Source organism: Promicromonospora sukumoe (assembly GCF_014137995.1).
GTDB lineage: Bacteria > Actinomycetota > Actinomycetes > Actinomycetales > Cellulomonadaceae > Promicromonospora > Promicromonospora sukumoe.
This window is the reverse complement of sequence record NZ_JACGWV010000002.1, coordinates 800,678-913,226: the sequence shown is the minus strand read 5'-3', so window position 1 is coordinate 913,226 and position 112,549 is coordinate 800,678. Positions and strand designations below refer to the sequence as shown.

Genomic DNA, 112,549 nt, shown 5'->3' with positions numbered 1-112,549 from the left:
CTGACGACCTCGGCCAGATCCTGCAGGGGGCCGCCGAGATACCGCGGCTGTCGCCGCTGGGCTGGTTCCTGATCTTCAACGAGGTCAAGGGCAAGTACGTCAACCGGCTGCGGGTCAACCGGGCGCTGTCCGAGCACCCGCAGGTCGCCGACGAGCAGATCACCGCGCCGGTGTTCGTGTGCGGACTGCCGCGCACCGCCACCACGCTGGCCCACCGGGTCCTGGCACAGTCGCCGGACCATCGCGGCCCGCTGACCTGGGAGCTGCACCACACGACCCTGCACGACCCGCACACGGCACAGCGGGTGATCAAGCAGCTCGAGCAGGCCCTGTCCCTGATGGAGCTGGTCGCTCCCGGCCTGCAGCAGAAGCACCCGACCTACATCGACCGGCCGGAGGAGTCGGTGCTGTTCTTCGCGCACGGGCCCCAGTGGCCGCTGCAGCGCGGACCGATGTCGTCCTACAGCGCCTGGCTCGCCGACAAGCACGACGTGCGGTCACAGTACGAGTACCTGAAGCTCGGGCTGCAGGTGCTCCAGCACGGCCGGGAGCCCAAGCGGTGGGTGCTGAAGTACCCGGGGCACCTGGGCGACATGGACACCATCCGGCAGGTGTTCCCCGACGCGACGTTCGTGTGGACCCACCGCGACCCGGTCACGGTCATCGGTTCGTTCGCCAGTCTCCTGGAGACCCTGCAGGCCATGTGTCAGCGCGAGACCGACCCCGCAGAGATCGGACGAGCCGCGCTGGATCACCTGGTCGCCCAGGTCGAGCGTGGCCTGGCTGCGCGGACGAATATGCCGCTGTCCTCGATCGTGGACGTGCCGTACCACAACCTGTCCGCCGACCCGGTCACGGTGGTACCCCAGGTGTACGCGGCGATCGGGGCACGGTGGACCACCCACGACCAGGAACACCTGGCCGAGGTGATCGCCAAGCCGAAGGGTGCCCCGTCCCACCAGTACGACCTGTCCCGCTACGTCGACCGCGCCGAGGCCGATGCGGCCTTCGCTCAGTACAACCGCATGCTGGACCGCCTCGACCTGCGCGACGCCACCCCGGCCGTCGAGCTGTGACAGGCCGCCGACGATCTCGGTGGCGTGTCGGAGTTACCGCAACCTGACCGACCACAGAGGGACCGAGTCGCACGGATGACGCACCGCCACTCATGGGAGGAACTGCCACCGCGCTCCGCTATGCCGTCGAAGCGGAGCGCGGGCCAGTGCTGCGTGCTGAGGCTCCGTCGGCGGGGCGTAACTCGACCTTCGCCGCGTTCCTGCACACGGCCGGCGGGTCGGTGCTCATCAAGGGTGTTCCCGACTATGAGCGGCTGGTGTCGGCGCATGAGCACGAGATCCAGGTCAACTCTCTGACGAGTCCAGGGAGGGGATGGGCGCGATGACAGTTCCGGTACAGGCACACGGACCGGCAATCATTCTCGGTGTAGCGCCATCCCTACGTGAGTACCTCAGCGAGGTCAACCTTCTTGCGTAGCTTGGCGATCGGCCCGCCCCAGGTGCTGGTCCGGAAGGCCCACTGCCCTGCGACCACGCTGGGAGACACGCCGAGTGTGTCGGCGAGCGAGCGGATCGCCTCTGCCGTCGTTGCCGCGGAGAGGATGGCCTGGTAGTCCGGTGGAATCAGGTGGTCTTCAGCAAACGCGTTTGCGGCGGTCTCCTGCGAGTCCGCATCGTCGTTTGCCTTGAAGCCGTCATCTATAAAAGTGCTTCTCTTGGGGTGAAGAAGTACGTGAGCAATTTCGTGCAGAATCGTAAACCAGAGCCCGTCGAAAGACTTGTATCGACTGGTTACCGCGATCATTGGCGTTCCGTGTATCCATCGTGAAACGCCGCTGATCCGCGTGTTCGGGATCTCTGGCACAAACACGAGAACCACACCCGCGTCAAGCAGAAGGCTCTGCGTTTCTTTGAATGCTTTTCCTGCGTCATGGACAGTGAGCCGGGGAATCGTTGCAGCAGCGGCTCGCAGCCTTGCCGGATCATACATTTGCGTGTCGGCAATCAGGTCAGCCGCGTGCAGCTCGGACAGCCGCAGCCAGAGCGCTGTTAAGTTCGGATCGATGGCATGGACTTGGCTTCTCTTGTAGGACGCTTGTGGCTCGAGCCAGGTTTTCGTGTACGCGCTCGGCGACGCGACTGAGAAGAAGGCGAGAAGTTTTGCTACGAGTTCAGCGCCTGAGTCTTCAGGATCAATCACGTTTCGGTCGATGAGAACTCGGCGAGGAAAAGCCTTCGCCCAGTCGGCGAAACCTTCGAGAGCGTTGCGCTTTTCGTGTCGTGCTTCTTGTGCCTGATGCGCCGCTTCTAGCCGCAGCCAGGTTTCGGCAGATGTTCCAAGTACCTGCTCGAGGGTGACTGCAACATCGGGCGAAACCGGGGCCGTTCCCTTGATGACGAGATTGATGTGCTTCGGGCTCAACCCAGTGCGCGCAGCTAGTTGCGCTTGGCTGATAGAGCGTGCGTCGAGCTCTCGTTGCAGCAAGCGACCAGGGCGAGGCGGGAAATCGAAGTGGGCATCGGTGGCGGTGTACGTAGTCATGAGGTCTCGATCAGCCCTTGAGTCGGAGGATCGACTGGCCCTGAATGAGGAGATCTTGGACAAGGAGCGCTTGGGACAGGGCGTGATCTGGCAACGACGCCCGGTTCGCAAGGACGTACGGCGCACCATCGGGGCTGAGCGGTCGTGCGTGCATGTCAACCTCCTCGATCGAAAGGGTCAGGTTTCCGGCGTCGACGTCGATTTGGACGCTTTGGAATGTGGCTAGGTGCTCGAGCCGGGGGGCCTGGGAGACGACGTGTAGCAGGTCCTCTGCTGCGTCGGCGTGCGCGCCGAGGGTAGCGCTGAGGCGCGCTCCGGTGAGACACCAGCCCTCGAGCCGAGGGTCTGACCACCCTAGCTGCAAGACTTTACCTCTTTGGTAAATGGTACTTGTGGTACGGTGGGCTTTACCCGACAGGTACATGCTACCTGCGTCCGATCTGGGATGCGGGAGCGACACGCTACAAGGAAGGAGGGCCAGATGGCCCCCTCAACTCCGACGCCCCTGCAGGTCGTCATCGATGACAAGACGTTCACCGTGCACGACGAGGACCAGGAAGCTTCTGCGCTCCTGCGACTCGCTGGCCGAGACCCGAAGACCTTCGACCTCTTCCTCGTGAAGAAGAACGGTGTCGAGGACCGGATCGGTGACGGTCAGATCGTCAACCTCAAGGACGGCGCGCGGTTCGCCTCTCGCGAGAAGGTCCGATTCACCATCGATGGCGAATCCCATAGCTCATATGACGACGACCAGAGCGCGGCCGCCCTACTTCGTCTCGCAGGCGTGGACCCCGCCAGCTACGACCTCGCACGCATCCGGCCATCTGGCGACACCGAACTGTTCCGCGACGATCAGCTCGTCAAGATCAAGTCCGGTGACGAGTTCGTCACCGCCAAGCACGTTGGCGGTGTCGCTTGAGCGGCACTGTCGTCCTGACCGGGGCGGCCCAGCAGTTCGTCGATGACATGACTGCTGTGGGCGCCCCGGCGCGGGCCGACGGCCACCGGATTCTCTACGATGTGATGGCTGTCCACGGCGCGCTTGCGGGGCAGGTTGTGACCACCGGTGTGAGCGTGTCCGAGGTGCAGAGCTGGCCTGCCGTCCCGCCGCACTGGATCCACCTACCTGATTCGGTCACGTTCACCCTGACGAACATGGACGACACTGACTGCCCGCCCGGATGGAAGCGACACTCCCGCGAGTTCAACTACACCGACACGTCTGTGCCGCCGGCCCTCGCGTGGCTGAGGCACGTGCGGGGTTTTGTCTCCACGGCGATCCCGACGGCAGCCTGACATGCGGTACTCCGTGGCCATGACGGGCGAGGTCGAAGCGACCATGCGGGATCACCTCCTCCGCGACGACGGGCAGGAAGACGTGCTCATCGCAACCTACGCCCGTTCTACCGGCAATGAGCGTACGACGGCCCTCATCAAGTCGGTGATCTTCCCCCGAGAGGGCGAGCGGCACGTGCACGGCAACGCGTCCTTCACCAGCGGATACGTTCTACGCGCATCGACGCAGGCGCGTGCGCTTGGCCACGGAGTCGTGCTCCTTCATTCCCACCCACGAGGCCGCGGCTGGCAACAGCTCAGCAACATGGACAAGGAAACTGAGTCTGAGTACGAGCGCGTCGCACGCGGGATCACGAAGATGCCCCTCCTCGGCATGACGCTTGGCGGACGTGACATCTCCTGGTCGGCCCGCTTCTGGTTTGACCGAAGTGGACCCACATGGGCGGAGTCAGTGCGATCGGTCTCGCCGAAGCTCGCCGTCACCTGGAATGACGAGCTTCGTCGCATCCCCCGGGTGACACGTTCACAGCAGCGCACGGTCTCATCGTGGGGCGAGCGCACGCAGGCTTCGATCTCTCGCCTGCGTGTCCTGGTCGTCGGCAGCGGCAGCGTCGGTCTCGACGTCGCGCAGCGCCTCGCCGCAACGGGCCTAGCGACGGTAGGCGTGATGGACTACGACGCGGTAGAGACGGTGAATCTGGATCGCATGATCGGCGCGACCCGTCTCGACGCCGCACTCGGACGGTCCAAGGTCAAAGTCGCTGCGCGTCTTATGAAGTCGTCCGCGACTGCGGAGTCGTTTCAGGTTCGACTCCACGAGCTCAGCATCACCGACCCCGTCGGGCTAAGCGCTGCACTCGACTACGACGTCATCTTCTCTTGCGTTGATGGACCCTGGCCGCGCGCAGTGCTTAACGCGATCGCCTATGCGGATCTCATCCCGGTCATCGATGGTGGGATCGCACTCGATACTTTCCCCGACGGGCGGATGCGCAACGGGATCTGGCGCGCACACACCCTGGTGCCCGGCAGCCCTTGCATGGTCTGCCTTGGACAGCTAGTCATGGGCGACATTTCCTTGGATAAGGGAGGGCTGCTCGACGACCCGGAGTACATCGCTGGAGCTCATCGAGATGCGCCTTCCCGGCAGAACGTCGCCGCGCTCTCCGCGAGCGTCAGCGGCGCCTTGCTGGCGCAGTTTGTGAGCCTGACCGCCCACCCGGGCGGCCGTGGCATCCCGGCACCACTGCGCTACATCCTGTCCACTCACTCTCTCGAGCACTCCAGCGCGAAGTCCGGCCTGCACTGTCCTTACGAGAACGCGACAGCCTCCGGCGACGCCCGCACCCCGATCGCTGAGCATCGTGAAGACTGGCGCACGGTCGTCCACGAGCGCGCGACCAAGAGGAGTCCGTTCCGGCTGCGTGCCCTTGCCGCGGCCGAGGATTTCCTGCAGCACACAGCTTCCAGAATCATCCCCGTGGCGCCGAGAGGTTAGGCAGCCCAACTGTCCGAGCGATCGACGATCTGGCGGCGGATCCACTGCCAGGGCGGGTGTCCCGTCCATTCGGGGATGCCTTCATGAAGTGGCCTCGCCTCTTCGGCTGTCTGGCATATCGGCCGTCGGGCTGTGGTCGTCGTGCGACCCAAGTGAATCCCCGGGTATCCGACAGACCGCCGGTGCTCAACCAGGGGGGTAACGCGTAGCGTCCCGCCAGCAGCGTAGGTCTAGCGGGAGTCCCAATCCATCCTGATTCATTGCTCGGGTCCACTTCGTGCGGGAGATTTGTGTCGTGACTGACAGCTTGCGAGCGATCTACGCCACCAGTGGCATCTTGTGCGTCCTGGCGGCCATCGTCTCCGGCGGCGTGAAGGCGGCGGGTTGGGAACTGCCCGTCATCGAGACCGTCTGGGTCCGGGTCACGCTCGCCTTCTTCGGCGCATCATTGCTGCTCGTGGGTGCCTTTTACCCAGCTGTCCTCGCCCGACTCGCGCGGCCCAAGATGAGCACATATGTCGTTACGACGCGCACAAGCTCCATCACTTCGACATCTGGCTCCCTGGCGAATCCGAGGGTCAAGTCCAGCACGTGGGGCGGGGACAAGATTGAGATTTCAGCCGCGAGGTACGAGAGGTCCGGGGACGGTACTTCGTACACCTTTTTCGACAGCGACGGTCATCCCGTACGAGAGATTTGGCGGTCAGAAGTCGCGAAGATCGAACGCCGCGACGACTGATACGTCGCGATGCTCCACGCTCGCGTACCTACTCCCGTGGATAGACGGAGCCCTAGTTAGTACGGTGGAGCCCGCCGGCTGACTTCTGCCGTCCTCGGCTGCCAGGATGCTGCCGTGGATGACGTGTTGGCCTCCTACTGCGCCTGCGAGTCGACCTCGTCTGGAACCGAGCGGCGTTCAGTCGTTTGGAGCAGGCGATGCGGATGGCCTGTGAGCAGTACGAGGGGCATGAGGATCTGCCGCGTACTACCAGGACTGCCTGGAACGGCTTCGGGACCTGGCGGACTGGTTCTTCCGAGGCGAGCACGCCTACCAGGAGTCGCACGAGTGGCGTGACATCTAGCGTCCTCGCCCAAGAGCTCGCGTCGACGGGGAGTGGCCCCAGGTCCTGGGTACGGTGGCGCGATGAGTACAGCGCGAGCGGAGCGCTTCAGCGCCGTCGTCCGGATCGACGGGCGCGGTCGCACCCATGTGCCTGTGCCGTTCGAGCCGGACAAGACCTGGGGTACCAAGCCGCGCCACCACGTCACGGGCACCTTGAACGGGGTGGGTCTGCGCGGCGTCGTCGAGCGGACGCCGGACGGCGCGATGCTCGTCCTGGGGCCCGCATGGTGCCAGGACGGGCGACTGGCGACGGGCGATCAGGTCGAGATGGTCCTGACCCCCGAGGGGCCCCAGCGCGCTGACCTGCCCGCGGATGTCGCAGCCGCCCTGGACGCAGCCCCCGACGCGGGTGCCTTCTTCGACTCGCTCGCCCAGTTCTACCGCAAGGCCTACCTGCGCTGGATCGAGGCCACCAAGCGACGCCCCGAGCAGCGCCCGGTGCGGATCGCAGAGGTCGTTCGTCTGCTCCAGGACGGCCAGAGGGAACGCCCGAGCGGATGAGCCGCCGATGACCAGGATCGGGGACAGGTTCAAGAAGTGGGTGTGGCCCAGACCGGTGGTCAGCCCTTCGCGTCGCGGACGTCGGTCCCGAGCTCGGCGAAGGCCTTGAAGTCCCGCATGTGCTGCACCGACTGCTTGCGGAAGGCCCCGCGCATCAAAGGCCCCACCAACCGCATCAGCACCGAGTCGAACCGGTACTCGTTCTCGCTCACCCAGAGCGTCGTCCCCGGACCTGCCTCCGTGAGCCGCTCCCGCGCGGCGTTCCACATGCCCTCGGCGACGATCTCGCGCTCGTAGTGCACGACGGCGTCCCGCGGGATTCCGTGCAGGTCCGCCGGCTCCCGGCGGGTGATGGTCTCGACGGCCTCCATCGTCTGCTGCCCCATCTGCATCACGACGCGCGACCGGGCCCCGACCTCTCCGTGCATCCCGTTCAGGGGCTCGTGCAGCACGACGCCGCGCAGCCACTTCTGCAGGTGAGCGGGGTCGGCGAGCAGCTCGACCGCCCGCTCGCGCGGCAGGGCGATCTCCATCGAGACGGTGTACTTCATAGCGATCGCTCCAGTTCTGCGGTGGGGGGCGGTCAGTCGGGCGCGATGTACCCGGTGATCTCCCGGCCACGCCCGGTGTGGGTCGCGCTCGGCGCCAGCGCCTCGTTCTCGGTCCAGTCGAGCGGGATCTCCGTCACGTCCGCGCGGTCGAACTCGATGACCGTGCCGTTGTCCAGGGCGCTGTACTGCGACCGGTAGGGGTCGTCCACGACACCGGTCAGCCGGTCGCCGTCCTGCAGGGTGACGCGCAGGTAGGGCGTGTCGGACCAGCCTGTCTCGGCGCTCCCGTTCTCGGAGACCTGGACCCGGACGACGTTGCCCACCGTGACGAGCTGCCGGATCTCGGGGTGCAGCTGCCCGCCGGACCAGTCGTAGACGTCCTCTGACCTCGGGCGGAACAGCTGATAGCCACCATTCATGCGCTCAGGCTAGCGAGCGAGGCGCCGTGTCAGCAGGTCGCGTCATCACGTCGTGTTGCCTGGCTCCGTGTCCATTCCGTTACTCTTGGGCTCGCCATGACCCTGACACGTGCCGCCCGCTCGCTCCTCGCCGAACCCCGGCGAGAGACCAAGCGTGTCCTGACGGTCATGTTCCTGCTGCTCACCACCCTCGGTGTACAGCTGCTGTGCGGCGTCCACCTCGACGAGGCCGGACACGCCCACCCGGCGACCGCCGTCGGGCAGTACGCGGCCTCTGCCGTGCTGACTGCCGAAGGCGAAGGGGCGAGCGACCACCACGGCGAGACCGGCGCCCACTGCTCCGACAACCGGACGGCGACGGCCCGGTACGACCGGACCGTGTCGCCCTCCGCGGAGCTGGCCACCGCGCCGGAGCTCGCCGAGCAGTGGCTGGTGCCCGACGTCGCGCACGCCCAGCCCACGGTCTCCACCGACGTGGCCGAAGCGGCCGCGCCGTGCCTGCACGCGCTCGGGATCTCCCGGACGTAGACCACCACATCCCGTCGACACCACCCCTCAGGGGTGTCGGCCGGTTCTGCGCGCCCCGAACCCGGGACGCGTGTGGTTCTACTCCGATCCGAAAGGTCCCAGCTTTCATGGAGCCCAGCTTCACCCCCGAATCCACTGTTCGCGGTCGTGGCCGTCACCGGGCGGTCCGCCCCGACCTGGCCGACGTCGCCCGAGCCGCCACCGAGCAGGTCACCTCGCTCGCCGGACGCACCGCCGTCGCGGCCGCGGCCGGTTCCGGCGTGCTGTTCTCGCTGGTCGCAGCCCCCGCCCAGGCGGCACCCGCGCCCGCGTCCGTCAGCGGGTCCGTGGCCGGCTCGTCCGTCCAGGGTGCCCTCAACACGGCCGACCTCAACGCCCTCGCGGCCCAGGCCAAGGAGTCCGTCGCCGCCGCGCCGGTCGTGACCGTGGCCAACGACGCCGAGCTGACGGTCGAGAAGGCCGCCGTCTCGGTGGTCTCAGCGGCGGAGAACGACGAGTACCAGGCGGAGCTCGCCGCCGAGGCGGAGGCTGAGGCAGCCGCCGAAGCCGAGGCCGCCGCGGCAGAGGCTGCCGAGGAGGCCCAGGCCGCGCTCGACATCCCGGCCTCGGCGTCCGGCTCCGCCGTGGTGTCCGTCGGGATGCGGTACCTCGGCGTGCCCTACCTGTGGGGCGGCTCGACGCCCGCCGGGATGGACTGTTCCGGGTTCACGTCCTACGTGTACGCCCAGGTCGGCGTGAACCTGCCCCGCACCTCGTCCGAGCAGCGGTACGCGGGCCCGGAGGTCTCCTGGTCCGAGGCGCAGCCGGGTGACCTGATCTGGACACCCGGGCACATCGCGATCTACGCCGGCGACGGCATGCAGATCGAGGCGCCGGTGCCGGGCAAGACGGTCCGCTACACGGAGATCTGGCAGTCCAACCCGACGTTCATCCGCGTGCTCTGACGCGCTCCGCGTGAGGGGCGGGCTCAGGCCCGCCCCTCACACCCCCGCCTTCGACCCCGCTTATCCCCAGGAGCAACACCCATGGCAACACCCACGCGAGCACGCCCCGGGCGGGGCCGGCACAGCAAGGGCCGGCACTCCGCGCCGTCGTCGGGCAGCGCGCTGTCCGTGGTCACGGGGCGGTGGCCGTTCAAGCTCGGGGTGGGGGTCGCTCTCGTCGCCACGATGTCGGTCACGGTGGCGACCGCGGGCGGGCCAGGAGACGACGCGGGCGACCTGGCGGGCGCCGCCGTCGCGCTCACCGGCCCGTCGTCCGGCGCGGTCGACGCGGCGCGCGACCGGGACGGCGCCGCATCCCGCAGCCAGGAGCGTGCACCCCGTGGAACGGCCGACGCCGGCATCACCGTTCCCCAGGACGCGACGATGTCCGGCGGGGAGAGCGAGGCCGTCGACGTCGAGGCGCCGCCCGTCCTCCCGGGCTGCGACGGCGAGGCCACCGGTGCGGGGGTCAACGGCAACCTGCCCGCCGACGAGCTGTGCGACCTCTGGGACGGCTACCCGCCGATCCGGGCCGACGCCGCCGTCGCCCTCGCCCGCCTGAACCAGGCCTACACCGAGCAGTTCGGCGAAGCGCTCTGCCTCACCGACGGCTACCGCAGCTACGAGCAGCAGGTCACCGCGAAGGCGCAGAAGCCGACGCTGACGGCCACACCGGGCAAGTCGAACCACGGCTGGGGCGTCGCAGTGGACATCTGCGCCGACGGCTACGCCGGCGAGCGCTGGGACTGGCTCAAGGCGAACGGTCCGCAGTACGGCTGGGACAACCCGCAATGGGCGCTGGCCGGCGGCGTCGGCCCGTACGAGCCGTGGCACTGGGAGTTCACGGCGGCGTGACGCGAACCGCTCCGGCTGACGCCGCTCCGATTGACGCCGCCAGTAGTGAACGTAGGTGTAGTCGCACTCTGAGCGCTCAGAGTGCGACTACACCTACGTTCACTACTGGCGGCGTGACGCCACGGTCCGCGCGGCGCGTGCACGTGCGGACGAGGCATGTCCGACGACGGCGCCTGCCAGACTGCCGTGATGTCGTTCAGCAAGATCTCGCTGGAGGGCCGGCTGACGGTGATCGCCAGCCCGCGCCCGCCGTCGGACGACGGCTTCTGCTCGGACCGGCTCCAGGTGCTGCACTGGCGCGTCGACGAACCTTTCGGTGACGACGGAATCCACCTCCACCGGGCGAGCGACGAGGTCTACGTCGTCCTGGAGGGCGCCATCGACCTGGACGTCGACGGGTCGCGGATCACGGTGGCGGCGGGTGAGGCCGCCACCGTGGGCGCGGGCGTCCCCCATGCTCTGGTCGCTGTGCAGTACCCCGCGCGGGGGCTGACGATCCGCGGTCCCGCGATCGACGACAAGGTCGTCATCGGCGGGGAGAGCTTGTGACACGGGCAATGACCGTCCGGGACCTCGACTTCCATCCCGACGAGAACGACGTCCGGTGCTATCGCGTGCCGGACGCCGGTCTCCTCGTGAACGACTCCAGCAGCTACGTGCGCCAGAGCCTGGAGCCAGCGACCTTCGGAGACACGGACGAGATGCTCGTTCTTCGACACTTCGCTTTCGCCGACGAGTGGTTCAAGATCAACGCGACCTATGACCTCTCCGGCAATCTGATGGAGACAACGTCGCCCGACGGAGTTTCGTTCGCGCTCAACTGCGATATCTCGACTCCGATGGTTCGTGTCGGGGACGACGTCTCGGCGGTCGACCTCTTCCTCGATGTGCTGGTCTCCCTGGACGGTACCTACAGGGTCGTCGACGAGGACGAGTTCGCGCAGGCGTCGTCGGCCGGCGTCATCTCGACGGCGGAAGCACATGCCGCGGAAGAGGGCCTCGCGCGGCTCCTGGACTGGATTCGGACGGGTCGGCTTCGCGAACTTCTCGACGAGGTGTCGTCCGCACCGGTCGAGACGGCGCCGGCACCACTGCCCTTCGAACGAGTGCCGTTGAGCGAGGTCCCGTCGGTGTCTCCCAGGACTCGCCGGACCTGGCTGGCCGACGACTGACACCGCAGATGTGGAGGTTTGCCGATCTGCCGCCTACCTGCGTGAACGTGGTCGGCAGGTACCCGGCGCTCTTGTGAAAGAGCTCTGACTACGCGGCCCTCGCAGCCAGACGGCCCGCTAGCGTCACGCGGGACATGGACCGTCCGGCGAAAGGGATCCGATGAAGGCCGACCACTACGACGAGTTCGCGGCGAGCTACGACACCGAGAACTCCGGCAGCCTGCTCAACGCCTGGTACGAACGGCCGGCCATGCTCCGGCTCGCGGGCGACGTGCGCGGCCGCAAGATCCTGGACGCCGGCTGCGGCTCCGGGCCGCTGTCCGTCGAGCTGCGTGACCGCGGTGCCCACATGAGCGGGTTCGACGGCAGCCCCGCGATGGTTGAGCTCGCCCGCGGCAAGCTCGGAGACGACGTGCCGCTGGTCGTCGCGGACCTCGCCCAGCCGCTGCCCTACGCGGACGACTCCTTCGACGACGTCGTCGCCTCCCTCGTGCTGCACTACCTCGAGGACTGGGAGCCGCCGCTGGCCGAGCTGCACCGAGTGCTCAAGCCCGGCGGCCGCCTCATCGTGTCGGTCAACCACCCGCTCGCACGCCCGTTCCTCTTCCCGGACGAGGGCTACTTCGGCACCCGGCAGTTCACGGACGAGTTCGAGTTCGCGGGCCAGCCCGGGACGCTGACGTTCTGGCACCGCCCGTTGCACGCGATGTCCGACGCCTTCGCCGCCACCGGATTCAGCATCACGTCCATGGCCGAGCCCGCGCCGTCCCCGGACACGCCGACCGAGCTCCTCCCGCCGCGCATCGCGAGCGGGGAGCGGAGCGCCTTCGTGTCGTTCCTCTTCTTCGTCCTTGAGGCTCGATAGGCCACGCGTCCGGTGACCACGCCCTGAGGGCATGTGACCCGTGCGGGCGGCGCTACCGAATCTCGCCGAACTCCTCCACGTCCTTGATCACCGCCGTGCAAGCCTCGTCGGTGTCGCGATAGAAGGGGGAGAAGTTAAACGGCCCTTCTTCGATCTGATATTCGAGGTCGGTCCAACCGCCCGTCCAGGCCGTGATCGCGAGCACGTCGTCCGACTGTCGCCTGTGCACGACGAATCCGACGGACTCCGGAACCTGAATGCTTGAGCGGTCCGGCGTGATCTGTCGGGGCCACGCCTCTGCGTCGCGCCAGGTCAGCGGGCTCACCGTCGCCCAGCGTCCCCACTCGTTCATGACCGGCCGCAGCCGGTCGGCAAGAACATCCAGGTCGATGACGCGTTCCACGGCGTACATCCTGCCCCGCTGCCGTCCCCGTACTGTCCGACGGCCGACGCCGCGGACGAGGTGCAGGACGCCGCGCGGACGCTGGTCGACGAGGCGCTCGCCTGACGTGTCAGACGTACAGGTCACCCCGGTGACCTGTACGTCTGACACGTTCCGGCTCTAGTCCGTCGCGGCGGCCTTTCGGCGCCGCCGCGCCCCCGCCGACCGCGGCGGCGTCTGCCGCATGTGGTCCCGCGCGCGGCCGAGGATGTCCGCGAGCGTCTCGACGTCGGCGCGTGACAGCGGGGCGAACAGCAGGTCGTCGAGCGTGGCGACGTGCCCCGGGAAGACGTCCGCGAGGACGGCCCGCCCCTCGTCGGTGATGGTGACGGTGACGCCGCGCTCGTCGTCGGACGACTGCGACCGGGTGACGAGGCCCCGCTTCTCCAGCGTCTGGGCCTGGTAGGTGAGCCCGCTGCGGCTGTAGACGACGCCGTCGGCCAGGTCGGTCATCCGCCGGCTGCCCGTCGGGGAGTCCCCGAGGGTCGCCAGGAGCTGGAACTGCACGTAGCTGAGGTCCCCGGCGTCCCGCAGCTGCTGCTCGACCGAGTGCTTGAGCAGGCTGCTCGCCTCGATCAGGGCGAAGTAGGCGCCGAGCTGCGTGGCGTCCAGGGGCGGGGGAGTCGAGGTCACGTCGCCAGCCTAGCCAGCCCCCAAGATGCTTCCAACTCGAAACACTTGCTTCCAGTTCGAAGCAGTGTTAGCGTCCTCTCCAGTTGCTTCGAATCCGAAGCACTTGACGAGGAGAGCGACATGATGAAGGCAGTGCGGTTCCACGAGACGGGCGGCGCCGAGGTCCTGCGGTACGAGGGCGTCGAGGTGCCCGAGCCCGGTGCCGGCGAGGTGCGTGTCCAGGTCGCCGGCTCGGCGTTCAACCCGGCCGACGGCGGCATGCGCGGCGGGTTCCTGCCGATCCCGGTGACCCTGCCGCACGTCCCGGGCTACGACGTCTCCGGCACGGTCGACGCGCTCGGCGACGGGGTGGACGGCCTCACCGTGGGCCAGGCCGTGGTTGGGTTCCTCCCGATGACGGCCGACGGCTCGGCGGCGCAGTACGTGATCGCCCCGGCGGACGCGCTGGTGGCTGCCCCGACGCGCATCCCGCTCGCCGACGCCGCCGGGCTGCCGTCGGTCGGCCTCACCGCCTCGCAGGCGCTGTTCGAGGCTGGCGGGCTCCAGGCCGGCCAGCGCGTGCTGATCAACGGGGCGGGCGGCCCGGTGGGCGGCTACGCCGTGCAGCTCGCCAAGCGTGCCGGCGCGTACGTCGTCGCGACGGCGAGCCCCCGCAGCGAGCAGGCCGTCAAGGCGGCGGGTGCGGACGAGGTCATAGACCACACGACCACCCCGGTGCTCGACGCGGTGACCGAGCCCGTCGACGTGTTGCTCAACCTCGCCCCGATCGACGCCGAGGGCTTCGCCGCCCTGGCCACCCGGGTCCGCGACGGCGGCGTCGTCGTCTCGACCACGCCGAGGGTGCAGACCCCCGGCGACGAGGCGCGCGGCGTGCGCGCGGCCACGGTCTACGTCCACCCCGACGCCGACGTGCTCGCGGGCCTGGTCGCGCTGGTCGACAGCGGCGACCTGCGCGTGGAGATCGCCCGGCGCGTCCCGCTGAGCGAGCTGCCCGCGCTCCACGAGCAGGCCGACGCCGGGCAGGTGCACGGCAAGGTCGTGGTCGTCCCGCCCGCCGTCTGACGGCGGTCCCCGCCCACCGTCTGGCGGTGCGATACCGGAGCGAGTCGCCACCGCTCGCGCCGGGCCGCCGTCGGCGCAACGATGATCAGCGTGACCGGAAACGTCTCGGCGTGGCCCTCGGCGGCATGGTGGCGTCCGGCGGTGAGATGGGCGGCCGTGCTGGCGCCGCTGATCGTCTGCGCGATCCTGTACACGGTGCGCGACCAGGTCACCGCCGCCGCCTCCGTGCTGGTCCTCGTGCTCCCGGTGGTGGCCGCGGCAGCCACGGGCGACCGGCCGGCCGCGCTCCTCGCCGCCTTCTCGGGCGGGGTCTGGTTCGGCTTCTTCCTCACCGAGCCGTACCTGCGCTTCGTCATCTCGAACGCCGAGGACATCGAGGCGACGGCCCTGCTCGTCGTGATCAGCCTCGCGGTGACCGAGCTCGCCCTGTGGGGCTACCGGCAGCAGGGCCGGGAGGCGCGGCGCTCGGGCTACCTCGCCGGTGTGCTCGGCGCCGCGCGCGCGGTGGCCGACGGCAACGTGCCCGCGAAGACCGTGGTCGACGTCGTGGCACGCGAGATCACCGAGGTGCTGGAGGCCGAGGACTGCCTGTACGTCGCGGGGCCGGTGGGGGACGTGCGGTTCGCCGTCCTCGACCACGACGGCGTGCTGACCCGCAACGGCCGCCCCGTCGACGTCGACCGCGTCGGGCTGCCGGTCGACGAGTACGTCGCGATCCCGGTCCGCCGGAGCACGGGCGTCGTCGGCTACTTCCGGGTCTCCGCGGTGTCGCACGCGGTCTTCCCGTCGCTGGAGCAGCGGCGGTTCGCCGTGCTCATGGCCCACCAGGTCGCCGCGCTGGGGGACGAAGGGACGGGCGCCCGCTAGGCGGCCGGGCGGGAGACCCCACCCGGCCGCCGAGGTGCGAACGACTCAGGCGTTGCGGTCGCTGACCCGCAGCGTGCCGTTGACGCTGTCCGGGAAGAAGCCGCCCTCGGTCACCTGGGCCGGGTTCAGGTAGACGATGTTGAGCACCTGCCCCGGCGTCCGGCTGTAGGCGACGCCGTTGACGTCAGCCGGTACGAGGTTCGCGTCGCCGCGCTTGACGATCCCCTGGTCGAGGTCGGTCCTGCCGTCCAGGCTGTCCCGCGCCGTCGAGATCGCCTCGGCCTCCTTCGCGAGGCCCTTCTCGAACAGCGCGCTGCGCACGACCCCCGCGTGGTACGCCTCGACGGCCAGGATGCCCGCGGCCGCCTCCAGGTACGTCTTGTTGGTGATCAGGGGCGAGGCGCCCTTGTACGCGGTGACGCCGACGTCCTCGAAGATGTAGGCGCCCAGCAGGAAGCTGTCCTCGTCGGCGAACGGGTCGAAGGTCTGGCCGGCGCCGATCAGCCCCGCGGCCTGTGCCGCGGCGGTGAAGCTGTGCTTCAGGTCGATGTTGGGCTGCGCGGTCTTGGAGCTGCCGAGCGCCGTCCGCAGGAACCGGACGTGCGCCAGCTCGTCCCCGGCGATCTCCTCGGCGTACTGGCGGATCCGCTTCGACTTGAACGGCACCTTCGAACCGCCGGTGACCCTGCCGATCGTTCCCTGTCCTCCGGTGAGCGAGCCGTTGATGCCCTGGCCCGTGGCGGCAAAGGAGTAGAACTGTGCCTCCAGGTATTCGAGCTGGAGTGCGAAGTTCAGGATCGCGTCGTCGCTGATCTGGTCTTCCTCGGTCGCCGCCGCGCGAGACGGGTTCTGCGCGAGGAGGGTGGCGCCGCCGATCACGCCGAGGCCGCCCACCCCCGCCGCCCGCAGGAAGTTGCGGCGGTCGGTCTGGCTCTTCGTGCTGCGGCCGATCATCTCGGCCACCATCTTCTTGCCGAACATCGTGTGTACCCCTTCACTGTGGTGGATGGGTCGTCACACACCCGGAGAAACGGCGACAAAGAAAATCCCGTGACTTCTTTGTCGTGTTTTCTGTGAGCTTGATTTTTCCGATACCCCCAGGGGTGCGTGGTGGGTTCGGCGCGCGGATGGTTTCGGATTGGTCACTTCGCGAATTCTTTTTTCGCCATTAATATGACCGTTTCCCGGTGTTTTCTGGCGAAAACACGACCCCATCCGGGATCGGTTCGGCACCGAACCCCCTGCGCAGGACTCGACGCGCGCTGCGTGGAGATCAGGTGTATAGGGCCCGGAAGGACGTGGACCAGATGGCGATCGCGGTGCATGCACCCAGTGGAGGCTTCGTCCTGCCCATCAGGAGACAAAAGGCATGGGTGAGGCAGACTAGGGCAGTGGCTTCACCACCAACCCGCACCTCCTCGCACAATGCCGTCAACGCACTCCTCGTCGCGTGCGCAGACGGGGACCCGGCATCATTCACGCCCGTGTACGACGCGCTGAGCCCGGTGGCCTACGGCGCCTCCCTCGGCGTCCTGCGCGATCCCGACCACGCGGCCGAGGTGACCCAGGAGGTGATGGTGGAGGTGTGGCAGACCGCCGCGCGGTTCGACCCCTCCCGCGGCTCCGCCCGTACCTGGGTGGCGACGCTGGCGCGCCGTCGCGCGGTGGACCGGGTCCGCTCGGAGCAGTCCCGCCGGGACCGCGACCAGCGGGACACGGACCTGCGCACCAACGAGGCGCAGCGGGACACCGTCGTCGAGGACGTCGAGCGCCGGCTGGAGGGCTCCGCGGTGCGCCGCTGCATCGAGGGGCTCACGCCGACGCAGCGTGAGGCGGTGGTGGTCGCGTACTACGGCGGCCTCACCTACCGCGAGGTCGCCGAGCAGCTCGACAAGGCCCTGCCCACGGTCAAGAGCCGCATCCGCGACGGGCTCAACCGGCTGCGCGACTGCCTGGGGGTGCGCCATGTCTGACGGGAACACCGGCCGGACGAGCAGCTTCCCGGGGAGCACGCGTTCCGACGTCTGGGACCTGCTGCCCGGGTACGCCCTGGACGCTCTCGACGACCCCGAGCAGCGGGCGGCCGAGCGGCTCCTCGTGTCGGACGCCGAAGCGCGCCGGGCGCTCGACGAGTACTTCGACGTGGTCGCCGCGTTCGTGGTCGAGGCCGAGCCGCCCGCCGCGCTGCGCGCGAGCGTGCTCGCCCGGGTGCGGCGCACCCCGCAGCAGGGCGCTCCGGTTCGGCCCGACGCCGGCACCGCGCCCGACGCCGGCCCCCGGGCCGACGCCCGCGTCATCGAGATCTTCTCCCGACGTCGTCGCCGGAAGTGGGGCCTCGCCGCCGTGTCCGTCGCTGCCGCCGCGGCCATCGCGGTGCCGACCACCGTGGCGGTCCAGGTGACGGCGGAGCGCGACGAGCTGCGCCAGCAGAGCGACATCGTGTCGCAGATGCTCGTGGACCCGGACGCCTCGGTGCTCCACGGCCCCGTCGAGGGCGGGGGCGAGGCGTCGATGGTGGTGGCCGACGGCGACATGTACTTCCGCGCCGACGACCTGCCGGAGCCCGCCTCCGGCCAGGGTTACCAGCTCTGGGTGGTCGGCGGCGACGGCAGCGTCTCCTCCGCGGGCATGCTCTCCCTGCGGGACGGGCAGGCCACCTCGCTGGTGCGCGGGTCCGAGGGCGTGGGCCTGGCCGTGTCGGTCGAGCCCGACTCGGGTTCGCGACAGCCGACGACGGAGCCCGTCGTGGTCCTCGGCACCTGACCGGCGTCGTCCACCGGCCGTCGAGCAGGAACGACCTGAGGCACCCGCCGTCCGGCGGGTGCCTCAGGTCGTTCTGACCGGTCGGCCAACGGCCGGCCGGCTCACCGCTCGGCCGTTGCCCCCACCGGCGGCAGGACGCGGTGCGAGAGCGCCCGCACCGAGGGCAGCCGGCGGCCGTGGCGCACGACCGCGCCGACCGCCGCGACCCGGCGTCGCACGCCCCACCAGGTGACCAGCGCGAGCGACTCCGAGACGATCGACCCGCTCATCTTCGACTCGCCGTGGACGCGTTCCACGAAGGTGATGGGCACCTCGACCACGCGGAGCTCCCGCTCCAGCGCCCGCCAGAGCAGGTCCACCTGGAAGCAGTAGCCCTGCGACGCGACGTGCGCCAGGTCGACCCGGCGCAGCGCGGCGGCGCTGAACACCCGGTAGCCGCCGGTCGCGTCCCGGACGTCGATCCCGAGCGCGAGGCGCGTGTAGAGGTTCCCTCCCCGGCTGAGCAGCTCGCGCCGCCGCGACCAGTTCACGACGCTGCCCCCGGGCACCCACCGCGAGCCGAGCACGAGGTCGTGGTCCACGAGCTGCGCGAGCAGCAGCGGGAGCTGTTCCGGCTGGTGCGAGCCGTCGGCGTCCATCTCCACGAGCGCCTCGTAGCCGCGCTCCAGGCCCCAGGCGAACCCGGCGAGATAGGCCCCGCCGAGACCGTCCTTCACGGCGCGGTGCAGCACGTGCACCTCGGGGTGCCGCAGCGCGAGCTCGTCGGCGAGGTCACCCGTGCCGTCCGGCGAGGCGTCGTCGACGACGAGGACGTCCACCGCGTCGTTCGCGGCGAGGATGCGGCCGACCATAGGCTCGAGGTTCTCGACCTCGTTGTACGTCGGGATGATGACCAGGGTGTCGTGCATGGTGCGTCCTTTCGTCAGGAGGTCGTGCGGTCGCGCAGCTCGGCGAACACGACGAGGTTGTCGACGTAGTGGCCGCTGCCGGAGTCGAAGTCGCCGGCGCAGGTGACCAGCCGCAGCTCGGGTGCCGGGACGTTGCTGTACACGTCGGCGGTCGGGAAGGCCGACTTGGCCGACTGGGTCGACCGGGTCGTCTCGAAGGTGAGCACCTCGCCGTCGGACATCTCGACCAGGACCTCCGCCCCGGGGTCGAGCTCGTCCAGCCGCACGAAGACGGCGGGGGCGGTCCGGGAGTCCACGTGCCCGGCCACGATGGCCGGCCCGACGTCGCCGGGCTCCACGCCGTCGGCGTACCAGCCGGCCAGGTCGTAGTCGACGGGCGCCTCAAGTCGGCCGTCCTGCCCGATCCCCAGGTTCTCGAAGCCGGCGTCGACGTCGATGGACGGGATGCTGATGCGGACCGGCTCGGCGGTCTCGGCGCCGTCCGAGGCCTTCGGGGCGGCGGGGTCCTGCATCGCCCCGGCGGCGAACGAGTCGTCCGGGGCGTCCGACGCCTGCGGCTCGCCCCCGTGGCCGCCGGCGTGCTGGTCCGAGCCCGCGCAGCCGCCGAGCAGCAGCGCGGCCGCCAGGCCCGCGGCCGCGAGCCGCGCTCCGGCGAGACGCGCGCCCGTCCGGGCGGTCACGACGACGCTCCCGGCAGCGGGGCGCAGCCGCCCAGCGTGTCGGTCGTCAGCATGGCCGACGCCAGCACCACCCACGCCTGCCCGTAGTAGGTCGGGTGCTCCGTGGCCAGCGCGGCCGCACCGTCCAGGTCGTCCCTGCCCGCCTGCTCCTCGCCGACGGCGGCGGCCGCCGCCGCACGGGCGGTCAGGCTCAGCGGCGACCGGTCCTCGGTCAGCGGCCCGCCGCCCAGGTCGAGCCGCGCCGCGGGCTCGTCGAGGCGTTCCAGCGCCGCGTACGTCTGGCCGGCGAGCTGCACGTCGCCCGCCGTGCAGGACTCCGCGTAGCGCAGCGCCAGCCGGGGCGCGTCGTACCCGTACTGCACCGGGTCACCGCCGCCGAGCGGGCCCGGCATGGCCTCGACCAGGCCGTCCTCGTGGACCTGCGCCCAGTCCGGCGGCAGGGCCGTGGCGTCGAGCAGCTCGGTGGTCACCGCGGCGCTCCCTTCGTTCAGCTCGGCCCACCGCTCGTCCCCGGTGGCCTCGCCGAGCAGGTCGAAGGCCGCCGGCGACGCGTAGCTCGGGTTGTAGGCGTACGGCTCGGTCTCGGCCGCCCAGAGCCCGGGCAGCAGGATGCGGCCGAGCGAGGTCTCGACGGTCAGCCGGTCGGTGATGACGTCCGCGAGGTCGGTGCCGTCCGCGCGCAGGTCGTCCCGGTCGAACCGGTCCCCGGCGAGCACGAGCGCCCGCGCGGCGTCGAGGTCGGCGTCCGACGCGGGCTCGTCGTCGACGACCTCGCCGTCGGCCCAGCGCCAGGACAGGAGGCCGTCGTCCCGGACGAGCTCCGCGGTGGTCCAGTCCCAGATCGCGTCGAACGACTCCTCGTCGTCGGCGGCCACGGCGGCGAGCAGCCCGTAGGCCTGCCCCTCGCTCACCGTGTCGCCGCCCTCGTCGCGGCGCACCACGCGGCCGTCGTCGTCCACCCAGCCGTCGAGGAACGCGGCGGCCTGCTCGGGGACGTCGAGGTCGGCCAGCGCGGTGGTGCCGGACGACAGCATCGAGGGAGCGGACCCGGACGGCGCGGCCTGCTCGGCGTGGTCGTGCGTCTCGCCCCCGCCGACGGCGAGCACGGCGGCGCCCCCGGCCACGACGACGGCGCCCACGGCGGCCACGGCGACCTTCGCGGGCCGCATCAGGTCATCACCGGTCCGGGGACGGTGCGCACCCAGGACGCGAACGGCAGCGCGGCGAGGGAGTCGCCGGTCAGGAAGCCGCCGCCGGTGTCGACGCCGCCCTCGGGCACGTCACCCACCGACGAGCTGTCCAGCACGGGCTGGACGGTGAGCCCGCCGTCCGCGGTGTCCAGCACGAACAGGGTGGTCACGCTGCCGGGCCGCACGGTGACGTCGGCGGTGTCCCGCACGTCGCCGCCGGTGAGCTCCAGCGACCAGTCCCCGGCGTCGATCTCGGCGTACCGGGTGGCGGAGCCCGCCTGCGCGCCCTCGACGATCGCCTGGCCCGTGCTGGTCATGACGTCCACCTCGGGCGTGGTGGTCGAGGCCTGGATGAGCCGGATGCGGGCCTTGTCGGCGCCCGGCTCGGTCAGGTCGTCGGCGAACGTCCGCACCTTGAGGTCGTCGCTCGACCCGTAGGCGGCCACCGTCGTGGCCTCCTTCGCGGAGATGCGCACCGTCTCGGAGATCACCGGCACGCTGGAGCTCGACGCACCGGCGGGCACCATGCTCACGGTGTAGCTCCCCGTCGGGAGGGACTCGTAGCCGGAGACGTCCCCGTAGCCCACGCCGTCGAGCTCGAAAACGGTGGACCCGCCGCTGAGCGCCGACACGCTGACGTCCACGGACTTGGTGTCGGGCGAGAGGTGCCCGAGGCGCAGCCAGCCGCTGCCCTTCGGCGCGGCGACGGCCCCGGTGGACGTCACCTCGGCAGACGTGGCCCCGGCAGGCGTCGCGGCGCCCGGGGACGCGGCCGTCGCGACGGCGGCCGTGCCCGGCAGCAGCGCGAGGGCCGCCACGGCAGCGGTCACCCCGATACGGGAGGTGCGGGAGTGCTTCATGATGCGTTCCTTTCCGTGGGGTCCTGCAGGTTGGTGAGCGGGTAGCGCAGCACCACGGCGTCGCCGCTGACGCGGACGTCCTGGGGTGCGTAGGCCCCGGACAGCGAGGCCACGAGGGCGCTCGCGTCCGTGCTCGGTGCGCCGTCCACGACGGCGGGCCCGCCGTCGATCCGGGAGATCGACACCTGGCGCAGCGCCTGGCCCTCCTCGCCGTCGACGACGGGGAAGCCCGACACGGTCGCGCCGCCCGCCCCGGCGAGCGCGCCCAGCACCGACACGACGGGGGCGGTGACCTGCCCGTCGCGCAGCAGGTCGCGGTCGGTGTCGGCGAGCCGCAGCCCCGGGTTGGCGGCGAGCTGCTCGCCGAGCTCGGCGCGTACCGCGGCCGCCTGGTCCTGGGCGTCGCCGCCGGCGTCGCTCCCGGAGGCGACGACGCGGCGTACCTCGACGGCCTGGGCGCCCTCGCCGAACGACGCGACGACGACGGAGTTGTCGATCGCCTGCTGCACCTCGGGGAACGCGCCGGGGAAGGTGCGCATCGAGTCGGTGGTGACCACGTAGTCGGCGTCACGCCAGCCGTTGGGCGACTCCGCACGCACCGCGGGGTCGGTGTCGAGCTTGTAGTACCAGATCACGTTGTCGCGGTCCCAGCCGGCGCGGACCAGGTCGACCCACATGGCGTCGTCGACGATCAGCCGCTGGTCGCGGGAGGCGTTCTCCGCGAGCCAGGTCTGCGCGGAGCGCAGCGGCCGGTCCAGGTCGGCCAGCAGGAAGCCGCGCAGCTGGGTGGTCCACAGCGGCACCGCGGCCACCGCGCCGATCGCGCCGATCGCGGCGACCGCCACGACGCCCGTCGCGAGCGCGCGGCGGGGCCTGCCCTGGCGCACCGCACCCGAGCGCGCCGCACGCCGGCGGCCGAACACCCGGACCGCGGCGTCCACGACACCGGCGATCAGCAGCGCCGCGAACGGTAGCAGCGCGATCACGTACGGGACCGGCAGGTAGCCGCCGGGCCGGAGCATGAACAGCACCAGGCCGAGCACGAGCACCCCGTACGGCCGCAGGCGCGGCAGGGCGAGCGCCGCGACGGCGGCGAGCAGCCCCAGCACGATGACCACCTGGTCGAGCTGCCACCACAGGCCGAGGGTGCGGTTCAGGAGCGAGTCGGGATCGGTCAGGGAGCCGCTGCCCTCGCGGGACCCGAGCTGGAACGTGATCCCGTCCATCAGGCTCACGCGGCCGGCCCCGCTGAACAGCTCGCCCTTGACCGCGGCGAGCAGCAGGTAGCTGCCGCCGATGAGGACCAGGACGGTCGTGGCCACCGACAGCGTGTACCGGCGGGTCTCCCGGTGCGCGGAGCGCACCATCACCCAGACCAGCACGGGCAGGGCCAGCAGGAACGTCTCCTTGGTCAGCACGGCGACGCCGAACGCGACCGCCGACCCCGCGAACGCGGCGAGCTGCCCCCTGCGGTTGGTCGCGAGCAGGAAGGCCGCCAGCAGCCACGGCACGGCGATGTTGTCGAGGTAGACCGTGCGGTGGAACTGCACCGCCAGCGGGGACAGGACGAAGATCAGCCCGGCGGCCGACGCCACGCCGCGAGACAGCCCCACGCGACGGGCGAGCACCCACAGCAGCACCGTGGCGATCAGGGTCGCGACGATCACCGCCTCGCGCGCGGCCAGCACCGCGACGTCCCAGCGCGCGAAGGCGCCGGTGAGCTGGGTGTACCCGGCGATCTGCAGCCAGCCGAGCGGCGGGTGGTCGTACCAGTAGGTGTAGTGCGCGAGCTCGCCGAGGTGCGCCACCGCCCACGCCTGCGCGGTGTAGGTGCCTTCGTCGTCGATGCGCTGCGGGGACCCGCCGATGTTGACGAGGTTCACGACGGCGCCGACGACCAGCACGGGCGCGAGCCAGAGCAGCGAACGGGCGTGCCGGCGGGTCCACTCGGTCAGGCGCCGCGCGGGGCGGGACGCCGTCGTCGGGCCGGAGACGGGGGAGGGCCTGGTGATGGCCGGCGCGCTCATGCCGCCGCCTTCCGGACCACGGCGGTCTCGGCCGCCAGGTCGGGGAGCGGCGCGGACTCGGCGGTGCGGTGCGCCCCGGTGTGCTCGGTCTTCTCCCAGCCGCGCTCGCCGCGGGTCTCCCGGACCACGGCCCGGATGGCGGCGAGCGCGAGGAACACCTGGAAGGGGATGGTCCCGAGGATCAGCCGGACGTAGTCCCGGGCCCGGACCTTCGCGCCGTACAGGCGGCCGAACTCGTCGAGCCCCGCCACCTCGACCGCGACCGTGACCAGGGTGGGCGCGAGCGGCACGAAGGTCAGCAGTGCCACGGCGGTGGGCACCTTCGCGAACAGGATTAGGCACACCGAGAGCGGGATGAGCAGCCCCGTGGCGGCCTGCAGGAACGGCATGGCGAGCAGGTACCGGGCGAAGGCGCGCTGCGACCGCGTGGGCAGTGCGCGCCACTCGCCCTTGCGCAGCACCTGGAGGAACCCCTGGTTCCAGCGGGTGCGCTGCTTGTACAGGGAGGCGAGCGACCCCGGGGTCTCCTCGCGGGTCACGTACTGCGGGCTGTAGGCGACCGCGACCTCCGCGCCCTGGCTGGAGAGCCGCACGCCCAGCTCGCAGTCCTCCGCGAGGCAGTCGGCGTCCCACCCGTCGTTACGTATCAGGGCCTCGCGACGGATGAACACGGTGTTGCCGCCCAGCGGGATGAACCTGGCACCGGCGTGGAAGTGCAGCCGCGAGCGGAACCAGAAGTAGTACTCCAGCACGTTGCGCAGCGCCCACCAGCTCGTGTGGAAGTTCATCAGCTGCACGCCGCCCTGGACCACGAGCGCGCCGGTCTCGGTGAACCGGGAGTCGATGTGCCGCAGCAGGTCGGGGTGCACCTCGTCCTCGGCGTCGAACACGCCCACGACGTCGCCGGTCGCGTACGGGAGCGCCCGGTTGAGTGCCTTGGGCTTGTTCTTCGGGACGCTGTCGTCGACGACGACCTCGATGCGGTCGGGGTGCCGCTCGGCGGCCGCGCGGCACACGGCCTCGGTCCCCGGGTCGTCGTGCCCGACGATCGCGATGATCTGCACGTGCGGGTGCGTCTGGGTCGCGAGCGTGTCGAGCGTGCGGCCCATCACCTCCTCCTCGTGCCGCCCGGGGACCAGCAGGGTGAAGGTGTTCCGCGGCGGGTGCGGGTCCCGCGAGAACCCGGTGCTCTCCAGGGTCCCCTTGGACCGCCAGGCGTAGAGCATCCACCACAGGGTGGTGACCGCCACCGCGGTGAGGGCCAGGGCGAGCAGCACCAGCGCGGTGTACCCGGCCAGGGCGACCCAGTCCAGGTCGCCGGCGCCGCGGGCGACGTCGGCCAGGTTCGGGTCGACGACGCCGCGGTTGGGCACGTCGGCGGGCGCGGGCGCCCGCTCGGGCTCGGGGGTCAGGAGCGGGCCGGGGACGGCGCCGGCCGCCAGGGCGAGGAGCGGCGTCCTCATGCCGTGCCTCCCTTCGCCGGGGAGAAGACGAGGAACCGGTAGGCCACGTACCGGAAGGCGGTGCCGAGCGCGAAGCCCACGCCGTTGCCCGCGATGTTGTCGGCCAGGGTGGACCGGAAGCCGAGCACGTAGTGCGAGACGAAGAGGCAGCCCGCGGCGATCAGCAGCCCGCCGGCGTTCGCCAGCACGAAGAGGACCAGCTCGGTGGCCGCCGCGGGGCGGCGGGTGCTGCGGAAGGTGAGGTACCGGTGCCCCAGCCAGGCGACGGCTGTCGCGACCGTGACCGAGACGACCTTGGCCCAGATGACCTGGTCCGTCATCACGCCGGCACGCAGCGCGTTGTAGGTGCCCACGTCGACGACGAACGCCACGAGGCCCACGCCCCCGAAGGCGATGAGCTGCGGGACGGCCGAGCGCACGGCCGAGAGGAGTTGTCCGAGATGACCGCGAGATGCCGTTGCGGAAAGGGTCATGCTGGGCGTTCGGAGGCATCCGCGCTCCGGATGGCGCTCCGGACGCCGCCGGCGCACTCCTTCACATGACGTTCATCCGGGCTAAATCGGCAAAACCCCGCCCGACCAGTACAGATGCACCGGTCGGGCGGGGTTTCGCTCGGAATGTGGGCTGCGTCACTCTTCGGGGTCTGCCCCTCAGCGCACCATGCTGTTGTCGTGCACGGCCGCCAGCCGGGACTTCACGCTGAGCAGCGTCTCGATGATGAGGTCCTCGCGCCCGTCGCCCAGCCGGCTGATCGGCACCGCGACGCTCATCGCGTCCACGGCGTGGTGGCCGAAGGGGAGCGCGACGCCGAAGCAGCGCACGCCCATGCACGACTCCTCGCTCTCCGTGGCGTAGCCCTGGTAGGCCGCGCGGTCGATGATCTCCAGCACGGCCTCCTTCTTGGTGGTCGTCTTGGCCGTGATCGCGGCGATCGACTCGGGCACCAGGTCGCGGCGGGACTCGGCCGGCATCTCGGCGAGCAGGGCGCGTCCCAGCGACGTGGCGTACGCCGGAAGCCTGCGCCCGACGGCGGAGTGCATGCGCAGCGGGTGCACCGACTCCCGCTTGGCGGTGTAGATGACGTCGGCGCCGTCGAGGCGGCCGAGGTGCACCGTCTCCTCGGTGGCGGCGGCCACCTCGTCGAGCACGGACGCCGCGCGGGCCAGCACCGGGTCGCCGTCGAGGTAGGCCGAGCTGACCACGAGCGAGTGGATGCCGAGCTGGTAGACGCTCCCCGTGGGGTCGGTCTGCAGCCAGCCGCGGTCGGTCATGGTGCGCAGCAGCGCGTGCAGGCTGCTCTTGGGGATGTTCAGGCGCGTCGAGAGCTGCAGCTGAGTTCCGGGGCCGTGCGCGGCGATGTCGTCCAGCAGGTCCAGGGCACGGGCAGCGGACTTGACCGGCCCGGCGTCGGGGCCGCCGTTCGACTCCCTCTTGAACTCCTTCTGAAGCTGCATGAACTCTCCTCTGGTCCTACTGCGGTGCACCGGGCCCTCCCCGGGGGTGAATACGACAGTACCGCGAGTTCGCATACATGGACAGGTTTCCGCCCCTTGACCCGTGAGCCGGATCGCGTCTATCTTCAGACCAGTTCACATAGACGAACGCAGTTCACAGACGAACGCAGTTCGCAGACCGACGAGGGGCAACTACGTGATCCAGGTTCGATACTCGACATCTCCGTCCAGCGCGGAGACGGCCACCACAGCGGACCTGCGGGAGAACTTCCTCGTCCCCGACCTCTTCGTGAGCGGCGAGGTCAACGGCACCTACACCCACGACGACCGGCTGCTCATCGGCGGGGCCGTCCCCGGCGCCGGCGAGCTCGGCCTGCCGGCCTGGTCGGACGTGCTGGGCACGCAGTCCCACCTCGAGGGCCGCGAGCTCGGCATCATCAACGTCGGGGCCCCCGGCCACGTCGTCGTCGACGACGAGAAGTTCGAGCTCGAGCACCTCGACGGTCTCTTCGTCGGCCGGGGGAGCGAGGTCACCTTCGGCGGCGCCGACGCCGCCTACTACTTCGTGTCCGCCCCGGCGCACGCGACCTACCCGACCGCGGCGCTGCGCCACAGCGAGGTGGAGCCGGTCGCGCTGGGCTCGGCCGAGGCCGCCAACGAGCGCAACCTCTTCCGCTACGTCTGGGGCCAGGACGTCAAGACCTCGCAGCTCCAGTTCGGCGTCACGGTCATCGCCAGCGGCTCGGTCTGGAACACCTTTCCGCCGCACCTGCACGACCGCCGCACCGAGATCTACTGCTACGTGGACCTCGACGAGCAGGACCGCGTCTTCCACTTCATGGGCGAGCCCGGCGCCACCCGCCACCTCGTGCTCCGCAACCGCGAGGCCGTCATCTCCCCGCCCTGGTCGATCCACTCCGGCGCGGGCACCGGCTCGTACGCCTTCATCTGGGCGATGGCCGGCGAGAACAACGTCTACACCGACCTGAGCCCCGTGGCGCTGGAGGAGCTGTGACGTCCCCCTTCGACCTGCACGGCAGGTGCGCGGTGGTGACCGGCGCCGGGCGCGGCCTGGGCCAGGCGGTCGCCGTCGGCCTCGCGAGCGCGGGCGCGGACGTCGTCCTGCTCGGCCGGCCCGGCCGCCAGGACGCGACCCGCGACCTGGTCGCCGAGACGGGCGTCAAGGCCGAGGTCGTCGACCTCGACGTGAGCGACCTCGACGCCGTCGAGCAGGTCACCGCCGAGCTGAACGCCACCCGGCAGATCGACGTCGTGGTCAACAACGCGGGGATCATCGACCGCGAGGACTCCGTCGACGTGAGCCGCGACTCCTGGCAGCGCGTGCTCGACGTCAACCTCAACGGGCTGTTCTTCCTGACCCAGCAGCTCGGCCGCCCGATGGTCGAGCGCGGCCACGGCAAGATCGTCAGCATCGCCAGCCTGCTGTCCTTCCAGGGCGGCCTGCGGGTGGTGTCGTACGCCGCGAGCAAGCACGGCGTGGCCGGGATGACCAAGGCGCTGGCCAACGAGTGGGGGCCGCACGGCGTCCAGGTCAACGCCATCGCGCCGGGCTACATGGCCACGGACAACACCACGGCGCTCCGCGACGACGCGGACCGCTCCCGCTCCATCCTCGAACGCATCCCGGCCGGCCGCTGGGGCACCGCCGAGGACATCGCCGGCTCGGCCGTGTTCCTCAGCTCCCCGGCCGCCGACTACGTCAACGGCCACGTGCTGGTCGTCGACGGCGGCTGGATGGCCCGCTGATCTGACCCGTACCCCACAAGTCCCACCGCCGGACACCGGCAACGAACGAAATCGAGGATCGACAATGAAGTTCACCTCTCGACACACGGCCGCCGTCGTCGGCGTCACCCTGGTGGCTGCCGCCCTCACGGGCTGTACCGAAACCGCTGCCGGAGGCGGCGGCGAGACCGCCGCGGCCGAAGGCTGCGACCCCGCGGACGTGACCCTGGTGGGCCAGGTCCGCAACGAGTCCAACCCCTACGAGGCCTCGTGGCTCGACGGCGGCGACGCCTTCGCCGAGCAGGTCGGCCTCACGCAGGAGCGGCTCACGTACGACGGCGACTCGACCCGCCAGCAGGAGCAGATCAGCCAGCTCCTCGCCGGCGACACCGACTGCCTGGTCATGAACATCCTGCCCAACGGCGATTCGGACACCCCGCCGATCGTCGAGGGCGCCGAGGCGGCGGGCGCGTACCTCGTCACCCAGTGGAACAAGCCGGCCGACCTCAACGTCACCGACTACGACTACTGGCTGTCCCACCTCACCTACAACGGCGTGGAGTCGGGCAAGCAGATCGGCGACGCGCTCTCGGAGGCCATCGGCGGCTCCGGCGGGATCGTGGCCCTCCAGGGCATCCTGGACACCGGCGCGGCCAAGGACCGGTTCGCCGGGCTCGAGGAGTCGCTGGCCGCCAACCCGGACGTCGAGCTGCTCGACGACCAGACCGCCAACTTCTCCCGCGCCGAGGCGCTGGAGGTGACCAAGACGCTGCTCACCAAGCACGGTGACGACGTCAAGGGCATCTGGGCCGCGAACGACGACATGGCGCTCGGCGCGCTGGAGGCGCTCCAGCAGGCCGGCCGCGACGACGTGGCCGTGGTCGGCATCGACGCCGTGCCCGACGCGCTCACCGCGATCGAGGACGGCACCATGACGGCGACCGTCTCCAGCGACGGCCCGTGGCAGGGCGGCATCGGCCTGGCCATCGGCTACTGCGTGGCCACCGGCGAGCTCGCCGCCGAGGACATCGCCGACGAGGACCGCGCCTGGTACGCGGAGCAGTTCCTCATCGAGCAGGACAACGTCGCCGACTTCGTCTCCCCGGAGACCGACGAGGCCGACTTCGCCTGCGACAACCTCTTCAGCCGCTCGCAGGGCGCGATGTCGTGACCATGACGACATCCCCCGCCGAAGCCGACACCGACGTCGTGCACGCGCAGCGCCCCCGGCCTCGGCGGGGGGTGTCCCTCATGGACGCGGGTCCACCGATCGCGCTCGTCGTGCTCTTCGGTGTCTTCGCGGCCATGAGCCCCGGCTTCCGGACGTTCTCGAACGTGCAGAACGTGCTGGACGCCGCGGCCGTCCTCGCGGTCGTGACCTGCGGCATCAGCTTCGTGCTGATGATGGGGTCCATCGACCTGTCCGCGCCCGGCATCATGGGCGCCTCCGCGATCACGGTCGCCCTGCTGGTCGCCAACAACCGCAACGACAACGACCTCGGCCTGGTCGGCGTCCTCGTCGCCGTGCTCGTCGCGGCAGCGCTCGGCTGTCTCAGCGGGCTGGCCCTCGTGGTGCTCAAGGTGCCCTCGTTCATGGCCACCCTCGGCGTCTCCGCCGTCGGCCTGGGCGTGGCCACCCTCATGTTCGCGGGCGTTCAGCCCAACATCTCCGACGCGATGCTGGAGGGCTGGGCCGTCGAGCGGTTCCTCGGGCTGGCCCGTCTCACCTGGATCGCCCTGGCCTGCGTGATCGCGGCCTGGCTGGTCCAGCGCTACACCCGCCTGGGCCGGTACGCGTTCGCGATCGGCGGCGCCGAGGAGGTGCTCGCCCTGTCCGGGGTGCGGGTCGCGCCCTACAAGGTGGCGGTCTTCACGATGGCCGGCGCGTTCTACGGGCTGGCCGGCGTGATGGTCACCAGCCAGCTCAGCGCCGGCCTGGTCCAGGCCGGCCGGGGCTACGACTTCTCGGCCATCACGGCCGCCGTCGTCGGCGGCACCCTGCTCATCGGCGGCCGGGGCGGCATCCTGCAGTCCACGGTCGGCGTCCTGCTGGTGACCGTGCTGACCAACGGCCTGGTCCAGGTCGGCGTCAGCCCGTACTGGCAGGGCGGGGTCCAGGGCCTCATCGTCGTCGCGGCCGTCGCGGCCGCCGTCATCCCACAGCGTCGTAGGAACCAGGTGACCAAGTGACAACCGACCTGCAGATCGACCCCGGGCCGCGCGCGCCGGGGTCCCCGGCCGCCCTCGAGGTACGCGGCCTGGTCAAGCACTACCCGGGCGTCAAGGCGCTCGACGGCGTCGACCTGGTCGTGCGCCAGCACGAGGTGCTCGGCCTGGCCGGCGAGAACGGCGCCGGCAAGTCCACGCTGCTCAAGGCGCTGGTCGGCCTGGTGCGGCCCGACGCCGGCGAGATCTGGGTGCGCGGTGAGAAGGTCAAGCTGCGGAGCATCATGGACGCCGCCGACCACGGCATCGGCATGGTGTTCCAGGAGCAGTCGCTCGTGCCCAACCTGACCGCCGCCGAGAACATCGTGCTCGGCAGCGAGGGCCCGGGCGTGCGCCGCGGCGTCTACCGCTGGCGCACCATGCGCAAGCTCGCGCAGGAGCAGCTCGACAAGATCGGGTCGCACATCGACCCGCTCGCCCGCACCGACACCCTGAGCTTCGCCGACCGGCAGATGGTCGAGATCGCCAAGGTGCTCCGCATCGAGGAGCGCACGTCCCACCCGCCGGTGATCATCCTCGACGAGCCCACCTCGGTGCTGGAGTCCAAGGAGATCGACACCCTGTTCACCCAGGTGCGCCGGCTGCGCGAGTTCGCGTCCGTCGTCTTCGTCTCGCACCGGCTCGACGAGGTGCTCGACGTCTGCGACCGGGTCGCCGTGCTCCGCGGCGGGCAGTCGGTGGGCGAGGTGCCCGCCGAGGGCGCCGCGCCGGCCGAGCTGCACCGCATGATGATCGGCTCGACCGGGGCCGACGACCACTACCACGACGGCGCCGCCGAGCGGTCCGACGAGCCCCGCCGGCCCCGCCTCGAGGTGCGCGGCCTGTCCGGCAAGACCTTCCGCGACGTGGACCTCGACGTGCACGCCGGGGAGATCGTCGGCATCGTCGGCGTGCACGGCTCCGGCCGCGAGGACGTGTGCCGGGCGCTGTTCGGCGCCGAGCCCACGACGGCGGGCGAGGTGGTGCTCGACGGCAAGAAGCTCGAGCTGTCCGGCACCCGCGCGGCCTGCGCCGCCGGCGTCGGCTACGTGCCGGCCGAGCGCAAGACCGAGGGCATGGTCGGGCCGATGTCGGTGGCCGACAACATGACGCTGACCAAGCAGCAGGCCCGCTGCAGCGGCCCCGTCGTGCGCCCGCGCAAGCAGGCGTCGCTGGTGGACGGGTGGATCGAGCGGCTCTCGATCCGCACCCCGCACCGGGGCACCGCGATCCAGCGGCTGTCGGGCGGCAACCAGCAGAAGGTGGTCCTGGCGCGCTGGCTCGTGGCCGGCGACGTCCGCCTGCTGCTGCTCGACCACCCGACCCGTGGCCTCGACATCGGGGCGCGCTCGGAGGTCTACCGCCTCATGCGCGAGCTCGCCAACAGCGGCGTCGCCACCGTGCTGCTGGCCGACAGCCTGGAGGAGGCGATCGGCATGTCCGACCGCATCATCGTGATGAGCGACGGCCGCGCGACCAAGGAGGTCGCAGCCCCCGCGGGGGGCAAGCCCACCCCGCTCGACCTCGTCAAGGAGATGGTCTGAGCATGTCCACCCCCGTCCTCGCCCAGCCGGCCCCCGACGCGCCGGTCGTCCACCGGCCCACCGTGGGCCAGCGGCTCACGTCGTTCATGCCGGTCATCGCGCTCGTCGTGCTGCTGGCGGCGCTGACCATCGCCGACCCCGGCTTCCTCACCCTGAGCAGCCTCACGGCCGCGGTCCGGACCGCGGCCCCGCTCATCGTGCTCGCGGCCGGCGCCACCGTGGTGGTCCTGTGCGGCGGCATCGACCTGTCGATCGCCGCGCTCTGCTCGCTCGCCACCGTGTTCTTCGCGCTGTGGCTGCCCGACCTCGGCGGGGCCACCACCCTCGCGATCATCGCGGCGACCGGCGCGATCGGGGCGCTGCAGGGCGTGGTCCACGTGCTGCTGCGCATCCCGTCGTTCATCGTCACCCTCGGCGGCATGAGCATCTTCGCCGCGATCGCCCTGGTGATCTCGGACGCCGGCCCCATCCCGCTGGCCGACCGGGACTCCACCAAGTGGCTCACGCTCTACGTCGCCGGCGTGCTGCCGATGGCGTTCGTCGTCGCGCTGGTGCTCGTCGCCGTCGTCTCCCTGGTTCTCAAGCTCACCCCGCTGGAGAGCTGGGTGCGGGCCACCGGCTACTCGGAGTCCGCCGCCCGGCTGGGCGGCGCGCCCGTCGACCTGGTCAAGATCGGCGCGTTCACCCTCTCGGGCGCCTGCGCGGGCCTGGCCGCCGTCATGCTGGTCTCGCGGAACTTCAGCGGCAGCCCGACCATGGCCGACAACCTGCTGCTGCCCGCGGTGGCGGCCATCGTGGTGGGCGGCACCGCCATCACCGGCGGCCACGGCTCGCTGTGGCGCAGCCTCGCCGGGGCGCTCGTGGTGACGCTGCTGCGGGTCGGCCTGCCGATCGTCGGCGTCCCGTCGGCCTACGAGCAGATCCTGTACGGCGCGATCATCGTCGCCGCCGTCGCGCTCACCCTCGACCGATCGAAGGTGCTGATCATCAAGTAGCCGCGGCCCGAGCACCAGACCACCACCGACCTCGAAACAGATCCCGACACCTGGAAGGCTCTCCATGTCCGAGAACTCCCACCTCCTGCCCGCCGTCTCCTCGTTCCTCTCCTCCCCGAAGCAGCTCCTGATCGACGGCGAGTGGGTGGACGCCAAGGACGGTCAGACCTTCGCGACGGTGAATCCCGCGACCGAAGAGGTCCTCGTCCAGGTGGCCCAGGCCTCCGCGGTCGACGCCGACCGTGCGGTCTCCGCCGCCCGGAACGCCTTCGAGGACGGCTCCCCGTGGTCGCGGATGACGCCGCGGGACCGCTCGCACCTGTTGTGGCGCATCGGCGACATGATCGACGAGCGCACCGAGGAGTTCGCGCAGCTCGAGTCGCTCGACAACGGAAAGAGCCTCGCGTCCGCCCGGGGCGACGTCGGCGTGGCCGCCGAGCTGTTCCGCTACTTCGCGGGCTGGGCCACGAAGATGGAGGGTACGACCATCCCGATGTCGGTGCCCGGCCGAGACTTCCACGCCTACACGCGCCGCGAGGCGATCGGTGTGGTCGCCGGCATCGTGCCGTGGAACTTCCCGCTGACGATGGCCGCGTTCAAGATCATCCCGTCGATCACCGCGGGCAACACCGTGGTGCTCAAGCCCGCCGAGCAGACCCCGCTCACCGCGCTCCGGCTCGGCGAGCTGCTGCTGGAGGCCGGCCTCCCGGCCGGCGTCGTCAACGTCCTGCCCGGGTTCGGGGACGCGGGCGCCGCGCTCGTGGACCACGCCGGCGTGGACAAGGTGGCCTTCACCGGCAGCACCGAGGTCGGCAAGAAGATCGCCGCGGGCGCCTCGAAGAACCTCAAGAAGGTGTCGCTGGAGCTGGGCGGCAAGGCGCCCAACATCATCTTCGCCGACGCCGACCTCGACGCCGCCATCGCGGGCGCCGCCCTGGCGGGGTACTTCAACGAGGGCCAGTGCTGCGTCAACGGCTCGCGCCTCTACGTCCAGCGCGCCGTGTTCGACCAGGTGATCGAGGGTGTGGCCGCCGCGGCCAAGGCCATCAAGGTCGGCGACGCGTTCGACCCGGCCACCACGATGGGGCCGCTGGTCTCCCAGGAGCAGCACGAGAAGGTCATGGGCTACGTCCGGGGCGCGGTGGCCGACGGCGCCACCATCGCCGCAGGCAGCCCCGACCCGGCCGCCGACCGCGGCTACTTCTTCTCCCCGACCCTCATCACCGACGTGACCGAGCGGATGGCCGTCCAGACCGACGAGATCTTCGGCCCGGTCATCACGGCCATCCCCTTCGACACGGAGGAGGAGGTCGTCGCGGCCGCCAACAACACCGTCTACGGCCTGGCCGCGGGCGTGTGGTCGCGCGACCTGAGCACGGCCCACCGGGTCGGCGGCAAGCTCCGGGCCGGCACGGTCTGGCTCAACACCTGGCACGCCGACGACGTGACCCTCCCGCGGGGCGGCTTCAAGCAGTCCGGCTGGGGCCGCGAGCTGGGCTCCTTCGGCCTGGACGACTACACGGAGCTCAAGACGGTCATCGCCGAGCTCCGCTGACCCGACACACCCACCCCACCCACCACCGAGAGAACACCACAAGAGAAGACAGGTAGCACCCAGCGACAGGTCTGGGCGGCCGGCCCCGGGCGGGGGCCGGTCGTTCGGGCTGCCTTCATGTCCATGAAAACCGTGCGAAAAGGGATCAACGATGAACCTGCTACGCAGACCTGACCGGCGACACCGTGGTCGCCGTCCCCGCCGGACGCCCGTGCGTCTGGCGGCCGCACTGACCGCCCTGCTGGTGGCCGCGCCCCTCGGGGCCGTGGCCGCCCAGGCCGCGCCGTCGGGCACCGCGCCCGTCCAGGCCGCTCCCGGCGCCGTCGACGACGGCGTGCTGCGCGTCCTGCTGTTCTACAAGTCCAACTTCCACGCCTCCCACGTCCAGGCCCGCCAGGCCGTCCGGGACCTCGTGGCCGACCTGGGCGTCGAGTACAACCAGCCGGTCGAGATCCAGGAGACGGACGACCCGGCCGCCTTCACGACCGCGAACCTGGCGACCAAGGACACCATCGCGTTCGCCCAGACCGGCGGCGTGCTGTTCAACGTGGACCAGCGCGCCGCGCTGGAGGCCTACATCCGCGGGGGCGGCGGCTACCTCGGCCTGCACTACGCCGGGTGGTCCGTCGGGCAGAGCGAGCACGACGTCAACCCGTTCTACGCCCGCCTCGTGGGCGCGGTGTCCGAGGGCCACCCGGAGAACCCCGCGGTCCGCCCGGGCCGCGTGGTGGTCAAGGACACCTCGCACCCGCTGACCCAGGGCCTGCCGGCCGAGTTCACCCGCAGCGACGAGTGGTACGACTGGCTGGTCAACCCGGCGCCCAACGTGCGCACGCTGCTCAACGCCGACGAGTCGTCGTACGGCGGGGGCAACAACGGCACGAACCACCCGATCACCTGGTGCCAGGAGATCGACGAGGGCCGGTCGTGGTACTCCGGGATGGGGCACGAGGGCACGGCGTACGCCGAGGCCCCGATCCGCACCCAGATGAAGAACGGCCTCGCCTACACCGCGGGCCTGCTCACGGCCGACTGCTCGCCGCCGGACAAGGCCGAGCAGGGCGCCTGGAGCGGCGTCACGCCGTGGCCGCTGGTGCCGATCAACGCTGCGCTCACGTCGGACGGCAAGGTCCAGTCCTTCGGCAGCGTCTCGTCGGGCTGCACCGACACGACGCCCTACGACTTCTACGGCAACTCCTGCGTCACGCAGGGCGGCCAGATGGAGATCGACGTCTGGGACCCGGCCGAGGCACGCACGACGGCCAACGTGAACGACGGCATCGTCACGAACTCGACGTACACCGACCTGTTCTGCTCGATGCAGGTCCAGATGCCGCACCGCCGGGCCACCATGACCGTGGGCGGTGACGACAACCTGGGCGGCAACGCGCCGAACGACGCCGCCATCGGCGTCACCAGCTACTCCACCAACCAGGGCCTGCGCAACGAGGCCCCGATGAACTTCCCGCGCTGGTACCCGACGGGCACCACCCTGCCGGACGGCTCCGTCGTCGTGCAGGGCGGCAGCCTCAAGGGCGGCCCCGGCGGCCCCGGCGTGCTGACCCCGGAGATCTACACGCCGGACGAGGGCAGCTCCTGGAAGCTCCTGGAGGGCGCGACCAGCGCCGCGGCCTACGGCGACGGCGGGGGCGGCAACGGCCCCGACGAGAACCGCTGGTGGTACCCGCGCGCGTTCGTCGCGCCGGGCAACGGCAACGTCTTCAACATCACCGGCACGCAGATGTACGAGCTCGACCCGTCGGGCGACGGCGAGATCACCCTGCGCGGCACCCTGCCGTCCGGCATCGCCAACCAGGGCGGCCTCGGCAACCCGGTCGGCGCCACGTCGACGGCGACCATGTACCGCCCGGGCAAGATCCTGCAGGTCGGCGGCGGCTGGTGGGCCAACGGCGGCGGTCCGGACGGCGCCCGCGCCGGCTTCACCGTCGACATCACCGGCGGCACCGACGCACCGGTGGTCGAGGCCACCGAGCCGATGCAGTACGCCCGGCACTGGGCCACGTCCACGGTGCTGCCCGACGGCGACGTGATCGTCACCGGCGGCTCCCGCGACAACAACGGCAACGGCGGCTACGTCACCAGCGCCGAGATCTGGGACCCGGAGACCGGCGAGTGGAGCACGGTCGACGTGCCCTACGAGCACGCCCGGCTCTACCACTCGACCGCCCTGCTCCTGCCGGACGGCCGCCTGATGGTGGGCGGTGGCGGTACGCCCGGCCCGCGCAACTACACGGACGTCGAGTTCTACTCTCCGGCGTACCTGTTCGACGGCGACCAGCCGGCGACGCGCCCCGAGGTCTCGGGCGTGCCGCAGAAGGTCGGCTACGACGGCACGTTCGGCGTGCGGTCCGACGTCGACGTCTCGCGGGTCACCCTGGTCCGCAACGGGTCCGTGACGCACGGGTTCAACAACGACCAGAACTTCCAGGACCTGGCGTTCGCCCAGGACGGCGAGAACCTGACGATCGAGACGCCCGTCGACGGCACGTACGCCCCGCCCGGTGCGTACATGCTGTTCGTCTTCGACGAGGACGGCACGCCGTCCGTGGCCGACATCGTGCAGATCGACCCCGAGGTCGCGATGGACGCGCCGGCCCCGCACCTGGTCGACCAGCTCGAGTACCCCCGCATCCCCGCAGAGTGGCGCAACGCCAACCCGCCGGCCGTCGTCGACGTCGCGCCGGGCAACGGCCGCATGTCCCCGTGGGAGGTCGACAGCCAGGTCCAGCTCGTCCGCGCCGCCGCGCCCAGCCAGGGCGGCCTCGGCCTGACCGGCTACCACCTGGGCGTGGGCACCGAGGGCAGCCTGACCCGCACGGTCAAGGGTCTCGACCCGGGCCGCGAGTACCGCCTGTCGCTGCGCTACGCCCGTGATGCCCGGTCCGCCGGCACGGCGCCCGGCACCGCCGACCTCTCGGTCGGTGACCTGTCGACGACCCTGTCGGCGGGGACCAACCAGTCGTCGCAGACGGCGTTCGGCAAGTACGTCGGCACCTTCGTCGCCGGGGCACGGTCGCAGGACCTGACCATCTCCGCCGGCGACTCCGGCGCGGGCGTCATGATCGACGACCTCGTGATCGTGGGCTCCGAGCCCGGTGCCTCCGACGTCCCGGTGCACTACGCGTTCGAGGAGGGCTCCGGCACCCGGGCCGCCAACACCGGCACGGACGAGGCCGTGGGCGCCGCGACGCTCACGGGGACCACCGGCTGGAGCGAGGACGGCGTGTTCGGCGACGCCCTCGACCTCAGCGGCGGCAGCAACGCCAACGCGGTGGACCTGCCCGACAACCTGCTCCAGGGCGAGGAGGCCTTCACCACCTCGTTCTGGGTGCGCCCCGACACCAAGACCGGCTGGACCGGCCTGTTCCACATCGGTGACGGTGTGGCGGGAGCGGGCAGCTTCTTCCAGATCCAGATGCAGACCAACGCCGCCGCGGGCGGTACCGGTCTCGCCGCCACCTTCAAGGCCAAGGGCGCGGCCCTGGAGGAGCGGGTCTACGCCACGCCCACCCAGGACGTGGCCGCGGGCGAGTGGAACCACGTCGCGTTCACCCGGCAGGGTGCCACCGGCACGCTCTACCTGAACGGCGAGGCCATCGCGTCCAGGAACAACCTGACGATCGACATGTCCGACGTCGGCCCGACGGCGAACAACTGGCTGGGCCGCAACGGGTTCCCGGACCCGGCCTACGACGGCCTCATGGACGACGTCCGCGTCTACACCTCGGCGCTCGGTGACGACGCCGTGGCGGCGCTCTACGCCGACGGCACCGCGCTCGCCACGACCACCACGGTCACGGTCGAGCCCGGCTCCCCGTCGCCGTTCGCCGAGCCGGTCACCGTCTCGGCGGCCATCGCGGCGGCCTCGGGCGGCGCCCCCACGGGCTCCGCGGAGCTCTGGGTCGACGGCGCCCGCGTGGGCGGTCAGGCCGACGTCGTCGCCGGTGCGGTGGAGTTCACCGGTGTGGCGCTCTCCCCGGGCGACCACGAGCTGCAGGTCCGGTTCCTCGCCGACGACGGGTGGCGCGACTCCGCGCAGACCGTGGAGCACACGGTCGAGCGGCCGCCGCCCGGCGAGGGCACGCCGATCCACTACACCTTCGACGAGGGTCAGGGATCGAGCGCGGCCAACACGGGCCTGGACAGCTCGGTCGGGGCGGCGACGCTGACCGGGTCGACCGGCTGGTCCGGCGCCGGCAAGTTCGGCGGCGCGGTCAACCTGCCCGGCGGTGCGTCGGGCACGGGCAACCAGATCGAGCTGCCCGACAACATCGAGGCGGGGATGGAGGACCAGTTCAGCGTGTCGATCTGGGCCCGTCCGGACGCGCTTCCCACGTGGGTGCCGCTCCTGCAGATCGGCAGCAGCACCGACACGTTCTTCCTGCTCCAGTCCAACACCCAGGTCAGCGGGGCCACCGGCTTCGCGGCGACGTTCAAGGCGCCGGGCACCCCGGGCACCGCCCAGGAGCGTCTGGTCCTGGGCCAGGGCAAGGACCTGCCGCTGAACGAGTGGACGCACGTGGTGTTCACCCAGAGCGGCTCGGTCGGGAAGATCTACTTCGACGGCGAGCTCCAGGCCACGCGCAACGACTTCACCCTCGACATCGGTGACGTCGGTGTGGGCGGCCAGACGACGACCAACCTCATCGGCGGGACCAGCTGGCCGGACGGCCGCTGGGACGGCCTGGTCGACGACTTCCGGATGTTCGGGTACGAGCTCACCGCCGAGCAGGTGGGCGACCTCCACGCCGGGACGGCGTCGAACACGGCACCGGTCGGTGCCGCGGACGCCTACGGGACCGTGCAGGACGAGCCGCTGGAGGTGGAGGCACCGGGGCTGCTGGCCAACGACACCGACCTCGACGGCGACGACCTGACGGCGACCGGGCTCACGCAGCCGGCCCACGGCGACGTGGAGCTCGCGGCGGACGGCTCGTTCACCTACACGCCCGACAGCGGGTACTTCGGCACGGACACCTTCACCTACAAGGCGTCCGACGGCGCGGCGACGTCCGCGGCGACGACGGTGACCATCACCGTCGAGGAGGCCGAGCAGCCGCCGGTCAACACGGCTCCCGTGGCGGGCAACGACGCCTACGCGGCCGTGGGCGGTCAGCCCCTGACGCTCCCGGCGCCGGGCGTGCTCGCCAACGACACCGACGCGGACGGCAACGTGCTGACCGCCACCGCGGTAACGCAGCCGGCCAACGGCCGGGTCACCCTGGCGGCGGACGGCTCGTTCACCTACACGTCCGACGACGGGTTCTCCGGCAAGGACGTGTTCACCTACAAGGCCTCCGACGGGCAGGACCTGTCCGCCGCGGCCACGGTGACCATCACGGTGAAGTCGCCCAAGGTGACGGCGGTGGCCGGTGTGGCACTGCCCGTCACCTACGGCACGGCGGGCACGGTCTCCGTGGCGGTGTCGCCCGACACGGCCACGGGCGGCGTCGAGCTGCTCAACGGGACCACCAGCCTCGGGACGGCCACGATCGCGGACGGGCGAGGAACCCTCGTCCTGCCGGCCAAGGGCCTGAAGCCGGGGGTGTACGACCTCACCCTGCGCTACGGGGGCGACGCCGACCACAGGTCCGCGACGTCGAAGGTGCGGGTGGTGGTCGACAAGGTGGTGCCCACCATGGAGATCTCGGCGAAGAAGTCCGGCAAGAAGGCCGTCGTCGAGGTCTCGTTCACCGCCCCGTACGACGTGCCGGTGACGGGACAGGTGCGGATCGCGGTCAAGGACGGGCAGACGCTCACGGGCAACATCCAGAACGGGCTCGCCCGCTTCGAGGTGAACCAGCCCAAGGGCAAGGACCTGACGCTCACGACGTCCTACCTCGGCAGCGAGCTCGCGTTCGCCGCGGAGACGAAGGTGACGATCAGGCTGAAGTGAGAAGGGCCGGGCCCGGAGGACGTGTCCTCCGGGCCCGGCCCCGTTCCCTTCTTCCCTTCGAGACCGGGGTTTCTTCGCTTTGAGCCAGCTCAAAGCGAAGAAACCCCGGTCTCGAAGGGAACTGTCAGTCGTCCGCGACCGTCAGTCGTCGGCGAGCGAGGCGACGACGCCCGCCCGGCTGTCGTCCTCGCTGGCGAGCACACCGCCGTTGGCGACGATGTCGGGCGTGATCTCGCTGAAGACCATGCGGACGTCCTGGCGGCGGGCGCCCAGGATCTCGACGGCGCTGTCGGCCACGGCCTTGGCGAAGTCGCGACGCTGCTCCAGGGTGCGGCCGCGCAGCAGCTCGACGGTGATGTTGGGCATGGCTTCCCTCCGATTTCGGTCGATCCATGGTTCACGGGTGCGACCTTGATTCAGTGACGTGAACCACCGTACGTGCCTCACCCGGGCGAAGTCCATGGTTTCGGGCTGCTGGTTCACACTCTTGACAGCAGTTCGGCGGGCTGGTTTGGTGTGCGAGCCACCTCCAGAGTCGGAGAGTCTTATGAAGCGCATGACAACGGCCCGTCGCGTGACCCTGTCCGCACTCGCCGCAGCGGGCCTCGTGGCCCTCGGGACCGTGTCGGCATCGGCCCACGTGACCATCACGCCGTCCACCACCGCGGCGGGCGCCACCGCCGTCCTCCGCGTCGAGATCCCGCACGGCTGCGAGGAGTCGGCGACCACCGGGCTCACGATCCGGATGCCCGACGGCGTCACGGACGCGACCGCCACCGGCACCGACCGCTGGGCCGCCGAGCAGGCCGCGGACAGCGTGACCTGGACGACCGACGAGCCGCTGCCCGACGGCGAGCACGCCGAGGTCGAGCTCTCCGTGCGCCTGCCCGACGACGCGGGCGCGACGCTCGTGTTCCCCGTCGTCCAGCAGTGCGAGGTGGGCGAGGCGGCCTGGACCGAGGTGGCCGAGCACGCGGAGGGGCACGACGAGCTGGAGCGGCCGGCGCCCGTCGTCGTCGTGACGGCCGGGGACGCCGCCGACGCGGATGCCGACCCTGCCGATGCCGCCGCGACCGCTCACGCCGCTCATCCGGCCGACTCCGCCGACACTGAGGCGGCGGGCGCGACCACCGACACCGGGGCGCGGGACCCCCTGGTCACCTACGGCGCGGCCGGCCTGCTGGCCGCCGGCGTCCTCGTGGGCGGGGCGGCGCTGCTGCGCCAGCGCCGACGGCAGCCGTGACCCACTGGACCCACGCGGGCACCGGAAGGCGCCCGGGCAGCGTGCGGCGCACCGGCGCCTGGGCGCTCCTGCTCGCCGTCGTGTGGGCGCTGCTGCTCGGACCGGCGAACGGGGCCGCGGCCCACGCGACCCTCATCAGCACCGACCCGGCCCAGGGCGCGGTGCTCGACGCCGCACCCGAGCGGGTCACGTTCACCTTCAACGAGTCCGTGATCGGCGTGCCGGCGGGCATCAAGGTGTTCGACGCGACCGGGCAGGAGATCGGCTCCACGGCCACGGTCCAGGAGTCACGGCTGCTGGTCGACCTCGACGAGGAGGTCGCGGACGGCACGCTCGTGGTCGTGTGGCGGCTCGTCTCGGCGGACGGGCACCCGATCGGCGGCTCCCTGAGCTTCTCGGTGGGCGAGCCCAGCGCCGTCGTGGACGTGCCGGAGACCAGCGCGGACGCCGGCACCGACGCCCCGTTCGTGCTCGGCGTCGTCCGGGCCATGGGCTACGTGGGCCTCCTCGTGGCCGCCGGGGTGGCGGCCTTCTCGGTCCTGTTCCTCCCGCGCGACGGTCTCGCCGACCGCTCGCGCGCCCGGCTCCGCCCCGTCGCGCGCGTCGCTGCCGGAGTCGCCGCCCTCGGGTGGCTCGCCGCCGTGCCGCTGGTCGCGCTCTACCAGCTCGGCCTGCCGGTCTCGGCGGTCACCGACGGCTCGACCTGGACGGCACTCGCGGCGGCCGAGTACGTGGTGCCCGCCGTCGTCGTCGGGGGACTCGCGCTGGCCGTGCTGTCGCTCCCCGCGGGTGCCGCACCCGGCCGGAAGCAGGCCGCGCTCGTGCTGGCCGGCAGCCTGCTGGCGCTCGCCGCGCCGTCGTTCACCGGGCACACGCGGGCCACGACGCCCGAGGCGCTCGTGATGGGCGTGGACGTGCTGCACCTGGCCGCGGGAGCGATGTGGCTCGGCGGGCTCGTGGCGGTCGCCCTGGTGCTCGGGGACCTCGCGCGTGGTGACGCGGGCGCCGTCGTGCTCGGCAGGTTCTCGACCTGGGCCGCCGTCCTGCTGGCGGTGCTCGTGGTCGCGGGGGTCGTCCTGGCGTGGCGGGTCGCCGGGAGCTGGGGCGCGCTCGTGGGCTCCGACTACGGGGGCCTGCTGCTGGTCAAGGTGCTCGTCGCGCTGGTCGCGGTCGCCATCGCCGCGTGGAACAGGTTCGCGCTGCTGCCGCGCCTGCGCACGGCGCCGCGCAAGGGCCGCGCGGCCCCGGCCGCGCTGCTGGTCCGCACCGCCGTCGCGGAGGCCGGCGTGCTGGTCGCGGTCCTGGCCGTCACCGGCTTCCTGGTGGACCGCAGCCCCGAGAACGACGTCGCCGTCACCGCCGGTCAGCCCTCGGCGCAGAGCGCGCAGGAGTCGGTGGAGCTGGACGACATCTCGGCCCGGATCACCCTCGACCCGCTCGCCGTCGGCCCGGCCACCCTCACCATCGAGATGACCGACGCCGCCGGGGCCCCCGCCGAGGGCTACGAGGCGCCACGGCTCGCCCTGACGTCCGACGAGGTGGAGCTCGGCGAGGTGGCGCTCAGCTCGCTCGGCCCGGGCGTCTACGCGGGCGACATCGTGCTGCCGACCACGGGGGAGTGGGAGGTGCAGGTGTCGCTGCGCACCACGGAGTTCGACAACCCGGTGAAGTCGGTGACGTTCGTGGTGCCGTGATTCCTCGGTGCCGTGACGGGCGCCGTGCCGGGCGCCTCGGACGGCGAAGGCCGCCGCACCGCTCGGGGGAGCGGTGCGGCGGCCTGTCTCGTCGCTGCCGGACGGACCGTCAGCGGACGGTGAGCCGCACGCTGTCCGTCGAGCCGACGTACGTCGTCGTGGTCCCCACGTACTTCGCGGTCCACATGCCGGAGCGCGTCGCCGTGGTCCGCGTCGAGAACCTGCCCTCCGAGTTCGTCCGGACCGTCTTCACGTACCGCGACTTCGCCGAACCGGCCGGGTCGAAGTACAGGCGGACCTGGACGCTCGAGGCGGGCCGGTACGAGGCCCGGTTCGACTGGTCGACGGAGAGCTTCCGCAGCCTGCCCTGCACGGTGTAGTCGCGGCCCTTCTTCGGCGTGCTCGTCGACAGCCTCGTGTCGAGCATCGTGATCCGGCGGACGACGAAGGGGGCCACCGTCTCGGTGCGCATGAAGTGCCAGTCGTAGTCCCCGTCGCCCGGTCCGTAGTACACCTTGACGTCGGTCATTGCCGCGACCGTGTGCATGCCGGCGGACGTGTAGGCATCGAAGCGAATCTTGCCGCTGTAGTGCCCACCGGAGACCTGGGCGAGGTCCCCGAACGCCGTCTCGTTCTGGGCGTTGCGGGCCTCCAGGAACGCGTCTGTGTCCCAGACGACGCGCGTCCCGTTGTGGCGGAAGCGCACGTCGACCGTAGCCGTGACGCCCCGGTGCGTCATGACGATGTCGGACGCCTTCACGGTGGCCGAGAGCCACGTGTCCTTCATCTTCTGGGTGTACGTGGCGGTGTGGGTGCCGGACGAGAAGTTGGACATTGTCATGGCGGCCGACGACGGCGAGTACACCTGGTCGCCGCGGTACCGCATCTCCCAGGAGCCGGGGCCACGGTTCGTGAACGACGCGCTGAACCTGCCCGACGAGCCCAGCGTGACGGTCTTCTTGTGCACCGCCGTCGTCGAGCCCTTGGGGGTGAACCAGAGGGTGACCGTCGCGCCCTTGGCCGGGACGTACGTGCCCCGCTCGAACCGTTCCATGCCGGCGCTCACCTTGTAGGTGGCACCCACGGCAGGCATGCCGGGCCACACCTCGATCCACGGACGCGTCTCGCGGGTCACGGTGAAGCTGGTGACCTTGTCCTCGTCGAGCGTGGCGCCCACGCCGTCGGCCGTGACGCTGCCCCGGAAACCGACGTCGAACGTCCCCGTCGCGGACCCGTCCTCGGCGAACCGAGCAGTCTGCCGGGTGCCCGACCCGGTCAGCTCAAGGACCCGGGTGCCGCCCGTGGCGCGGTTCGTCACGATCAGGTCCGTCGCGTAGGGAGCTGCGGTCACGGTGGCGGTCGGGCTCGCATAGCTGACGTCGATCGTGACCGTCTTGCCCCACTGCGGTACCGAGGCGTCGCGGACCGACACGGTCGCGGTCACGGTGTGGCTGCCGGCGGTCGTGGTGATGGTGCCGTCGTGGACGGCTGCGGCTGCGGGCTGAGCGGTCGCGACGAGCATCGTCACGAGCAGCGCGAGCGCAGCGGAACCCGCTGTGGCGCGGGAATGGTGCAACATGCGCGAAGCATGGCAGTCCGGAAGCGTGCCCGACGACGGGTTAACGGGGTTCGAGCGGGTGATCTCCTGGGCCCCGGCTGGACGGGACCGGCACGTGTTCACCGCGCGAAGTGCGGTCCCGCGGCCGGGTCGGCGAGGTAGGCGAGCGTGAGCTCCAGGCGGCGCACCGTGTCCGGGTGCAGCCCGTCGGGCAGGGCGTCCGGCGCGAACCAGCCGACGGCGAGCGACTCGTCGTCGTTCGCGCGCGCCCCGGCGGCTGCCTCGGGGGACGCCGGGCGGCAGACGAAGCACAGGTCGAGGTACTGGGCCCGGTCCCCGTTCGGGTAGGCGGCCGGCTCGGTGACCGTGACGGCGGCCAGGGCCTCGACACGGACGGGCACGCCGGTCTCCTCGAGCACCTCCCGCGCGATCCCGACGCCGGGCTCCTCGCCCGGTTCGAGGATGCCGCTCACCAGTGCCCAGCGGCCGTTGTCGGAGCGCTGGCCCAGGAGGACGCGGCCGTCGTCGTCCAGCACGACGGCCGTCACACCCGGGAGCCACAGGAGGTCGGTGCCGATGTGCTGACGGAGACCGAGGATGTACGGGGAGACCGGCATCGGCCCAGCCTACGGACCGGCTGACTCGGCGGGCGCCGTCGTCAGGTGAGCGCGTCCCGCAGGCGTTCCGCGTAGGCATGGCGCCGGTCGGCCGGGAGCCAGTCCGGTGCCGGGAGCGTGTCGTAGAGGTCGTCCCCGGGGTAGCGGGGGAACAGGTGCTGGTGGAAGTGCCACACGTCCTGGTTGCCGGCGGGCTCGTTGTGCTGGCGGGTGGAGACGCCCGCGCAGCCGTACGCGGTGCGCATCGCGCGGGCGAGTCGCTGGGTGACGTCGAAGACCGCGTGACCGTCGGCGGCGGGGAGGCCGTAGAGGTTCTCGTGGTGGGCCACCGGGATGATCAGCACGTGGCCCGCGTTCCGCGGCCACCAGCGGGGCGCGATGATCGCGAAGACGCGTTCGTCACGGTGGACCACCTCGGGCTCCCGTTCGGTGGGGAAGTCGCAGAACGGGCAGTCGTAGCCGGCGGGCTCGTGGGTGTGCAGGAGGTGCCTCCCGGGCGCTCGCGAGGATCGGGACTCGGATGATCTCACCCGGGCGCGGGCCCGGCGCCGTCGCCGTACCGTGGGCGGCATGACCGACGACCCCGCGCTGATCTGGTTCCGCCGCGACCTGCGCGTCGCCGACCAGCCCACCTTTCTCGCCGCAGGTCAGGGCACCCGTGCGCTGGCGCTGTTCGTGCTCGACCCGCGTCTGCTGAAGCCGGCCGGGAAGGCGCGGCAGTGGTTCCTGTACGGCTGCCTGCGGGACCTGAGCGAGAGCCTGGGCGGACGGCTCCTGGTCGTCAAGGGCGACCCGGTCGAGGTGGTGCCCAAGGTGGCGGAGGCGATCGGCGCCGGCTCCGTGCACATCGCCGCCGACTTCGGTCCCTACGGCCAGGCCCGGGACACCGACGTCGAGCACGCGCTCGCCGAGCAGGACCGCGAGCTGGTGCGCACGGGCTCGCCCTACGCCGTGGCGCCCGGCCGGGTCCTGTCCGGCGACGGCGGCCGCTACCGCGTGTTCACACCCTTCAGCCGGGCCTGGGCCGACCACGGGTGGCGCGCCCCCGCGGACACCGACGCCGGCTACCTGGACTGGATCGACCCCGAGTCCGTCGGCGTGCGGTCGACGAAGATCCCGGACCAGCCCGCCGTCGACGCCGACCTGCCCGAACCCGGGGAGGCCGCCGCCCACCGGCGCTGGGACGAGTTCGTCGACGAGCACCTCCAGGAGTACGCCGACGGCAGGGACCGGCCCGACCAGCCCGGCACCTCGCGCATGTCGGTCTACCTCAAGTACGGCTGCGTGCACCCGCGCAGCCTCCTCGCCGACATCGCGGCCAAGCGCTCGGACGGCGCCCAGTCGTACCGCAACGAGCTCGCGTGGCGGGACTTCTACGCCGACGTGCTCGACCAGCGCCCCGACTCCGCGCACCAGAACTACAACCGCGCGTTCGACGCGCTCGTCACCGACAGCGGGCCCGACGCCGACGAGCTGTTCGCCGCCTGGCAGGAGGGCCGCACCGGCTTCCCGATCGTCGACGCCGGGATGCGGCAGCTCCTGGCCGAGGGCTGGATGCACAACCGCGTGCGGATGATCACGGCGTCGTTCCTGGTCAAGGACCTGCACCTGCCCTGGTGGTGGGGCGCCAAGCACTTCATGGGCAAGCTCGTCGACGGCGACCCCGCCTCCAACCAGCACGGCTGGCAGTGGGTGGCGGGCAGCGGCACGGACGCCGCGCCGTACTTCCGGGTGTTCAACCCGGTGCTCCAGGGCGAACGGTTCGACCCGGACGGCGCCTACGTGCGCAAATACGTCCCTGAGCTCGCCGACGTGCCCGGCAAGGCCGCCCATCAGCCCTGGAAGCTGCCCGGCGGGCTGCCTTCCGGCTACCCGGCGCCCGTCGTCGACCACAAGGAGGAGCGCGCCGTGGCCCTGGAGCGCTACGACGCCGTCAAGGAGGCGCGGGACAGCGCTCGCTAGTTCCCCCGAACCGGGTGAGCGCTCCCCGACCCGGCGGTGGTCGACTGAGTGGTGTCGGGGCAGCAGACGGCTACACGTCGCGGGGCGGTTATGGACGACTCGTTCAGCGGGAGCGCGCTGGTCTACCGCGCCAAGCTGCGGCCCGCCGTGAACCCCGAGTACCTCGTTCGCCGGCCCCGGCTCATCGACCTGCTCGACACGGCCGTCGAGTCGCCGCTCACCCTCGTCGTCGCGCCGGCGGGCTCCGGCAAGACGTCGCTGCTGCGCGACTGGGCCGGCTGGACCGACCTGCCCCACGCCTGGCTGTCCGTCGACGAGTCCGACCGCGACCCCGCCCAGCTCTGGCTGAGCATCCTCGCCGCGCTCGACGGCATCGCCCCGGGGTGCGCGGAGCCCGCCGCCGACCTGGTCCGTCGGCGGCGCTCGCTGCTCGACGCCGTCGGCACCCTGCTCGACGACCTGGAGTCGCGGCGGTACGGGCCGCGCGTCCTCGTGATCGACGACCTGGAGGTCGTGGACGAGGCGGTGGCGGGCGGGGCGCTGGCGATGTTCGTGCAGCACCTGCCCCGGTGGCTGCGCGTCGTGCTGGTGAGCCGGCACGTCCCGCCCCTGCCTGTGGACCGGCTGCGCGCCCGGGGGCTGCTCGGCGAGGTCCGGTTCCCGGAGCTGCGCTTCTCGTTCGACGAGGCGACCGAGATGCTGTCCCGGCTGGCCCCGGCCCTGCCGCCGCAGCGCGTCGCGAAGGCCGCCCGGCACGCGGGCGGCTGGGCCGCCAGCATCCAGCTCGCCGCGCTCGCGGCCCGCGCCGCCGACGCCCGCGCGGCGGCCGACGCCCCGCGGCAGGACGACGTCGAGCGCTACCTGGGCGACTACGTCTGGCACGAGGTGCTGAGCGGCGAGCCGGGCGACGTCGTCGACGTGCTGGTGGCGGTGTCCGTCGTCGACCGGGCCGAGCCCGGCCTCGCCCGGGCGCTCGCCGGCCGGCTCGACGCCCCGCTGCTGCTGGAGCGGGCCGAGGAGCGGGGGCTGTTCGCCACGCGCGTCGAACCCTCGGGCGCCTACGAGACGCACACCCTGGTCCGTGACGCCCTGCTGGTCGAGCTGCGCCGGCGCGACCCCGGGCGCCTGGCGGAGCTGCACCGCCGCGCCGCGCGGTGGTTCGAGGACGCCCGGCAGCCCGTGACCGCGATCGAGCACCTGCTGCGCGCCGGGGAGGACCGCGCGGCGCTCCGGCTGCTGGCGTCGTGCGCCCCCGAGCTCTACGACAGCGGGCGTGAGGCCACCGTCCGGCGCATGCTCGCCGCGATCCCGGCCGGTGCCGCGGCCGGCACTCCCGCCGCCGTCGACCTCGCGTGGTGCCAGCTCTTCGTCGACCGGGACGCCTTCGTGCAGACCGTGCACACCGTGGTGACGCAGGCGGGCACCGACGGCGGGCGGGAGCCGGGGCTGCGCGCCCGGCTGGAGATGCTCCGCGCGACGTCGTCGGCCGTGTCGGGGGACTGGGGCGCCGGGGCGCGGTCCGCGGGCGCGGCCCTCGCGACGATCGGGGAGCGGTGGCGGACCGACCCGCTGTGCCGGTTCGGGTGGAACCTGCTGGCCCGCGAGATCGCGCTGGCGGAGCGGTGGGACGACGACGGCGAGGAGGTGCGCCGGATCGCCCGCACCCTCGGGCCGGCGCCCGGGCGGCGCATCGCGTTCGAGGCCACGCGGGCCCTGGGGGCGGCGCTCGCCGGCCGCCCGGTCGAGGCGCTGCGCCTGGTGTACGGCACGCGGCACGTCTCCGAGGCCGCTGACCTGACGACGGCGCGGACCGAGCTGATGGTCGCCGAGGCGCTGGCCGGCCGGGAGATCGGGGAGCAGTCGGCCGCGCTGCCCGTGCTCGCGCACCTGGTCGAGACGCCGTGCGACCCCGTGCCGCACTGCCGCCTGCTGGCGTGCCTGGAGCTGGCGCGGGTCGCCGTCGACTCGGGGGACGCGGCGGCGGCCGAGCGCGCCTTCGGCGACGCCACCGAGATCGTGGACACCCAGCTCCCGGGCCCCGGCAGCCGCACGCTCCTGGCGCGCACCGGCACGCTGCTGGCCCTGGCGCAGAACCGGCCCGACGACGCCGCCCGCTGGGCCGCCGAGGTCGACGACCCGTTCTGGGGCGCGGTCGAGAACGCCCGCGTGCTCCTCGCCGAGGGCGACGTCGGGGCGGCGGACGCGGCACTGCGGACGGCGTCCCCGCGGTGCGTGCGGCACCGCGTGGTCCGCGACCTGCTGCTGAGCCGCACCACCCGGGACCCCACCGAGACGGGGGCGGTGCTGGCCCGCGCCGCGCGGCTCGGTGCCGCGCACGGCCTGGTGCAGACCGTCGCGTCCGAGGGGACCGAGGTGGTCGAGTCGATCGAGCGGCTGGCCTGGCGGGTGCCGAAGCCCTGGCTGGACCGGCTGCGCCGGGTGCCGCTGTCGGGGGCGTCCCCGCCCGGGACGGCCGTGGTCGAGCTCGTCGAGGCCCTGACGGACCGGCAGCTCGGCATCCTGCGCATGCTCCCGAGCCGGCTCAGCCTGCGGGAGATCGCGGACGAGCTGTTCATCTCGGTGAACACGCTCAAGTTCCATCTCAAGGTGATCTACCGGAAGCTCGGCTGCGGGTCCCGCGCCGAGGCCGCCGACCTGGCGCGCGCGCTGATGAACCGGCCCCGCCGCGGCCGGCCGGCGGGCGCCTGGCGGCGGTGACCGGCTGCGCCGACCACCGTCAGGAGCCGCCCGGCGCCGTCAGCGCGGCGAGCACCGCTCGCGTCTTGGTCTCCTGCGGCGCCGTGAGGTCGAGGCCGCTGCGGGCCAGAAGGGCCCGGGACTCGGCGGCGGCCTGGAACGCCTCGGCGGGCGGTGCCTTCGTGGACAGCTCGAGGATGCGAGCGCCGTCGGGCAGCCCCCACAGCTCGGCGACCATGCGGCGCGGGTACCCCTTGGCGCGGAACCGGCACTTGAGCAGGTTGACGGGGCCGAGCACGGTGAGGTCGTCGACGGAGACGTCCTCCGGCAGGCGTGAGCCCAGGAGCGCCCGCTGGTCGTCGTCGAGCAGGCGGTGGACGCCGCGGGTGCCGAGCATCACCTTGCGGACCCGGCGGTCGGACACCTCGACGGTGAGCGAGCACGAGCAGGTGTAGCCGGCGGGTGAGGCGTCGAGCTCGACCTTGAACCCGGGGTGGCCGCGGTACCCGTCGGGCACGTCGTTGGGCATCGCGGGCCGGAGCTTGACGGTCAGGTCGGCGGGCTTGCGCTGGGTGCGCCGGGCGCGGAGCACCACCCCGGCCGACGAGAGCCGCAGGTCGGGGGTGTCGACGAAGGCGACCTGGCGCAGGACCGCGTCGAGCGGGTCGATGCCGAGCTCCCGGACGGCGGAGCGCTGGAAGTCGTCGGGCACGGTGAGCTTGAGCTCGACCGAGTCCACGTCGGGCAGGAGCGCGAGCATCCCGGTGAGCTGCTCGGCGTCGTACGTCGGGGTGGCGGACATGAGGGCCTCCGGGGGTCTGTCCCGCGATCATGGCGCGGAACCGGGTGGTGCAGGTCCACCCCGGTCCGGGTGGGCCGCGACCACCCCGTCCGCCGCGATGGTGAGGGCGGAAGCGCTGTACCCGTCCGCGACCGCAGGAGGCCCGGAGATGACCGAGCTCGACGTCGGACCCATCGACTACCTAGCCCTGGAGTTCCCGGGCAGCAGGCTGCAGGGTCAGGGCCTGGCCGCCCTGCTCGACCTCGTCGAGCGCGGGATCATCCGCATCCTCGACCTGCGGGTCGCACGCCGTACCGAGGAGGGCGACGTCGTCGCCCTCGCGCTGAGCGACCTCGACCACGACGGGACGCTCGACCTCGCCGTCTTCGAGGGCGTGGGCTCCGGGCTGCTCGACGACGAGGACCTGAGCGAGGGCGTCGCGCTCGTGGAACCCGGCAGCGCCGTCGGCCTGATCGTGTACGAGAACACCTGGGCCCGACCGTTCGTGACGGCCATGCGGGACGTCGGCGCGCAGGTGATCGCGAGCGGCCGCATCCCGGTCGAGGACGTCGTCGCCGTGCTCGACGCGCTGGAGGCGGAGCAGAGCGCCCCGACCGCGACACCGGCGCAGGCACGAGAAGGAGAGCTGTGATGGGACTTCTCAGAGGTGTGGCACGTACCGCCGTCGTGGCCGGCACCGCGACCGCGGTGTCCAACCGGGTCTCGCGGCGTCAGGCGAACCGCTGGGCGTCGCAGGAGTCGTACGCGGAACCGCAGCAGCAGGCTCCGCAGCAGGTCTACGTGGCGCAGCCCGCCGCGCCCGCCGCGGCGGAGTCCGGGGACGTGATCGCCCAGCTCGAACGGCTCGGCAAGCTGCGGGACGAGGGCGTGCTCACCGACGCCGAGTTCAGCGCGCAGAAGGCCCGGCTCCTCGCCGGCTGAAGGCTGTTCCCCGCCGACGCGCCCGGTCCGGACGCGTCCCGTCCGGACGGAGGCCGCCATGAGCGCCATGGACGCTTCGCAGGACCCCGCCGCCGAGCACGTCGCCCGGCACGCCGCCGAGCCCCCGGCCCGCGCCGCGGAGAAGGCGGCCGCGAAGGTGCCGGCGACCGCGTGGATCTCCTGGGTCGCGCTCGCCATGATGACCACCAGCTCGGTGGCGAGCCTGCGGGCCGCGCCGACCATGGCGGTCTACGGGCTGGCCTGCGTGTTCCTGTACCTGCTGCCCGCGGTGGTCTTCCTGCTGCCGACGTCGCTCGTGTCCGCCGAGCTCGCGTCCGGCTGGAAGGGCGGCGTCTACAACTGGGTCGCGCGCGGCATCTCCAAGCCCATGGGCTTCCTCGCCGTGTGGTGCCAGTTCGCGATGACGATCTTCTACTACCCCAGCCTGCTGGGGTTCGTCGCGAGCACCCTGGCCTACGTGTTCAACCCGGCGCTCGCGAGCAGCGGCGTCTGGACGGCGTGCGTGATCATCGTCGTCTACTGGAGCGGCGTGTGGGTCTCCTCGCGCGGCACCAAGGGCGTGGCGGGGCTGGCGAGCGGCGGCCTGATCATCGGGACGCTGATCCCCGGCGTCGTGCTCGTGGTGCTCGGCACGGTGTTCCTGGGCCAGGGCAACGAGTCGGCCGCGCCGATGACGGCCGACCACATCTTCCCCGCGTGGGCCGGCCTCGCGAGTCTCGTGCTCATCGTGAACAACTTCCTGTCCTACTCCGGCATGGAGATGAACGCGGTCCACGTGTCGTCGCTGCGGAACCCGGCCAAGGAGTTCCCCAAGTCGATGTTCCTGGCGATGGGCATGGTGCTGCTGATCTTCATCCTCCCGGCCCTCGCGATCAGCTGGGTGGTGCCCGCCGACCAGCTCTCGCTCACCGCGGGCGTGATGCAGGCCTTCGACGCGGTGTTCGCCAACTTCGGCACGCAGTGGCTCACCCCGATCGTCGGGATCATGCTCGTGACGGCGTCGCTCGGCGGCATGCTCACCTGGCTCGCCGGCCCGTCGAAGGGCCTGCTGCTCATCTCCCGGCAGGAGGGCTACCTGCCACCGTTCCTGCAGCGGCTCAACAAGAACGGCGTGCAGCAGAACATCCTGGTGGTCCAGGGCATCGTCACCACGGCGATCGGGCTCATGTACGCGCTGATCCCCAACGTCTCCAGCGCCTACTGGATCTTCTCGGTGATCACCACGCAGGTGTACCTGATCATGTACCTGCTCATGTTCGTCGCGGCCGTCGGGCTGCGCCGCAAGTACCCCGACCATCCGCGCGGGTTCCGCTCGCCGATGCTCAAGTCGCTCTGCGGCATCGGCTTCGGGGCGTCGCTCGCGGCCCTGCTGGTCGGGTTCATCCCGCCGTCGCAGTTCGGCGGCGCCAACCCGGTCGTGTACGTCGTGATCGTCGTCGTCGGCGCCCTTGGTCTCGGCCTGCTGGTGCCGTACCTCTTCTACCGGGCGCGCAAGCCCTCGTGGAAGCAGGAGGCAGCGGCGGAGGAGGTGACCCCGGAATGAGCACCCCCGACGAGACCCAGTCCGGCCGCGAGCGCGCGATCATCTACGTGGTGGTGGGCGTCGTGCTCGGCGCCCTCCTGGTCCTCGGGCTGGTCATGTTCCGCGCGGCGGACCGCGGCCGCGACGCCGAGGCCAAGGCCGACGAGCTGATCCAGGCGCTCGACGCCGCCGGCGCCACGGTCACGCCGTCGAAGGACCAGATCGTCCGCGTGCTCGGGGACGACGGCGGAGCGACCTGCGCCGACCCGAACGACCCCCTGACCCGGGCGACGCTGCAGGCGCAGCTCGCCAACGGTGCCGGCGGACCCGGGTCGCGGCCCGTGATCTCGGACCGCAAGATCCTGCACGGCCAGCTCCTGATCATCCAGATCTACTGCCCCGACGAGCTCGACGAGTTCCAGCAGTACGTGGACAGCCTCCAGACCGACGACGTGGCGGGTGCGTGACCATGAACCTCCGTGCCCGGGTCGACTACGAGATGCCGCGGGTGCGCGCCGAGCTCGCCGAGCTCGTCGCCATCCGGTCGGTCGCGGACGCGCGGCAGTTCCCGCCGCAGGAGTGCGAGCGCGCCGCCCGCTGGGTGCTCGACGCGTTCGCCGGCGTCGGCTTCCAGGACGCGCACCTGGAGCGGACGGCGGACGGGAGCAACGCCGTCGTCGGCTCGCGGCCCTGCGCCGACCCGGCCGCGCCGACCGTGCTGCTCTACGCGCACTACGACGTGCAGCCGCCGCTCGACGAGGCCGCCTGGCGCACGCCCCCGTTCCAGCTCACGGACGCCGACGGCCGGTGGTACGGCCGCGGCAGCGCCGACTGCAAGGGCAACATCGTCATGCTCCTGGCCGCGCTGCGGGCGCTCGACGACGTCCCCGTGCACCTCAAGCTCGTCGTCGAGGGCTCGGAGGAGCAGGGCACCGGCGGCCTGGAGGCGTTCGTGCCCGACCACGCCGACCTGCTGCGCGCCGACGCCGTGCTCGTGTGCGACACCGGCAACGCCGCCGTCGGGCACCCCGCGGCGACCGTGAGCCTGCGCGGGATGGTCAACGTGGTGCTGACGCTCCAGGCGCTCGCCTCGGAGGTGCACTCCGGCATGTTCGGCGGCGCCGCCCCCGACGCCCTGGCCGCGCTCGTCGCGGTGCTGGCGACGCTGCGGGACGCGAACGGCGACACCACGGTCGCGGGGCTCGACCACCGCGGGACCTGGGCGGGCGAGGGCTACCCGGCCGACCGGTTCCGCTGGGACGCGACCGTGCTGGAGGGCGTCTCGCTGCTGGGTGACGGCAGCGTCGCGGACCTGCTGTGGGCCCGGCCCGCGCTGACGATCCTGGGCATCGACTGCCCGCCCGTGGTGGGCTCGGCGTCCGCGATCACGCCGCGCGCCTCGGCCCGGCTCAACCTGCGCATCCCGCCGGGCACCACCGCGGACCAGGCCCGGAAGGCGCTCGAGGGCCAGCTCCGCGCGGCGGCGCCCTGGGGCGTCGCGGTGCAGGTCACGGTCGAGGCGGAGGGCGAGCCGTTCCTCGCGGCGGTCGACGGGCCGGCGTTCCACGCGCTGTCCGCCGCGATGGAGGACGCCTACGGCACGCCGATGGCCCGGCTCGGCCAGGGCGGGTCCATCCCGCTGTGCAACGTCTTCGCGGACACGTACCCCGGGGCGGAGATCCTCCTGGTCGGCGTCGAGGAGCCGATGGCGGCCATCCACGCCCCGAACGAGAGCGTGGACCCCACCGAGATCGCCAACATGGCCCTGGCCACGGCCGGTTTCCTCCAGCGCTACGCGGATTCTGCCGCCCGCTGACCGGCAGAAGGTCCGCACCCGGAACGTGTGTGCGCATGCTTTCGATGTCGAGAGCATGCGCACACACATTCTTGGCGTGGACTCTTGCGCGCCCTCCTGCACCTCCACTAGTGTCCCGATCATCGACACAGGCGTCCCGGTCAGCGGGACGACACACAACGAGGTGGAGACGTGGAGATGAGTACGCTCACGCGCCGTGCTGTCCTGCGGGCGATCGGTGCGGCCGGCCTCGCCGGCGTCGCGGCGTCGCTCGCCGGCTGCGCGCCGACGATCGGGACGGCGCGGCTGCCGCGGGTCCCCGCGGCCTACGACGGGCCGCCGGTCAGGCTGAAGTTCTGGAACGGGCTGACGGGCGGCGACGGCCCGGTCATGCGGACGCTGATCGCGGAGTTCACGGCGGCGCACCCGAACATCGGCATCGACATGTACGCCCTGCCGTGGGGCGACTTCTACCAGAAGTTCCCCGCCGCGGTGACGAGCGGGCTGGCCCCGGACTTCGCGCTCATGCACAACTTCCAGGTGGCGACCAACGCCGCGCGGAAGGTGATCATGCCCGTGGACGACATCCTGGAGACCGTCGGCCTCGCGGAGGCCGACTACCTCCCCGTCGTCTGGGGCTCCGGCGTCTACCGCGACCAGCGCTGGTCGCTGCCGCTGGACATGTGGCCCGACTCGCTGTTCTACAACCGCCGGGTGCTGGAGCAGGCCGGGCTGGACCCGGACGCTCCGCCGACGGACCGCGCCGGCTACGAGCACGCGCTCGACGCGCTGGCCTCGTCCGGCGTCAAGGGCCACTGGCTCCCCGCCGTCGACCCGCAGGGCGTGGGGCGCGGGTTCGACTCGCTGCTCTGGCAGTTCGGCGGCGAGCACTACGACGACGGCGGCAACGCCGCGACGTTCGGCGCCCAGGCCGGCGTGGACGCGCTGGAGTGGCAGCAGTCCCTGATCCGGTCGGGGTGGAGCCCGCGGAACGTGAGCGGCTCCGACGCCTCGATGGCGTTCAAGAACGACCAGAACGCGTTCCTCTGGGGCGGCCCCGGCGCGCTGATCAACGACCTCGGCTCCGTCGAGGGGCTCGACTGGGACGTCGCGCCGCTCCCGCAGATCGGCAGCGGGCGGGCCGCGTTCTCCGGCTCGCACCAGTTCGTCGTGGCGCGCCAGCCGCGGTTCGACGCCGACCGGCTCGCCGCCGTCGTGACGTTCCTCGGCTGGATCCTCGCCAACTCGATCGGCTGGGCCTCCGCGGGGCCCGTCCCCGCCCGCCTGCCCATCCTCGACTCGCCGGAGCTCGCTGAACTGACAGCGCAGTCACACGTGGCGGAGGGCGTCGAGCACATCCGCTTCTACCCGCTGGTGCCGGGGATCGCGGAGGTGCAGACGACCATCCTGTACCCCGCCATCGGCGACGCCCTGCTCTCGCTCGGCGACCCCGCCGCGGCGCTCGACACCGCGACGACCCAGGCGTCCTTCCTGCTCCAGGAGAACGTCGAGAAGTACGGGAGGGCCTGAGATGACCGCCACCACGACCGCGGCCCCGGCCACCGGGCCCGTCGCCGGAGCACGCGCCGCCGCCACCCTCTCGCCCAGCCGGCCCCGGCCCTGGACGCCCTACCTCTTCCTCGCGCCGTTCCTGCTGATCTTCGGCACGTTCGTGCTGGTCCCCGCCGTGTCCGGGCTCTGGATGAGCCTGCACAACTGGGACTTCTTCCTGCCCGACCGCCCGTTCGTGGGCCTGCAGAACTACGTGGACCTGTTCACCCCGGACGCGCTGGTGGCGCAGCAGTTCTGGGAGAGCATGCGGGCCACGGGCCTGTTCGTGGTGCTCTCGGTGCCGCTGCTCATGGCCATCCCGCTGGGTCTCGCGCTGCTGCTCAACCAGCGGTTCCGCGGGCGCACCTTCTTCCGTGCGGTCTTCTTCGCGCCGTACGTGCTGGGCGTCAGCGTGATCGGCCTGCTGTGGCAGTACCTGCTCAACGGCAACACCGGCCTGATCAACGGGTACCTCGCACAGCTCGGCGTCACCGAGGCGGTCCCGTGGCTGACGGCGACGCCGTGGGTCTGGATCTCCCTGGTGGGCGTAACGGTCTGGTGGACCATGGGCTTCAACTCCGTGGTCTACCTCGCGGGCCTGCAGAACGTGGACGACGCGCTCTACGACGCCGCCAAGGTGGACGGCGCCAACCGCTGGCAGCAGTTCGTGCACGTCACGATCCCGCAGCTGCGCCCCGTCATCCTCTTCGTCCTGACCATGACGGTGCTGGCCTCGGCCAACATGTTCGGCCAGTCCTACCTGCTCACCGCGGGCAACCCGTCCAACGAGACGCGCACGGCCATCATGTTCATCGCCGAGGTGGGCCTGGAGCAGTTCCGCATGGGCCTCGCCGCCGCGATGAGCTACCTGCTGGCCCTTCTGCTGATCGCCGTCAGCGCCCTGAACTTCCTGTTCCTGCGACAGAAGGAGAGCTGACGTGGCCACCACCGTCGCTTCCCCCGGCAGCACCACCCGCCCGCCGACGCCGCGGCAGCCCGCGGAGCGCAGCCGCCGCGACCCGGCGACCGGCCGCGGCGTGGTCGGCACCCTGCTCCTCTACGCGATGCTGCTCATCCTGTCCGTGCTGATCCTGGCGCCGCTGCTGTGGATGCTCTCGACGTCGTTCAAGACGACCGGCGACGCCACCGTGCTCCCGCCGCAGTGGATCCCGCCGACGCCCACCGTCGAGGGCTACACCCGGCTGTTCGCCGACGCGCAGGCCCCGCTGCTGCGCTGGCTCGGCAACTCGGTGCTCGTCGGCGTGCTGCACACGGTGCTGGTGCTCGCCACGGCGTCGGCGGCCGCGTACCCGCTGGCCCGGATGAAGTTCGCCGGCCGGCGGCTGATCTTCGCGCTCATCATCGCCACGCTGTTCGTCCCCGGCTTCGTCTTCCTCATGCCGAACTACCTGATCGTCGACGGGCTCGGCTGGCTCGACACCATGTGGGCGCTGGTCATCCCGGGCGCCGCGAGCGCGTTCGGCGTGTTCTTCCTGGTCCAGTTCTTCCAGAGCATCCCGGCCGAGCTGGAGGAGGCGGCGCTGATCGACGGCGCCAACCGCTGGCAGATCTTCGTCCGCGTGGTGCTGCCGCTGTCCCGGGCGCCGCTCGCGACCCTCGGCCTCCTGTCGTTCCTCGGGAGCTGGAACGACTTCCTCTGGCCGCTGTACGTGCTGTTCAACCCGGAGCAGCTCACCCTGCCCGCCGGCCTGGCGACCTTGCGCGGCGCCTACGCCACCGACTTCCCGGCCGTCATGGCGGGCGCCGCGATCGCGAGCGTCCCCGTGCTGATCCTGTTCGCGTTCGTGCAGCGCTACGTGATCGCGGGCGTGGCCCGCTCGGGTCTCAAGGGATGAGCGGGCGCCGTGCAGAATGGCAGCGTGAATGACTCGAGCACCGGCACCCCCGGCACCCTCGCACGCGGCCTGGACATCGTCGAACGGGTCGCGGCGGCGCCGGGCACGACCGTCCAGCGCCTGGCCGCCGACCTCGGGCTCAGCCGCAGCGCCGCGTACCGCATCGTGGGCACGCTGCGGGAGCGGGGCTACGTGGTCGGCGAGACCGAGCTGCGGCTCGGGCCCGCCGTCGTGCGGCTGGGCCTGCAGGCGCTCGACGGCCTCGACATCCACGCCGTCGGGCCCGAGCACCTGCGCGAGCTGGTCGCCGAGACCGAGGAGACGGCGTTCATCGCCATCTTCGACGAGGACCAGATGTGCTACGTGATGCAGGAGGAGGGGCCGCAGGTGGTGAAGGTCGTCTCCAAGCTCGGCAGCCGCGCCCCGCTGCACGCGTCCGGCCTGGGCAAGGCCTACCTGTCGGGGCTGCCCGAGGCCGAGGCCGAGGCCCTCGTCGGCCGCATCCCGCTGCCCGGCTACACCCCCACGACCCTCACCACGGCGCCCGACCTGCTCGCGGACCTCGCGGGCATCCGGGACCGCGGCTGGGCCCTCGACGACGCCGAGCGGGAGCCCGGCGTCCGCTGTGTCGCCGCGCCGGTCCGCGGGGCGGGCGACCTGCCCGTCGCCGCGATCAGCGTGGCCGGGCCGCGCGACCGCATCGTCGCCGCACAGCCCTCCATCGTGGCCGCGGTGCTCCGTACCGCCGCCCGTCTGTCCGCCGCGCTCGGCGCGGCACCGCCCACCGAACGCACCTGATTGGATCCCATGGCCTCCGCAGACCCCCGCATCCGTTCCGTCCGGCTCGCCTCCCTGGAGACCCGCTACCCGCGGACCGTGGGCCGCAACGCCCGGCTCGGCAGCCACGGCGCCGGCCCCGACTCCGACGTCGCGGTGCTGGTCACCGACGACGGCCGGACCGGCTGGGGACTGTTCGAGGGGCCGCCGGGCGACGTCGCCCGGGTCGAGGGACGCCTGCTCTCGGAGCTGATCGACCCCGCCACGGGCATCCTCGACGACGCGGAGCACTGGCTCGACATCGCCCTGCACGACCTGCTCGGCGTGGTGCTCGACACCCCCGTGCACGCGCTGCTCGGCGGGCGGGGCAGCACGGACGTGGCGATCTACGACGGCGCGATCTACTTCGACGACCTCGACCCCGACGACGCCCCGCGCGGCGTCGGCGTGCTGATCGAGGAGTGCCGCGCGGACGCCGCGCTGGGCTACCGGGACTTCAAGCTCAAGATCGGCCGCGGCAACAAGTGGCTCTCCCGGGAGGCCGGCGACGCGCGCGACATCGAGGTGACCCGCGCCGTCCGGGACGCGTTCCCCGACGCCCGGATCCTGGTGGACGCCAACGACGGCTACGACCGCGACGGGTTCGTCCGCTACCTGGAGGCCGTCGCCGACGTCGGCCTGTACTGGGTGGAGGAGCCGTTCCTCGACGACGCCGAGGACCTCAAGGCCCTGCGCGCCTGGCTCGACGCGCACTCGCCGGAGACCCGGATCGCGGAGGGGGAGACCTCGCCCGACGTCGCCGCGCTGCTGCCGGTCGCCGCCGCCGGGGCGATCGACGTGCTGCTCATGGACGTCATGTCCTACGGCCTGACCGCCTGGCGCACCCTGATGCCCCGCCTCGCGGCCGACGGCGTGCACGGCTCCCCGCACGCGTGGGGGCGGCCGCTGAAGACCCGGTACGCCGCGCACCTCGCGGCCGGCCTCGGCAACGTCGAGGTGGTCGAGGGCGTGCCCGGCACCGTGGCCGGCGTCGACCCCGCGCTCCTCGCGCCGGTGGACGGCGTGCTGCGGCTGGGCGACGCGCCCGGGTTCGGCATCCCGGTGCCCGACGAGGTGCACCTGCGGCCGATCGGCTGACCGACAAGGACAAGGACGGGGCCGGGGCGTCGCTCGCGCGATGCCCCGGCCCTCGTCGTCCCGTGCGGGTCCCTGCTGGTGGTGCCTACTTCTGCGCGCGGCTCAGGTCCGCCACCTCCCGGACGGCGTCGCCGATCGCGTGGAAGTCCTTGCTGAGGATCGCCCCGTGGTTGCTGGGGACCTTGGCGCTGATCCGGACGTTCGGGTTCTCGGCGGTCGCCGCCTCCAGGCCGGCCCGGATCTGCTCCTGCTCGTCGCCCTTGCTGCCCAGGGACGTGCCCGAGGCCACGACGTACCGGACCGCGACGCGGATGTCGTTCAGCACCGGCGCCAGGGTGGCCTCCCGGGACAGCCTGCCGAGCTCGATGTTGCTCTCGGCCTGCTCCGCGGCGGTCATCCGCGGCGTGATGCCCGTGATCCGCAGCGGGACGGTGAACCAGCTCATGCGACGGAACAGCTTGCGGATGCGCACCTCCATCGCGTCGTCGAGCCAGTCGTGCGGGAAGGCGCCGTCGACCAGGACCACGCCCAGGGCGCGCTCCGGGTTGCGCTGCGCCCAGTGGGCCGCGACGACGGCCCCGTAGGACCAGCCGACCACGAGGGCCTTCTCCACGCCGCGGGCGGCGAGGACGGCGTCGACGTCGCGGACGGCGGCCTCGAAGGAGTAGTCGGCCGACGTGCCGGACTTCTTGCCGCGGGCGCGCTCGTCGAACGTGATGTGCCGGTAGCCGGTGCCCAGGTCGGCGAGCGTCTTGCGCCAGTAGCCCTGGGTGGCGAACTGGCCGTTCAGGTACACGATCGGGAGGCCCGGGCCGCCGGTGTCGGTCACGGCGAGCCGGGTGTCGTCGACCGGCACCAGGCCGGACCACGCGGTGCCGGTCGAGGAAGCGCTGTTGTTCGTCATGTTCTCCACCTGTCGGTTCGTGGTGCGGGACGTGGTGCTGGTCGGTGTGTGGTGCGTGGTGCGGGTGGTGCCCCGGTCCGGGCCAGGCGGCCCGGACGGTGCGGTCAGAGGCTGCTGGCGGAGATGTCGCCGAGCCCGGTGCTGGCGCTGATGTCGAGCACGGTGGTGCCGTCGTTCTTCAGGGAGTTGCTGACGCGGCCCAGGCCCGTACCGGCGTCGAGGGCGGCCGAGACGCCGGAGCCCGCGGCGACCGTGATGTCGCCGGACTGCGTGCGGAGCACGACGGAACCGCTCGTGGCCTCCGCGACCCGGACGTCGCCGCGGCCGGTGCTGATCTCGGCGGGACCGGTGAGCCGGCCCACCTCGACGTCGCCGTCGATCGCGGTGAGGCGGACGCTCGCCGCCTCGTCGATCTTGATCTGCTGGTAGGCGCCGTCGAAGGCGACGTCACCGAGGCGGCCGACTGTGCGGAGCTCGGCGGCGTCGGACTTCCCGTCGAGGGCCGAGCCGGCGGGGAGCTGGACGGTGACCTCCACGGACCCGGCGTGACCGGTGAGCTTGTTCTTCGGCTCGGCCGTGCGGACCTGCAGCACGCCGTCCGCGAAGGTGACGGTGGTCTGCTCGGCGGTCTGCACGTCGCGGGGCTTGCCGGGGTTGGTGGGCCGCACCTCGACGGTGGTGTCGGCGCGGTCGGCGGCGATGAGCTGGACCCGGCCGGCGGGGATCTCGACGACGGTGGAGATCGGGGCGGGGGTGGCGAAGTTCTGCATGGTGTGCTGCTCCTGTGCTGGTTCCTGCGGTGTGTTTCTGACATCGCAAACGCTACGTTGCTTTCCAGAACTGGGCAACATGCTTGTTGCGTTGGAGAAGCATTGCCGCAGGTCACAGCGCACAAACTGTTGCAACGGGGCAAAAAAGAACGCAACGCAACGACTCGTTGCATTGCAATGAGTGAGAGGTGAACGCTATGCTGGGCGGGCACGGGGGTCCGCCCCGGGGAACCGACCGAGGAGACCGCGATGCCGGGAGGCCGACTCACCAAGCAGGAACGTCAGCAGATCGCGCTGGGCGTGGCCGACGACCTGTCGTACGCGGAGATCGCCCGCCGCCTGGACCGCCCGACGTCCACGGTCACGCGCGAGGTGATGCGCAACGGCGGACCCGGGGGCTACCGCGCCGAGGTGGCGCACCGCGCCACGGAGCGCCGCGCCCACCGCAGCCGGCAGGCGGCGCCCCGCGCGGCGCAGGCCGCCCCGCAGGCGCACGGGCGGGACGCCGCGGCCGTGGCCGACTTCGAGGAGGCGCTGACCGGCGTGCTCATCGCCTCGGGCCTGACCAAGATGACCGCCCGGGTGCTGACCTGCATGTTCACCACCGACGCCGGCAGTGTCACCGCCGCGGACCTGGTGCAGCGCCTCCAGGTCAGCCCGGCGTCCGTCTCCAAGGCGATCACGTACCTGGAGGGACAGGGCCTCGTGCGGCGCGAGCGCGACGAGGGCCGCCGCGAGCGGTACGTGGCCGACAACGACGTCTGGTACCAGTCGACGATCGCCAGCGCCCGGGCCAACGACCAGCTCGCCGCGACCGCCCGCCAGGGCGTCGTCGTGCTCGGGGCGAGCACGCCCGCCGCGGCGCGCCTGGAGAACATCGCCCGGTTCCTCGACTTCATCAGCGAGAACATCATCCGCGCGGCCGAGCAGGCCCGCGAGGTGCTGCACACCGGGCCCGCCGCGACGCCGTCCGACGCCGCGGGGACGGGGGAACCCGACCGCTAGTGCAGGGCCAGCTTGAGCCCGATCATGGCGACGCCCAGCAGGCCCGCCGTCGCGGTCGCGCCCAGGCGCCTGCTGCCTCGCAGGCCGCCGTCGGTGCTCATGCGCCAGCCCACGACCAGCAGCAGCCCGAGGTTGACGACGAGCGCGACGTCGACGGCGACGGTGGCCGGAACCCGCAGCACCCACTCGATCAGGAGCACCACGACCGGTGCCGTGCAGGCCGCGATGAGCGGCAGCCCCTCGGCGAGCACGTGCCGGCGCTCGGCGGGGCGGAGGGGGCGGCGCGCCAGCGAGCGCGCGGCGATCAGGTGCGCGTACGACTCGGCGCACCAGTAGACCAGCAGGGTGCCGCCCAGCAGGCCCGCGACCCGGACGATCCCGAGGTCCGCGGGGGCGGACGCCAGCACGGAGCCGGTGATGACCAGCCCGTACAGGTAGGCGGCGCGCTCCTTGAGGGACTCGCCCGGCTCGCCCTGTCCGCCGCGCAGGGCGTCCACGGCGTCGGGCCTGGCGTGCCGCGGGCTGCGGCGGGGATCGGGCTGGTCGGGGCGCACGGCGTCGTGCCTACTGCCGGGCCATGGCGACGCGGAGCCGCTCCTCGGGGCTGATGTAGTGGTCGTGGTCGTCGGCGCCCAGGTCGATCTGGACCCACTCGACACGCCCGGTGAACCGGCTCGATCCGATGTCGTACGCACCGGAGACGGTCGTGCCGGACTCGTAGCCGATGTCGGTCGTCTCGTCGGCGGAGAAGACCAGCGGCTGCGTCCGCTCGACCCGGCCGCTCCCCACCGGCGTCCCGTCGTGGAACAGGGTGACGGTGCCGCCCCTGCCCAGCCCGCCGCCGTCGTACGCGAACTCCGCGCGGAGCTGGTGCTTGCCGGCCGGCACGGGCTCGTCGGCGACCACGTCGTACGTGCTGATGCCCAGCACGTTGTAGGTGAAGGTCAGCCGACCGCCCGTGGTGTGCACGCACCAGCCGCCGAACCGCCCGCCCTGCGCCACGAGGACGCCGCTGGTGGGGCCCTCGGCGACGTCGACCTCCGCGGTCACCGCGAAGGACTTGTTCTTCACGTTGACCACGCTGTTCTCCGACAGCCGGCCCATCCCCGGGAAGAAGATCTGCGAGTCGCCGCGGACGAGGGTGGGGCGGCCGGCGAGGTCGGGGTTGAGCCGCTCGCCGCTCCGGTCGTCCATGGGCAGCACGTTGTACTTGGTGGCCTCGATGAGCCACAGCCGCTGGAGCCGGGCGAGCACCTCGGGGCGCTCGGCGGCGAGGTCGTGCGCCTGCGTGAAGTCGGTGCTGCCGTCGTACAGCTCCCAGACGTCGTCGTCGAACGCGGGCATCTGCTTGTCGACGAGCAGCCACGGGGTGCGGTGCTTGGTCACCGCGCTCCACCCGCGGTCGTAGATCCCGCGGTTGGCGAACATCTCGAAGTACTGCAGGTCGTGCCGCTCGGGGACCGCCGCGTCGTCGAACGCGTACAGCATCGACGTGCCCTCGATGGGCGCCTGCTGCACGCCGTTGACCATCGTGGGCTCGGGGATGCCGGCCGCCTCCAGGACGGTCGGCGCCACGTCGATGACGTGCGTGAACTGCGAGCGGAGCCCGCCGCGCTCGGCGATCCGGCCCGGCCAGTGCACGATCGTGCCGTTGCGGGTGCCGCCCCAGTGCGAGGCGACCTGCTTGGTCCACTGGTACGGGGTGTCCATGGCCCACGCCCAGCCCACGGCGTAGTGGTTGTACGAGCTGGGCGAGCCGAACTCGTCCATCTTCGAGCGCATGAACTCGGGCGTCTCCAGGGCGGCCATGCCGTTGAAGTTCGCCATCTCGTTGAAGGCCCCGTTGACCGTGCCCTCCGCCGACGCCCCGTTGTCGCCGATGATGTAGTAGACGATCGTGTCGTCCAGGACGCCCAGGTCCTCCAGGGTGTCGATCACGCGCCCCACCTGCACGTCCGTGTGCTCCAGGAAGCCCGCGTACGCCTCCATCTCGCGCGCGAGCACGGGCTTGAGCTCGTCCGGCATGTCGTCCCAGGCGGGGATCTCGTCGTGCCGCCGCGTCAGGTCGGCTTCCTGCGGCACCACCCCGAGCTCCTTCTGCCGGGCGAACGTCCGCTCGCGCTGCACGTCCCACCCGTCGTCGAACCGCCCGCGGTACTTCTCGATCCACTCGGGCGCCACGTGGTGCGGGGCATGCGTCGCACCCGGGGCGAGGTAGACGAAGAACGGCTTGTCGGGCATCAGGGCCTTCTGCTGCCGCACCCAGGCGCAGGCGTGGTCCACGAGGTCCTCGGTGAGGTGGTACCCCTCCTCCGCCGACGCCGGGGGCTCGACCGGCGTCGTCCCGCTGTACAGGGCGGGCGCCCACTGGTTGTTCTCCCCGCCGATGAACCCGTAGAACGTCTCGAAGCCCCCGCCGCCCGTCGGCCACGCGTCGAACGGGCCCATCGGCGACGACTGCCACACCGGCACCTCGTGGCACTTGCCGAACTGCGCCGTCGAGTACCCGTTCAGCCGCAGGGTCTCGGCCAGCGGGGCCTTCGTGTTGGGGCGCAGCGAGCTGTTCCCGGGCGCCGACGTCGCCGTCTCCGTGATGCTGCCCATGCCGACCGAGTGGTGGTTGCGGCCCGTCAGCAGCGCCTGCCGCGTCGGCGCGCACAGCGCCGTCGTGTGGAAGCGGTTGAACCGCAGGCCGCCCGCCGCGAGCCGCTCCGCCGTCGGCGTCGAGCACGGCCCGCCGAAGGCGCTCGCGGCCCCGAACCCGACGTCGTCGAGCAGGATCACCAGCACGTTGGGCGCGCCGTGCGGGGGCAGCAGCGGCTCGATCGGCGGGTACGACGTGTCCGGGTCCTTCGCGTCGTACGTCGTCAGGCCCGTCGGGGGCCGGTCGGGGATCGGCAGCATCGTGCGCGCGTGCGTGTCGGGACGCATGGGGGCTCCGCCTCGTCGGGGAAGGGGCCCCTCCCACGCTAGGCCGGTGCCGTGTGCGCGCCTCACACAAAAGAGGTGAGTTGGCGGGGCCTCAGCCGGCGTCGAGCGCGGCCAGGACCGTCGTCGGCGGCACGAAGAAGGTGGTGCCCGTCTGCGGTGTCGAGAAGTCGAGGATGCGGTCGTGCAGCCCGGGCGGGTCGCCCACGAACATGCGCTCCAGCATCCGCTCGATGACCCACAGGTGCCGGGAGTAGCCGATGAAGTAGGTGCCGAACTCGCCGTGGCCCGGACGGCCGAACGGCATGTTGTCGCGCAGGATGTCGTGCTCGCCGTCCTCGTCGGTGATCGTGGCCAGCGTCTTGTGCGACTTCTGGCCCTCGACCGCGTCGTCGAGCTCCACGCCGTCGGCCTTGGTGCGGCCGATGATCCGCTCCTGCTGCTCCGTGGTCAGCGCCTGCCAGGCCGCCAGCGGGTGCAGGTACTTCTGCACGACGACGTAGCTGCCGCCGGCGAGCTCCGGGTCCTCGTCGCCCACCAGGGTCGACGCGGGCAGGTCCGGGCCGACCGGGTTGGCCGTGCCGTCCACGAAGCCGAGCAGGTCGCGCGTGTCGAAGTACCGGAACCCCGACACCTCGTCGGCGGTCGTGACGGCGGAGCCGAGCGCGGCGAGCAGCAGCCGCTCCAGCTCGAAGCAGAGGTCCTGGCGGTCCGACCAGATGTGGAACAGCAGGTCGCCGGGGGTGGAGACCGCGGTGTGCGCGGCGCCGGCGATCTCGCGGAACGGGTGCAGCTCGGCGGGCTGCTTCCGCCCGGTCAGCTCCGTCCAGACGCGGCTGCCGATGCCCACCGTGCACGACACCGGGTTGGCCAGGTCGCGGAAGCCGACCGTCCGGACCAGTCCGTCGAGGTCGGCGAGCACCTCGCGGACGGTGCGGGCCGCCTCGTCGCCGTCGTTCATGACGAGCACGAGGAAGACGGCGGACCGGCGCAGCGGGGCGTCCACGCCCTGCGGCGAGACGGGCGCGCCGAAGGTCGAGGGGGCGGCCCGGCCGCCGTCGGGGCTGCTCAGGCTGTCCGGCATGCCGGAAGATTAACAGCGGCGCGCCAGGCCTCGGCGAGTGCCGCGACCGACGGCCAGCGCGCGTCCCGGTCGGGGTGCGTCGCGCGGTCCGCGACGGCGAGCTGCGCGGCCGAGCCGGCCCAGGCCGCGGGCGACCGTGTCGCGTCGTCCCCCAGGAAGGTGTGCGCGAGCGTCCCGAGCGCGACGACGTTCGTCACCTGGTCGATCGGAGCGCCCAGCTCGTACTCCTCGGGCGACATGAAGCGCGACGAGCCCCACATCCGCCCCATCCGGTTGACCACCGGCGCTCGCTCGTAGAGGTCGAGGTCGCACAGGACGACGCGACCGGTGCCCGGCTGGACCATGACCGACCCGTCGTACAGGTCGATCGCGACCCAGCCCAGCGCCGCCGCGTGCGCGTGGAAGTCGTAGACCTGCCGCACTGCGTCCACCCGGGCGGCCAGGTCCATGCCCCGGACGACGTGCGACTGCTCGTACTGCCGGCCGACCGGCGTCGCGTCGGTCCAGTCGAACACCAGGGCGTGGCCCGCCCCGACGTCCACGGCCTCACGCAGCGTCACGAGCGTGGGGTGCGCGAGCGCCCGGTAGACCTCCGCGGCCCGCCGGGCCTGGGCGGCGGCCTCCGCGACGTCGCCGTCGTACCGCACGGTGGGCGCGCCCGCGTACTTGACGAACACCCGGCCCGCCGGGCCCTCGATCCCGAGGCAGAGGTTGCCCGAGTCCTGCTGGTCCAGGACCGCGAACACGCGGCCCCAGCGCGCCGTGAAGGACAGGTCGTGCGGCGCTCGCAGGCGCACGGGCAGGCCGTCGAGGTCGGTCACGATCACGTCCGGGAGCCTAGCCGGGCACTGCCGGCTCCCAGGGGCGTGCGCCCGTCCGCGGGCGTACGGTCGAGACGCGGCGGACCGCGTCGGCGACGGGCGCGACGGGGCGCGACGGCGAGGGCGCCGCGACGGAGGAATCATGAGCACCGGCACTCCCGCGCCGCACGTGCCCGGGCCGCGCGCACCCGAGCTGGCCGGACGGACCGTCATCGTGGTCGGGGGCAGCGCGGGCATCGGGCTGGAGACCGCGCGCCGGGCCCGGGCCGAGGGCGCCGACGTCGTCCTCACCGGGCGGGACCCGGCCCGGCTGGAGCGCGCCGCGGCCGACGTCGGCGCGCGGGAGACCGCGGCCTTCGACGCCACGGACTCCGCCGCCCTCGCCCGGTTCTTCGGGGACCTGCCCGACCCGCTGGACCACGTGCTGATCACGGCCGGCGGCCCCCACTACGGGCCCCTGCTGGAGATGGACGCCGCCGGGGTGCGCGAGGCGCTCAGCGACCACATGGTCGTGGCCCTGGACGTGGCCCGGAACGTCGCCGGCCGGCTGCGGCCCGGCGGGACGATCCTGCTCATGGGCGGCACCGGGGCGCGGCGCGTCGGCCACGGGCTCGGGATCGCGTCGGCCACCACCACCGCGCTGCCGCCGTTCACGGCGGCTCTCGCGCTGGAGATCGCGCCGGTGCGGGTCAACCTGATCGCCGCGGGCTTCGTCGACACTCCGCTGTCGGCGTCGCTCCTGGGGGACAAGCTGGACGAGCGCCGCGCCGAGCTGCGCGACACCCTGCCGATCGGGCGGGTCGTCGGACCCGAGGACGTGGCCGCGCTCGCCGTCCACCTCATGACCAACACCGCGCTGACCGGCGCGACGTACGACATCGACGGCGGCCAGCAGTTCGTCTGGTGAGCCGGGTGGCCCGCCCGGAAGGAGCGCGACCATGAGCACCGAGCAGTTCCACGTCGACGAGGTCTCGCCGTCCTACTGGCGGGTGACCTTCGACAACGGGCCGGTCAACCTGCTGGACCCCGACACCGTCGAGCAGCTCGCGGCGCTCGTGGACCGCATCGAGGCGGCCCCCGACCTCACGGTCGTCGTGTTCCGCAGCGACACCCCCGGCTACTTCATGGCGCACTGGGACTTCCTGTCCGACACCGCGCGCGTCGTCGGCATGCCGCCCGGGCCGACGGGCCTGCACCCCTACCTGGACAACTTCGTGCGGCTGAGCCGCGTGCCCGTCGCGACGGTCTCGGAGATCCGTGGCCGCACCCGGGGCGCGGGCAGCGAGTTCGTCCTGGCCACCGACATCCGGTTCGCGTCCGAGCAGGCCGTGCTCGGCCAGTTCGAGGTCGGTGTGGGCGCCGTGCCCGGGGGCGGGCCGATGGCGCGCCTGGGCCGGCTGGTCGGCCGGGGCCGGGCGCTGGAGATCCTGCTCGGCGGCGAGGACGTGCCGGCCGCGCGGGCCGCCGAGTACGGGTACGTGAACCGGCTGGTCCCCGACGCCGAGCTGGAGGACGTCACCGACGCGTTCGCCCGCCGGATCGCGGGCTTCGACAAGGTGGCGGTCGCGGGCATCAAGAAGCTGGTCGACGTCGCGACCCTGCCCGCCGACGACGAGCTCGCCCGCGGGCTGGAGGCCTACTTCGCGACGGCGGGACGCCAGGAGCACCGGCCGTTCGTCGGCCTCCTGTTCGAGCACGGCCTCCAGCGGCCCGACGGCGTCGAGACCGACCTCGGCGCCGCGATCGCCCGGCTCCGGCAGGGCTAGGGCGCTGCCGGCCGGCAGGCCGCGCTAGGGCGTGCCGCCGGCGAGATCCAGGAGCTGGGCGTGCAGGTCCTGGAGGTCGGTCGCGTACAGGTCGAACGTGTCGTCCGGGGCCGGTGCGTCGCCGTCGGGCCGGGGTACGTACGCCGTGCGCAGGCCGGCGGCCGCGGCCCCGCGCAGGTCCCAGGCGTGCGCGGCCACCATGAACGGCGTGCCCGACGTCGCGGGCACGCTGCGCAGCGCCAGCTCGTAGATCCCCGGGGCTGGCTTGTAGGTGCCGGCGTCCTCGGCGGAGAGCACCTGGTGCCACCGCAGGCCGGCGCCCGCGCTGAGCCCGGCGAGGGACCGGCGGCTCGCGTTCGAGAGGCCGACCACCGTGACGTCGGCGGCGAGCCGGTCGAGGCCGTGCACCGTGTCGGGCCAGGGCTCCAGCCGTTCGGAGGCGTCGGCCAGCGCCGCGGCGGCGTCGGGCGACAGCCGCTCCTCGCGTGCGAGCGCGTCCAGGGCCTCCCGGTCGAGCACGTCGCTCGCGGCGAACGGCCGACGGCGCGCGACGATCTCCCGCTCCTGCTCCGCGACGTGGTCGAGCCAGCGCCCGACGACGTCCGCCGCGGCGTCGGCGTCGAGGCCCGCCGCCTCGGCGACGCGCCGGCGCAGGCTCCCGGCCTGGTCCACGAGGGTGCCGAGCACGTCGAGGACGACGACCGGCCGGGCTGTCCGCTCCACCGCAGGCTGCATGACCCCCACGCTAGCCGCCGTCGTCGGACCCCGAACCGCCGAACCAGGCGCTACGGCGCGCTGCGCAGACCCCGGAGCGTGTGCTCGCAGCTCCGGACGAAGTCCTCGCGCTGCCGCTGGTCGCAGGCGCGGGCGATGATGCCGCGCTCCCAGATCAGCACGTCGACGTCGTCCGGCGTGAGGTCGGCGCGGATCGCGCCGGTCGCCTGGGCGTCGGCGAGGAACCCGCCCACGACCTCGCTGGCGCGCTCGCACAGCGCCATCAGCATCCCGGAGCCGGGCTGCGCGCGCAGCAGCACGTCGTTCGCCGCGGGCTCGTCGAACGAGAGCAGCCAGATCTGGCGCAGGTAGCTCTCGAACCGTTCGACGGGGTCCTCGACGGCGCCCACCGCCGTGATGATGCCTGAGATCCGCTCGGCGAACAGGTCCTCCACCACGGCGTCGATCAGGCCCTGCCGGCCGCCGAAGCGGTGGTAGATGGTGCCCTTGCTGACGCCCGCCGCCCGCGCGACCTCGTCCAGCGGGCTGTTCAGCCCGCCCGCGCGGAACACGTCGAGGGCGGCCAGGCGGATGCCCTCGACGTTCCGTTGCGCGTCGGCCCGGAGCCGCGGCGGGTCAGCGGTCATCGAGCCGTCCCGGCCCCGGTCGCCGCGGCCGCGGGGGAGCCGACCGTCTCGTTCCAGCTCGTCTCCAGCGTGCGCACGAACGACTCGACCGGCTGCGCGCCGGACACCGCGTACTTGCCGGCGAAGACGAAGAACGGCACGCCCTGGATCCCGTACTGCCGGGCCTGCTGGATGTCGGCCTCGACGGCGCCGGCGAACTCCTCGGAGGCGAGTGCCGCGAGCGCGGCGTCGCGGTCCAGGCCGACCTCGGCGGCCAGGTCGCCCAGGACCTGGTGGTCCGCGACGTTCAGGCCGTCCGTGAAGTAGGCCTTGAACAGCCGCTGCACCATCTCGTGCTGCTTGCCGTGGCCCGCCGCGAAGTGGCTGAGCTGGTGCGCCGTGCGCGTGCCCACGGCCTGCGCCTGCTCGAAGCGGTAGTCCAGGCCGAGCTGCCGGCCGCGCTCCGAGATCTGCTCGTGCATGGCCGCGGCCTGCTCGCGCGGGAAGCCCTTCTCGGCCACCAGCAGGTCCATGAGGTCCACCGGTGCGTCCTCGGTGAGCTGCGGCATCAGCAGGAAGCTGTGGTAGCGCACCTCGACCCGGTCGGAGTGCGGGAACTGCTCCAGGGCCTGCTCCAGGAGCGCGTCGCCCATGTAGCAGAACGGGCACATGACGTCGCTCCAGACGTCGATCACGAGCTTGTCGGCGGCTCGGCCGAACGCGCCGGCCATCAGGAGCACACCCCGTCCACGGAGCAGACGCCGAACGTGTCGTCCGTGGGCAGGAGCTGGAACGGGGAGGAGGCGACCGGGGCGCCGTCGGCGCCGGGGGTCACCTCCGCCGGGGTCTCGACCACCAGGGTCGCCTCGGCGACCGTGTCACTCGTTGTCATGTCAAGGACGGTAGGTCTAACTTGAACCCTCCGTCAACTTCCGTCGCGGGGCGTTCGCCGGCGGCGTGACCCAGCCAGGTCACGGCCGGCAGGGAGCCGCCTCAGCGTCCCGCCGTGACCGCCTCGGTCACCGGCGCCCAGGACAGGGCGCGCAGGCACCCCGACCGGATGTCGACGAGGTGCGCGGCGAGCTTCGCGGGCGCGTCCCGGTTCAGGCCCTGCCGGACGGCGGTCAGACCGGGACCGAGCCGCAGGTGCAGCCCCCAGGTGAGGTGCGCGACGGCGAAGCCGAGGGCGGCGGCCGCGCGCAGGTTGGTACCCGCCAGCGTGCTGACGGCGTCGGCGTACACCTCCAGGACGGCGGGCTCGTCCAGCTCGCCCCGCCCGCCGAAGGCCCGGTACATCGAGACGAACGTGCCCAGGTCGTACCCGACCGGCCCCACCCCGACGTGCTCCCAGTCGATCAGGAGCAGGGAACCGTCGGCGCCCAGGGCCGCGTTGCGGGGCGTGAGGTCGCCGTGGACGAGAGTGGTCGGCAGCTCCGCCGCGCGGTCCGCGAGCTCCGGTGCGGCGTCCAGGCCGGCGTGCAGCGCGTCGACCTGCTCCGGCGTGAACAGGTTCCGCAGCCGCGGGTCGCCGGACAGCAGCTCCAGGTTGTCGTGCCCGGCCCCGACGTGGTGGGCGTAGGCGGAATGACCCGCCCGCTCCAGCCACGGCGCGTCCAGCACACCCGGCTCCATGTCGCCCGGCACGTGCAGCAGCGCGGCGCGCTCCGCCACCGCCGTCGCCGAGGCGGGCGTCCAGCTCTGCTGGAGGACGGCGTCGACGTCGCGCATGATGATCCAGTCCAGCCCGTTGTGGCTGACCACCATGACGTGGGGCGGCGTCGTCACGCCCCGCGGTAGCAGGCCGGGCAGGCCGCTCCGGAAGAAGCGGGCCTCGCGGTCGTCCAGGTCCGCGTCGCGCGAGTCGAGCAGGGACGGCTGGCCCCAGCGCGGCACCTTGACGATCCAGGCCGCCGGCTCGGCGTGCGGCACCGCCACGCAGACCCGGAGCACCGCCGCCCGGCTCAGGCCCTGCGACAGGTCCCGCACCGACAGCACACGTGCACCGGGGTACCACGGCCCGTCCCGGGACGTGAGGACTGTCTCGATCGTCTCGGCGTCGGGCAGGCCAGGTGCGTTCATCATCATCCCTCGATGTCGGGAACGTGGCGGCGGCTCCGTCCCAGGGATATCAGCCGCCGCACGGGCAGCGCGAATGTCCGGAGTGATACCGGCCCGACGTCGCGAGGCGGCCGGGCCTCCGGGACCTGTCTCGCAGGGCGCGAGACGTACCGGGTGAAACTGGTGGCACAGGGGTTACTTACCGGACAACCTCGTGCCTACGCTCGTCGAAGGTGAGCCACCAGGCGAGCCACGAGGAGCGGCATGATCTCCGAAGAATCGACCGTGATCGTCACCGGTGCCACTGGCGGCATCGGGCTCCAGACCGCCCGTGAGCTCGTCGGCCGGGTCGGCCACGTGATCGTCCACGGCCCCGAGCCGGAGACGAAGGTCCGACCCGCGCTCCACGTGCTCACCGAGGGCTCGGCGGCCGTCAGCTACGTGCAGTGCGACTTCGAGTCGCTCGCCGACGTCGCCGAGGCGGCCGACACCATGACCTCGCTCGCCGGCAGCCCGATCGCCGCCGTCGTCAACAACGCCGGCGTCCCCGGCTCGATGGTCCGGCAGATCACGCAGGACAAGCACGAGCGCACCCTCCAGGTGAACTTCCTCGCGATGGTGCTCCTCACCGAGCGGCTCCTGCCGGCGCTCGCGGACGACGCCCGCATCGTGAACCTCGCGTCGGCCACGCACGAGATGACCGACCTCGACCTCCCGGACATCGAGCTGGAGCGCGCGTACGACGCCGTCCGGGCCTACGCCCGGTCCAAGCTCGCGATCATCCTGTACACCCGGTCGCTGGCCGACCGCCTGGCCGGCCGGGGCGTCACGCCCGTGAGCCTCAGCCCCGGTGTGATCAGCACCCCGCTGCTGCACGCGATGTTCAGCGTCGGCGGCGTCTCGGTGCGGCGCGGGGCGGACAACGTGCTGGCCGCGCTCACCGGGCCCGCGCGCCCGGGCGACTACTTCGACGACGGCAGGCTGGTCCAGCCCGGCGCGCAGGCCCGGGACCCTCGGCTGGGTCGGGACCTCATGGACTTCGCCCTCGACGCGCTGCGACCGTATCTGCCGTGAGGTTCCGGCATAGCCTGGAGCCGAACCTGACGGAAGGAAGCACCATGTCCCGCGTTCTGATCATCGGTGGCCACGGAAAGATCGCGCTGCGCCTCGCGCCCCTGCTCGTCGAGCGAGGTGACGAGGTCACCAGCGTCTTCCGCAACCCCGACCACCAGGAGGAGGTCGCGGCCACGGGCGCGACGCCCCTGGTCGCCGACGTCGAGCTGCTCGACACCGAAGGGATCGCCGACCTCGTGCGAGGGCAGGACGCCGTCGTCTGGTCGGCGGGTGCCGGCGGGGGCAACCCGACGCGCACCTACGCCGTCGACCGGGACGCCGCGATCCGGTCGATGGACGCCGCGAAGGCGGCCGGCGTCGCGCGCTACGTGATGGTGTCCTACCTGGGCGCCGGCCCCGACCACGGCGTGCCGGAGGACAACTCGTTCTTCGCCTACGCGGAGGCCAAGACGGCGGCCGACGAGCACCTGCGCGGCACCGGGCTCGACTACACGATCCTCCAGCCCGGCCCGCTCACGCTCGACGAGCCGACCGGTCTCGTCGAGGTGGCCGAGCCGGGTGACGGCCGCGTCGCGCGCGCCGACGTCGCCGGCGTGATCGCCGCGGCCCTGGTGGACGACAGCACGGTGGGGCGCACCATCGCGTTCGGCAACGGCGGCACGCCGATCGCCGAGGCGATCGCCGGCTGACCCGCTGCTTGGCCGCGGTGCTCGTTACGATCGGCGGATGCCGCAGCTGATCGTCGTCCTCGTCCTCGCCCTCGTGCTCACGGGCTGCCAGAGCAGTCCGACCGCGGGGCAGGAGGCGGAGAGCACCGCGGCCGCCACGGCCGACGGCGGCGCCGGCACGGGCTCCGGTTCCGACGCCGACGCCGCGGCCGTCACCCTCCCGCCGACGACGGGGCATTTCGACTACCAGCTCGGCACCGCCTACGAGCTCGACGGCGGCCTCGACGTCGTCGTCCGCGACGCGACCGCGCAGCCCGCGGACGGCGCCTACGGCATCTGCTACGTCAACGGCTTCCAGACCCAGCCCGGCCAGGCGGACCTCTGGCTCGGCGACAACGAGGACCTGCTGCTGCACGACGCCGCGGGAGAGCTCGTCATCGACCCGGACTGGCCCGACGAGTACATCCTCGACCCGTCGACCGAGGAGCAGCGCGACCGCATCCTCGACCTGCTCGGCCCCGTGCTCACGGGCTGCGCCGACGCGGGCTTCTCCGGCGTCGAGATCGACAACCTCGACACGTGGACGCGGTTCGACGACCCGGACACGGGGCTGATCGAGGAGGACGCCGCCCTCGCGCTCGCCGGCGCGTACATCGACCTCGCGCACGGGGCGGGCCTCGCCATCGGGCAGAAGAACGCCGCCGAGGCGACGACGGCGGGGCGTGAGCTCGGGTTCGACTTCGCCGTCACCGAGGAGTGCGCGGCGTACACCGAGTGCGGCGCCTACACGGACGTGTACGGGGAGCACGTGCTGCAGATCGAGTACACCGACAACCTGCCCGACGGGTTCGACGCCGTCTGCGCCGACCCGGACCGCGGCCCGCTGACCATCCTGCGCGACCGTGACCTGGTGGGGCCCGAGGACGAGGCGTACGCCTACGAGCAGTGCTGACCTGGTCCTTCCGGTGCTTATCCTCGACGCATGACTTCCCCCCTCGTGCCGCCGTCGGACCCCCGTGACACGGGCACGACCGGCCGGCGGGGCCTGCTCACCGAGCACATCGCGCGTCAGCTGGAGCAGCAGATCCGGGCGGGGGAGCGCGCCGTCGGCTCGAAGCTGCCGTCCGAGCGCGAGCTCGCGGTGCAGTTCGGGGCGAGCCGGAACGTGATCCGCGAGGTGCTCCGCCGTCTGGAGGCGACCGACCTCATCGAGGTGGCGCCGGGCCGCGGGTCGTTCGTGACCGACCAGTCCTCGGCGCACGCCCGCGGCTACGACGCGCTCTACCGCACCGAGCGCCCGACAGTCCGGCAGCTCATCGAGGCGCGGATACCGCTCGAGGTCGAGATCGCCGGGCTCGCGACGGAGCGGGCCACGGACGAGCAGGTCGAGGCGATCGTGCGGGCGCTCGACCGGGTCGAGTCGGCCGGCGACGTCGTCGACAAGGCGCGCGAGGACCTCCGCTTCCACGACACGATCGCCGCGGCCTGCGGCAACCCGGTGCTGCGGATCATGCTGTCGTCGATCGGCGGCATGATGTTCGAGATGATGCTGCGCTCCAACTCCGACCCGCGGATCGGGGAGCCGGGCGTGCCGCACCACCCCGAGATCGTCGAGGCGATCCAGGCGCGCGACGTGGCCCTCGCCCGGGACCGGATGCGGGAGCACCTCGCGCTCGGCCTGCGCACCTACGGCCCGGACCTCGACGTGGGCCTGGACCTGATGGCATCCCGCCACATCGAGACCTTGCTGGAGCGCTAGGCGGGACTGCCTTCGCGCGCGCACGAACCGCGCGCCGAACCCCACCAGCCCCTTTGGAACCGCCCAGGCCACCGTGCTACGGTCCAACTGGTCCTACCAGTTGGACCACTGACGCTCCTTCCCTCGTTGAGTGCGGGATATTCGCCCTTCCTCAGCCGCTGAGAGGGCGAATATCCCGCACTCAACGAGGCGGGCACACATGGAGGTGTGGCAACACGTCATGACACACGTACACAGGGGCCGGGCGGCGCGCGGCCTCGAGCTGAGCCGGCGGTCGTTCGGCGTGCTCGCCGCGGCGTCCGCGGCGTCCGTGCTGGCCGCCTGCTCGCGCGGCCCGCAGACGGCGAGCCCGAACGCCCCGCTGCGGGTGCTCGCGATCAACCACGTCTGGACACAGGCGATCACCCGCTATCTGCCGGAGTTCGAGGAGCGGATCGGCCGCCGTGTGTCCATGCGCATGCTGACCGCCGACCAGCTCACCTCCAGCTTCAACGTCAAGCTCAACGCCTCGGCCACCGACATCGACGTCATGACGATCCGGCCGCTGCAGGACCAGATGATGTTCGCGCGCAACGGCTGGATCGCCGACCTCACCGACCGGGTCGAGGACGACGCAGACTACCGCTGGACCGACTTCCAGGACGCCCCGCGCGAGCGGTCGATCACGGGCGGCGCCGCGGTCAGCGTCCCCGTCGTCACCGAGCGTCCGGCGCTGTACTACCGCAAGGACCTGCTCGAGGAGTTCGGCGGGGCGCCGAAGACCCTCGACGACATGCTCGACATCGCCCTGGAGACCCAGCGGCGCGACGACGGCTTCTTCGGGTTCGTCGGCCGCGGCCAGCGGGCCGGCGCCGTCACCCAGTGGTCGAGCTTCCTCTACTCGTTCGGCGGCGACTTCACTGTCGACGGCCGGTCCGGCATCGGCACGCCCGAAGCGGTCGCCGCGTACGAGTTCTACGGCCGCCTGCTGCACGACGCCGGCCCGCCCGGCGCCACCAACATGAGCCTCGAACAGGCCATGCCGATCTTCGCGCAGGGCAAGGCCGCGATGTACGTCGACGCCGACGCCATCTACAGCAACTTCCTCGACACCTCGATCTCCACCGTCACCGACACCGTGGGCTTCGCACCCTTCCCCGCAGGTCAGGCGGGTTCCGTGCCGCACAACATCCCGTCGTGGAGCCTGGCGGTCAACGAGTTCTCGCTGCTGCGGGACGACTCGTGGGAGTTCCTCCGCTGGGCCTCCAGCCCCGAGATGGTCGCCCGCCTCCAGTCCGAGGGCATCCCGGGCGCGCGCCAGTCCGTCTGGGACGACCCGGCGACGCTGGCGTCCTTCCCCGCCGACCTCGCCGAGGCGATGCGCATCAACGCGGCCAACGGCGTGGGGCACGACCGCCCCGAGGTGATGCAGGTGGGTCGCGCCCGCGACATCGTCGGCCGCCCGCTGGTGTCCGGGATCGTCGGCGAGGACGTCGCGTCCGTGGCCGCCGACGCGGACGCCGAGTTCAACGACTTCCTCGTCCGCGACAACCGTCAGCAGGAGTTCTGATGACGACGACCACCGCCCCCACCGCCGTCGGCCCCGAGAGCAGCACGCGCCGCACGCCGCCGTCCGGCAAGACGTTCGTGACCTTCGAGCAGGCCAACCGCCGCCTCAAGTGGGCCCTGCTCGCGCCGGCCCTCGGCTTCGTGGGCCTGATGATCGCCTTCCCGCTGGTCTTCACGATCAACCTCAGCCTCACCGACGCGTTCGGCGCCGTGAACGCGGGCAGCTCCTACGTGGGCCTGCAGAACTTCGCGGACGCCCTCACGGACACGCGCCGGTTCTGGCCCGCCGTCGGCCGCACGGTCACGTTCACGCTCGGCGCCGTCGTGCTGGAGACCGTGCTCGGGCTGGCCCTGGCGATGCTCATGCGCAAGGCCTTCCGCGGCATGGAGATCGTCCGCACCATCCTGATGGTCCCGCTGCTGGCCACGCCGGTCGCGATCGGCATCCTGTGGATGCTCATCCTCGACCCGACCAACGGCATCGCCAACCACCTGCTCGGCTTCGTGGGCGTCCCGCCCCAGGAGTTCCTCGGGTCGGTGTCGCAGTCGCTGCCCACCCTGATGCTCATCGACGTCTGGCAGTGGACCCCGATGATGACCGTGCTGCTGCTGGCCGGCCTGACCACGCTGCCCGAGGAGCCGGAGGAGGCCGCCCGGGTCGACGGCGCCAACGCCTGGCAGCGCTTCGTGCACATCATCCTGCCGATGCTCCGCACCACGATCCTGACGGCGCTCGTGCTCCGCGGCGTCGACGCCCTGAAGACGTTCGACCTGATCTACGCGACCAAGGGGCCGGGCGGCGGCTCGGACTTCGAGGCCGAGACGCTGAACGTCTACGCGTACGGCCTGACCTTCGACTACCAGGAGTACGGCCTAGCCTCCGCGCTGCTCGTCCTGTTCACGCTGTTCATCGTCGCGATCGTGGTCGTGCTGCGGCGCCGCACCGAGAGGAGCGCCTCGTGAGCGCCACCACCACCTTCCGCGTCCTGCGCGGCGTGCTGATCACCGTCGTCTGCGCGGTGATCTCGCTGCCGATCATCTGGATGATCGCCGCGGCGTTCAAGACGAACGTGCAGGTCACCGACCCGACGGTCGGCCTGGTCTTCTCGCCCACCTGGGACAACTTCCGCAACGTCCTCGCAGACGGCGCCCTCGTGCACTCGTTCGGCAACTCGATGCTGATCGGTGTGGTCTCGACGGCGCTCAGCGTGGTCATCGCCGTGCCGGCCGCCTGGGCGGTGGGCCGGTTCCGGATGCGCCGCACCGGCTCGACGGTCCTCGTGGCCCGCATCATCCCGGCCATCTCGCTGCTCGTGCCCTGGTACTACATGTTCGCGCAGCTCGGCCTGGTGGGCAGCCACCTGGTGCTGATCCTGAGCCACATGTTCGTCTCGGTGCCGCTGATCCTGTGGATCATGATCGGCTTCTTCGAGGGTCTGCCGGTCGAGCTGGAGGACGCCGCACGGACCGACGGCCTGTCCGCCTTCGGGGCGTTCCTGCGGATCGCGCTGCCGCTCGCGGCGCCCGGCACGGCGTCGGCCGCGGTGCTGGCATTCATCTTCAGCTGGAACAACTTCATCTTCGCGCTGATCCTCGCGGACGAGCGCACGGTGACGATGCCCGTGCTGCTGTTCAACTTCATGTCCTACGCCAGCACCGACTGGGGCGGGCTCATGGCGGCTGCGACCCTCATGACCGTGCCGGTCCTGCTGGCCGCGATCTTCGGGCAGCGTTTCCTCGTGGCCGGGCTCACCGCCGGCGCCACCAAGGGCTGACACCGCGCTTCCATGGGCTGACGCCCGCACCACTCTTCCCCGCACCATCGACAGAAGGTTTCCGCATGAAGATCGTCGACGCGAAGGTCGTCGTCACCTCGCCCGGCCGTAACTTCGTCACGCTCCAGATCACCACGGACGACGGGGTGACCGGCTTGGGCGACGCCACCCTGAACGGCCGCGAGCTCGCCGTCGTCAGCTACCTGCGCGACCACGTCGTGCCGCTGCTGATCGGCCGTGACCCGCACCGGATCGAGGACACCTGGCAGTACCTCTACCGGGGCGCCTACTGGCGGCGCGGCCCGGTGACGATGGCCGCGATCGCCGCCGTCGACGTCGCGCTGTGGGACATCAAGGCGAAGGTCGCCGGCCTGCCGCTGTACCAGCTCCTGGGCGGCGCGAGCCGTGACCGCATCCGCGCCTACGGGCACGCGAACGGCTCCAGCCTGCCGGAGATCTTCGACTCCGTACGGGCGCTCCAGGAGCGCGGCTACCAGAGCATCCGCATCCAGAGCGGCGTGCCGGGCCTCGAGTCCGTCTACGGCGTGCACACCACGACGTCGGACGACGGCTCGGCGCCCGACGTGCTCGCCCGGCCGGTCGTCGAGGACTGGGACACCGCCGCCTACCTGCGGTACATCCCGAGGGTCTTCGAGGCCGTGCGCAACGAGTTCGGCCCGGACCTGCCGCTGCTGCACGACGCGCACCACCGGCTGTCCCCGATCGAGGCCGCCCGCCTCGGCAAGGACCTGGAGCCCTACGACCTGTTCTGGCTGGAGGACTGCACGCCCGCCGAGGACCAGGAGGCCCTGCGCCTGGTGCGGCAGCACACGACGACGCCGCTGGCGATCGGCGAGGTGTTCAACACCGTCTTCGACTACCAGACGCTGATCGACGACCGCCTCATCGACTACGTGCGCTCCGCCGTCACGCACTTCGGCGGTGTCAGCCCGATGCGCAAGCTGTTCGACTACGCGGGGCAGCGCGGGATCAAGAGCGCGATCCACGGCCCCGAGGACATCTCGCCGGTGGGCATGGCCGCCGCGATCCACCTCGACCTGGCGATCCACAACTTCGGCATCCAGGAGTACTCGGGCCACACCGACCTGACGAACGAGGTCTTCCGGCACGCGTACACGTTCGAGGACGGTCACCTGCACCCGGGCGAGGCCCCCGGCATCGGCGTCGAGCTGGACGAGGAGCTCGCGGCCGCGCACCCGTACGAGCCCGGCTACCTCCCGGTCAACCGGCTGCAGGACGGTTCCGTCCACGACTGGTGACGCGGATCACCCCATCCGGGAGCACGACGGCGCCGAACCTGCTGTGCAGACACGATCGGAGGACGATGTGGGGCAGACTGGGCGGGTGGCATCACCACCAGTCCGGACCTCGTCGCGGGAATCCGTCGACGCACTCCTTGTCGCGTGCGCCGGCGGTGACCCTTCGTCGTTCACGCCTGTGTACGACGCGCTGGGGCCGGTAGCCTACGGCGCGTCGCTCGGCGTGCTGCGCGATCCCGATCATGCGGCCGAGGTGACCCAGGAGGTGATGGTGGAGGTGTGGCAGACGGCTTCGCGGTTCGATGCCGCACGCGGTTCCGCCCGTACCTGGGTGGCCACCTTGGCGCGCCGTCGTGCGGTCGACCGTGTGCGGTCGGAGCAGGCGCACCGGGACCGCGACCAGCGGGACACCGACCTGCGCACCAACGAGGCGGAACGGGACGTCGTGGTCGAGGACGTCGAACGACGCCTCGAAGGCTCGGCCGTGCGCCGCTGCATCGAGGGGCTCACCCCGACGCAGCGTGAGGCGGTCGTGGTCGCGTACTACGGCGGCCTGACGTACCGCGAGGTCGCCGAGCGCCTGGACAAGGCCCTCCCGACCGTCAAGAGCCGCATCCGCGACGGCCTCAACCGGCTGCGCGACTGCCTGGAGGTGGGACGTGGCTGACGAGACGACCGGTACCGGCACCGACGGCCTGGCCGGCGACGTCTGGGACCTGCTCCCCGGGTACGCCCTGGGCGCCCTGGACGACGCCGACCGCGAGGCGGTCGAGCGCCTGCTCGCGTCGGACGCCGACGCGCGCCGTGCGCTCGACGAGTACCGCGACGTGGTCGCGGCGTTCGTGGTCGAGGCCGAGCCGCCCGCCGCGCTGCGCGCGAGCGTGCTCGCCCAGGTCCAGGACACGGCCCAGCTCCATGGCCCGACGGCGGAGGCGGCTTCCGCTCCCGCCGCCTCGCCGGCTGCTCCCGCCGCTCCGCCGGCCGCTCCCGCGTCGCCGGCCGGCCCGGACCCCGAGCAGGGTTCCGTGGTGTCCGCGGCGGGCACGGCCCCGTCGTCGGGCGGCGCCGAGGTCGTGGACCTCGCGAGCCGCCGCCGTCGGCGCTGGGGCACGGCCGTGGCCGCGGTCGCCGCCGCTTTCGCCATCGCGGTGCCGACGACGGTCGCCGTCCAGGTGTCCGCCGAGCGCGACCGCCTGCGCGAGCAGGCCCAGGTCGTCTCGGAGATGCTGGCGGACCCCGACAGCTCGATCCTGCGCGGTGCCGTCCAGGGCGGCGGCGAGGCGTCGGTGCTGGTCGCCGGCGACGACATGCTCTTCCGCGCGGACGACCTGCCCGCGCTCGACGCGGACCAGGCGTACCAGCTCTGGGTCGTCGAGGGCGACGGCAGCGTCTCCTCCGCGGGCCTGCTCGCCACGCACGACGGCCAGGCGACGTCGCTCGTCCAGGGTCAGCACGGCGTCGGCATGGCCGTCTCGGTCGAGCCGAAGTCGGGCTCCGAGCAGCCGACGACGGCGCCCATCGTGGTCCTGGGCGCCTGAGCCTTTCCCGCTCGCCGGACGCGCACAGGGCTGGAAGCACACACCGCACGACAAAGCAGAGCGCCTGTCCCGAGCCGGGACAGGCGCTCTGCTCGTCATGCTGGATGGATCACATCGGGGGCATGAGCACCGAGTCGATCAGGTAGACGGTCGCGTTCTGGGTCATCACGCCACCACAGATCACGTTGGCGTCGTTCACCTTGAGCGAGTCGCCGCTGCCGGTGACCTCGACGGTGTCGCCCTCGACCGTGGTCTGCTCGCCGACCACCTCGTCAGGCGTGAGCTGGCCGGGGACCACGTGGTACGTGAGGATCGCGGTCAGCAGGTCGGCGTCCGTGGACAGGGTGTCCATGGTCTCGGCGTCGATCGACTTGAAGGCGTCGTCCACCGGGGCGAACACGGTGAACTCGTCACCGTTCAGCGTGTCGACGAGGTTCACGTCGGGGTTGACCTCACCGCTGACGGCGGAGACCAGCGTGGTCAGCAGCGGGTTGTTGGAGGCCGCCACGGCCACCGGGTCGGTGGACATGCCGGTGACGGAGCCGGGACCGTCCGGCACCTCCTCGGCGTAAGCGGCGCAGCCCTCGCCCACGAGGTTCGCGGCGGGGTCGGCCATGGCGTCGTCCTCGGCGGGCGACTCCTCGGTCATCGAGTCGGTCGCCTCCTCGGACGCGGAAGTGTCGGATCCGGTGTCGTCGCCCGACGAGTCCATGCTGCAGGCCGAGAGGCCGAGCATGGCCAGCGTGGCGATACCGGCGACGGCGTAGGACGTGCGGGTTCGAGCGTTCATCGGTCTCTCCTCGGTGTGGCGTCACCCCGCGTCTCACGGGGTGTCTTGACCGGGGTTCGGAGCCGTCGCCTCCCCGGATGGGGGTCGGTGCGGATCAATTTTCGACGGGGCCCGCGTCCGGTCCGTCCCCGCCCGGCAACCCGTCCCGGAACCCATCCGGAACAGGCCGCACGCCGAACCCGGCACATGGGAACACTCATCGTTATCGGCCTTCTCGGCGGCCTGATCACAGGCATCTCGCCGTGCATCCTCCCCATGCTCCCGGCCATCTTCTTCGCGGGCGGAGTCCAGGGGGCACGTAACCGGACCAGCGACGACGCCCGGTCCAAGAAGTCTCCGGACCCGGGCGGTAGCGGCGGATCGGTCGCCACTGCGACCCCGGACACCGAGGTCCGCACCCGGCGGTCCTGGCGCCCCTACATCGTGATCGCGGGCCTGGTCCTGAGCTTCAGCTTCTTCACGCTGCTCGGCTCCCTGCTGCTGTCCGTGCTCGGGCTGCCGCAGGACCTGCTGCGCTGGGCGGGCATCACGCTGCTGGTGCTGCTGGGTATCGGCATGATCGTGCCGCGGTTCGAGATGATCCTGGAGCGGCCCTTCCAGCGCATCGCCGCCTTCGGGGCCAAGCGCGGCGCGGCTCGGCAGGACCGGGGCGCCTTCGTTCTCGGTCTCGGCCTCGGCGTGCTCTACGTGCCGTGCGCCGGACCGGTGCTCGCCGCGATCACGGTCGCGGGTGCGACGGGCAACATCGGGGTCGAGACGGTCGCGCTGACCGTGTCGTTCGCCGTCGGCGCCGCGCTCCCGCTGCTCCTGTTCGCCCTGGCCGGACGGCGGATCGCCGAGCGGGTGCAGGCCTTCCAGCGGCACACGAAGGCCATCCGCACCGGCGGCGGCATCGTCGTCATCCTGCTGGCGATCGCCCTGGCCTTCAACGCGCCCGCCGCGATCCAGCGGCTGCTGCCCGACTACACGGGCGCGCTCCAGCAGCGCATCGACTCCTCGGAGACGGTGCGCGAGGCGCTCGACCTCGGCGGCCTCGTGACCGACGAGAACCGCGAGCTGTCCAACTGCTCGAACGGCGCGCCGGAGCTGGAGGACTGCGGCACGGCGCCGGAGATCCGCGGCATCGACAAGTGGCTGAACACGCCGGACGGCAAGGCCCTCCAGCTCGAGGCGATGCGCGGCGAGGTCGTGCTCGTCGACTTCTGGACCTACTCGTGCATCAACTGCCAGCGGTCCATCCCGCACATCAACGCCTGGTACGACAAGTACGCCGACGTCGGCAAGGGCTTCGAGGTGATCGGCGTGCACACGCCGGAGTTCGCCTTCGAGCGCGAGACGCGCAACGTGATCGCCGGCGCGAAGGACCTCGGCGTGACCTACCCGATCGCCCAGGACAACTCGTACTCCACCTGGACGGCGTACCGGAACCGCTACTGGCCCGCCCAGTACCTCATCGACGCCGACGGCACTGTGCGGCACATCCGCCTGGGTGAGGGCGGGTACCAGGACACCGAGAACCTGATCCGCGAGCTGCTGGCCGACGCCAACCCCGGCGTCGACCTGCCCGGCGCGACCACGGTGCAGGACGCGACCCCGCTCGACCAGATCACGCCCGAGACGTACTTCTCCATCAAGCGCGTCATCAACTACTCGGGCGAGCCCCAGTACGCCGCGGGCCGCAAGGAGTTCACGCTCGCGGACGACCAGAAGCAGGACACGTTCTCGCTCGGTGGCACGTGGAACGTCGACTTCGAGGGCGCGGAGGCCGTGTCCGACGACGCCCAGGTGCGCCTCGCGTACCGCTCGACCGACGTCTTCGTGGTGCTCGGCGGTGAGGGGACCGTCCAGGCGACGGTCACGGCCGACGGCGAGGAGGAGACCCGCAGCATCGACGTCTCCGGCAACCCGCGGCTCTACCCGATCCTGGAGGGCGACGGCCCGACCGAGGGGCTCGTCGAGCTGGACGTGCCGAAGGGCGTGCAGGTCTTCACCATGACGTTCGGCTGACCCCGGCCGAGCCCTCGCAGGTCGAGCGTTCGTAGGTCGATCGTTCGCAGGTCGATCGTTCGCAGGTCGAGCCCGTCGAGACCCCTTGTTCCCCGGGTCCCGGCGGGCTCTGCCTATGCCCCGGGGTAGAGCAGCCGCACGGTCTGGAGCACGTGCACGCACAGCTCGCCGGCCTCGTCGGTCACCCTGACCTCGACGAGCACCTGGCGGCTGGTCGCCCGGACGGGCACGGCCGTCGCGGTGGCCTCGCCGTTGACCGGGCGCAGGAAGTGGGTCGTCGAGTCGACGGTGGCAGGCAGCGCGCCGGGCTCGCCGTTGACAGAGGCGCAGACGGCCGCGGTCCCGTCCGCCAGCCCCATGAGGGCGCCGCCGTGCAGGCCGCCGCCCACCGTGGACAGCGGCTGCGACCAGGGCAGCCGCCCGACGACGGCCTCCGGCGTGATCCGGTCGAGCTCGACGCCGAGCGTCCTGACGAACGGGGCCGCCGCATAGACGTCGTCCGCGGTCGGTGCCATGGGAATTCCTCTCGGTGGTCGTTTGTGGAGATCTCTCTCTAGAGACCGGACTCTAACGAGGCGCTGCAGTACCGTCAACGCATGGCCCGGCCCACCCACGACACCTCGACGATCCTCGACGCCGCGGGCCGGGTCCTCGGCGAGGGCGGTCCGGCGAAGGTCACGATGGCGGCGGTCATCCGTGAGGCGGGAGTGCCGAGCGGGTCCCTCTACTACCGGTTCCCCGACCGTCCGGCCCTGCTCGCCGCCCTGTGGAACCGCGCGATCGAGAGCTATCACCGGGACGCGTACCCGCTGTTCGAGGGGGAGCCGGTCGACGCGGCGGCCGCGCTCGCCGCCTACACCGTGCGCTGGTGCCAGGCCGAGCCCGGTCACGCGCACGCGCTGCTCGCGGGCCGCGCGCGGTTCGAGCCCGACGCTTGGCCCGAGCCGGCCCGCGAGACCGAGGCGACCGAGGGCGCGCGCTGGAACGACGCGATCCGCGGCCTGACCCGGCGGGTCCGCGCCGAGACCTCGGTGTCGACCACCGAGCTGCTCCTGGTCGTCGTCGACCTGCCCTACGCCGCGGTGCGGCGCTACCTGAGCGGCGACCGGCCGATCCCGGCGGACCTCGCGGACGTCGTCGCCGGGATCGTCCGGACGTCGCTGCGCTGAGGCCGTGCCGCTGGTTGAGCCTGTCGAAACCAGGTCTCGACAAGCCCACCGCTGGTTGAGCCTGTCGAAACCAGGTCTCGACAAGCTCGACCGGCGGGGTGTCAGGTGCCGGAGGGCGCGTCCAGCTCGAACACTGCCGGGTCCGTCGCGACGCCGTTGACCTGGAGCGTCACGGCGTGCGGGCCGGGGTAGTACCGGCGCGTGGTGATCGGCCGGAACGAGTGCTCCCGGCTCAGCTCGACCTGCTCGCCCGGCGCGAGCGTCCGGGTGGTCAGCTTGAACGTCTTCGTGGTCTGCGAGCCGTTGGCCTTCTGGTGGTGCACCACGTAGTCGATGGACAGCCGCGCCTCCTCGGCGCCGACGTTGCGCACCGCGGCCGTGAACCGGACGGTGCCGCCGAACGGCACGCGGGCGCCGTCGAGCAGGGGCCCGTCGATCTCCAGGGTCGCCGGACCGAACCCGAGCAGCGCGAGGGCGCCCGGGTCGCCGCGCTTGACCAGCGTGCGCAGCGCGTGGCGCACGAGCGACGGCGTCGTCGGGGCGGGGTCGGCGAGCCAGCGCCCCGCCGTGGCGACGACCAGGTCCGCGTGGTCGCGGCTCAGGTCGTTGAGATGGTTGGCGACCGAGCGCCGTACGTACTCGCTCTCGTCCCGGTACAGGGCGTCGAGCACGGGCACGGTCACGCCGGCACGGGCCAGGATCTGCGGCACCCGGACGGACCAGGGCAGGTACGGGCGGGTGCCCTCGCTGGCCAGGCGGCGCACGTCGACGTCGTCCGACGCCGCCCAGGCCGTAGCCGTGGCGAGGGCGCGGTCCAGGTCGTGCCGCAACAGGGTGCGGACGGCGAACTCGGCGGTGAGCCGGCCGGTGAGCTCGGCCAGCAGCGCCATGGCGTCGTCGAACGCCGCGTCCGTGCCCTCCTCGACGGCCCGGGCCGCGACGGCGCTCGTGACCGGCCAGATCAGCCAGCCCCCGAACGGCTCCGCGCCGTCGCGCGCGGCCCGCACCACCCGGGCCAGGTCCGCGTAGCTCCCCGGCAGGTCGGTGAGCAGGGCGTCCCGCAGGAGGTCCGCCCGCTCGCGCAGCGTGAGGTCGGTGAGCCGGCCCACGGTCGACGGCAGCGCCCGCAGGACGGCGTCCGGCGCGGCCGACCCGATGGCGCGGGTCAGCGTCTCGGCCGTGCGGTCACTGATGAGCTCGTCGGCGAACGGCATGGAACTCCTTCTCTTCCGGGATCTCTCCCCGGAACGTGTCAGACGCTCAGGTCCCTATGGTGACCTGAGCGTCTGACACTCCAGAGATTCAGGCGACGGTCGCGTCGACCGTGACCTCGATGTTGCCGCGCGTCGCGTTCGAGTACGGGCAGACCGCGTGCGCGGCCTCGACCAGCTCGTCCGCGGTGGCCTGGTCCACGCCCGACAGCTCGACGTGCAGCGCGGCGCTCAGGTTGAACGCGCCGCCGTCGGCCGGGTGGATGCTCACCTCGGCGACCACGGCGGAGTCGCTGACCGTGACCTTCCGCGCGGAGGCGACGGCCTTGAGCGCGCTGTGGAAGCACGAGGCCCAGCCCGCAGCGAAGAGCTGCTCGGGGTTGGTGGCGCCGCCCGGGCCGCCCATGTCGGCGGGGATCGCCAGCTTGAGGTCCAGCAGGCCGTCGTCGCTCACCGTGCGGCCTCCGGCGCGGCCGTCGCCGGTGGACGTCGCGACGGCGGTGTAGATGCTGTCAGCCATGGATGCGCTCCTTCTCGGGGGCCGGGACCCGACAGTCCCGGTCATGTAGACGAACTAGTACGTCTACATTAGCCACACGGAGGCCGAAGGCACAAGCCGGGCAAAGGAGAGAGCCCGCCGTCACGGTGCGTGACGACGGGCTCGGGCTGGTCGAAGTAGGCCGCGGCGGACCGGGGCGGACGCGGCTACCGGCCGGAACCGGCGGGCTGCCCGGCGTCGATGACGGCGAAGAACGCCCGCTCCAGCGCGCTGCTCACGCGCGAGGGGTCGTCGAGGTAGCCGGACAGCATGGCGCCGTCGCGCAGCATCATCAGCTCGTCGGCCGCCTGCTCGGCGTCGTCCACGCCCAGCGCCCGGGCCATCGCGGCGAACGTCTGCCGGTACCAGGTGCGGTGCTCGGCGACGACGGCGCGGACCTGGCTGTCGGGCTCCGCGTACTCGGCCGCGGCGTTGATGAACGAGCAGCCCCGGAAGCCCGGCTTGCAGGCCTCGGTGCCCACGCTCGCGGCGAACCGGCGCAGCGCCTCGGCGTCGCCGGCGGACGCCCGCAGCGCGTCCAGCGCCCCGCGCTCCCAAGCCGCCTGTCGCTCCAGGTAGGCCACCACCAGGGTGTCCTTGGTGCGGAAGTGCCGGTAGAACGTCACTTTCGTGATCCCGGCCCGGTCGATGATCTTGTCGGCGCTCACCGCCCGGATGCCGTGGGCGTAGAACAGCTCGGTGGCCGCGTCGAGGATGCGGTCCCGGGTCGACGGGGTGGCCGTCGTGGTGCTCATCGCGCACCTGCCTTCGTACTCGTTCCGACGATCTGAAGGGAAGAGTCTACCCGGTGGTGTACTGACGGGTTCGTCTACCTCGACCGGCGTTCATCCGCAGGCTGCCGCGGGTTCGGCCAGGCGTCACCCCCGGGGTTTCCACTTCGTCGCCCGGTGGGGGAGAATGACATCCGTGGTTATCCGGAACGCCCGATTCGTCCCGCACCACCGACCTGCGTCCGCTGCGGCTCTGCTCGCGGCAGCCGCCCTCGTCCTCGCCGGCTGTACGGTGCCGACGGCCGAGGGCGACGACGGTAAGACGGGGGAGAAGTTCCAGGTCAGGGAACCCTCCGGGCCGGCTCTGGTGCTCGACTCGGCCGACCCCGCAGAGCTGGCACTGACCGCGAGCCAGGCCTTCTTCCACGCGTCCCCGATCGCGGTCATCGCCTCGGCGGACGACGCCGACGCGCGCGCGACCGCGGCGGCCACCGGCGCCGCCGTCACCGCGCCGGTGCTGCTGACCGACGGCGGGGTCTCCGACTCCAACGTCGTCGCCGAGCTCGAGCGGCTCGGGGCCGGCACGGTCGTCGTCGTCGGCGACGAGCAGGCCGTCGCGGAGGTCGGGCCCGCCGCCGGCGAGGCGAAGGTCGTCCGCTTCGACCCCGGCGCGCTGAGCGCCGCCGCCGCGGCCGCTGCCTCCGCGAACGGCGGCAGCGCTGACGCCGAGGGCGGCAAGGGCAGCGCCGGTTCGGGCAAGCCGGACGAGGCCAAGGTCGTGCTGCCCACCGCCGACCTCCTGCACCAGGCCGACGTCGACGGCCTGCGTGTCGACATCCCGGACGTCACGGACCCCGAGCTGCTGCAGGAGATCCTCGTCGCCGTCGACCCGAAGCCGGGGCAGGAGGCCGCGATCGGCACCGCCCTGGCGGCCGGCGCCGTCCCGGTCGAGGTCCCGGACGGTGACGTCGCGGCCGACGCGAAGACCGTCGAGACCATCCGGGCGCTCAAGCCGCTCGGCGTGGTCGGCATCGGCGGCGAGTTCGGCGCGGCCGACGACCTGGGCTGGCAGGTGGCGGTGGCGACCTCCGGCAAGACGCTGCCCGACGGCTCGCTGCAGCTTTTCCCGGGCCGCTACGTGTCGACGTCGTACACGGTGCCGGCGGGCATCGCTGACCCGGCCACGGACGCCGTCCGCGCCGTGGACGCCGCCGCCACGAACGGCGAGGTGCTGGGCGGCTCGCCGCTGGTGCTCGTCACCGCGAGCATGCGGTCCACCGCGGCCGGCGAGGACGGCGACTTCGTCGACGAGCAGCCGCTCGAGGTGCTCACCCCCGCGGTCGAGACGATCCGCGACGCCGGTCAGATCGTGCTCCTCGACGTCGCGCCGGGCGTGCAGCCGCTGGCCGCGCAGCTCGACGAGCTCGAGCCGCTGCTGTCGAAGCCGGGCGTCGGGCTCTCCGTCCACCCCGAGTTCCGGGTCGCCGGCAACGGCGCGGACACCGGGGCGGTCCCCGTGGCCGAGCTGCAGGAGGTCGTGGACCGGCTCGCGAAGCTCGCCACCGCGCAGGGCCTGCCGCAGATCATGCTGGAGGTGCACCAGTCGACGGCGGCGTCCGTCGTCGACCGCGCGGACCTGCGCATCCCGTCGCAGGTCGCGGTGGTCTTCACCGCCGCGGGCCCGGGCGTGGGCCAGGCGACGGCCGACGGCGTCTGGGCCGACGTGGCGAGCGGCCTGCCCGAGCGCGCCGTGCTCGGCTGGTCCGCCCCGAGCGAGGTGCCGGCCGACGCGAGCACCATCCTGCCGACCGAACCGCTCCTGGGCCTGGTCTCCGCTGGCTGAACCTGCGAAACTGCGGGCATCCATCGGAGCGAAGGGGCCCTAACAATCGTGACCACCGTGAGCAGCGGCGCGGCCGTCGTCGCCGACGCCATCATCCCCGTACCTGTCCAGGTCCAGCCGGGCGAGGGGGTGCTGGACCTCAGGACCGTCACCGTGGACGCGCCCGACGCCGTGACCGCGCGGCTCGCGGCCGAGCTGCTCACGAGCGCGGGCGCCTCCGTCGCGGACGGCGCCGTGCCCGTCACTCTGACGTCGGACGCCGCCGCGGGCCCCGAGGGCTCGCAGAACCCCGAGCGCTACACGCTCACCGTGACCGCCGACGGCGTGACCGTCGCGGCCCCCGAGCGCTCCGGCCTGCTGCACGGCGTGCGCACCCTCCGGCAGCTCGTCAACGCGGGCCGGTTCGGTGCCGACGGCGACGCAGTCGAGGGTCGCGGGGAGCCGGGCGCGCCGCTCGAGGTGCGCGCCGTCGTCGTGCGCGACGAGCCGCGGTTCGGCTGGCGCGGGCTCTCGTTCGACATCGTGCGGCACTGGTTCGGTCCCGCCGACCTCCGCGCGGTCGTGGACCTCGTCGGCTCCTACAAGATGAACCGGCTGCACCTGCACCTGTCCGACGACCAGGGCTGGCGCCTGGAGATCCCGTCCCGGCCGGCGCTGACGGAGAAGTCGTCCCAGGGTGCTGTGTCGGGTGCGACCGGCGGGTTCCTCACCGCCGACGAGTACCGCGAGCTGCAGGAGTACGCGGCCGAGCGCGAGATCGTGATCGTCCCGGAGATCGACGTGCCCGGGCACGTGAACGCGGCGACCCACGCCTACGGCGAGCTCATGCCGTCGGGCGAGCCCACCGACAGCTACGACGGCATCGAGGTGGGCTTCTCGAAGCTGCACTTCGACCTGCCCACCACCGAGCCGTTCCTGCGGGACGTGTTCACCGACGTCGCGCGCATGACCCTGGGGCCGTGGGTGCACTTCGGCGGCGACGAGGTGCTCGTGATGCAGCCCGAGGAGTTCGGCCGGTTCGTGGTGCTCTGCCAGCAGATCATCACGGGTGCGGGCAAGACCCCGGTCGCGTGGCAGGAGGCCGCGGGCTCCGCGCACGGCGACCAGGCCGCGGTGGCGGCGCTGGCTGGTTCCGAGGCGGGTTCCGGTTCCGAGGCTGCCGACGACGGCGCCGTCGCGCACGGCGAGGCCCCCGCGCTGGTGGAGCCCGGAACGGTGCTGCAGTACTGGGACACCCGGCCCGACCCGGCGCCGTTCCTGCGCGCCGCGCAGGCCGGGGCGAAGTTCGTGATGTCGCCGGCCGACAAGGCGTACCTCGACATGAAGTACACGCCGGAGCACCCGCTGGGCCAGCAGTGGGCCGCGTTCGTCGAGCTGCACGACTCGTACGACTGGGACCCGGCGACCCTCATCGAGGGGCTGCCGGAGTCGGCGATCGAGGGCGTGTCGGCCGCGGTCTGGACCGAGACCCTGCTGAACCGCGACGACCTGTTCTCGATGCTGCTGCCTCGGCTGGCCGCGGTGGCCGAGGCCGCCTGGTCACAGCCCGGCGCCAAGGACTGGGAGTCGTTCCGCGGCCGGATCGCGGTCGAGGCGGGCGCCTGGCGCCGCGACGGCGCCTCGTACCACCCCACGCCCCAGATCGACTGGTAGCCCCCACACGTGTCAGACGTACAGGTCCCTCGGGGGACCTGTACGTCTGACACGTATTACTTGGCGGGGCGGGCCGCGAGCGCTGCCGCGTACAGGTCGCGCTTGGCCACGCCCGTGGCGTCCGCGACCTCGGCGACCGCCGTCTTGAGCCGCTCGCCCGCGGCGACCCGCTCCAGCACCTCGCCCACGACGTCGTCCACGCCGGCCTGCACCGCGGGCGCCCCGCCGACCACCACGCAGATCTCACCGCGGAGCTGCTCGGCCGCGGCCCGCTCCGCGAGGTCCGCGAGAGGGCCGCGGAGCACCTCCTCGTAGGTCTTGGTGAGCTCGCGCGCGACGGCGGCCGGGCGGGTGTCGCCGAACGCGACGGCCATGGCGGCCAGCGTCTCCGCGATCCGGTGCGGCGCCTCGAAGAACACCATGGTGCGCGGCTCGGCGGCCACCGCGGCGAGCGTCCGGGAGCGGTCGCCGGCCTTGCGCGGCAGGAACCCCTCGAACGTGAACCGGTCGGTCGGCAGGCCGGAGAGCGCCAGCGCCGTCAGCACCGCGCTCGGCCCCGGGGCCGCGGTCACCCGCAGGCCGCGCTCGATGGCGCGCTCGACGACGCGGTACCCCGGGTCGGAGACGGACGGCATGCCGGCGTCGGTCACGACGACCACGGTGCCGCCGTCGGCGACGACGTCGAGCAGCTCGTCCGCGCGGGCCGTCTCGTTGTGCTCGTGGTAGCTCGTCACCTTGCCGCGCACCTCGACCCCGAGGCGCCCGGCGAGCGCGTGCAGGCGGCGGGTGTCCTCGGCGGCCACGACGTCGGCGTCGGACAGGAGGCGGACCAGCCGGGGCGAGGCGTCCTCCGCGTTGCCGATGGGTGTGGCGGCCAGGACGAGGGTGCCGGCCTCGGGCGCGGGCCCAGGAACCGGGGACGAGTCGGTCATGAACCACAGGGTCCCACGCTCTATGCTGGCCCGGTGTCTCAGCCTGAAGCCACCGGAGCGCGTCACGCCGCAGCTAAGCAGGCTTTGCCCGGAACCTACGGAGCGCACGTGCGCCGCGAGGCCGTGGGAGCACGGATGACCTCCACGGGGTCGTACGCCGCCGTCCCGCCGGTCGAGCCGCCGGTGCGCGAACGCCTCCTGCGCGACCTGCTGGGGGAGCGCCGCCTCGCGCTCGGCCGGCGCGCCTCGGACCGCTTCTGGGGCCTCTTCGGCGCCCTGGTCGTGACGGCGATCGCCGCGGGCGCGCGGCTGTGGGCCCTCGGCCGCCCCGGCAAGCTGGTCTTCGACGAGACGTACTACGTCAAGGAGGGCTGGTCGCTGGCCAGCCTCGGCTTCGAGGCCGCGTGGCCCGACAAGCCCAACCCCGCGTTCGAGGCGGGCGACGTCAGCTCGTACAAGACCGACGAGGCCGAGTACGTGGTCCACCCGCCCGTCGGCAAGTGGATGATCGCGATCGGCATGCGCCTCATGGGCGGCGCGACCGACCCGATGGCCTGGCGCATCGCGAGTGCCGTGATCGGCGTCGTCGCGGTGTTCCTGATGGTGCGGATCGCGCGCCGCATCTTCTCCTCCACGCTGCTCGGCCTGGTCGCGGGCCTGCTGCTCGCGGTCGACGGCGAGGCCATCGTGCACTCGCGCACCGGCCTGCTGGACCAGTTCCTGATGTTCTGGGTGCTCGTCGCCTTCGGCTGCCTGGTGATGGACCGCGAGTGGGCCAGACGCCGGCTCGCGGACCGGGTGGCGCAGATCGTCGAGGCGGGCGGGGCGATCGGCCAGTACGGGCCACGGCTCGGCTTCCGGTGGTGGCGCCTGGCGGCGGCCGTGTCGCTGGGCCTCGCGTGCGGCGTGAAGTGGTCGGGCCTGTATTTCGTCGCCGCGTTCGGCCTGCTCACCGTGGTGTGGGACTTCACGGCGCGGCGCACGGCCGGCATCGGCCGGTGGTGGGAGGACGCCGCGGTCGTCGACACCGTCCCGGCCGCCCTCGTCATGTTGCCCACCGTGGTCGCGGTGTACATCGCGTCCTGGTCGGCCTGGTTTGCGCACCCGCAGTCGTACCTGCGCGACTGGGCCGTGGTGAACGACGTGTCTCCGCCGGGCTGGTGGCCGGACTGGGGCTGGGCGCAGGGCGCCTGGGAGGCCGGCCGGTCGCTGTGGGAGTACCACCACATGATGTGGGACTTCCACACCGGTCTGAACTCCGACCACAACTACGCGTCGCACCCGCTGGGCTGGATCGTGCAGTGGCGGCCGACGTCGTTCTTCTGGGAGAAGTTCGCGCCCGGCCAGGGGCCGTGCCCCGCGGACTCCGCGGGCGACTGCGCCACCGCCGTCACCTCGCTCGGCAACCCCCTGCTGTGGTGGCTGGGTGCCCTCGCGATCCCCCTGGTCCTGGTGGTCGTGATCCGGTTCCGCGACTGGCGCGGTGCCGCCGCCCTCGCGGGGATCGCCGCCGGCTGGCTGCCGTGGTTCCTGTACTCGTGGCCGCTCGCGGACCGCACCATCTTCACGTTCTACTCGATCGTGTTCACGCCGTTCGTGATCCTGACGCTGGTGTACGTGCTCGCCGTCGGGCTGGAACGGACGCCGCCCCGGAGCGCGGACCGGCGGATCGTCTGCTGGCTGGCCGCCGTCCTGGTGGTGCTGATCGTGGGCGTGAGCGTGCTCTACTACCCGATCTGGACGGCGATGCCGGTGCCGTACGAGTACTGGCAGCGGCTGATGCTGCTCCCGAGCTGGATCTAGCGGTACTCGCTGGTCGAGCTGGTCGAGACCCGAGTCAGCCCGTCCGCTGGTCGAGCTTGTCGAGACCCCGTGTCAGACGCTCAGGTCCCCAGGGGGACCTGAGCGTCTGACACGTCGGGGGTGGGGCAGGTCAGAGGGCCGAGGAGTCGCGGAGGTCCACGCCCGCGGCGACCAGCTCCTTCTCGGCGGCCAGGCCCTGCTCCTCCGAGACCGGGATCGTCAGGTCGGTCAGCACGCGGGCGTGCAGCCCGGTGCGGCGGGCGTCGAGGGCGGTGTGCTTCACGCAGTGCGACTGGACGAGGCCCACGACGTCGACGGCGGTGACCCCGGCGTCCGACAGCACGGTCGCGAGGGTGCGGCCGTGCTCGTCCGCGCCGTCGAAGCCGGAGTAGCCGTGCGAGTACTGGCCCTTCAGCAGCTTGGCGTCGAAGACGAGGCCGGCCAGCGCGGGGTGCAGCTCGGCGCCGGGAGAGCCGGCGACGCCGTGCCGCGGCCACGAGTCGACGAAGTCCGGGGTCTCGCTGAAGTGCTCGCCCGGGTCGATGTGCCAGTCCTGCGTGGTCACCACCGTCGTGTACCGGTCGCGGTGGGCGGCGACGTACGCGCCGACGCGGTGCGCGATCTCGTTGGCACCCTCGGTGGCGAGCTCGCCCCCCTCGCAGAACGTGGGCTGCACGTCGACGACGATCAGTGCCCGGTGCTCGGGCAAGGACTCAAGACTCATGCATCTCACTCTTCCACCGCGGGGTGCGGCGAGGTACCCCGCCGTGATCGCTAGTTCGTCACATGGTCGGCACTCCCTGCTGCCGATCACCTGACGGACTGCCGACCACCCGGGCCCCCGGGCCCGGGCTCCGGGCCAGCGCGGATGGTTGGATGGGGGCGTGGATACTGACGCCGGGGTGCGCCGGCACCTGCTGACCTGGGTTGTGCCCGCGCTCGTGCTGATCGTGGGGGTGAGCGGGTGCAGCGGGGCGGCTGAGCCGGGCGTCGCGTCGCCGAGCCCGGCCGCCTCGGCGAGCACGACGGCGTCGTCGGGCACGGAGGGCGCGGACCCCTCGGACGGCGGGGTCACGGCGGAGGCCGAGGTCGTGGCCGAGGAGCTCCCGGTCCCGTGGGGCATCGCGCCGCTGCCGGGCGAGCGCTTCCTGGTCACGATGCGCGACGACGCGTCGCTCGCCGTGGTGCACCCGAACGGCGACGTCGAGCCGCTGGAGGACTCCGAGGGCGTGCGCGAGGTGGCCGAGCAGACGGTGCCGGACGGCGAGGGCGGCCTGCTCGGCGTGGCGGTCGACCCGGAGGACACCGGTCCGGTGTTCACCGTCTTCCTCTACCGCACGGGCGCCGAGGACAACGCGGTGCTGCGCGCCGAGCTCGACCTGGACGGCATGACGCTCGGCGACGTCACCACGATCCTCGACGGCATCCCCAGCGCCTCCAACCACAACGGCGGCCGGATCGCGCTCGGGCCGGACGGGTACCTGTACGTGGCGACGGGCGACGCCGGCAACCCCGCGAACGCGCAGGACCCGGACTCGCTGGGCGGCAAGATCCTGCGCGTCACGCCCGACGGCGAGCCCGCGCCCGGCAACCCGGACCCCGGCTCGCCGGTGTGGTCCCTGGGGCACCGGAACGTGCAGGGCCTGGGCTGGGACGCGAGCGGCCGCATGTTCGCGAGCGAGTTCGGGCAGAACGAGCTGGACGAGCTGAACGTGATCGAGGCGGGCGCCAACTACGGCTGGCCCGAGGTCGAGGGGCCCGGGGAGCAGGAGGGGTTCGTGGACCCGGTGGCGTGGTGGCCGACGTCGGAGGCATCGCCGTCGGGCATCGCCGTCACGGAGGACGCCGTGTACCTGGCCGCGCTGCGCGGCGCGCGGCTGTGGCGCGTGCCGCTGCTCGGCACCGCGGAGGAGATCGAGGCCGGCGAGAGCCCGGGCTTCGGCGAGCCGCAGGCGCTGCTGGAGAGTGAGTTCGGCCGGCTGCGCGCGGTCCAGGCCGGGGCCGACGGCGAGCTGTGGGTGCTGACCGGCAACACCGACGGCCGGGGCGAGCCCGCGACCGAGGACGGCCGGGTGATCGACGACCGGCTGCTGCGGGTCACGGTGACCGCGGCGGAGTAGCAGGTGCGACCACTGGCAGACGTCTAGGGCTGTGGATATCCTGATCGGCGGGAAAGGGGCGAGCCGTAGGCTCGAACCACGACGACAGAGAGGGGTGAACAGGATGCCCGCAGAACCTGGCGCGTACCGGACGGTGCCGCGCGGCTACGTCTACGCCGACCACATCCCGTACGTCACCCCGGAGTCCCTGGACGACCTGCGGGGGCCGACTCGCGGCGTCATCCGCGCCTGGGCGCCCATCTCCACCGCACCTGACCCCGTGTACGACCTCGACGACCCGGCGCAGCGCTGGAGCCTGTACAGCGCGACCGTCCGGGACGGGACCGCGCGGGACCACGTCAAGCTCCTTGACCGCCGCTTCCTCATCGAGCTCTGGCCGGAGCTGAACCTGCCCGCCCGGTGCCGGGCGATCTGGGAGGGCACCTTCCCGGAGCTCACCGACGAGATCGACCCCGCCGTCGTCCGCTGAGCGCTCCTCTCCGGCTACACCCAGGCCTGTGGATAACCGCGTGGTGCGCCGCCCCCGCGGAACTACGATGGACGCCATGCCGGAAGCCCAGAAGACCTTCTACCTCACGACGCCGATCTACTACGTGAACGACGCCCCGCACATCGGGCACGCGTACACGACGGTCGCTGCCGACGTGGTGACGCGCTGGCACCGTCAGCGCCAGGAGGACGTCTGGTTCCTCACCGGCACGGACGAGCACGGCGAGAAGGTGCTGCGCACCGCCGAGGCCAACGGCGTCAGCCCCCAGGACTGGGCGGACCGGCTGGTCGAGACGGCGTGGAAGCCCGTGCTGCAGACCCTCGACGTGCGCAACGACGACTTCATCCGCACCACGCAGGAGCGGCACGAGACGGCGGTGCAGGCCTTCCTGACGGACCTGTACGACAAGGGCGGCATCTACGAGGGCTCCTACGAGGGGCCGTACTGCGTGGGCTGCGAGGAGTACAAGCTCCCCGGCGAGCTGCTCGACGGCACGGGCGAGTTCGAGGGACTGAAGGTGTGCGCCATCCACGGCACGCCCGTCGAGATGCTCTCCGAGCAGAACTACTTCTTCCGGATGAGCGAGTACGCAGACCGGCTCCTGGCCCTCTACGAGGAGCACCCCGAGTTCGTGCAGCCGGCGTCGGCGCGCAACGAGGTCGTGAGCTTCGTCAGGCAGGGCCTGCAGGACCTGTCGATCTCGCGTTCCACGTTCGACTGGGGCGTCCCGATCCCGTGGGACACCTCCCACGTGCTCTACGTCTGGTTCGACGCCCTGCTCAACTACGCGACCGCCGTCGGCCTGGACAGTGCCGACCCGGAGCGCAAGGAGCAGTTCGCGCGGACCTGGCCGGCCGACGTGCACCTGGTCGGCAAGGACATCCTGCGGTTCCACGCGGTGATCTGGCCGGCGATGCTGATGGCCGCCGGCCTGCCGCTGCCGAAGACCGTGTTCGCGCACGGCTGGCTCCTGGTGGGCGGCGAGAAGATGAGCAAGTCCAAGCTCACGGGCATCGCGCCGTCGGACATCATCGACACCTTCGGCTCGGACGCGTTCCGCTACTACTTCATGCGGACCATCGCGTTCGGCGGGGACGGCTCGTTCTCCTGGGAGGACATGACCGCCCGCTACAACGGGGAGCTCGCCAACGGGTTCGGCAACCTCGCGTCCCGGACCGCCGCGATGATCGGCAAGTACTTCGGCGGCACCCTGCCCACCCCGGGGGAGCCCACGGAGGCCGAGACGGCCCTCGCCCGGGTCGCGACCCAGGCCGTGGCCGACGCCGAGGCGGCGATCGACCGGCTCGCCATCCACGACGCGGTCTCCGCCGTCTGGACGCTCGTGGACGCCACGAACGGCTACCTCGCCGACACGCAGCCCTGGAAGCTCGCGAAGGAGCCCGGCGAGACCGACGAGTCCGGCGCGGGGGCCGACGGCGGCCGCCTGGCGACGTCGCTCGTCACCGCCACGGAGGCGCTGCGCTCGCTCGCGGTGCTGCTCAACCCGATCACGCCGAAGGCGGCGGCCGGGCTCTGGGAGCTGCTCGGCGCGGAGGCCTCGCTCGGGACCCTCGACGCCCAGCAGCTCGACGGTGCGGCGACGTTCGGGGTGCTCCCGGCCGGCACCACCGTGACCAAGGGCGCCGCCTTGTTCCCCCGCCTCGACGACACGACCGCCTGAGCCCGGCGATGGCGAAGCGCACACGCGAGCGCGGGTTCCCGGCCGCCCCGGAGCCGCTGCCCGTCCCGGTCGTGGACAACCACACCCACCTCGACCACATCGCCGCGGTGCTGCCGGCCGCGGCGCCCGACGGCGAGCAGGGCCCCTGGCCGCCGTCCGTCGCCGACCACCTGGCGCGCGCCGCGGCCGCGGGCGTCGACCGGGTGGTCCAGGTGGGCTGCGACCTCCCGTCGGCCCGCTGGACGGACGCCCTTCTCACCTCGTTGAGTGCTGGGTATTCGCCCCCCGAGACCCCGGAATCGGGGCGAGAATCCAGCACTCAGCGGGGGGCGCGGGTGCTGGGGGCGCTCGCCATCCATCCCAACGAGGCGACGCTGCATGCCGGCGTGCTCGAGGTCGGGCCCGACGGGCTCGCGCCCGAGCCCGAGGAGCGGCACGCCGTGGGGCTCGACGACGCCATCGCGGAGATCGCCGACCTGGCCAAGGGCAACGACCGCGTCCGCGCGATCGGCGAGACCGGCATGGACCTGTTCCGCACGGGCCCGCGCGGCGAGCAGGCCCAGCGGGACGCCTTTCGCGCCCACATCGCGCTGGCCAAGGAGCTCGGCCTGGCCCTGCAGATCCACGACCGGGACGCCCACGCCCAGGTCATCGAGGTCCTGCTGGCCGACGGCGCCCCCGAGCGCACCGTCTTCCACTGCTACAGCGGCGACGCCGGGATGGCCCGTGTCTGCGCCGAGCAGGGCTGGTACCTGTCGTTCGCCGGACCGGTCACGTTCAAGGCCAACGACCACCTCCGCGAGGCCCTGACCGTGGCGCCGCGGGAGCTGATCCTCGTCGAGACCGACGCCCCGTACCTCACTCCGCACCCGTTCCGGGGGCAGCCGAACGCCCCGTTCGCGGTGGCCCACACGGTGCGCGGCATGGCCGCTCACCTCGGGGAAGACCTCGCGACGCTGTGCGCCGACCTCGGCGCCAACTCGGAGCGCGTCTACGGCACCTGGTAAGAACGGCGCAATAAGCCGAAGAAAGCGGCATTTCATTTCATCGGCCTACGCCTTTTGCTGCGAGGTTTGTTCCGTTACGGTCTGGTGCTCGTGGTGAGGTACGCACGGCCGTGGCTCGCGAGCAGACCGGCCCGCTGGCTGGTCCGTGGTGCCGTCGTCGGCGTGCTCGCGGGCGTCAGCGGCATGTACGTCGCCAACGCGTCGATGATCACCATCGACTACAACGGCGACGTCCGCACGGTCGGCGTCTACGGCGGCACGGTCGCCGAGGCACTCGCGTCGCAGAACCTCGAGCTGGAGCCGGACGACGTCGTCCAGCCGGCCGCGACGTCCGGCGTCGGCCCCGGGAGCACCCTGGTGGTGCGCACCAGCCGCGACGTCACGATCGAGCTCGACGGCCAGGTCATGACGCTGCGCACCACGGCGGGCACCGTCGGAGAGCTGCTCGCGGCCCTCGGGCCGCGGGGCGACGGCGCCCTCGCCACGGCCTCCCGGACCACCCGGCTCGACCGCGACCCGGTCCGGTTCTCGACCGTCAAGAAGGTCAACATCGCCGTGGACGGCTCCGTGCTGGAGTTCAGCACCACCCGCTCGACGGTGCGCTCCGTCTTCGACGAGGCGGGCATCGCGCTGGCCGACGGCGACATCACGTCGGTGCCGCTCGACGCCGCGGCCGTGGACGGGATGATCGTCATGGTCAGCCGCGACGCGTCGTCGTCGCGCACGGTGACCGAGGTGGTGCCGTTCGAGACCGAGACGGTCGAGGACCCGAGCCTCCCCGAGGGCTACGAGTCGATCCGCACCGCGGGCGTGGCCGGCGAGGCCACGGTGAAGTACGAGGTCAAGACGGTCGCCGGCGCCGTCGTCGAACGCACGGTGGTGGAGCGGAAGGTGACCCGCAAGCCCGTGAACGAGGTGCTCGTGGTGGGCACCATGGACGTCGCCACGGCCCCCGTGGACCCGGGCTCGGCGCGGGCCCTGGCCCAGGCGATGGCCGCCGAGCGCGGCTGGGGCGCCGACGAGTTCTCCTGCCTGGACCAGCTCTGGCAGAAGGAGAGCGGCTGGCGCTGGAACGCCGCGAACCCGACCAGCGAGGCGTACGGCATCGCGCAGGCGAACCCGGGCTCGAAGATGGCGACCGTCGGGAGCGACTGGCTGACCAACCCGGCCACCCAGATCGAGTGGGGCCTGGGCTACATCTCCGGCCGCTACGGCACGCCGTGCGGCGCGTGGGCGCACTCGGTGGAGATCGGCTGGTACTGATCTCACCCGGGTTTTCACCCTGGAACATTTGAGACATTTAAGGATCTATCCTGACGTTTCCCGCCGGGTATTTCTCGAAGAGACTTGCATTTGATAACGGCGGCGTTACGGTCTCTGGGACCGCCGGATCGGCCGGCCGGGCCCGCGCCTCGCGTGGGAGGTGCGTGGGACTCGCGCCGCCCCGGCCCCCGTGCCCGGACCGCGCGAGGACTGGACCCGCGTGTCATCTCCCCACCCAGCTCAGGGCATCCCCAGCGAACTGCCCCCCACCCCTGAGGCCGGCACCACCGGCATCACCGAGATCCTCGAACCGTCCCCAGCGGTTCACACCCCCTCCCCGCCGGCCCCTCCCCAGTCGGCCCCGCCGCGCAAACGCCACCGCAGAGCAGCACTTCTCGCGGGCGCCGCGGCCATCGCAGTCGCCGGAGCCGGCGGTATCACCGCCTACGCGTCGGCCCACAAGACCGTCACGCTGGACGTGGACGGCAGGGTCACCACCGTGGAGACCTTCCAGGGCGACATCGCCGGCCTGCTGGCCGACGAGGGCGTCGACGTCACGAGCCGGGACGCGGTGACCCCCGGCGCCGACGGCTCGCTGCGCGACGGCGGGACGGTCGTGGTCCGCTACGGCCACGAGGTCACGCTGCAGTCCGGCGGCGAGCAGCGGACGACCTGGGTCACCGCGCTCGACGCCGACGAGGCGCTCGCCACGCTCTCCGAGCGGTCCGGCGACGTCGCGCTCGTCCCGTCCCGCTCCGGCGGACGGGTCTCTCTCCCGCTGCGGCTCGACACCGACCGGCCGGTCAACCTGGTCGTCGGCGGCAAGACGCAGCGCGTGGACGACGGCGCGGCACAGCTCGACGACGTGCTCGCCGAGAACGACGTCACGGTCGACAAGGACGACAGGATCACCGTCGAGCGGCTCACCGTCGAGGGTGAGCGGGCGTCGAGCCCGAGCACGCCGACGCTGTCCGTCGTCGTCGAGCAGGTGCGGACCACGGTCGAGAAGACCGTGACCAAGCTGCCCTTCGACAAGATGCGGACCGCGGACCCTGACCGGTTCGAGGACCTCGCGCCGTACGTGGAGACGAAGGGCGTCGTGGGCAAGCGCGTCACGACGTGGGACGTCACCACGGTGGACGGCGAGGTCACCGAGCGGGACAAGCGCTCCGCGAAGGTCGAGCGCAAGCCCGTCGACCAGGTGACCGTGTACGGCACCAAGGAGCGTCCGGCGCCGGAGCCCGAGCCGGAGCCCGAGCCGGAGCCGGTCGCGAAGGCGGCCGAGCCGGCACCGAAGGCCGCGGCGGAGCCGAAGGCCGACGTCGTCGCCACCAGCGGTGTCTGGGCCCAGCTCGCGCAGTGCGAGTCGGGTGGCAACCCCGCCACCAACACCGGCAACGGGTACTACGGGCTCTACCAGTTCTCGCTACCGACGTGGCAGGCGATGGGCGGGTCCGGTCTTCCGTCGGAGGCTTCGGCCAGCGAGCAGACGATGCGGGCCCAGAAGCTCCAGCAGCAGTCCGGCTGGGGTCAGTGGCCCGGGTGCGCCGCGAAGCTCGGCCTGCTCTGACCGAGCCCGTCCCGACCAGCCCCGACGTGTCAGACGTACAGGTCACCCCGGTGACCTGTACGTCTGACACGGAAGGGCGAGTTGGACGGTTGTCCTAGACAAGTGATCGACAACACAGCCCGTTAGCACCGAGAAACTTGGCCGGACGATAACGGATCAGTTACGTTCGGTTGTCCTCGCTGGCGTGGGGGTTCGTTGTGGTGTAGTCCACAGCGTCCCGACGGCGGCAGGGGCGGCACTGAGAACGGAACCTCGGCCTCAGTGCGAGACCGCCGGATCGGCCGGTCGAGACCGCGACGGCTCGCAAGAGTCGCCTGGCCCCCAGGCCGAATCGTGGTGGGGAGACGTGCGCCTGCACGTGCCCCCGACTCGCCGCCCGTGCCCGGGACGTCCGACGACTGGACACGAGTGAACCCCCGTTCTGAGCAGCAGAGTTCTGGCTCCATCCCCAGCATCAACTCAGAGTCCGAGGCCCCGAGCCCTCAGACGACCCCCTCGAAGCTTCGCCGTCGCTGGCCCCTGGTCGCCGGCCTCGCAGCCGTAGCGGTCGCCGCTTCCGGCTCCATCGCCTTCGCGGAGGCGCGCAAGACCGTCACGCTCGACGTCGACGGCACCGTCAGGACCGTCACCACCTTCTCCGGTTCCGTGCAGGGCATGCTCGAGTCGCAGGGCGTCCGCCTGGGCGAGCGCGACGTCGTCGCCCCCGGTACCGACGCGAAGCTCGCCGACGGCGACCAGGTCGTGGTGCGCTACGCCCGCCAGGTCACCATGTCCGACGGCGACGCCGAGAAGGACGTCTGGGTCACCGTGACCGACGCCGGCGAGGCCCTGACGACGCTCGCCGAGCGCGGCGGAGACGTCGCCCTGGTGGCGTCCCGCTCCGGCGACCGCGCCTCGCTCCCGCTCCGCCTGAACGACGACGGCCCCGTCGCCGTCGTCGCGGACGGCTCGACCCAGGTGGTCGAGGACCACTCGGACAGCGTCGACAGCGTGCTGAACCGCCTCGAGGTCGAGCTCGACAAGGACGACCTCGTGAGCGTCGTCCCCGTCGCCACCCTGGTCAAGGACAAGACGATCGACGCGAAGTCCGCCAAGTCGGCCGACGAGGCCGGCGCGGACATCGCCGTGCAGGTGCAGCGCGTCGAGACCAAGAAGGTCACCCGCGAGCTCGCGGTGGCCTTCGACTCCCGGACCACCAAGGACTCCGGCCGCTACGAGGACGAGGGCAAGCTCGTCAAGAGCGAGGGCACCAAGGGAGTCCGCACCCGGGTCGTCGTCGTCCGTACGATCGACGGCGAGGTCGTGGACCGCAAGGAGCTCTCCGACAAGGTGACCAAGAAGCCGGTCGACCGTGTGGTCGTCGTCGGTACCAAGGCGCGCCCGGTCGAGAAGGTCGCCGTCGAGGAGACCAGCACCAAGAGCAGCACCCCCGTGCCGTCCGGCTCCGTCAAGGAGATCGGCCAGCAGATGGCCGCGGCCCGCGGCTGGGGCGGCTCGGAGTGGACCTGCCTCGAGTCCCTCTGGGAGCGCGAGTCCGGCTGGAACCACCTGGCGGCCAACCCGTCGTCCGGTGCCTACGGCATCCCGCAGGCGCTGCCGGGCTCCAAGATGGCCTCGGCCGGCTCGGACTGGGCCAGCAACCCGGCCACCCAGATCAAGTGGGGCCTCGGCTACATCGCGGACCGTTACGGCACGCCGTGCAGTGCGTGGGGCCACTCGGAGTCGGTGGGTTGGTACTGATAGAGCCATGGTCGCTCTCGTGCTTCGCGTCCTCTCCGGCGGGACTTGCTTCGCTGCGTCCCACCTCCGAGTACGCTCCGCACGAACGCTCCAGTTAGGCTCACCTGCATGAACGACACCTCAAGCGCCCTGCTCGGTCCCGCGGAGATCCGCGACCTGGCAGGGCGCTTGGGCGTTAGGCCCACCAAGACGCTCGGCCAGAACTTCCTGCACGACGGCGGCACCGTCCGCAAGATCGTGCGCACCGCGGGGCTGCGGCCCGGCGAGCGGGTGGTCGAGGTCGGGCCCGGGCTGGGCTCCCTGACCCTGGGCCTCGTGGAGGCCGGTGCCTCCGTCGTCGCGATCGAGATCGACCCGGTCCTGGCCGGGCAGATCGCCGACACCGTGCGGACCCGGGTCCCGGGCGCCGACTTCGAGGTGGTGCTCTCCGACGCCCTCGACGTCACCGAGCTGCCCGGCGAGCCGCCGACGGCGCTCGTCGCGAACCTCCCGTACAACGTGGCCGTCCCGGTGCTGCTCACCATGCTGGAGCGGTTCGACTCCCTGGAGCGCGTGCTCGTGATGGTGCAGGCCGAGGTCGCCGACCGCATCGCCGCCGTGCCGGGGAACAAGATCTACGGCATCCCGTCGGTGAAGGCCGCGTGGTACGCGTCGGCCCGCCGCGCCGGGACCATCGGGCGCAACGTCTTCTGGCCCGCGCCCAACGTCGACTCCGCGCTCGTGTACCTCGAGCGCCGGGAGCCGCCGACGACCACCGCCTCGCGCCGGCAGGTCTTCGCCGTCGTGGACGCCGCGTTCGCGCAGCGCCGCAAGACGCTGCGCGCCGCCCTGTCCGGGGTGTTCGGCTCCGGTGCCGCCGCTGAGGCGGCGCTCCGGGCCGCCGGCGTCGATCCGGGCGCCCGGGGTGAGACGCTCGTGGTCGAGCAGTTCGCGCGCATCGCGGAGCAGCTCCGCGACCTGTCAGACCCACAGGTCACCCCGGGGACCTCTGTGTCTGACACCGACGAGCAGGAGGGGGACGAGTGATCCCGCGTCTCGCGGCGGCCCCGCCGCCCTCGGTCCGGGTCCGTGCGCCCGGCAAGGTCAACCTCGGCCTGCGCGTGGGCCCCGTCGGCGACGACGGCTACCACCCGCTGGCCACCATCTTCCAGGCCGTCTCCCTGTTCGAGGAGGTCACGGCCACCCAGGTGACGCCCGGCGCCGGCATCTCGCTGACCGTCTCGGGCCCGCAGGCCGACGCCGTCCCGACCGACGAGTCCAACCTCGCCTGGCGTGCCGCCGCGCTGCTGGCCGAGCGCACCGGCCTGGCCGCCGACGTCCAGCTGCACATCACCAAGGGCGTGCCGGTGGCCGGCGGCATGGCGGGCGGCTCGGCCGACGCCGCAGCCGCGCTCGTGGCGTGCGACGCGCTCTGGGAGGCCGGCGTACCCCGCCCGGACCTCGTGGAGCTGGCCGCCGAGCTCGGCGCGGACGTGCCGTTCTCCCTGCTGGGGCACACCGCCGTCGGCACGGGCCGGGGCGACCTGCTCACCCCCGCGATGACGCGCGGCGAGTTCCACTGGTGCTTCGCGACGCAGCGGGAGGGCCTCTCGACGCCCACCGTGTTCCGCCGGTTCGACGAGCTGGCCGGGCCGTCGACGCCGCGGGTGGCGCCCGCCGACGACACCGCGATCATGCACGCGCTGCGGGCCGGCGACCCCGTCGCGCTCGGCAAGGCGCTGCACAACGACCTGGAGGGCCCGGCGCTCGACCTGCGCCCGGAGCTCGCCGACGTGGTCGAGGTCGCCACCGAGTCGGGGGCGCTGGGCGTCGTCGTCTCCGGGTCCGGCCCGACGGTCGCGGCGCTGGGCCGGTCGCGGCAGCACGCGCTCGCGCTGGGCGCCGCGTGGACGGCGGCCGACGTCGTCGACGCGGTCTGGTGCGCGACCGGGCCCGCCCCGGGCACGCAGATCGTGACCCCGATGCGCGCCTGAGCGCGCACCGGGTCAGCCTGCGGTCAGTACGCGACCTGGGGGACGAAGACGTTCGTCAGGTGCGTGTGCCGCGCGATCCAGCGGGTGCGGCGCGTCACCAGGTCGCTGTCGGCGGTCAGGACGCACTCGACCACGCGCTCGACGGAGCCCGTCATCTGGCTGAGCGCCAGCGCGGCGTTGCGGCCCCACTCCTCCTGCAGCACCTGGGCGCCCGCGCCCTGCGTGAGCTGCAGCGGGGTGCTCGCCCGGCGGGCGAACGCGACCAGCGAGTCCTTGTGCGCCGCGGCGACGTCGCCCTCCACCAGGGCGCACGCCAGGTCGGGCAGCAGGCCCGCCGTGGCGACGGCCGCCGCCGCCACGGGCCCGGTGCCCAGCACCGCGATCCGCGACGGGTCCACGCTCGCGAGGGTGCGCAGCGCCTGCACCGCCCGGAACGCGTCGGTGAACGCACCGCGGTTGTACGGGTCGTCGAGGTCGTCCGGGGGCACCTCGACGACCAGGTGGGCGTACCCGCCGGACGCGAGCCACTCCAGGTCGCGCGCCGCCGCGCCACCGGCCGGGCGCAGCTCGACCAGCCCGGGCAGCGTCGCGGCCGCGCCGACGGGCAGCAGCAGCCAGCCCGTCACGGGGCGGCCCTGGAACCCGGCGAACGTCACGGTCTCGGCACGCAGGTCCCGCGAGCGCGCGCCGGCGGCCACGAGGGTCGGCTCTACCTCGATGTCCCGGTGGGCGGCGAGGTTCGCCGCCCAGAACGCGTCGAAGTCCGTGGGCTCGTCGGTGGCGGGCGGACCGGCCGGTGCCACCATCACGAGGGGCAGGTCGTACTCGGTCACGGGCGCTACCTCCGGGTCTTGGGCGTGCGCTGGGAGCGTACCGCCCGTGTCCGACACTCCGGTCGTGGGTCCACCGACCCCGGCCGTCAGACGATCTTGTTCAGCCATGCGAGCTTGCGCGGGAAACGGTAGTCGCCGCCGCCCTCGTGGTCGTTGTACGGGTACACGTCGATCTCCTTGCTCACGCCCCCGGAGCCGCCCGGGCCCCAGCCGTTGTACGCCGCGTACACCGTCGACGGCGGGCACGTGCCGTCCATGAGCGCCACCGAGAACAGGCCGGCCGAGCGGGCCCGCCGCGCGAAGGACACCCCGTCCAGGTAGGAGAACGTGCGCCAGACCTGCTCCTCGACCGCCGGGTCGCGGTGCACGGACAGGTACCGGGTGATCTCGTTGTACGGCAGGTTGTCCGTGATCTGCACCGCGCGGCGGTAGTGGCTCAGGAACGGCACGTCCGGCATGGCGGCCACGACGTCGGGCACGAGGCCCGCGACCGCGATGGTGATGCCGCCGCCCTGGCTGCCGCCGCTCAGCGCCACGCGCGCCGGGTCGATCCCCTCGATCGCGCGCACCGCGTCGACCGCGCGGGCGCCGTCGGTGAACACGCGCCGGTAGTAGTGGTCGTGCGGGTCGAGCACGCCGCGCGTCATGAAACCGGGCGACGCGGGACCCGAGCCCACCGGGTCCGGAGTGTCCCCGCCCGCGCCCCAGCCCGAGCCCTGCCCGCGCGTGTCCATCATGAGGTGCGCGTAGCCCGCGGCCGCCCAGTGGATGCGCTCGTGCGGCAGGCCCCGCCCGCCGCCGTACCCCTGGTACTCGACCACCACGGGCAGGTCGCCCGCCGCGTGCGCCGGGCGCGTCAGCCACGCCTTGACCGGGTGCCCGCCGAAACCGGGGAACGTGACGTCGTCCACCAGGATCTCCGTCAGCCCCACGTCGACGCGCTCCACCTCCGGCGCCTCGTCGAACGTCCGGGCCTCGGCCAGGGTGGTCGACCAGAACTCGTCGAAGTCGGCGGGCTCGTCGACCTCCGGGGTGTACTTCTCGAGTTCGGACAGCGGCATGTCGAACTGGGCCACGTTGTGCTCCTCGGCGTCGTCGTTCTGCTGGGCCGGCGGCGAAGTCCTGCTGCGCGGTCGGCGCGCAGTCCTGAGCTTGTCGAAGGGTCGGCCGGGGTGAGCGTAGCGCGCGACTACCCTTGGTAGGTGGCACATCTCCTCGGCGCAGACGGCATCGCGCTGACCATCGGCACCCGTACCCTCCTGGCGGACGTCTCGCTGGGGCTCGACGACGGCGACCGCGTCGGCATCGTCGGCCCCAACGGCGCGGGCAAGTCCACCCTGCTGCGCATCTTCGCCGGCACCGCGCTGCCCGACGGCGGCCGCGTCACCCGGGTGGGCGGCTCCACCCTGGGCATGCTGGACCAGCGCGACGAGCTGCCCGACGACGCCACCGTGCTCGACCTCGTGCACGGCGACGCCGAGACCCACGTCTGGGCGTCCGACGCCCGCGTCCGCGAGGTGCACGACGGCCTGATCGCCGACCTCGGCTGGGACGCCCCGGTCGCGAAGCTGTCCGGCGGCCAGCGCCGCCGCGTGGCGCTCGCGGCCCTGCTCGTCCAGGACCCGGACGTGCTGCTGCTCGACGAGCCGACCAACCACCTCGACGTCGAGGGCGTGGCCTGGCTCGCCGCCCACCTGCGCGAGCGGTACGGCCGCCCGGGCACGACGGGCGCGCTCGTGGTCGTGACGCACGACCGCTGGTTCCTCGACGAGGTCTGCTCCCGGATGTGGGAGGTGCGCGGCGACGGGACCGGCGCCGTCGACGGGTACGAGGGCGGGTACGCGGCCTACATCCTGGCGCGCGCCGAGCGGGCCCGGCAGGCCGCGACGGCCGCCGAGAAGCGCGACAACCTGCTGCGCAAGGAGCTCGCGTGGCTGCGCCGCGGGGCGCCGGCCCGCACGTCGAAGCCCAAGTTCCGGCTCGACGCCGCGTCCGCCCTGATCGACGACGAGCCGCCGCCGCGCGACTCGATGGAGCTGGCCCGCATGGCGACGCGGCGGCTCGGCAAGGACGTGCTGGACCTGGAGTCCGTCAGCGTGGCCGTGCCGGGCAAGGTCCTGTTCGACGACGTGACCTGGCGCCTCGGCCCCGGCGACCGGTACGGCATCGTGGGCGTCAACGGCGCCGGCAAGACGACGCTGCTCGCGCTGCTCGCCGGCCGCCGCGAGCCCGACTCGGGCCGCGTCAAGCGCGGCAAGACCATCCACGTGCGGGAGCTCTCGCAGGACGTCGCCGAGCTCGACGAGCTGGGGTCGCTCAAGGCCGTCGAGGTGATCGAGCAGGAGAAGGGGCGCGTCGTCGTCGACGGCAAGGAGCTCACCGCGTCGCAGCTCACCGAAAAGCTCGGCTTCACGCGCGAGCGCGCGTACACGCCGGTGCGGGACCTGTCCGGCGGTGAGCGGCGCCGGCTCCAGCTCCTGCGGCTGCTGGTGTCCGAGCCCAACGTGCTGCTGCTCGACGAGCCCACCAACGACCTGGACACCGACACCCTCGCCGCCGTCGAGGACCTGCTGGACGGCTGGCCGGGCACGCTCATCGTGGTCTCGCACGACCGGTACCTGCTGGAGCGGGTCGCCGACCGCCAGGTCGCGCTGCTCGGCGACGGCACCATCCGCGACCTGCCCGGGGGAGTGGAGGAGTACCTGCGGCTGCGGGCGGCGGCCAAGGCCGCCGGCGCCTCGGCCTCGGGCACACCCGGCGGGTCCGGCACACCCGGCGGGTCCGGCGCGGCCGGCGGGACCGGGGCCGCGGGGACGACGTCGGGCACGGGCCCGGCGGCGGCCGGCAACGGCTCCGGCGACGAGCTGTCCCAGCGCGACATCCGGGCCGCGAAGAAGGAGGTCTCCCGAATCGAGCGACGACTTGCGAAGATTGCCCAGAAGGAGGCCGAGCTGCACGAGAACATCGCGCAGCAGGCCACGGACTATCAGGCCGTCGCGCGGCTGGACGCGGAGCTCCGCGACCTGGTGAGCGAACGCGACGAGCTCGAGGCGGCCTGGCTGGAAGCGGCGGAGGTGGCGGGATGACCGACAACGATCTGACACCGCTCGACGGGGTGGACAGGGCGCTCGTCGACGCACTGCGCAAGGACGGGCGCACGACGCTCGCGGTGCTGTCCGAGATCTCGGGGCTGTCCCTGTCCGCGGTACAGGTGCGGGTGCGCAAGCTGGAGGCGCGGGGCGTCATCATGGGCTACCGGGCGGTCGTGAACCCGGAGGCGGTGGGGCTGCCGCTCTCCGCCTTCATCGAGATCACGCCCCTGGACCAGGCGCAGGAGGACGACGCGCCCGAGAAGCTGCGCGGCATGCCCGGCATCGAGTCCTGCTACTCGGTGGCGGGCAACGCGAACTACCTGCTCACCGTGCGCGTGGCGTCGCCGCGCTCGCTGGAGGAGCTGCTGGGGAAGATCCGGCGGACGGCGAAGGTGTCGACGCGCACCACGGTGGTGCTGCAGACGTACTTCGAGGGACAGACGGCCGAGCTCGACTGAGCGAGCCGCCCGGTGCCCGGGCCCCGGTCCTGCTGGGCGCGGGCATCGGCCCCGGCTCAGCGAAGCGTCAGGGCCGGGTGGTCCAGCGTGAGCGTGCCGGCGTCCGCGTCGAGGTGCGTGGTGACGCCGAACGGCACGGTGAGCGGGTCGGGCCCGTGGCCGAACCCGAGCTCCCCCAGGATCGGGATGCCGAGCGGGCCGAGCAGGTCCAGGACCACGGGCTCGACCGGCTCGCAGTCCTGCCACGACCCCAGCACGATGCCGACCGCGCCGTCGAACCAGCCGGCGCGCAGCAGGTGCGTGAGGAACGAGTCGATGCGGTAGGCCTTCTCCTCGACGTCCTCCAGCAGCACGATGCCGCCCGCCGCCGACGGCAGCGTGGTCCCCGTCCCGACCGACGTGGTCAGGAGCGAGAGGCAGCCGCCGGTGGTGATGCCGCGGGCCGTGCCGCCCACCAGGGTGTGGGCGTCCGGGCCGGTGATCACCTGGGTCGTCTCGGGCTCGAACAGGGTG

The 112,549-nt window shown here is 72.2% G+C and carries 107 protein-coding genes (2 of these 107 cut by a window edge); 67 read left to right on the top strand and 40 right to left on the bottom strand.

What is annotated here, in order from left to right; genetic code table 11:
* A protein-coding gene (locus FHX71_RS21085) for a sulfotransferase family protein (RefSeq protein WP_182619400.1) crosses the window boundary here: on the top strand, nt 1-1,076 show its 3' portion. The gene continues 142 nt to the left of window position 1, outside the view; only the last 1,076 of its 1,218 coding nucleotides appear in the window; its start codon lies off the left edge, out of view; the stop codon is at nt 1,074-1,076.
* 379 nt (nt 1,077-1,455) lie between these two features.
* Here the strand turns inward: FHX71_RS21085 and FHX71_RS21080 are convergent, their stop codons facing one another.
* Nucleotides 1,456-2,559, bottom strand: coding sequence for a HigA family addiction module antitoxin (locus FHX71_RS21080; RefSeq protein WP_182619399.1), 1,104 nt, complete (start codon nt 2,557-2,559; stop codon nt 1,456-1,458).
* Nucleotides 2,560-3,040: 481 nt separating this feature from the next.
* Here FHX71_RS21080 and FHX71_RS21075 point away from each other — a divergent pair, with 481 nt between their 5' ends.
* The 5 genes from FHX71_RS21075 (at nt 3,041) to FHX71_RS21055 (ending at nt 6,977) form a co-directional block, all read left to right on the top strand.
* A complete protein-coding gene (locus tag FHX71_RS21075; RefSeq protein ID WP_182619398.1) occupies nt 3,041-3,478 on the top strand; it encodes a multiubiquitin domain-containing protein in 438 nt (145 codons plus the stop codon).
* Nucleotides 3,475-3,855, top strand: a complete 381-nt coding sequence (locus tag FHX71_RS21070) for a hypothetical protein (RefSeq protein ID WP_182619397.1) — start codon at nt 3,475-3,477, stop codon at nt 3,853-3,855. The genes FHX71_RS21075 and FHX71_RS21070 overlap by 4 nt, the downstream gene beginning before the upstream one ends.
* A gap of 19 nt (nt 3,856-3,874) precedes the next feature.
* On the top strand, nt 3,875-5,353 hold the full coding sequence (locus FHX71_RS21065; protein WP_182619396.1) for a ThiF family adenylyltransferase: 1,479 nt from the start codon (nt 3,875-3,877) through the stop codon (nt 5,351-5,353).
* 295 nt (nt 5,354-5,648) lie between these two features.
* The gene (locus FHX71_RS21060; RefSeq protein ID WP_182619395.1) at nt 5,649-6,092 is read left to right on the top strand and encodes a hypothetical protein; all 444 of its coding nucleotides are present in this window, start codon (nt 5,649-5,651) and stop codon (nt 6,090-6,092) included.
* Nucleotides 6,093-6,497: 405 nt separating this feature from the next.
* A complete protein-coding gene (locus tag FHX71_RS21055; RefSeq protein WP_182619394.1) occupies nt 6,498-6,977 on the top strand; it encodes a YdeI/OmpD-associated family protein in 480 nt (159 codons plus the stop codon).
* Nucleotides 6,978-7,036: 59 nt separating this feature from the next.
* On the opposite strand, the gene FHX71_RS21050 is transcribed toward FHX71_RS21055, so the two are convergent.
* Together FHX71_RS21050 and FHX71_RS21045 are read right to left on the bottom strand one after the other, a co-directional pair.
* Nucleotides 7,037-7,528, bottom strand: a complete 492-nt coding sequence (locus FHX71_RS21050) for an SRPBCC family protein (RefSeq protein WP_182619393.1) — start codon at nt 7,526-7,528, stop codon at nt 7,037-7,039.
* A 32-nt stretch (nt 7,529-7,560) separates the two neighbouring features.
* Complete coding sequence (locus tag FHX71_RS21045) at nt 7,561-7,947, bottom strand: hypothetical protein (RefSeq protein WP_182619392.1); 387 nt, start codon at nt 7,945-7,947, stop codon at nt 7,561-7,563.
* Nucleotides 7,948-8,043: 96 nt separating this feature from the next.
* Here FHX71_RS21045 and FHX71_RS21040 point away from each other — a divergent pair, with 96 nt between their 5' ends.
* From FHX71_RS21040 to FHX71_RS21015, 6 genes are all read left to right on the top strand, one after another.
* Nucleotides 8,044-8,475: a hypothetical protein gene (locus tag FHX71_RS21040; RefSeq protein ID WP_182619391.1), complete on the top strand. Its 432-nt coding sequence runs from the start codon at nt 8,044-8,046 to the stop codon at nt 8,473-8,475.
* Nucleotides 8,476-8,582: 107 nt separating this feature from the next.
* A complete protein-coding gene (locus tag FHX71_RS21035) occupies nt 8,583-9,419 on the top strand; it encodes a C40 family peptidase (protein ID WP_182619390.1) in 837 nt (278 codons plus the stop codon).
* Between the two features lie 81 nt (nt 9,420-9,500).
* Entirely contained in the window at nt 9,501-10,313 is an 813-nt protein-coding gene (locus FHX71_RS21030) for a M15 family metallopeptidase (protein ID WP_182619389.1), read from the top strand.
* Between the two features lie 189 nt (nt 10,314-10,502).
* The gene (locus FHX71_RS21025; protein ID WP_182619388.1) at nt 10,503-10,862 is read left to right on the top strand and encodes a cupin domain-containing protein; all 360 of its coding nucleotides are present in this window, start codon (nt 10,503-10,505) and stop codon (nt 10,860-10,862) included.
* Nucleotides 10,863-10,870: 8 nt separating this feature from the next.
* Nucleotides 10,871-11,485 carry a ribonuclease FAU-1 family protein gene (locus FHX71_RS21020; RefSeq protein WP_182619387.1) on the top strand — a complete coding sequence of 205 codons (615 nt, stop codon included), beginning with the start codon at nt 10,871-10,873 and terminating at the stop codon, nt 11,483-11,485.
* 160 nt (nt 11,486-11,645) lie between these two features.
* The gene (locus tag FHX71_RS21015; protein WP_182619386.1) at nt 11,646-12,350 is read left to right on the top strand and encodes a class I SAM-dependent methyltransferase; all 705 of its coding nucleotides are present in this window, start codon (nt 11,646-11,648) and stop codon (nt 12,348-12,350) included.
* A gap of 52 nt (nt 12,351-12,402) precedes the next feature.
* On the opposite strand, the gene FHX71_RS21010 is transcribed toward FHX71_RS21015, so the two are convergent.
* Together FHX71_RS21010 and FHX71_RS21005 are read right to left on the bottom strand one after the other, a co-directional pair.
* A complete protein-coding gene (locus tag FHX71_RS21010) occupies nt 12,403-12,753 on the bottom strand; it encodes a hypothetical protein (protein WP_182619385.1) in 351 nt (116 codons plus the stop codon).
* Nucleotides 12,754-12,912: 159 nt separating this feature from the next.
* Nucleotides 12,913-13,425, bottom strand: a complete 513-nt coding sequence (locus FHX71_RS21005) for a MarR family winged helix-turn-helix transcriptional regulator (RefSeq protein ID WP_182619384.1) — start codon at nt 13,423-13,425, stop codon at nt 12,913-12,915.
* A gap of 123 nt (nt 13,426-13,548) precedes the next feature.
* Here FHX71_RS21005 and FHX71_RS21000 point away from each other — a divergent pair, with 123 nt between their 5' ends.
* Together FHX71_RS21000 and FHX71_RS20995 are read left to right on the top strand one after the other, a co-directional pair.
* On the top strand, nt 13,549-14,487 hold the full coding sequence (locus FHX71_RS21000; RefSeq protein WP_182620018.1) for an NADP-dependent oxidoreductase: 939 nt from the start codon (nt 13,549-13,551) through the stop codon (nt 14,485-14,487).
* Nucleotides 14,488-14,577: 90 nt separating this feature from the next.
* A complete protein-coding gene (locus FHX71_RS20995; protein WP_182619383.1) occupies nt 14,578-15,354 on the top strand; it encodes a DUF4118 domain-containing protein in 777 nt (258 codons plus the stop codon).
* 45 nt (nt 15,355-15,399) lie between these two features.
* Here the strand turns inward: FHX71_RS20995 and FHX71_RS20990 are convergent, their stop codons facing one another.
* Entirely contained in the window at nt 15,400-16,335 is a 936-nt protein-coding gene (locus FHX71_RS20990) for a ferritin-like domain-containing protein (protein ID WP_182619382.1), read from the bottom strand.
* A 410-nt stretch (nt 16,336-16,745) separates the two neighbouring features.
* Between FHX71_RS20990 and sigK (FHX71_RS20985) the strand changes: the two genes are divergently transcribed.
* Nucleotides 16,746-17,327: an ECF RNA polymerase sigma factor SigK gene (gene sigK / locus FHX71_RS20985; protein WP_182619381.1), complete on the top strand. Its 582-nt coding sequence runs from the start codon at nt 16,746-16,748 to the stop codon at nt 17,325-17,327.
* Nucleotides 17,320-18,117: an anti-sigma factor gene (locus FHX71_RS20980; RefSeq protein ID WP_182619380.1), complete on the top strand. Its 798-nt coding sequence runs from the start codon at nt 17,320-17,322 to the stop codon at nt 18,115-18,117. The genes sigK (FHX71_RS20985) and FHX71_RS20980 overlap by 8 nt, the downstream gene beginning before the upstream one ends.
* A 101-nt stretch (nt 18,118-18,218) precedes the next feature.
* On the opposite strand, the gene FHX71_RS20975 is transcribed toward FHX71_RS20980, so the two are convergent.
* The 8 genes from FHX71_RS20975 to FHX71_RS20940 all read right to left on the bottom strand — a co-directional run bounded on the left by FHX71_RS20975 (nt 18,219) and on the right by FHX71_RS20940 (nt 26,699).
* Nucleotides 18,219-19,025, bottom strand: coding sequence for a polyprenol monophosphomannose synthase (locus FHX71_RS20975; protein WP_182619379.1), 807 nt, complete (start codon nt 19,023-19,025; stop codon nt 18,219-18,221).
* Between the two features lie 14 nt (nt 19,026-19,039).
* Nucleotides 19,040-19,705 carry a class F sortase gene (locus FHX71_RS20970; protein ID WP_182619378.1) on the bottom strand — a complete coding sequence of 222 codons (666 nt, stop codon included), beginning with the start codon at nt 19,703-19,705 and terminating at the stop codon, nt 19,040-19,042.
* Nucleotides 19,702-20,874 (bottom strand): glycosyl hydrolase family 8, encoded by a 1,173-nt coding sequence (locus tag FHX71_RS20965; RefSeq protein WP_182619377.1) that lies wholly within the window; start codon nt 20,872-20,874, stop codon nt 19,702-19,704. Before FHX71_RS20965 ends, FHX71_RS20970 begins: the two co-directional genes overlap by 4 nt.
* Complete coding sequence (locus FHX71_RS20960) at nt 20,874-21,755, bottom strand: DUF4397 domain-containing protein (RefSeq protein WP_182619376.1); 882 nt, start codon at nt 21,753-21,755, stop codon at nt 20,874-20,876. The genes FHX71_RS20965 and FHX71_RS20960 overlap by 1 nt, the downstream gene beginning before the upstream one ends.
* Nucleotides 21,752-23,782, bottom strand: a complete 2,031-nt coding sequence (locus tag FHX71_RS20955) for an ArnT family glycosyltransferase (protein ID WP_182619375.1) — start codon at nt 23,780-23,782, stop codon at nt 21,752-21,754. The genes FHX71_RS20960 and FHX71_RS20955 overlap by 4 nt, the downstream gene beginning before the upstream one ends.
* Complete coding sequence (locus FHX71_RS20950; RefSeq protein ID WP_182619374.1) at nt 23,779-25,245, bottom strand: glycosyltransferase family 2 protein; 1,467 nt, start codon at nt 25,243-25,245, stop codon at nt 23,779-23,781. Before FHX71_RS20950 ends, FHX71_RS20955 begins: the two co-directional genes overlap by 4 nt.
* Nucleotides 25,242-25,664, bottom strand: a complete 423-nt coding sequence (locus FHX71_RS20945) for a GtrA family protein (RefSeq protein WP_312877160.1) — start codon at nt 25,662-25,664, stop codon at nt 25,242-25,244. Before FHX71_RS20945 ends, FHX71_RS20950 begins: the two co-directional genes overlap by 4 nt.
* Before the next feature lie 231 nt (nt 25,665-25,895).
* Nucleotides 25,896-26,699 carry an IclR family transcriptional regulator gene (locus FHX71_RS20940; protein ID WP_182619372.1) on the bottom strand — a complete coding sequence of 268 codons (804 nt, stop codon included), beginning with the start codon at nt 26,697-26,699 and terminating at the stop codon, nt 25,896-25,898.
* 196 nt (nt 26,700-26,895) lie between these two features.
* Between FHX71_RS20940 and kduI the strand changes: the two genes are divergently transcribed.
* From kduI to FHX71_RS20900, 8 genes are all read left to right on the top strand, one after another.
* The gene (gene kduI, locus FHX71_RS20935) at nt 26,896-27,714 is read left to right on the top strand and encodes a 5-dehydro-4-deoxy-D-glucuronate isomerase (protein WP_182619371.1); all 819 of its coding nucleotides are present in this window, start codon (nt 26,896-26,898) and stop codon (nt 27,712-27,714) included.
* Nucleotides 27,711-28,466: a 2-dehydro-3-deoxy-D-gluconate 5-dehydrogenase KduD gene (kduD, locus tag FHX71_RS20930; protein ID WP_182619370.1), complete on the top strand. Its 756-nt coding sequence runs from the start codon at nt 27,711-27,713 to the stop codon at nt 28,464-28,466. The genes kduI and kduD overlap by 4 nt, the downstream gene beginning before the upstream one ends.
* 64 nt (nt 28,467-28,530) lie before the next feature.
* Nucleotides 28,531-29,616, top strand: coding sequence for a sugar ABC transporter substrate-binding protein (locus FHX71_RS20925; protein ID WP_182619369.1), 1,086 nt, complete (start codon nt 28,531-28,533; stop codon nt 29,614-29,616).
* An 80-nt stretch (nt 29,617-29,696) separates the two neighbouring features.
* On the top strand, nt 29,697-30,635 hold the full coding sequence (locus tag FHX71_RS20920; protein ID WP_220490224.1) for an ABC transporter permease: 939 nt from the start codon (nt 29,697-29,699) through the stop codon (nt 30,633-30,635).
* The gene (locus tag FHX71_RS20915; protein WP_182619368.1) at nt 30,632-32,194 is read left to right on the top strand and encodes a sugar ABC transporter ATP-binding protein; all 1,563 of its coding nucleotides are present in this window, start codon (nt 30,632-30,634) and stop codon (nt 32,192-32,194) included. The genes FHX71_RS20920 and FHX71_RS20915 overlap by 4 nt, the downstream gene beginning before the upstream one ends.
* A 2-nt stretch (nt 32,195-32,196) precedes the next feature.
* Entirely contained in the window at nt 32,197-33,189 is a 993-nt protein-coding gene (locus FHX71_RS20910) for an ABC transporter permease (protein WP_182619367.1), read from the top strand.
* 64 nt (nt 33,190-33,253) lie between these two features.
* Nucleotides 33,254-34,744 carry an aldehyde dehydrogenase family protein gene (locus FHX71_RS20905; protein WP_182619366.1) on the top strand — a complete coding sequence of 497 codons (1,491 nt, stop codon included), beginning with the start codon at nt 33,254-33,256 and terminating at the stop codon, nt 34,742-34,744.
* A 151-nt stretch (nt 34,745-34,895) separates the two neighbouring features.
* Entirely contained in the window at nt 34,896-40,661 is a 5,766-nt protein-coding gene (locus FHX71_RS20900; RefSeq protein ID WP_246403356.1) for a LamG-like jellyroll fold domain-containing protein, read from the top strand.
* Between the two features lie 141 nt (nt 40,662-40,802).
* Here FHX71_RS20900 and FHX71_RS20895 read toward each other — a convergent pair whose 3' ends face one another.
* Nucleotides 40,803-41,027 carry a tautomerase family protein gene (locus tag FHX71_RS20895; protein WP_182619365.1) on the bottom strand — a complete coding sequence of 75 codons (225 nt, stop codon included), beginning with the start codon at nt 41,025-41,027 and terminating at the stop codon, nt 40,803-40,805.
* Nucleotides 41,028-41,217: 190 nt separating this feature from the next.
* On the opposite strand from FHX71_RS20895, the gene FHX71_RS20890 reads away from it, so the two are divergent.
* Both FHX71_RS20890 and FHX71_RS20885 read left to right on the top strand, forming a co-directional pair.
* Nucleotides 41,218-41,904: a YcnI family protein gene (locus tag FHX71_RS20890; protein ID WP_182619364.1), complete on the top strand. Its 687-nt coding sequence runs from the start codon at nt 41,218-41,220 to the stop codon at nt 41,902-41,904.
* Nucleotides 41,901-43,598 carry a copper resistance CopC/CopD family protein gene (locus FHX71_RS20885; protein WP_220490223.1) on the top strand — a complete coding sequence of 566 codons (1,698 nt, stop codon included), beginning with the start codon at nt 41,901-41,903 and terminating at the stop codon, nt 43,596-43,598. The genes FHX71_RS20890 and FHX71_RS20885 overlap by 4 nt, the downstream gene beginning before the upstream one ends.
* 109 nt (nt 43,599-43,707) lie before the next feature.
* On the opposite strand, the gene FHX71_RS20880 is transcribed toward FHX71_RS20885, so the two are convergent.
* The 3 genes from FHX71_RS20880 to FHX71_RS20870 form a co-directional block, all read right to left on the bottom strand.
* The gene (locus tag FHX71_RS20880) at nt 43,708-45,177 is read right to left on the bottom strand and encodes a hypothetical protein (RefSeq protein ID WP_182619363.1); all 1,470 of its coding nucleotides are present in this window, start codon (nt 45,175-45,177) and stop codon (nt 43,708-43,710) included.
* 98 nt (nt 45,178-45,275) lie between these two features.
* Nucleotides 45,276-45,773 carry an NUDIX hydrolase gene (locus tag FHX71_RS20875; RefSeq protein WP_182619362.1) on the bottom strand — a complete coding sequence of 166 codons (498 nt, stop codon included), beginning with the start codon at nt 45,771-45,773 and terminating at the stop codon, nt 45,276-45,278.
* Nucleotides 45,774-45,814: 41 nt separating this feature from the next.
* Nucleotides 45,815-46,186: an HIT family protein gene (locus FHX71_RS20870; protein ID WP_376770152.1), complete on the bottom strand. Its 372-nt coding sequence runs from the start codon at nt 46,184-46,186 to the stop codon at nt 45,815-45,817.
* 157 nt (nt 46,187-46,343) lie between these two features.
* Here FHX71_RS20870 and FHX71_RS20865 point away from each other — a divergent pair, with 157 nt between their 5' ends.
* Complete coding sequence (locus tag FHX71_RS20865) at nt 46,344-47,735, top strand: cryptochrome/photolyase family protein (RefSeq protein WP_182619361.1); 1,392 nt, start codon at nt 46,344-46,346, stop codon at nt 47,733-47,735.
* Between the two features lie 90 nt (nt 47,736-47,825).
* A complete protein-coding gene (locus tag FHX71_RS20860) occupies nt 47,826-50,453 on the top strand; it encodes a helix-turn-helix transcriptional regulator (RefSeq protein ID WP_182619360.1) in 2,628 nt (875 codons plus the stop codon).
* A gap of 19 nt (nt 50,454-50,472) precedes the next feature.
* Here FHX71_RS20860 and FHX71_RS20855 read toward each other — a convergent pair whose 3' ends face one another.
* Complete coding sequence (locus FHX71_RS20855; RefSeq protein ID WP_182619359.1) at nt 50,473-51,234, bottom strand: CYTH domain-containing protein; 762 nt, start codon at nt 51,232-51,234, stop codon at nt 50,473-50,475.
* A gap of 148 nt (nt 51,235-51,382) precedes the next feature.
* Here FHX71_RS20855 and FHX71_RS20850 point away from each other — a divergent pair, with 148 nt between their 5' ends.
* The 10 genes from FHX71_RS20850 to FHX71_RS20805 all read left to right on the top strand — a co-directional run bounded on the left by FHX71_RS20850 (nt 51,383) and on the right by FHX71_RS20805 (nt 60,814).
* On the top strand, nt 51,383-51,865 hold the full coding sequence (locus tag FHX71_RS20850; protein ID WP_182619358.1) for a DUF6325 family protein: 483 nt from the start codon (nt 51,383-51,385) through the stop codon (nt 51,863-51,865).
* A complete protein-coding gene (locus FHX71_RS20845; protein WP_182619357.1) occupies nt 51,865-52,155 on the top strand; it encodes an SHOCT domain-containing protein in 291 nt (96 codons plus the stop codon). The genes FHX71_RS20850 and FHX71_RS20845 overlap by 1 nt, the downstream gene beginning before the upstream one ends.
* 58 nt (nt 52,156-52,213) lie before the next feature.
* Nucleotides 52,214-53,719, top strand: coding sequence for a glutamate/gamma-aminobutyrate antiporter GadC (gene gadC / locus FHX71_RS20840; protein WP_246403355.1), 1,506 nt, complete (start codon nt 52,214-52,216; stop codon nt 53,717-53,719).
* A complete protein-coding gene (locus tag FHX71_RS20835) occupies nt 53,716-54,165 on the top strand; it encodes a hypothetical protein (RefSeq protein ID WP_182619356.1) in 450 nt (149 codons plus the stop codon). Before gadC ends, FHX71_RS20835 begins: the two co-directional genes overlap by 4 nt.
* Before the next feature lie 2 nt (nt 54,166-54,167).
* A complete protein-coding gene (locus FHX71_RS20830; protein ID WP_182619355.1) occupies nt 54,168-55,514 on the top strand; it encodes a dipeptidase in 1,347 nt (448 codons plus the stop codon).
* Nucleotides 55,515-55,691: 177 nt separating this feature from the next.
* Nucleotides 55,692-57,023 (top strand): ABC transporter substrate-binding protein, encoded by a 1,332-nt coding sequence (locus tag FHX71_RS20825; protein ID WP_220490222.1) that lies wholly within the window; start codon nt 55,692-55,694, stop codon nt 57,021-57,023.
* Between the two features lies 1 nt (nt 57,024).
* Entirely contained in the window at nt 57,025-57,981 is a 957-nt protein-coding gene (locus tag FHX71_RS20820; protein ID WP_182619353.1) for a carbohydrate ABC transporter permease, read from the top strand.
* A gap of 1 nt (nt 57,982) precedes the next feature.
* Entirely contained in the window at nt 57,983-58,900 is a 918-nt protein-coding gene (locus FHX71_RS20815; protein WP_182619352.1) for a carbohydrate ABC transporter permease, read from the top strand.
* A gap of 24 nt (nt 58,901-58,924) precedes the next feature.
* On the top strand, nt 58,925-59,698 hold the full coding sequence (locus tag FHX71_RS30170) for an IclR family transcriptional regulator (protein ID WP_182619351.1): 774 nt from the start codon (nt 58,925-58,927) through the stop codon (nt 59,696-59,698).
* Nucleotides 59,699-59,707: 9 nt separating this feature from the next.
* Nucleotides 59,708-60,814, top strand: a complete 1,107-nt coding sequence (locus FHX71_RS20805) for an enolase C-terminal domain-like protein (protein WP_182619350.1) — start codon at nt 59,708-59,710, stop codon at nt 60,812-60,814.
* A gap of 85 nt (nt 60,815-60,899) precedes the next feature.
* Here the strand turns inward: FHX71_RS20805 and FHX71_RS20800 are convergent, their stop codons facing one another.
* Both FHX71_RS20800 and FHX71_RS20795 read right to left on the bottom strand, forming a co-directional pair.
* Nucleotides 60,900-61,718 (bottom strand): alpha/beta fold hydrolase, encoded by an 819-nt coding sequence (locus tag FHX71_RS20800; protein ID WP_182619349.1) that lies wholly within the window; start codon nt 61,716-61,718, stop codon nt 60,900-60,902.
* 104 nt (nt 61,719-61,822) lie between these two features.
* Nucleotides 61,823-62,488 carry a DUF4097 family beta strand repeat-containing protein gene (locus tag FHX71_RS20795; protein ID WP_182619348.1) on the bottom strand — a complete coding sequence of 222 codons (666 nt, stop codon included), beginning with the start codon at nt 62,486-62,488 and terminating at the stop codon, nt 61,823-61,825.
* A gap of 249 nt (nt 62,489-62,737) precedes the next feature.
* Between FHX71_RS20795 and FHX71_RS20790 the strand changes: the two genes are divergently transcribed.
* Nucleotides 62,738-63,493: a MarR family transcriptional regulator gene (locus FHX71_RS20790; protein ID WP_182619347.1), complete on the top strand. Its 756-nt coding sequence runs from the start codon at nt 62,738-62,740 to the stop codon at nt 63,491-63,493.
* Here FHX71_RS20790 and FHX71_RS20785 read toward each other — a convergent pair.
* From FHX71_RS20785 to FHX71_RS20770, 4 genes are all read right to left on the bottom strand, one after another.
* The gene (locus FHX71_RS20785; RefSeq protein ID WP_312877158.1) at nt 63,490-64,047 is read right to left on the bottom strand and encodes a hypothetical protein; all 558 of its coding nucleotides are present in this window, start codon (nt 64,045-64,047) and stop codon (nt 63,490-63,492) included. The genes FHX71_RS20790 and FHX71_RS20785 overlap by 4 nt on opposite strands.
* A 10-nt stretch (nt 64,048-64,057) precedes the next feature.
* Nucleotides 64,058-66,424 (bottom strand): arylsulfatase, encoded by a 2,367-nt coding sequence (locus FHX71_RS20780; protein WP_182619346.1) that lies wholly within the window; start codon nt 66,422-66,424, stop codon nt 64,058-64,060.
* Between the two features lie 91 nt (nt 66,425-66,515).
* On the bottom strand, nt 66,516-67,505 hold the full coding sequence (locus FHX71_RS20775) for a Dyp-type peroxidase (protein WP_182619345.1): 990 nt from the start codon (nt 67,503-67,505) through the stop codon (nt 66,516-66,518).
* Complete coding sequence (locus FHX71_RS20770; protein WP_182619344.1) at nt 67,490-68,332, bottom strand: serine/threonine protein kinase; 843 nt, start codon at nt 68,330-68,332, stop codon at nt 67,490-67,492. Before FHX71_RS20770 ends, FHX71_RS20775 begins: the two co-directional genes overlap by 16 nt.
* A gap of 136 nt (nt 68,333-68,468) precedes the next feature.
* On the opposite strand from FHX71_RS20770, the gene FHX71_RS20765 reads away from it, so the two are divergent.
* Nucleotides 68,469-69,233, top strand: a complete 765-nt coding sequence (locus FHX71_RS20765; protein ID WP_182619343.1) for an SDR family oxidoreductase — start codon at nt 68,469-68,471, stop codon at nt 69,231-69,233.
* 31 nt (nt 69,234-69,264) lie between these two features.
* Nucleotides 69,265-70,092, top strand: coding sequence for an enoyl-CoA hydratase/isomerase family protein (locus FHX71_RS20760; RefSeq protein WP_182619342.1), 828 nt, complete (start codon nt 69,265-69,267; stop codon nt 70,090-70,092).
* Nucleotides 70,093-70,116: 24 nt separating this feature from the next.
* On the opposite strand, the gene FHX71_RS20755 is transcribed toward FHX71_RS20760, so the two are convergent.
* The 5 genes from FHX71_RS20755 to FHX71_RS20735 all read right to left on the bottom strand — a co-directional run bounded on the left by FHX71_RS20755 (nt 70,117) and on the right by FHX71_RS20735 (nt 73,511).
* On the bottom strand, nt 70,117-70,827 hold the full coding sequence (locus FHX71_RS20755) for a haloacid dehalogenase type II (RefSeq protein ID WP_182619341.1): 711 nt from the start codon (nt 70,825-70,827) through the stop codon (nt 70,117-70,119).
* A 50-nt stretch (nt 70,828-70,877) separates the two neighbouring features.
* Entirely contained in the window at nt 70,878-71,453 is a 576-nt protein-coding gene (locus tag FHX71_RS20750; RefSeq protein ID WP_182619340.1) for a TetR/AcrR family transcriptional regulator, read from the bottom strand.
* A complete protein-coding gene (locus FHX71_RS20745; RefSeq protein WP_182620011.1) occupies nt 71,450-72,163 on the bottom strand; it encodes a DsbA family oxidoreductase in 714 nt (237 codons plus the stop codon). The genes FHX71_RS20750 and FHX71_RS20745 overlap by 4 nt, the downstream gene beginning before the upstream one ends.
* Nucleotides 72,163-72,324, bottom strand: a complete 162-nt coding sequence (locus FHX71_RS20740) for a hypothetical protein (protein ID WP_182619339.1) — start codon at nt 72,322-72,324, stop codon at nt 72,163-72,165. Before FHX71_RS20740 ends, FHX71_RS20745 begins: the two co-directional genes overlap by 1 nt.
* A gap of 101 nt (nt 72,325-72,425) precedes the next feature.
* The gene (locus tag FHX71_RS20735) at nt 72,426-73,511 is read right to left on the bottom strand and encodes a phosphotransferase (protein WP_182619338.1); all 1,086 of its coding nucleotides are present in this window, start codon (nt 73,509-73,511) and stop codon (nt 72,426-72,428) included.
* A 243-nt stretch (nt 73,512-73,754) separates the two neighbouring features.
* Here FHX71_RS20735 and FHX71_RS20730 point away from each other — a divergent pair, with 243 nt between their 5' ends.
* The 10 genes from FHX71_RS20730 to FHX71_RS20685 all read left to right on the top strand — a co-directional run bounded on the left by FHX71_RS20730 (nt 73,755) and on the right by FHX71_RS20685 (nt 83,132).
* The gene (locus FHX71_RS20730) at nt 73,755-74,564 is read left to right on the top strand and encodes an SDR family NAD(P)-dependent oxidoreductase (protein WP_182619337.1); all 810 of its coding nucleotides are present in this window, start codon (nt 73,755-73,757) and stop codon (nt 74,562-74,564) included.
* A gap of 44 nt (nt 74,565-74,608) precedes the next feature.
* Complete coding sequence (locus FHX71_RS20725; protein ID WP_182619336.1) at nt 74,609-75,253, top strand: SDR family oxidoreductase; 645 nt, start codon at nt 74,609-74,611, stop codon at nt 75,251-75,253.
* A 37-nt stretch (nt 75,254-75,290) separates the two neighbouring features.
* On the top strand, nt 75,291-76,184 hold the full coding sequence (locus FHX71_RS20720; protein ID WP_182619335.1) for an endo alpha-1,4 polygalactosaminidase: 894 nt from the start codon (nt 75,291-75,293) through the stop codon (nt 76,182-76,184).
* Between the two features lie 30 nt (nt 76,185-76,214).
* The gene (locus tag FHX71_RS20715; protein WP_182619334.1) at nt 76,215-76,991 is read left to right on the top strand and encodes a FadR/GntR family transcriptional regulator; all 777 of its coding nucleotides are present in this window, start codon (nt 76,215-76,217) and stop codon (nt 76,989-76,991) included.
* A 220-nt stretch (nt 76,992-77,211) separates the two neighbouring features.
* On the top strand, nt 77,212-78,540 hold the full coding sequence (locus tag FHX71_RS20710) for an ABC transporter substrate-binding protein (RefSeq protein WP_182619333.1): 1,329 nt from the start codon (nt 77,212-77,214) through the stop codon (nt 78,538-78,540).
* Nucleotides 78,540-79,502 (top strand): carbohydrate ABC transporter permease, encoded by a 963-nt coding sequence (locus FHX71_RS20705; RefSeq protein WP_246403354.1) that lies wholly within the window; start codon nt 78,540-78,542, stop codon nt 79,500-79,502. Before FHX71_RS20710 ends, FHX71_RS20705 begins: the two co-directional genes overlap by 1 nt.
* The gene (locus FHX71_RS20700) at nt 79,499-80,314 is read left to right on the top strand and encodes a carbohydrate ABC transporter permease (protein WP_182619332.1); all 816 of its coding nucleotides are present in this window, start codon (nt 79,499-79,501) and stop codon (nt 80,312-80,314) included. The genes FHX71_RS20705 and FHX71_RS20700 overlap by 4 nt, the downstream gene beginning before the upstream one ends.
* A 65-nt stretch (nt 80,315-80,379) precedes the next feature.
* A complete protein-coding gene (manD, locus tag FHX71_RS20695; RefSeq protein WP_182619331.1) occupies nt 80,380-81,594 on the top strand; it encodes a D-mannonate dehydratase ManD in 1,215 nt (404 codons plus the stop codon).
* 85 nt (nt 81,595-81,679) lie between these two features.
* On the top strand, nt 81,680-82,261 hold the full coding sequence (gene sigK, locus FHX71_RS20690) for an ECF RNA polymerase sigma factor SigK (RefSeq protein ID WP_182619330.1): 582 nt from the start codon (nt 81,680-81,682) through the stop codon (nt 82,259-82,261).
* A complete protein-coding gene (locus FHX71_RS20685) occupies nt 82,254-83,132 on the top strand; it encodes an anti-sigma factor (protein ID WP_182619329.1) in 879 nt (292 codons plus the stop codon). The genes sigK (FHX71_RS20690) and FHX71_RS20685 overlap by 8 nt, the downstream gene beginning before the upstream one ends.
* 109 nt (nt 83,133-83,241) lie before the next feature.
* Here the strand turns inward: FHX71_RS20685 and FHX71_RS20680 are convergent, their stop codons facing one another.
* The gene (locus tag FHX71_RS20680; protein WP_182619328.1) at nt 83,242-83,922 is read right to left on the bottom strand and encodes a fasciclin domain-containing protein; all 681 of its coding nucleotides are present in this window, start codon (nt 83,920-83,922) and stop codon (nt 83,242-83,244) included.
* Between the two features lie 186 nt (nt 83,923-84,108).
* Between FHX71_RS20680 and FHX71_RS20675 the strand changes: the two genes are divergently transcribed.
* Nucleotides 84,109-85,929, top strand: a complete 1,821-nt coding sequence (locus FHX71_RS20675; protein WP_182619327.1) for a cytochrome c biogenesis protein CcdA — start codon at nt 84,109-84,111, stop codon at nt 85,927-85,929.
* Between the two features lie 113 nt (nt 85,930-86,042).
* Here FHX71_RS20675 and FHX71_RS20670 read toward each other — a convergent pair whose 3' ends face one another.
* The gene (locus tag FHX71_RS20670) at nt 86,043-86,444 is read right to left on the bottom strand and encodes a PaaI family thioesterase (RefSeq protein WP_182619326.1); all 402 of its coding nucleotides are present in this window, start codon (nt 86,442-86,444) and stop codon (nt 86,043-86,045) included.
* A gap of 81 nt (nt 86,445-86,525) precedes the next feature.
* Between FHX71_RS20670 and FHX71_RS20665 the strand changes: the two genes are divergently transcribed.
* On the top strand, nt 86,526-87,098 hold the full coding sequence (locus FHX71_RS20665) for a TetR/AcrR family transcriptional regulator (protein ID WP_182619325.1): 573 nt from the start codon (nt 86,526-86,528) through the stop codon (nt 87,096-87,098).
* A gap of 101 nt (nt 87,099-87,199) precedes the next feature.
* On the opposite strand, the gene FHX71_RS20660 is transcribed toward FHX71_RS20665, so the two are convergent.
* The 3 genes from FHX71_RS20660 to FHX71_RS20650 all read right to left on the bottom strand — a co-directional run bounded on the left by FHX71_RS20660 (nt 87,200) and on the right by FHX71_RS20650 (nt 89,602).
* A complete protein-coding gene (locus FHX71_RS20660; protein ID WP_182619324.1) occupies nt 87,200-88,312 on the bottom strand; it encodes a DNA alkylation repair protein in 1,113 nt (370 codons plus the stop codon).
* Between the two features lie 88 nt (nt 88,313-88,400).
* Entirely contained in the window at nt 88,401-88,829 is a 429-nt protein-coding gene (locus FHX71_RS20655) for an organic hydroperoxide resistance protein (RefSeq protein ID WP_182619323.1), read from the bottom strand.
* Between the two features lie 185 nt (nt 88,830-89,014).
* A complete protein-coding gene (locus FHX71_RS20650; RefSeq protein ID WP_182619322.1) occupies nt 89,015-89,602 on the bottom strand; it encodes a TetR/AcrR family transcriptional regulator in 588 nt (195 codons plus the stop codon).
* A 172-nt stretch (nt 89,603-89,774) separates the two neighbouring features.
* Between FHX71_RS20650 and FHX71_RS20645 the strand changes: the two genes are divergently transcribed.
* Both FHX71_RS20645 and FHX71_RS20640 read left to right on the top strand, forming a co-directional pair.
* Nucleotides 89,775-91,421 (top strand): hypothetical protein, encoded by a 1,647-nt coding sequence (locus tag FHX71_RS20645; protein WP_182619321.1) that lies wholly within the window; start codon nt 89,775-89,777, stop codon nt 91,419-91,421.
* Between the two features lie 48 nt (nt 91,422-91,469).
* Entirely contained in the window at nt 91,470-93,074 is a 1,605-nt protein-coding gene (locus FHX71_RS20640) for a beta-N-acetylhexosaminidase (RefSeq protein ID WP_182619320.1), read from the top strand.
* A gap of 56 nt (nt 93,075-93,130) precedes the next feature.
* Here the strand turns inward: FHX71_RS20640 and rsmI are convergent, their stop codons facing one another.
* Entirely contained in the window at nt 93,131-94,006 is an 876-nt protein-coding gene (gene rsmI, locus FHX71_RS20635; RefSeq protein ID WP_182619319.1) for a 16S rRNA (cytidine(1402)-2'-O)-methyltransferase, read from the bottom strand.
* Between the two features lie 135 nt (nt 94,007-94,141).
* Between rsmI and FHX71_RS20630 the strand changes: the two genes are divergently transcribed.
* On the top strand, nt 94,142-95,809 hold the full coding sequence (locus tag FHX71_RS20630) for a dolichyl-phosphate-mannose--protein mannosyltransferase (protein ID WP_220490221.1): 1,668 nt from the start codon (nt 94,142-94,144) through the stop codon (nt 95,807-95,809).
* A 130-nt stretch (nt 95,810-95,939) separates the two neighbouring features.
* Here the strand turns inward: FHX71_RS20630 and FHX71_RS20625 are convergent, their stop codons facing one another.
* Nucleotides 95,940-96,533: an isochorismatase family protein gene (locus tag FHX71_RS20625; protein WP_182619317.1), complete on the bottom strand. Its 594-nt coding sequence runs from the start codon at nt 96,531-96,533 to the stop codon at nt 95,940-95,942.
* 160 nt (nt 96,534-96,693) lie between these two features.
* Here FHX71_RS20625 and FHX71_RS20620 point away from each other — a divergent pair, with 160 nt between their 5' ends.
* The 9 genes from FHX71_RS20620 (at nt 96,694) to FHX71_RS20580 (ending at nt 107,653) form a co-directional block, all read left to right on the top strand.
* Entirely contained in the window at nt 96,694-97,929 is a 1,236-nt protein-coding gene (locus FHX71_RS20620) for a PQQ-dependent sugar dehydrogenase (protein WP_312877156.1), read from the top strand.
* A 103-nt stretch (nt 97,930-98,032) separates the two neighbouring features.
* The gene (locus tag FHX71_RS20615; protein WP_182619316.1) at nt 98,033-98,398 is read left to right on the top strand and encodes a hypothetical protein; all 366 of its coding nucleotides are present in this window, start codon (nt 98,033-98,035) and stop codon (nt 98,396-98,398) included.
* A gap of 76 nt (nt 98,399-98,474) precedes the next feature.
* The gene (gene metG, locus FHX71_RS20610) at nt 98,475-100,100 is read left to right on the top strand and encodes a methionine--tRNA ligase (RefSeq protein ID WP_182619315.1); all 1,626 of its coding nucleotides are present in this window, start codon (nt 98,475-98,477) and stop codon (nt 100,098-100,100) included.
* Nucleotides 100,101-100,108: 8 nt separating this feature from the next.
* Complete coding sequence (locus FHX71_RS20605) at nt 100,109-101,107, top strand: TatD family hydrolase (protein WP_182619314.1); 999 nt, start codon at nt 100,109-100,111, stop codon at nt 101,105-101,107.
* Between the two features lie 93 nt (nt 101,108-101,200).
* Nucleotides 101,201-102,370, top strand: a complete 1,170-nt coding sequence (locus tag FHX71_RS20600; RefSeq protein WP_312877155.1) for a resuscitation-promoting factor — start codon at nt 101,201-101,203, stop codon at nt 102,368-102,370.
* 301 nt (nt 102,371-102,671) lie between these two features.
* The gene (locus FHX71_RS29795; protein ID WP_182620007.1) at nt 102,672-103,940 is read left to right on the top strand and encodes a resuscitation-promoting factor; all 1,269 of its coding nucleotides are present in this window, start codon (nt 102,672-102,674) and stop codon (nt 103,938-103,940) included.
* Between the two features lie 408 nt (nt 103,941-104,348).
* Nucleotides 104,349-105,680 carry a resuscitation-promoting factor gene (locus FHX71_RS20590; protein ID WP_182619313.1) on the top strand — a complete coding sequence of 444 codons (1,332 nt, stop codon included), beginning with the start codon at nt 104,349-104,351 and terminating at the stop codon, nt 105,678-105,680.
* A gap of 108 nt (nt 105,681-105,788) precedes the next feature.
* Nucleotides 105,789-106,706 carry a 16S rRNA (adenine(1518)-N(6)/adenine(1519)-N(6))-dimethyltransferase RsmA gene (gene rsmA / locus FHX71_RS20585; protein WP_182619312.1) on the top strand — a complete coding sequence of 306 codons (918 nt, stop codon included), beginning with the start codon at nt 105,789-105,791 and terminating at the stop codon, nt 106,704-106,706.
* Nucleotides 106,703-107,653: a 4-(cytidine 5'-diphospho)-2-C-methyl-D-erythritol kinase gene (locus tag FHX71_RS20580; protein ID WP_182619311.1), complete on the top strand. Its 951-nt coding sequence runs from the start codon at nt 106,703-106,705 to the stop codon at nt 107,651-107,653. Before rsmA ends, FHX71_RS20580 begins: the two co-directional genes overlap by 4 nt.
* A 23-nt stretch (nt 107,654-107,676) precedes the next feature.
* Here the strand turns inward: FHX71_RS20580 and FHX71_RS20575 are convergent, their stop codons facing one another.
* The gene (locus FHX71_RS20575; RefSeq protein WP_182619310.1) at nt 107,677-108,486 is read right to left on the bottom strand and encodes an acetylxylan esterase; all 810 of its coding nucleotides are present in this window, start codon (nt 108,484-108,486) and stop codon (nt 107,677-107,679) included.
* 86 nt (nt 108,487-108,572) lie between these two features.
* The gene (locus FHX71_RS20570) at nt 108,573-109,562 is read right to left on the bottom strand and encodes an acetylxylan esterase (protein ID WP_182619309.1); all 990 of its coding nucleotides are present in this window, start codon (nt 109,560-109,562) and stop codon (nt 108,573-108,575) included.
* Between the two features lie 126 nt (nt 109,563-109,688).
* Between FHX71_RS20570 and FHX71_RS20565 the strand changes: the two genes are divergently transcribed.
* Nucleotides 109,689-111,572, top strand: a complete 1,884-nt coding sequence (locus FHX71_RS20565; protein WP_182619308.1) for an ABC-F family ATP-binding cassette domain-containing protein — start codon at nt 109,689-109,691, stop codon at nt 111,570-111,572.
* Nucleotides 111,569-112,036 carry an Lrp/AsnC family transcriptional regulator gene (locus FHX71_RS20560; protein ID WP_182619307.1) on the top strand — a complete coding sequence of 156 codons (468 nt, stop codon included), beginning with the start codon at nt 111,569-111,571 and terminating at the stop codon, nt 112,034-112,036. The genes FHX71_RS20565 and FHX71_RS20560 overlap by 4 nt, the downstream gene beginning before the upstream one ends.
* Nucleotides 112,037-112,092: 56 nt before the next feature.
* On the opposite strand, the gene FHX71_RS20555 is transcribed toward FHX71_RS20560, so the two are convergent.
* A protein-coding gene (locus FHX71_RS20555; RefSeq protein WP_182619306.1) for a S66 peptidase family protein crosses the window boundary here: on the bottom strand, nt 112,093-112,549 show its 3' end. It continues 470 nt past the right edge of the window; only the last 457 of its 927 coding nucleotides appear in the window; its start codon lies off the right edge, out of view — the gene reads right to left on this strand; its stop codon occupies nt 112,093-112,095.

What these genes read in the sequence shown, in the direction of transcription:
- FHX71_RS21080 (WP_182619399.1), bottom strand. Translation starts at nt 2,559, where the DNA reads ATGACTACGTACACCGCCACCGATGCCCACTTCGATTTCCCGCCTCGC.
- FHX71_RS21075 (WP_182619398.1), top strand. Translation starts at nt 3,041, where the DNA reads ATGGCCCCCTCAACTCCGACGCCCCTGCAGGTCGTCATCGATGACAAG.
- FHX71_RS21065 (WP_182619396.1), top strand. Translation starts at nt 3,875, where the DNA reads ATGACGGGCGAGGTCGAAGCGACCATGCGGGATCACCTCCTCCGCGAC.
- FHX71_RS21055 (WP_182619394.1), top strand. Translation starts at nt 6,498, where the DNA reads ATGAGTACAGCGCGAGCGGAGCGCTTCAGCGCCGTCGTCCGGATCGAC.
- FHX71_RS21050 (WP_182619393.1), bottom strand. Translation starts at nt 7,528, where the DNA reads ATGAAGTACACCGTCTCGATGGAGATCGCCCTGCCGCGCGAGCGGGCG.
- FHX71_RS21045 (WP_182619392.1), bottom strand. Translation starts at nt 7,947, where the DNA reads ATGAATGGTGGCTATCAGCTGTTCCGCCCGAGGTCAGAGGACGTCTAC.
- FHX71_RS21040 (WP_182619391.1), top strand. Translation starts at nt 8,044, where the DNA reads ATGACCCTGACACGTGCCGCCCGCTCGCTCCTCGCCGAACCCCGGCGA.
- FHX71_RS21035 (WP_182619390.1), top strand. Translation starts at nt 8,583, where the DNA reads ATGGAGCCCAGCTTCACCCCCGAATCCACTGTTCGCGGTCGTGGCCGT.
- FHX71_RS21030 (WP_182619389.1), top strand. Translation starts at nt 9,501, where the DNA reads ATGGCAACACCCACGCGAGCACGCCCCGGGCGGGGCCGGCACAGCAAG.
- FHX71_RS21025 (WP_182619388.1), top strand. Translation starts at nt 10,503, where the DNA reads ATGTCGTTCAGCAAGATCTCGCTGGAGGGCCGGCTGACGGTGATCGCC.
- FHX71_RS21020 (WP_182619387.1), top strand. Translation starts at nt 10,871, where the DNA reads ATGACCGTCCGGGACCTCGACTTCCATCCCGACGAGAACGACGTCCGG.
- FHX71_RS21015 (WP_182619386.1), top strand. Translation starts at nt 11,646, where the DNA reads ATGAAGGCCGACCACTACGACGAGTTCGCGGCGAGCTACGACACCGAG.
- FHX71_RS21000 (WP_182620018.1), top strand. Translation starts at nt 13,549, where the DNA reads ATGAAGGCAGTGCGGTTCCACGAGACGGGCGGCGCCGAGGTCCTGCGG.
- FHX71_RS20990 (WP_182619382.1), bottom strand. Translation starts at nt 16,335, where the DNA reads ATGTTCGGCAAGAAGATGGTGGCCGAGATGATCGGCCGCAGCACGAAG.
- FHX71_RS20980 (WP_182619380.1), top strand. Translation starts at nt 17,320, where the DNA reads ATGTCTGACGGGAACACCGGCCGGACGAGCAGCTTCCCGGGGAGCACG.
- FHX71_RS20975 (WP_182619379.1), bottom strand. Translation starts at nt 19,025, where the DNA reads ATGCACGACACCCTGGTCATCATCCCGACGTACAACGAGGTCGAGAAC.
- FHX71_RS20965 (WP_182619377.1), bottom strand. Translation starts at nt 20,874, where the DNA reads ATGCGGCCCGCGAAGGTCGCCGTGGCCGCCGTGGGCGCCGTCGTCGTG.
- FHX71_RS20960 (WP_182619376.1), bottom strand. Translation starts at nt 21,755, where the DNA reads ATGAAGCACTCCCGCACCTCCCGTATCGGGGTGACCGCTGCCGTGGCG.
- FHX71_RS20955 (WP_182619375.1), bottom strand. Translation starts at nt 23,782, where the DNA reads ATGAGCGCGCCGGCCATCACCAGGCCCTCCCCCGTCTCCGGCCCGACG.
- FHX71_RS20950 (WP_182619374.1), bottom strand. Translation starts at nt 25,245, where the DNA reads ATGAGGACGCCGCTCCTCGCCCTGGCGGCCGGCGCCGTCCCCGGCCCG.
- FHX71_RS20940 (WP_182619372.1), bottom strand. Translation starts at nt 26,699, where the DNA reads ATGCAGCTTCAGAAGGAGTTCAAGAGGGAGTCGAACGGCGGCCCCGAC.
- FHX71_RS20925 (WP_182619369.1), top strand. Translation starts at nt 28,531, where the DNA reads ATGAAGTTCACCTCTCGACACACGGCCGCCGTCGTCGGCGTCACCCTG.
- FHX71_RS20920 (WP_220490224.1), top strand. Translation starts at nt 29,697, where the DNA reads ATGGACGCGGGTCCACCGATCGCGCTCGTCGTGCTCTTCGGTGTCTTC.
- FHX71_RS20910 (WP_182619367.1), top strand. Translation starts at nt 32,197, where the DNA reads ATGTCCACCCCCGTCCTCGCCCAGCCGGCCCCCGACGCGCCGGTCGTC.
- FHX71_RS20905 (WP_182619366.1), top strand. Translation starts at nt 33,254, where the DNA reads ATGTCCGAGAACTCCCACCTCCTGCCCGCCGTCTCCTCGTTCCTCTCC.
- FHX71_RS20900 (WP_246403356.1), top strand. Translation starts at nt 34,896, where the DNA reads ATGAACCTGCTACGCAGACCTGACCGGCGACACCGTGGTCGCCGTCCC.
- FHX71_RS20895 (WP_182619365.1), bottom strand. Translation starts at nt 41,027, where the DNA reads ATGCCCAACATCACCGTCGAGCTGCTGCGCGGCCGCACCCTGGAGCAG.
- FHX71_RS20890 (WP_182619364.1), top strand. Translation starts at nt 41,218, where the DNA reads ATGACAACGGCCCGTCGCGTGACCCTGTCCGCACTCGCCGCAGCGGGC.
- FHX71_RS20880 (WP_182619363.1), bottom strand. Translation starts at nt 45,177, where the DNA reads ATGTTGCACCATTCCCGCGCCACAGCGGGTTCCGCTGCGCTCGCGCTG.
- FHX71_RS20875 (WP_182619362.1), bottom strand. Translation starts at nt 45,773, where the DNA reads ATGCCGGTCTCCCCGTACATCCTCGGTCTCCGTCAGCACATCGGCACC.
- FHX71_RS20865 (WP_182619361.1), top strand. Translation starts at nt 46,344, where the DNA reads ATGACCGACGACCCCGCGCTGATCTGGTTCCGCCGCGACCTGCGCGTC.
- FHX71_RS20860 (WP_182619360.1), top strand. Translation starts at nt 47,826, where the DNA reads ATGGACGACTCGTTCAGCGGGAGCGCGCTGGTCTACCGCGCCAAGCTG.
- FHX71_RS20855 (WP_182619359.1), bottom strand. Translation starts at nt 51,234, where the DNA reads ATGTCCGCCACCCCGACGTACGACGCCGAGCAGCTCACCGGGATGCTC.
- FHX71_RS20850 (WP_182619358.1), top strand. Translation starts at nt 51,383, where the DNA reads ATGACCGAGCTCGACGTCGGACCCATCGACTACCTAGCCCTGGAGTTC.
- FHX71_RS20845 (WP_182619357.1), top strand. Translation starts at nt 51,865, where the DNA reads ATGGGACTTCTCAGAGGTGTGGCACGTACCGCCGTCGTGGCCGGCACC.
- gadC (WP_246403355.1), top strand. Translation starts at nt 52,214, where the DNA reads ATGAGCGCCATGGACGCTTCGCAGGACCCCGCCGCCGAGCACGTCGCC.
- FHX71_RS20835 (WP_182619356.1), top strand. Translation starts at nt 53,716, where the DNA reads ATGAGCACCCCCGACGAGACCCAGTCCGGCCGCGAGCGCGCGATCATC.
- FHX71_RS20830 (WP_182619355.1), top strand. Translation starts at nt 54,168, where the DNA reads ATGAACCTCCGTGCCCGGGTCGACTACGAGATGCCGCGGGTGCGCGCC.
- FHX71_RS20825 (WP_220490222.1), top strand. Translation starts at nt 55,692, where the DNA reads ATGAGTACGCTCACGCGCCGTGCTGTCCTGCGGGCGATCGGTGCGGCC.
- FHX71_RS20820 (WP_182619353.1), top strand. Translation starts at nt 57,025, where the DNA reads ATGACCGCCACCACGACCGCGGCCCCGGCCACCGGGCCCGTCGCCGGA.
- FHX71_RS20805 (WP_182619350.1), top strand. Translation starts at nt 59,708, where the DNA reads ATGGCCTCCGCAGACCCCCGCATCCGTTCCGTCCGGCTCGCCTCCCTG.
- FHX71_RS20800 (WP_182619349.1), bottom strand. Translation starts at nt 61,718, where the DNA reads ATGACGAACAACAGCGCTTCCTCGACCGGCACCGCGTGGTCCGGCCTG.
- FHX71_RS20795 (WP_182619348.1), bottom strand. Translation starts at nt 62,488, where the DNA reads ATGCAGAACTTCGCCACCCCCGCCCCGATCTCCACCGTCGTCGAGATC.
- FHX71_RS20790 (WP_182619347.1), top strand. Translation starts at nt 62,738, where the DNA reads ATGCCGGGAGGCCGACTCACCAAGCAGGAACGTCAGCAGATCGCGCTG.
- FHX71_RS20780 (WP_182619346.1), bottom strand. Translation starts at nt 66,424, where the DNA reads ATGCGTCCCGACACGCACGCGCGCACGATGCTGCCGATCCCCGACCGG.
- FHX71_RS20775 (WP_182619345.1), bottom strand. Translation starts at nt 67,505, where the DNA reads ATGCCGGACAGCCTGAGCAGCCCCGACGGCGGCCGGGCCGCCCCCTCG.
- FHX71_RS20765 (WP_182619343.1), top strand. Translation starts at nt 68,469, where the DNA reads ATGAGCACCGGCACTCCCGCGCCGCACGTGCCCGGGCCGCGCGCACCC.
- FHX71_RS20760 (WP_182619342.1), top strand. Translation starts at nt 69,265, where the DNA reads ATGAGCACCGAGCAGTTCCACGTCGACGAGGTCTCGCCGTCCTACTGG.
- FHX71_RS20755 (WP_182619341.1), bottom strand. Translation starts at nt 70,827, where the DNA reads ATGCAGCCTGCGGTGGAGCGGACAGCCCGGCCGGTCGTCGTCCTCGAC.
- FHX71_RS20750 (WP_182619340.1), bottom strand. Translation starts at nt 71,453, where the DNA reads ATGACCGCTGACCCGCCGCGGCTCCGGGCCGACGCGCAACGGAACGTC.
- FHX71_RS20745 (WP_182620011.1), bottom strand. Translation starts at nt 72,163, where the DNA reads ATGGCCGGCGCGTTCGGCCGAGCCGCCGACAAGCTCGTGATCGACGTC.
- FHX71_RS20740 (WP_182619339.1), bottom strand. Translation starts at nt 72,324, where the DNA reads ATGACAACGAGTGACACGGTCGCCGAGGCGACCCTGGTGGTCGAGACC.
- FHX71_RS20735 (WP_182619338.1), bottom strand. Translation starts at nt 73,511, where the DNA reads ATGAACGCACCTGGCCTGCCCGACGCCGAGACGATCGAGACAGTCCTC.
- FHX71_RS20730 (WP_182619337.1), top strand. Translation starts at nt 73,755, where the DNA reads ATGATCTCCGAAGAATCGACCGTGATCGTCACCGGTGCCACTGGCGGC.
- FHX71_RS20725 (WP_182619336.1), top strand. Translation starts at nt 74,609, where the DNA reads ATGTCCCGCGTTCTGATCATCGGTGGCCACGGAAAGATCGCGCTGCGC.
- FHX71_RS20720 (WP_182619335.1), top strand. Translation starts at nt 75,291, where the DNA reads ATGCCGCAGCTGATCGTCGTCCTCGTCCTCGCCCTCGTGCTCACGGGC.
- FHX71_RS20715 (WP_182619334.1), top strand. Translation starts at nt 76,215, where the DNA reads ATGACTTCCCCCCTCGTGCCGCCGTCGGACCCCCGTGACACGGGCACG.
- FHX71_RS20710 (WP_182619333.1), top strand. Translation starts at nt 77,212, where the DNA reads ATGACACACGTACACAGGGGCCGGGCGGCGCGCGGCCTCGAGCTGAGC.
- FHX71_RS20705 (WP_246403354.1), top strand. Translation starts at nt 78,540, where the DNA reads ATGACGACGACCACCGCCCCCACCGCCGTCGGCCCCGAGAGCAGCACG.
- manD (WP_182619331.1), top strand. Translation starts at nt 80,380, where the DNA reads ATGAAGATCGTCGACGCGAAGGTCGTCGTCACCTCGCCCGGCCGTAAC.
- FHX71_RS20680 (WP_182619328.1), bottom strand. Translation starts at nt 83,922, where the DNA reads ATGAACGCTCGAACCCGCACGTCCTACGCCGTCGCCGGTATCGCCACG.
- FHX71_RS20675 (WP_182619327.1), top strand. Translation starts at nt 84,109, where the DNA reads ATGGGAACACTCATCGTTATCGGCCTTCTCGGCGGCCTGATCACAGGC.
- FHX71_RS20670 (WP_182619326.1), bottom strand. Translation starts at nt 86,444, where the DNA reads ATGGCACCGACCGCGGACGACGTCTATGCGGCGGCCCCGTTCGTCAGG.
- FHX71_RS20665 (WP_182619325.1), top strand. Translation starts at nt 86,526, where the DNA reads ATGGCCCGGCCCACCCACGACACCTCGACGATCCTCGACGCCGCGGGC.
- FHX71_RS20660 (WP_182619324.1), bottom strand. Translation starts at nt 88,312, where the DNA reads ATGCCGTTCGCCGACGAGCTCATCAGTGACCGCACGGCCGAGACGCTG.
- FHX71_RS20655 (WP_182619323.1), bottom strand. Translation starts at nt 88,829, where the DNA reads ATGGCTGACAGCATCTACACCGCCGTCGCGACGTCCACCGGCGACGGC.
- FHX71_RS20650 (WP_182619322.1), bottom strand. Translation starts at nt 89,602, where the DNA reads ATGAGCACCACGACGGCCACCCCGTCGACCCGGGACCGCATCCTCGAC.
- rsmI (WP_182619319.1), bottom strand. Translation starts at nt 94,006, where the DNA reads ATGACCGACTCGTCCCCGGTTCCTGGGCCCGCGCCCGAGGCCGGCACC.
- FHX71_RS20630 (WP_220490221.1), top strand. Translation starts at nt 94,142, where the DNA reads ATGACCTCCACGGGGTCGTACGCCGCCGTCCCGCCGGTCGAGCCGCCG.
- FHX71_RS20625 (WP_182619317.1), bottom strand. Translation starts at nt 96,533, where the DNA reads ATGAGTCTTGAGTCCTTGCCCGAGCACCGGGCACTGATCGTCGTCGAC.
- FHX71_RS20615 (WP_182619316.1), top strand. Translation starts at nt 98,033, where the DNA reads ATGCCCGCAGAACCTGGCGCGTACCGGACGGTGCCGCGCGGCTACGTC.
- metG (WP_182619315.1), top strand. Translation starts at nt 98,475, where the DNA reads ATGCCGGAAGCCCAGAAGACCTTCTACCTCACGACGCCGATCTACTAC.
- FHX71_RS20605 (WP_182619314.1), top strand. Translation starts at nt 100,109, where the DNA reads ATGGCGAAGCGCACACGCGAGCGCGGGTTCCCGGCCGCCCCGGAGCCG.
- rsmA (WP_182619312.1), top strand. Translation starts at nt 105,789, where the DNA reads ATGAACGACACCTCAAGCGCCCTGCTCGGTCCCGCGGAGATCCGCGAC.
- FHX71_RS20560 (WP_182619307.1), top strand. Translation starts at nt 111,569, where the DNA reads ATGACCGACAACGATCTGACACCGCTCGACGGGGTGGACAGGGCGCTC.